Consider the following 96,184-nt stretch of genomic DNA (forward strand, 5'->3'; position numbering starts at 1 on the left):
CAGCGCGGCGGCAACGCAGCGCTGTGGGCCCGCCCCGGCCTGCAGATGAACGGAATCAGGCGTCCGGCTGATTGATCTGCGAGGCGTCGATGATTTCCGCCACCAGCACCGTGGCCGGGCCGTGCAGGAAATACTCGGACTCGGCCGGTGCCCGCAGCTTCATATAGCTGGTTTCGCCGATCTGCATCGTGTGGCCCGCGGCCAGCTCGGCGCCGCTATCCAGCATGTACGCCATGATGTTGTTGAACATGCCGGAATACTGTTCGCCCTGGTGGTGGCCCTCGGCCAGCACGGCGAAATCCGGCAGCCCGAACGCGTCGCCGCCGTAGGTGCGCATCCACACGCCCTCCGTGCCTTCCACCTCGTATTTCACGAAGCCGCAGTACAGCATGGTCAGCGGCAACGAGCGCAACAGTTCCAGGCTTTCGTCGCCCATGGATTCCCGCGTGAACACGCCGGCCGGCAACGAGGTGTGCGCGTGCTCGTTCAGCACCGCCACCGCGTTGAAGTCCGACAGCGCGCCGGCCACCGCGGCCAGCGCCACGTACTGCTCAAGCGGGTCTTGCTCGAAGCCCGCGTAGTACAGCAGCACATTGCTGACATGGGCGCGCACCTGCGCCTTGACGTCCGCCGGGTAATGCGCGGGGGCCACGCAGGCTTCGATCGATTCCTGCGGGTAGGGCGCATTGAAGCCCACCAGGCGCACGACGTGCTTGCCCCAACCCACCATGGCCAGCAACTCGGGCATGTCGGGTTCGATCTCGGCGCGGGCCTGGCGCATGTCCGGGTGGTAGGCGCGCAGCGCCGCGGTCAGCGCGTCGGCCGTCAACGCCAGCGGGGCGCTGAACACGACTTGCAGGCTGATCGGATCTTCGATGGCCGGGTTGGCCGTCAGCGCGGCAGCGGCGGCAGGCGATTCATTGCGGCCGAAAAAGCGGGAGATGAGACTCATGGTGGGAAAGCGAACCTGTCCGGGGAAAGCGGGGATGCTATCAAGCCCCGGCGGCAGGCTGGCCGACGATGTGCAACAAAACCCCGCTGCGCGAAACCGGACGTTAGATTTCCCAAGATTTCAGGCCGTGTTTCACGGCGCCCCGCTCAGGTTGCCCCACGCACCGCGCCTCGTTTCACTTCAATTCACGCGTCGCGCCAATCACCCGCAGCGTCGGCATCAACTGCCGCCAGGCGTCCTTGGGAATCGATTCGGGCCGCTTCAGCTCGGCAGCCGCCGGGTCGTCCAGCCGTTCGCCCTTGCAGGCGAACACGATGCTGTTGGTCATGTCGTCGTCCACCACTTCGAACATCGACGCGCCGAACGACTCGCGCACGCGGTCCAGATAGTCACGGTGATTCGGGTGGTTCAAGTGGAAATTGATGACCAGGATGCCCTCGTCGCGCAGGGCCGCGTAGCAATCGGCGTAGAACTCGGCCGAACACAGGGCATCGGGAATGCCCGCGTCGCCGTAGCCGTCCAGCAGCAGCACGTCAGCCGCGTCCCGCAAGCCGCGCAGATGGTCGGCCGCATCGGCCTGCACCACCCGGAAGCGGGCATCGTCGCGCGGCACCAGGAAATCGTCGCGCAGCGCGATCACGCCAGGGTCGATCTCCACCACTTCGATGCGCGAACGGGACAAGTAGCGGTAGCAGAACTTGGCCAGCGAGCCCCCGCCCAGGCCCACCATCAGAATGTCGGCCGGCACCGGCGTGAACAGCACGAAGCCCATCATCATCCGGGTGTATTCCAGGTCGAGCGCATCCGGGTTGAGGGTGGACATGCGACTCTGGATGACCTTTTCCGAAAAATGCAGGGTCCGGGTGGTGCCGGACTCCTGGATGAAGGGGTGCAGCGGCGCTTCGCCACCGGCGTCAGAAGGCTGGGACAAGGAAGGGGACGGATCGTGTCGGGACATGGACGCAGAAGATACCACCGCCGAAGGGTCCGAGCGATTGCCGGACGGATTCTCCTCTGGAAACATAAAGAACGTGCGCCGGCCTGCCGTATATGTGGGCATGAACACCCTCCTGGATACGGATAGCCCCTTTTCACCGGCCACGCCACGCCCGGCGGATGCGCGCGCCGCCGACAAGCGGGACGCGGATGCCGCAGCCGACCGTGACAAGGCGCAGGCGCCCAAGGAACTGCCGACGTCGTTTCGGGTCGTGTTGAGCGACGACGCGCTGGAACGGGCCGACAAGGCGCGCAAGGCCATCGCCCAACTGTCAGCCAGCACGGTGCAATCGCGCCAGGACCAGGCCCGCAGCCGCGTCGAGCAGATCAAACAGCGTATCGAGATGCTCAAGAAGATGCTGATGCTGCTGGGCAAGGCCGCGGCCAAGGCCATCCTGGTCGAACTGCGCCAACTGGCCGGTGAACTCGGCCAGGCGGCCGCCGCCTTGAAGGACAGCGGCGGGGCCGCCACGACCGGAACCAGCATGGGGCCGACCGCCGCGCCCGTGGTGCACGGGGCGCCGACGCCCGCCATCAGCGCCGGCATGGGCGCCACCACGCCGGGCGCCGAGGGCGCGTTGGCCGAGTCATCGACCGCATCGGCCGAACGCGCAGCATCCCTGTCCAGCGGCACCGAGGCCACTGCCAGCCAGGCGCCCGCCGCGACCTCCCGCGCGCTGGCGGCCTATGCCGCCGGTGAAGCCGCGGCGGGCAGCCCCACCCCCGACAACCCGCCGGCGACGCAAGCCGGGGCCGCCCCCACTGGGGCAGCCGACGCCGACCCGGCGCAAGACGCCCGTACGGCCCGAGAGGCCGCGGCCGCCGCGGTCGATGCCGCCCTGGGCAACTCAAGCCCCGACGACACTGACCAGACCGATGCGGACCCAGACAAACCGTCCCCCTCCGCCCCCGAATCCCGCCAGGAACGACAGGTCGCCGACAAGCGGCGCCAGGACGACGCCCAGTCCGTCCGCGACGCGATCCGCGCCTTGAAGGAACTGCTGGCCCTGGTCAAGCGCAAGCTGCACGAGCCCGACGGCCACGAGCCGAAGCAGGCCGCCGACGTCCAGCACGCGCTGACGCAAGCCGAACAGGCCGCCCAGGCGCTGGATGGCGGCGCTTCGGTGACGGTGTCGGCCTGATTCCTCATGCCTTGAACGTGACCCACGGCTTGAGCCGCGCGACCGACCGGATCAGCCCCGCTTCTTCCTGGGCCTGCAACACCGGACCGATCGGCTTGTAGGCGTGCGGCGCCTCTTCTATCCGGCGTTCTTCGCGCAGGGTCACGCATTGCCAGGTGCCCGGCGAGGTCTCGTGCCGGGTCCGGCGCACGTCCTGCCGGCGCATGCTGCGGCCCGCGCCATGGCTGCAAGACCACAGCCAATCCGCGTTGCCCAGGCCGGTGGCCACGAAACTGAAATCGCCCATCGAGCCGGGAATCAACGCCAGGTCGCCTGCGCGCGCCGGCGTTGCGCCCTTGCGGTGGATATTCAGCCCCTGCTCGCGCAGCACCACGTTATGCGGCACGTCCACGACCAGGCGTGACCGCATGCCGCCAAGGGCGGCATCCAGCTCCTGGCGCACCATTTCGCCCAGCACCATGCGATTGGCCCAGGCATAGCGGGCCGCCGTGCCCATGGCCTGCAGGTATTCCTGCGCCAACGCGCCCGACAGCCCATACAGCTTGCTGTCCGGGTGCTTCAGCCCTTTGGGCCACTCGGCGCGCGCACGGTCCATCCAGCGCGCCCCCACATGGAAGCCCACGTCGCGCGAACCGGTGTGGATCATGACGACGACGTCGCCCTTCACCAGGCCGGCGGCATAGGCCGCATGCCGGTCCAGCACCTCGTCGACGATCTGCAATTCCACGAAGTGATTGCCGCCGCCCGTCGTGCCCAGGCCCGGGTCGCGAATGGTCTCGCGGCCATCCACCATGCCTTGCGGCGCATAGCGGGCCGCGCTGTCGAAATCCGACAGGCTGACGCACTGCGCCAGTTCGGCGTGCAGCTGATCGCGCCGCACGCCCGCCCACAGGCCCTCGGCCGTCAGGCTGTCCAGGAACGCATCCGGGCTGTCGTCGAACAGCGCCTTGAACGCCTTGCTGGGCACCGGCACGTTGCGGCCGTTTTGCAGCAGCACGCGCGTCAGCCGGCGGATCAGTTCCGCCTTGAACGGTTCGACCGCCGTGTGCGCCAGACCGGTGGTCAGCAAGCGCATGCCGCAGTTGATGTCCGTGCCGACCGCCGCCGGAATGACGAAATCGCCATCCGTCGCCACCACGGTGCCCACGGGCGCGATGCTGCCCGGATGGAAATCCGGCGTTGCGCACGCCTTGCAGACGCCATGATCCGCATCGGGCGAACGCACCGACGCAAAGGCAAGCAGTTGATGTACGGCCTTTTCCTCAAGGGGAAGCGCCGCGGGGAGAAGAACAGACGCTTGCGCCTGTTCATTGCTCAGGTGGTACACGCCATGCTGGTGTTCCACCTGGATGCCCTGCCGTTTCAGGGCGGATTTCAAACGGGAGATGTTCTTCACTTTCGCTGCCATCAAACAGGTACAGAAGTGCCTCCGTGTTCCGGAAGGCGTTGTACCCCCAGCAGCAGCGCCAGGAGGAGGCCGAAGTGTACAGAGGGTTCCGCGTCCGTGCGAGAAACGCGGCGTGACGCGTTGCGAAGCCGCAACGAGCCGGTCGCCGTTACCCCAGCGCGTCGATCCGCCGCAATGCGCGCGTGCCCGCCCTGGACACCTGAATGTGCGGATGCGCCTGGCACAGCGCCGCGACCGCGCGCAGCGCCCGCGATGGCCGCCTTTCGATCGCCATCGCCACCGCTTCACCCAGAAAGAAATCGTCATCCCGCGCCAGCGTTTCCAGCAACGCCAGATCGCCCAGGTCCAGAGACGGGATCAGTGTCAGCACCACGTCCACGCCTGATTCCTGTTGCAGCAGTTCGCGGATCAGGCCACCCAACGGCGGCTGGCCATCCACGAGCGGAGAGAGCTCGGGATGCAGTTCCTCCACATCCAGCCCTTGCTCGCCCGCCTGGCGCACCGCCGCGACAAAGTCCGCCAGGGAATCGAACACCACGCGGCTGTCGCCGTCGTGGGTCAGATACAGCACGCGGCCCGCCAACGGCGCCCGGCCCAGCAGCAGATGGTGATTGCTGGTCTGGGGGTCATCGAGCACCCGCCCTTGCAGCAGGTCGACCACCGGATGCCCCCGCATGGCCTCGGTCAGGTCGCTGGCCCGGTCGCGCGGCAGCAAACCCAGTGCGGCAAAGCCCGGGGCATCGATCGCGGCGAAATACTCGTCCAGGGTCACGGCGTCCGTCCTGTGAGGGAAAAGCCGACTGTAACCCCGGGCACCGACACCCCGTAGGTGAAAAACCTAAGTGACACGGCTGTCCGGCCCCTCTTATAAAGTCCATATTATGAACAATTGACCACATAAAGGACACGCATGCCGCTAGACAGCCGCGACGAACAGCCCCTGATGCCGTATCAGTACCCCAATCCGTCCGACGCCCTGCCCGAAATCGTGGTCCCCAGCGCGATCCCGGACGACGAACGCGTCTGGGTGCCGCAGGCCGAGAACGTCTGGTTCCGCCCGCTCTGTCTGAACGCCAGCCAGGGCTACTGGACCAACCTGCTGCGCGTGCGCAAGACCGGCGTGCTCAGCCGCCACCGCCACCCGCAGGCGGTGCATGGCTTCGTGCTCAAGGGCCGCTGGCGCTACCTGGAACACGACTGGGAAGCCACCGAAGGCAGCTACGTCTTCGAACCCCCTGGTGAAACCCACACCCTGTACGTGCCGCCCGATGTCGAGGAAATGATCACGTTCTTCCAGGTCAACGGCGTCATGTACTACACCGACCCGTGGGGCAAGGGCATGGGCTACGAAGACGTCTTCACCAAGATCGACATGTGCCGCCAGCACTACGACGCCGTCGGCCTGGGCATCGATTACGTGCAGCAGTTCATCCGATGACCGCGGCGGCAGACACCCGCGCCCGCTACGACTTTCGTGGCCACGTCGCGGTGGTTGCCGGCGGCGCGGCCAAGGCGGGCGTCATGGCGCTGACCAAATCGCTGGGCAAGGAACTGGCGGGCAGCGGCGTGCTGGCCAACGCGGTGGCGCCCGCGGCCGTCAAGACCCGCCTGCTGGAACAGATGGCCCCCCGCCACGTGGAAACCATGATCGCCAAGAGCCCGCTGCGCAGGCTGGGCGAACCGCGCGAAGTGACCGAGCTGGTCGCCTGGCTCTGCTCGGCATCGTGCAGCTTCAACACCGGCGCGGTATTCGATCTGTCGGGAGGACGCGCCACCTGCTGACCGCGGCACCGCCGCGGCTGGCACAACAGCGCGGCAACAACCCAAAAAAAACCAAGGAGACAACGCATGAAACCTCGTACGACTGCCGCGCTTGCGCGGTGCATGGTCGGTGCCGCGCTCGGCCTGGCCGCGTTCGGCGCCCAAGCCCAGGGCGCCGCCTACCCCGCGCGCGCCATCGAACTGGTGGTGCCGTTCGCGGCCGGCGGCGGCACCGACGCCATGGCCCGCGCCTTCGCCGACGCGGCCCGCAACCACCTGCCGCAGACGGTGGTGGTGTTGAACAAGCCCGGCGCCTCCGGCGGCATCGGTTTTGCCGAAGTGGCCGGCGCACGGCCCGACGGCTACAAGCTGGGGCTGGTCACGGCCGACCTGGCCATCATTCCCCACCTGGGCATCAGCAAGACCACCTACGACAAGTTCGTGCCGGTCGCCCAATTGAACGCCGATCCGTCCGCCATCACGGTGCGCGCCGACTCGCCGCACACCACCATCGAAGGCTTCATCGAGGCGGCCAGGAAAGACAAGGCCGGCCTGCAGATCGGCAACGCCGGCACGGGGTCGATCTGGCACCTGGCCACCGCCGCCTTCGAAGACAAGATCGGTGCCAAGTTCAGTCACATCCCCTTCAACGGCGCCAACCCCGCCGTGCTGGCGCTGCTGGGCGGCCACATCGACGCCGTGGCCGTCAGCCCCGCCGAAGTGGCCGCCTACGTCACCGCCGGCAAGCTCAAGATGCTGGCCGTCATGGCCGACCAGCGCGTGCCCGGCTTCGAGAACGTACCGACGCTGAAGGAACGCAATATCGACCTGTCCATCGGCACCTGGCGCGGCATTGCCGCCCCGCTGGGCACGCCGCCGCAGATCATTGCGCAGCTGCAAGCCGCCGCCGCCAAGATCGCGGAAGAACCGGCCTTCCGGCAGACCCTGGAAAAGCAGAACCTGGGCTACCGCTATGCCGATTCCGCCGGCTTCGAAGCCACCATGCGGCGTGACGACGCGACCTTCAAGGCGTTGATCGACAAACTGGCCCTGCGCCAGCAATGACCCGGCGACTCACGCTGCAACCCGGGGCGCGGCCTGACTGCGCCCCGCACTTCTGGAGAGACAGGACATGGATCTGGGCATACAAGGTAAATCGGCGCTGGTATGCGGCGCCAGCAAGGGCCTGGGCTACGGCTGCGCGCTGGCGCTGGTGCGCGAAGGCGTGCACGTGCTGATCGTGGCGCGCGGCGCCGACGCCCTGCAGGCGGCCGAACGCCAACTGCAGCAGGCCGCCGCCCACGGCGCCCAGGTGCGCGCCATCGCCGCCGACATCACGACCGAAGCCGGCCGCGCAGCGGTCTTCGACGTGCAGCGCGACTTCGACATCGTCGTCACCAATGCCGGCGGCCCGCCCCCTGGCGACTTCCGCGACTGGGACCGAGACGCCTGGATCAAGGCCGTCGACGCCAACATGCTCACGCCCATCGAACTGATCAAGGCCACCGTCGACGCCATGGCCGAGCGCGGCTTCGGCCGCATCGTCAACATCACCTCCAGTTCCGTGAAAGCGCCCATCGACGTCCTGGGGCTGTCCAATGGTGCTCGCAGCGGCCTGACCGGCTTCGTGGCCGGCGTCGCCCGCAGCAGCCTGGCCGCCCGCGGCGTCACGATCAACAACCTGCTGCCCGGCGCCTTCGCCACCGATCGCCTGAACGCCACGCTGGCCGCCACCGCCGCCAAGACCGGCCGCGACGCCGATGCGCTGCGCCAAGCCCGCCAGCAGGCCATTCCCGCGGGCCGCTTCGGCAACGCCGATGAATTCGGCGCCATCTGCGCCTTCCTGTGCAGCACCCAGGCCGCCTACCTCACCGGACAGAACCTGCTGGCCGACGGCGGCGCGTATCCCGGCACCTACTGACCCCATGACCTACCAACCTGATCTCTTCCAAGGCAAGACCGCACTGGTCACCGGCGCCACCCAGGGCATTGGCGCCGCCATCGCCAACCAGCTGCATGCACTGGGCGCCCGCGTCATCGCCACCGGCCTGGATGCGGGCGACGGCTCGCTGGCGGTGGGCGTACGCGTCGAACTGGCCGACTCCAGCAAGCAGCAGGACGTCGACCGCCTGTTCGGCACGCTGGACCGCCTGGACATCCTGGTGAACTGCGCCGGCATCATCCGCCGCAACGCCGAACATGACCTGAACGTGTTCGAGCAGGTGCTGGCCGTGAACCTGACCGGCACCATGCGCACCTGCGCCGCCGCCCGTCCGCTGCTGGCCAGGCACGGCGGCGTCATCGTCAATACCGCATCGATGCTGAGCTTCTTCGGCGGTGCACTGGTGCCGGCCTATTCGGCCAGCAAGGGCGGCGTGGCGCAACTGACCAAGTCGCTGGCGCTGGCCTATGCGGCCGAGAACATCCGGGTCAATGCGGTGGCGCCGGGCTGGATCGCCACCCCGTTGACGCAGGCGCTGCAGGACGACCCCGCGCGGTCCGGTCCGATCCTGCAACGCACCGCGCTCGGGCGTTGGGGCCAGCCGACGGACGTGGCTCGCGCGGCCGTGTTCCTGTGTTCGCCTGCGGCCGGTTTCATCACCGGGCATATCCTGCCGGTCGACGGCGGCTATCTGGCGGCCTAGCGCAGGCCGGGCCAGGGGATGGCTCGGCCTGCCCCAAGACCGGCCTGCCTCGGCCCTCCCGGCCTCACGGCGCTTCGGCGCTGTACGAGGCCGGCGTGTCCCGCAACAACCGCGAGATCGACCGGCAAGCCTCCAGCAGCGGCGCCACATACTTGCGCTGCACGTCCTCTTCCTGCCGGAACAGCAAGGTGCTCACGCTGATGCAGGCCACCGGCGCGCCCTGCTTGCCGAAGATCGGCGCGCCAAAGCAGCGGATGCCCGCTTCCTGCTCTTCATCGTCGATGGCCCAGCCCCGCTCGCGATACAGATCCAGCTGCACACGCAGCGCGGCCACGTCGGTCAGCGTCTGCGGCGTGAAGACCTTCCAGGGCTGCGGCAATTCGCGCAGCCATTGCTCGCGCGGCGCCTCGTCCAGAAAGGCCAGATAGGCCTTGCCGACCGAACTTGAATGCATCGCCACGCTGGTGCCCACGCGCGAAGTCATCCGCACCGCCTTCGGGCTTTCCAGCTTTTCGATATAGACCATCTGGTCCGCATTGGGCACCGCCAGGTGCACCGTCTCGCCGGTGACGTCGCGCAAGCGCGTCAGGTCCGCCATCGCCAGCAGGCGCAGATCCGACCGCTTCCAGCTGCGGTTGGCCAGCTGGATCAACCGCGGACCCAGCTCAAGCCGCCCCGACACCACGCTCTCGGCAAGCAGGCCTTCGGCGATCAGCGCATACACCGTGCGATACACGGTAGGGCGCGGATAGCCGGACACCTTGCACAGCTCAGCCACGGTCATCGCCGCATCGCGGTCTGCCACCAGCTGCAGCAGATGCACGAACTTGGAAAACGCGGCGGTGCCCGCCACCTGGGCGGTGGCGGCCCGCGCGGCGGAATCAACTACTGAGCTCGAGGATCGCAAAGCCTATCAACCTCTGATGTACGTCGGACTGCAGAATTAGACACCTGAATCCGCGCGCTGCGCTTTCCGTGATGGGATTGGCTATTGTCGGCGTCCACCAAGCGGCGTCGTGCCCGTTGCGCCCGCCTGTCAGGCCCCGCGGTGGCAAGGAGCCGAAACCCAGACATGTATGCATTTTTAGGCGATACATGAGCGGCATGTATTACCCTTATGTATGGCTTTTTTAAACGACCATCAATCAAAAAATACGTACAACTGGCACCATTCAACAATATGTATGGATTTAGGCGGTAGAATTTGGCTGCTTGTAGGGAGCATGGTGTTCACGCTGCCCGCTCCCAATCTCTTTCAGCGTTGCCAATCCTGACGCAAGCACCAGATTCGTGGCCCTCGCGGCGATCTTCCGTCCTTGCCTGGTCCACGAGCAGTCCATGAAGCTGCATAAGCAGCGTTTTGAGGAAATGATGAATTTTTGGGTCCCTGTCGTCTTCGGTACGTTCAAGCTCCTCGTGTTGGGCACCGGCATGTTTCTGGCCATCAAGTCTCACTACGATGGAGAAAAAAAGGAGAAGAAGGAAAAAGAAAAGGAGATGAAGACACCGTAGAGCAGACCTGGCGGCGATCGGCGACGTCCCGATCGAGGGGTTCGATGCCATGGGGTAGCCGCGTCAGGGGCTATCATCCAAAGAGCCGTCTGCCCCAGGGGACAGCCGACGTCAGGATGTCTCAATGTACCGATCCTGGAGAACCTCAACTCCGACCCGCTGTCTTTCAGACGTGCACGGCATGGACGGCCTGACCGTGTGGCGGCATTGCCACTCGAACCCGTAGAGCGATGAAGAGCGCGGCGAGGATCATCACGCCTCCTGCCGTCACAAAGACGCCGATCACCCCGCCGAATCCGAACACCATGCCACCCAGTGCAGCCCCCGCGGCGATGGACGACTGCACGCACGCAACTACCATACCTCCAGCCGTTTCAGCCTGATCCTGAACCGCTCGCGCGACCCAGTTCGACCACGCCACTGGGACCCCTCCGAACGCGAGCCCCCAAAGCGCGACCACGAGCATCAGCCCCGTCTTGTCCACCGGAAGCAAAATCATGGCCAGGGCGGCGACGCCGACCAGCGCAGGCATCCAGATCAACGTCGCGCGCAGGCTGCGCTCCATCACCCAACCCGCAAGCAAAGTTCCGACAAAGTTGGCGATACCGAAGCCCAACAACATCAAGGACAGATCCTGTACGTTGATATGCGCAACGCTCTCGAGCGCCGGACGTATGTAGGTGAACAGTGCAAACTGACCTGTGTGGGCCAACACGCATCCGGTCATTCCCGCTGCAATGCCAGGACGGCGAAGCAACTGCAGCACCGTCGCGGTCTGCAGCAATTTGCGCGGCGCCATACGGGGCAACGTGAGCACTTGAAAGAGGAGCGTGACGATGCCCACCGCGGCGGCCGCCAGGAAGGCGCTGCGCCAGCCGTAGAGTTCACCCAAGTAGCTGCCGAGTGGCACGGAAACAACCGTGCCCACAGCGATGCCACTGAAGATAATGGAAAGTGCGCGTGGGACTAGCCTGGCCGGAACCAAGCGCATCGCAACCGCGGCCGCCATGCCCCAGAAACCACCCAAGGCAAGGCCCAGAAGGACTCGCATCGCCAACAGCATCGGCAGGCTCGAGGAAAACGCCACCAGCAGATTGGAGGCGATCATCAATACGGTGAATCCAAGCAAGACCAGCCGGCGATCAAGCCCGCGTGTCAGGCGCGGCACCAACAAACCGGCGAACAGCGCCACAACGGCCGTTACGGTGACGGCTTGGCCGGCAAGGGCCTCCGACACCCCAAGATCCGCTGCCATCGGGGTCAGCAGGCTGGCGGGGAGGTATTCCGCGGTGAGCAACCCGAACACGCCCATCGCCAGAGAAAAAACGGCTACCCACGCGGGCGTGTTCACCTCCTGAGCCCCTGCATCCTTCACATCACTTCTCATTTCAAACGACTCCCGAATATCTATCTCAGCCAGGAAGTCTAGGGCCGCATTCCAGGATGATCTATGATAGTAAGTCCTGATTTTTTAACCGAAACACCTGAAATGACAGAAAGCCGCTCCTTTGCTCTGTCGTCCGACCTCATCAGCGAGCTGCTAACAGGCATGCGTTTGCGCGGGGTGCAGTACCGCCGCGTTCAAACGGGTCCATCGTTCGGCTTCGATTTCGACACCAGGCCTGGATACGGATATTTCCACTACCTCGCGGTCGGCAACGCAGTCCTGCGTACGCATGACGGTGCAGTTCATGAACTCACCGCCGGCAGCGCCGTGTTTTTGCCGCAAGGCGGCGGACATAAGCTCCTTTCCGATCCGAACGCCTCTTTCCAGCCGATCGACACGTTCGACGTGGCGCCATTGGGCGAGGCTGTCAGTGGGGTCGATACTTGCCCCAGTACACATTCGTCGCCCAGCGCCGTCCTCTTCTACGGCTGCATGGAGTTCGACCTGGGCGGTATGCAGGGACTGGCAAAGCTGATGCCGGATGCCATGGTGGCCGATACGGACGGGACGAAGTATCCCGGCTTGCGCGAGATCCTGGACGCCATGAAGCGTGAGATATGCTCCGGCCGCATCGGCTTCGCTGGCATCCTGGCGCGGCTTGCAGAGGTGGCGGCAGCGATGATCACGCGTGGGTGGATTGAATGCGGTTGCGAGAGCGCTTCCGGACTCGTAGCTGCCTTGCGCGACCCCCGTCTCGCCCGCGCCATCTTGGCGTTGCATCGCTCGCCCGGTAAGGAGTGGACAGTCGCGGAGCTGGCCGCAGAATCGCATGTTTCTCGATCGGTCTTTGCCCAACGCTTTCAGGCGACCCTGGGGGTTCCGCCTCTGCGCTACGCGACAGAACTCAAGATGCGCCTCGCCAACCAATGGCTGACTCAGGACAGGCTGTCGATCGATGCAGTGGCGCATCGTCTGGGCTATACCTCGCAAGCTGCGTTCAGCCGGGCGTTCAAGCGCATCAGCGGCCAATCGCCAGGCGCGACGCGGCGAATGGCGGCATAACCAACACACGCTTCTTCTCATGCCCGATGTAGAAATGGCCGCGCGAGCGGCCATTTCTACTTTCACGAGCAAGATTGCGACAAGAACCAAGTAAATGGCGGTAGAACGATGCTGTTCACGTTGCGACCGACTTTATTCCGCGCGACCGACTTTATTTCTCGTTTTCAACGGCGGAGCATTTCACTCGCGCGTCATTCCACCGTCACGCTCTTGGCCAGGTTTCGCGGCTTGTCCACATCCGTGCCTCGTGCGCAGGCCGTGTGGTACGACAGCAATTGCAGCGGCACCGTGTGCAGAATCGGCGACAGCTTGCCGTAGTGCTCGGGCATGCGGATCACGTGCATGCCTTCGCCGCTCTGGATCTTGCTGTCGGCGTCGGCAAACACGTACAGCTCGCCGCCGCGCGCGCGCACTTCCTGCATGTTGGACTTCAGCTTTTCCAGCAGCTCGTCCTTGGGCGCGATGGTGACGACGGGCATGTGCTCGGTCACCAGGGCCAGCGGGCCGTGCTTGAGTTCGCCGGCCGGATAGGCCTCGGCGTGGATGTAGCTGATTTCCTTGAGCTTGAGCGCGCCTTCCAGCGCAATCGGATAGTGCATACCGCGGCCCAGGAACAGCGCGTTTTCCTTCGAAGCAAAGCGATCGGCCCAGGCCATGATCTGCGGCTCCAGCGCCAGCACCGATCCTATGGCCACGGGCAGGTGGCGCAGCGCCTTCAGGTGCTCGGCTTCCTGCTCGTCGCTCAGACGGCCGCGCACTTGCGCCAGCGCCAGGGTCAACAGGAACAACGCGGTCAGCTGCGTGGTGAACGCCTTGGTCGAGGCCACGCCGATTTCAACGCCGGCGCGGGTGATGTACGACAGCTTGCACTCGCGCACCATCGCGCTGGTGGACACGTTGCAGATGGTCAGCGTGTTTTCCATGCCCAGCGACCGGGCGTGCTTCAGCGCGGCCAGCGTGTCGGCGGTTTCGCCGGACTGCGAAATCGTGACCACCAGCGAACGCGGATTGGGCACGCTGTCGCGATAGCGGTATTCGCTGGCGATTTCCACGGCCACCGGGATCTTGGCGATGGACTCGATCCAGTACTTGGCGGTCAGGCCGGCGTAGTAGCTGGTGCCGCAGGCCAGGATCAGCAGGGAATCGATGTCCTTGAAGATCTTGTAGGCGTCGTCGCCGAACAGCTCGGGGGTGATGGCCTCGATGTCCTGCAGCGTGTCACCCACGGCGCGCGGTTGCTCGAAGATTTCCTTCTGCATGTAGTGGCGGTAGGGGCCCAGTTCGGCCGCGCCGGTGTGCACGTGCACGGTGTGCACTTCACGATCGACGTTCTTGCCATTGGCATCCACGATCCAGACGCGCGACAGCTGCAGGTCGACCACATCGCCGTCTTCCAGGTAGATGATCTGGTCGGTGGTGCCGGCCAGCGCCAGCGCATCGGAAGCCAGGAAGTTCTCGTTCTGGCCCACGCCCACCACCAGGGGCGAACCCTGGCGGGCGCCGACCACGCGGTGCGGCTCGTCGCGGCAGAACACGGCAATGGCGTAGGCGCCATGCAGGCGGCGCACGGCGTTCTGCACCGCCTCGAACAGGTCACCGGTGTACAGGTGGTTGACCAGGTGCGCGATCACTTCGGTGTCGGTCTGGCTTTCGAAGACGTAGCCCACGGCCTGCAGCTCGGCGCGCAGTTCGTCGTGGTTTTCGATGATGCCGTTGTGCACCAGCGCGATGCGCGGCTCGTCATTGCCCAGGCGCGAGAAGTGCGGGTGGGCGTTGTGCGTGGCCGGCACGCCGTGCGTGGCCCAGCGGGTGTGGGCGATGCCCGTGAAGCCCTGGACGTGGTCCTGGGCCACCTGGTCGGCCAGTTCGGCGACGCGCTGCGTGCTGCGCGTGCGGCGCAGATGGCCGTCGGCGTACACGGCGACGCCGCAGGAGTCATAGCCCCGATATTCCAGCCGCTTGAGGCCTTCAACGAGGATCGGGGTGATGTCGCGCTGGGCGACGGCGCCAACAATGCCGCACATGGGAGAGACTCCTGAAAGTTCGAGTACGGAACGCATTGTGCGCGCACCCTAAAGAAATTTGATTTCTTTATCTGCTCATATTTGACAGTTTATTTACTTACCTATTTGTGATTAAATAATATTTCACTAATGTGTTTTTAATGAATTAATTATTCAAAACACCATGCCAACCCCGCCCAATGCCCTGCCCGAGCTGGATGATCTGGACCTGCGCATCCTGGAACAGCTGCAAGAAGACAATTCGCTGACCAACCAGGACCTGGCCTTGCGGGTGCATGCATCGCCCCCGACCTGCCTGCGGCGGGTCCGGCGGCTGGTAGAAGAGGGGGTCATCGAGCGCCAGGTGGCCATCCTGGCCGCCGACAAGCTGGGCAGCACGCTGACCGCCATCGTCGAGATCACCCTGGACGTGCAGGCGGCCGAAAGCCTGGACGCCTTCGAACAGGCCCTGCTGGCCGAACCGGCCGTGCTGCAATGCTATCGGGTGTCGCCCGGCCCGGATTTCGTGGTGATCGCCCAGGTGAAAGACATGCCCGCCTACCACGCGCTGGCACACCGCGCCTTCACCGCGCACGCCAACGTGCGCAACGTGCGCACGTTCTTCTCGGTGCACCGGGCCAAGTTTGAAACGCGGATCGATCTGCGGCGTTAAACAGAATCCGACGCAATAACGTCCGAATCACTCGTGAATACGCCGTTCTCGGTGCTTGGCAGAAGACAATTGGCGACATTCCGGCGAAAGACGCCAGACGGTCCCGTACGGAGTATTCGTTGCAGAAACATGCCACCCCATATCTCGATATGATTGCGACGCACCTCAATGCCCCTTACGGCCTGGTGGTGCAAACGGCCCACATCATCGCTGCGTTACGTTCCAGCGACCTGTCATCGGTGCCCGGCGATGCTCTCGTGAAAGAGCTACTGGCAGGCATGTTCATCGAATTGGAGCCTGAATGCATCGGCAGAGCCTGCTTCGAAGCGGGTGTCCGACCCGAAGAAGCGGAAGCGTTGTATCAACAAGCCCGTACGGAATTCGGGTTGCCCAAGGCGGTACGCTGGGAAGCCGCGATGGAAGGGGTGCTGTAAAGTGGGTAACCGACTTTCGACGGACCGCCACACCTCGGGATCTGCAATACGCGCAGATGGCCCTTGCACGTCAAAGGCATTCCACCTCTTGACGTCGCACGCCTAACGGCCTGCCCGCGAACCCAGCAGCCGCTCGAACTGCGCCAGATACCGATTGCCCATCTTCTGCACGTCGTGCTCGTTGCGCACGTAGTCGTACGCGCGGTCGGTGATTTCCTGGCGGAAAGCCGCGTCATCCAGGCAGCGCGCCATGCCTTGGGCCATGGCGTGGAAATCCGCCACCGCGCACAGCACCCCGCGGCCGTCGGCCAGGCTTTCCTTCAGGCCGCCGGCATCGGTGGACACCACCGGCACACGCTGCAGGAAGGCGTCCAGCACGCTGCTGCCCAGGGCTTCTTCCTCGGAACTCATGACGAACACATCCAGGATGCTGTAGAAGTCTTCGACGCCCTTGCGAAAGCCCGCGAAGCGGTAGACGTCTTCGATCCCCAGCAGTTGCGCCTCGTCGCGAGCCTGCTGTTCACGATCGCCGCCGGCGCCGAAATGCAGGAAGACGAAGTCGCGGCGCGTCTTGGCCAGTTCGCCCACGGCGCGCACCAGCGTCACCGGGTCCTTGTCGCGGATCAGCGCGGCCGACGTGGCCATGACCTTCTTGCCTTCCAGGCCGAATTCGCGCACCAGCGCGGCGACGTTGTCCTGGTTGATCACATGGGGCTCGACGGCGCTGCGGATGATGATCGGGTCCAGCCCCAGCCGGCGCGGCTCGCTGGCAGCCATGTCGCTGATGGCCACGAACAGATCGGTGTGGCGCCACTTGAAGCCGGTCTTCCATTCCTCGCCTGGCTTGACCACGAACGAGGTGCGGCGCGAAAACACCACCGGACGGCGGTGCAGCCACTTGGTCAGCACCGCCCAGGTGATGGTGTTGGCGGTCTGGGCGTGAATGATGTCGTAGCCGCTGCCCTGCGATGCCAGAAAGCGCAACTGCGCCGGCACATTGCGGCAGGTATGCGCCACGAAGCCTTCCTGGCGCACGCGCTCGGCCAGCGGGCCGCCTTCGCGGCACAGCACTTCGACCTGATGGCCGGCATTGCGGAACGCACGCATGCAATACAGCGTCTGGCGTTCGCCGCCGCGCCAACCTTTCTCGAAGTTGAGCTGCAGGATCTTCATGCGCGGCCGATGCCCGAATACTCGAAGCCCAGCGCGCGCACGTCGGCCGGCGTGTAGAGGTTGCGGCCGTCCAGGATCAGCGGCGTCTTGAGCAGCGCCTTGACGCGGTCGAAGTCGGGCGCGCGGAACACCTTCCATTCGGTGGCGATCAGCAGGGCGTCGGCGCCGTCCAGCGCGTCGTACATGTCGGTGGCGAAGCTCACGCCAGGCTGGCCCGCCAGCACGCGGGCAGCCTCGTGCATGGCGACCGGGTCGTACGCGCGCACCGTGGCGCCGCGACGCGTCAGCTCGGCGATGACGGTCAGGCTGGGCGCCTCGCGCATGTCATCGGTATTGGGCTTGAACGACAGGCCCCACAGGGCGAACTTGCGGCCAGTCAGGTCTTCGCCGTAGTGCTGCACCAGCTTTTCGGACAGGCGGAACTTCTGCGCGTGGTTGGCGGCCTCGGCGGCCTCGATGACACGCATCGGCAGGCCATTCTCGGCGGCGGTGTTGACCAGCGCCTGCACATCCTTGGGAAAGCATGAACCGCCGTAGCCCGCGCCGGGGTACAGGAAGTGGTAGCCGATGCGGGGGTCCGCGCCAATGCCGCGGCGCACCTGCTCGACGTCAGCGCCCAGCGCTTCGGCCAGGTTGGCCATTTCGTTCATGAACGAAATGCGGGTGGCCAGCATCGCGTTGGCGGCGTACTTGGTCAGTTCGGCCGAACGCACGTCCATCACCATGAGGCGGTCGTGCGTACGCTGGAACGGCTCGTAGATGCGGCGCATGACGCCGACGGTATAGTCGTCGTCGGCGCCGACGATGACCCGGTCCGGGCTCATGAAGTCGTTGATCGCCGCGCCTTCCTTCAGGAATTCGGGATTGGACGCCACGCTGAACGGCACCTGCACGCCACGCGCGGCCAGTTCCTGTTCGATCACCGCGCGCACCTTGTCGGCGGTGCCGACCGGCACGGTGGACTTGTCCACCACCAGCTTGCGGCTGGTCATGTGACGCGCGATGTTGCGGGCGGCGGCCAGCACGTATTGCAGGTCGGCCGAGCCGTCTTCCCCGGGCGGGGTGCCCACGGCGATGAACTGCACGTCGCCAAAGGCCACGCTCTGGGCCACGTCGTCGGTGAAATGCAGGCGACCGGCCTGCACGTTGCGCCGGACCAGGTCTTCCAGGCCGGGTTCATAGATGGGGATACCGCCTTGGCGCAGCAGGGCGATCTTGGCCGCATCCACGTCCAGGCACATGACATCGTTGCCCATGTCGGCCAGGCACGCTCCCGACACCAACCCCACGTAACCGGTACCCACGACCGTGATCTTCATGCCTGAACGCCTTAAAAATAGGTAATCGTTGCGCCGGGTATTGCAGACCCGGCGCCGGCGGCCATTATAGAAGCCGCCGCGCCGTTGGGTCTTGCCCCCCTAGGTGACCCGCAGCTTGTTGAAGCGGACCGTGTTCACGACCACCGCCAGGGCGGCGCAGATCGTGCCCAGCACCAGGGCCAGTCCGGGACCGTGCGCGGCGCTGACGCTGAAGGCGATCGCCACCAGCGCGGTGCCGAAGCTCTGGCCGAACACCCGGGTGGTGGCCTGCAGGCCGCCCGCCGCGCCACTGCGCGCACGCGGTGCCGCCGACAGCATGGCGCGGTTGTTCGGGGTCTGGAAAAAGCCGAAACCCACGCCCGCCACGAACATGCCGGCGATGATAGGCACGTTGCCCACGGACGCCGGCAGGGCCGCCAGCCACAGCATGCCGATCACCATGCCGGTTGCCCCCACGCCGCTCAACGTGGCGGCGGAATAGCGGTCGGACAGACGTCCGGCCACCGGCGCGATCAGGGCCGTGCCCACCGGCCAGGCGCCCATCAGCATGCCCACCTCCAGATAAGGCCTGCCCAGCACCTGCTGGAAATAGAACGGCAGCGATACATAGGACGCCATCTGCGCGGCGAACGTGCAGGCCGACGCCCCCACGGCAAAGGCCAATTGACGGATTCGCAGCAGGTCCACCGGCACCAGCGGCGCGGGCTGGCGGCTGGCCCGGCGCACCAGCACCAGGCCGGCCACGACCGAAATCGCCACCAGGCCGATGCCCCGCAGCAAGTCCTGGCCCATCATGTCGATGCCCGAAATGAACACGCCCAGCGTCGCCATGCAGAGCAGGGCGCTCACCCAGTCCAGCCGCACGTCGTTGCGCGGCACTTCGGGCAAATGGCGCAGGCCGAACATCGCCAGCACGCAGATCGGCAGGTTGACCGCGAAAATCCACGGCCACGGCGCCACCGACAGGATGGCCGAGCCGATGGTGGGCCCCAGCACCGACATCACCGCCACCGTGGTGGCGTTGATGCTGATGCCGCGGCCCAGCATTTTCAGGGGATAGATATTGCGCACCAGGCCGCCGAACAGGCACATCAGCGTGGCCGCCCCCACGCCCTGGAATACCCGCGCCAGCGTCAGCTGCAGCAGCGAGCCGGCCAGGGCGCAGCCCAGGGACGCCAGCGTGAACAGCACCAGCCCGAACGTGAACATGCGACGAAAGCCAATGCGCTCGGCCAGCGCCGACAAGGGCAGCAGCATCATCACCACCGCCAGGTTGTAGGCGTTGACCACCCATACCGCCTGCGCGGGCGACGCGTTCAGGTCGGCCGCGATGGTGGGCAGGGCCACATTGGCGATGGTGGTGTCCAGGACCGACAGGCTGATGCCGGTCATGACGGTGGCCGCCGCCCAGTAACGGCGGGGCACCGGCAGGCCGTCGGGCGCGGCGGGCTTGGCGCCGCCGCCCGATGCCTCGGACGCCTGCGGCGTCACGACTTCTTGACCGGCCGTTGCCAACCGTCGATGGTGACCTGCTTGGCGCGCGATACGGTCAGCTTGTCGGCCGGCGCGTCACGGGTCAGGGTGGTGCCGGCGCCCAGGGTCGCACCGCGACCCACGCGCACCGGGGCCACCAGTTGCGTATCCGAGCCGATGAAGGCGTCGTCTTCGATGACGGTGCGGTGCTTGTTCACGCCGTCGTAGTTGCAGGTGATGGTGCCCGCGCCCACGTTGACGCGCGCGCCGATGGTGGCGTCGCCGATGTAGGCCAGGTGATTGGCCTTGCTGTCCGCGCCCAGCACGCTCTTCTTGATCTCGACGAAGTTGCCGACGTGGCTGCGATCACCCAGCTCGGCGCCAGGACGCAGGCGGGCATAGGGGCCCACGCGAGCATCGCCGCCCACCTGGGCCTCTTGCAGATGGCTGTAGGCCTCGATCTGCGTCCCTGCGCCCACGCTCACGTCGCGCAGCACGCAGTGCGGGCCCACGCGCACGCCATCGGCCAGCGTGACCTTGCCTTCGAACACGCAGCCCACGTCAATGAACACGTCGCGGCCGCAGGTCAGCGAGCCGCGCACGTCGAAACGGGCGGGATCCGCCAACGTCACGCCGGCTTCCAGCTGGCGGCGGGCCTGCTCGGCCTGCCAGCGGCGTTCCAGTTCGGCCTGCTGCACGCGGCTGTTCACGCCCAGCGTCTCCCAGGACGCGCCCGGCTGGGCCGCGCCCACCGGCACGCTGTCCACCACGGCCAGCCCCACCACATCGGTCAGGTAGTACTCGCCCTGGGCGTTGTTGTTGTCGATGCGCGAAAGCCAGTCTTTCAGCTTGGCGGTCGGCGCGGCCAGGATGCCGGTGTTGACTTCCTTGATGGCGCGTTCGGCGTCAGACGCATCCTTGTGCTCGACGATGCGGCAGACATTGCCGGCGGCATCGCGCACGATGCGGCCATAGCCGGTGGAATCGGCCAGCACTTCGGTAAGCACCGCGGCGCCTTCGCCGCGCGCGTCCAACAGGCGGCGCAGGGTTTCGGGCTGCACCAGCGGCACATCGCCGTACAGCACCAGCGTCACGTCGTCCTTGCCGTCGCCTTCCCGCAGCAGCGGCACCGCCTGCTGCACCGCATGGCCGGTGCCCTGCTGCGGCTGCTGCAGCGCGAACTGCAGATCGTCCTGGCCGCCGAAGGCCTGTTTGACCCGGTCGGCGCCATGGCCCACCACCACGATCACGCGGGCCGGTTCCAGTTGGCGGGCGCTGTCCAGCACATGGGCCAACATCGGCTTTCCGGCCAGGGTGTGCAGCACTTTGGGAAGGTCGGACTGCATGCGCTTGCCCAGCCCGGCGGCGAGAATCACTACATTAAGCATAAGTTCTGATGTGTTGGAATCGATCGGGGCGGCACGGTGCCGCCCCGAACCGGGATTGAAAAATTCAGGGCTTGCCGTCGGCAGGCCCCGTGTTCTTGGTCGCGCCCTTGGACGCCGCCGGCTTGCGCGCGGCCTTCTTGGCAGGTGACTTCGCGGCGGGCCTGGCGGCCGCCTTGGCCGTGGGTGCGGCCGCAGCCTGCGAACCACCGGCCTTGCCCTTGGGCGCCTTGTCTGCGTCCGTCGCAGCCGGAGTGCCAGGCATCGATGCGGCCGTGGCGGCGGCGATCTGGTTGAACTGCTGCTGCAGCAGATCCCACCACGCCTTGGAGGCCGATTGCGCCGCCGCGCCCATCTGTTCGCTCATGCCAGGCTGGGGCTCCGCGGCCGCGGTGCCCTCCGCCTTGGCATCGGCGACCTTGTCGTCCGCAGCCTTCGCTTCGCTTGCCTTGGCCGGTGCGCTCCTGGCCGCTGCCGGCGCCGGCTTCAGGCCCAGCACCACTTCCAGCGGCGACGCCGCGCCACTGTCACGCAGCGTGCCCAGGTCCATATTGGCTGCCGAATCCACAAACGCGCGCAAGGTGCTGATGGTGGAGCGCTGCACCTCCATGCCCTGGATCGTGCTGGACAGCATCGACAGGTTCATGCGCAGCCAGTTTTCCACTGATCGCAGCTCGGCAATACGGCGGTCCAGGTCTTCCAGGTTCATGGGAGGCGCCATCGGCAGGCTGCTTGCCAACCCGCCCGGGCCGGTCAGCCCAGCCCACGCCTGGCGCATCATTTCCATGCTGGCCAGCAGCGGGTTGCCCGACAGGTCCGAATGTTGGCCCATCCCGGGCAGGACGAACGGATTGCTGTGTTGGTCGCTCATTCCTGGTCTCCCCATAGATCGCAAAGGGGCTGCCGGCCGGGAAGATCACCCCGGCAGCAGCTGATTATTCTCCACTCGCACGTGGTCGCCGGACGCGAAGGCGAACGGCTGGGCGCTGCGGAATTGGCGCGCGCTGCCGTCGTTCATGCGTACCGTGAGCTCGTAGTGCGTCACCGTTTGTTGCTGTCTGATATTACGCTCAACTTCACGGCCTGCCAAAGCGCCGCCCACCGCGCCCAGCACGGTCAGCGCGGTCTTGCCGTTGCCCCCCCCGAACTGGTTGCCCACGACCCCGCCCACGGCGCCCCCGGCGATGGTGCCGACCAGATGATCGCTGTTGTCCTTGACCGGCACCTGCACCTGGCGAATGGTCTCGACCACGCCGCAGGTGTGGCAAGCCTGCGCCGGCGGCTGTGCGGCGGGCGCCGCAGGGCGGGCCTGGGGCTGCGCCTGGGCGACGGGTTGGCGGGGCGCCTGCGCGGGCGCGCCGGGCTGGGCCGGGGCCAGATTCGCGCCCTCGGGGCCGGCTTGGGCCACCGCAGGGTCCTCGGGGTGAGGCGTGGCCGACGGCGTCGGCAGCCAGCCCATCACGGCGGCAACGCCCACCGAGCACATGACGATGACGGCGATGGCGGCGGCCGCGACCAGGGGATGCAGGGCGCGGCGGGAAGATTCGGTCGGGTTCGGATTCATGACGATGCTCCATCGTTGCTAACCGGCAGTGGTATAGCACCCCGACGCGGTTTCGGCATGTTGCGATGGTGACGCTTCATTGCGGCGCCGGCATTGGACAGCCCCCGCCATTCGTGGACAATAGGCGCATGGATTCCATTACCTTGCCCCAGATCGAAGCAGCCATCAACTACTGGCGCAACGTCTCGCCGTCGGTCGGCGACGAATCGCGCCTGTGCCCCGAGGCCGCCGCGCTGGCCGCCCCCTATGCCCTGATGATCATTTCGCACCGCCGCGATATTCCCGCCGCCGAACTCAGCGACAAGGCCCGCGCCGCGCTGGCGGGCTGGGTGGCCGCCGGCGGCAGCGACTAGCCTGCCGGGGGCTGCCGCCCCAGGCGGGCCGTCTGCCCGCCCCCTTGCGGCCACCGTGCCGGTCAACCTTTGAGCAGCGCCTTGATGTCGTGCACCAGGGCGTCCACCCCGATGTTGTTGTTGGCCAGCACCCGCGATTCGCCCTTGCCATCCAGCAGGTAGAACGCCGCGGTGTGGTCCATCGTGTAGTTGCCGTCCTTGGTGGGCGCCTTGGCGTAATACGCCTTGAACGCCGCCGCGGCCTTCTTGACCTGGTCAGGCGTGCCGGTCAAACCCAGAAATCGGGGGTCGAATGCCGTTACGTATTGCTTGAGCACCTCGGGGGTGTCGCGCTCGGGGTCCACGGTGATCAGCAGCACCTGGACGCGTTCAGCGTCGGGCCCCAGTTTCTTCATCACTTCGGTCAGTTCGGCCAGCGACGTCGGGCAGACGTCCGGACACTGCGTGAAGCCGAAGAACACCACCACCACCTTGCCGGCAAAATCCTGCAACTGGCGCGTCTTGCCGTTGTAGTCCGACAGTTCAAGCCCGCGGCCCAGCTGCGTGCCGCTGATGTCGCTGCCCTTGAACGCGGGCGCATTGTCGCCGCAGGCGGCCAGGGCGGCGGTGAAAGCAGCGGCCGTGGCCAGGCGCAAGGCCAGGCGCCGGCTGGCGGAAAATACGGACATCGACAACCTCCAGGGGGTCAGCGCAGCAGGGCGACCCAGTGGTCCACCAGCAAGGCGCCGAACAGCAGCGCCAGGTAGAGAATGGAAAAACGGAACATGCTGCGCGCCAGCTCGTCGCTGTAGGCGCGATACAGACGCCAGGCGTAGGACACGAACATGCCGCCCAGCACCAGCGCCGACGCCAGGTACAGCACGCCGCTCATGCGGATCGCGTAGGGCAGCAGCGTGGTGGCAAGCAGCGCAATGCTGTAGAGCAGGATATGCAGGCGGGTGAACTGCTGGCCGTGCGTGACGGGCAGCATCGGCAGGCCGGCCTTGGCGTAATCGTGGTTGCGGTACAGCGCCAGCGCCCAGAAGTGCGGCGGCGTCCAGATGAAGATGATCAGGACCAGCACCCAGGCTTCGGCCGGCACGGAATCGGCCACCGCCGCCCAGCCCAGGGCCGGCGGCATGGCGCCGGACAGGCCACCGATGACGATGTTCTGCGGCGTGCGCGGCTTGAGGATGATGGTGTAGATCACCGCATAGCCCACGAACGTGGCGAATGTCAGCCACATGGTCAGCGGATTGACCAGGGTGTACAGCACGAACATGCCGGCGCCGCCCAGCAGGCCCGACAGGCTCAGCACCTGGAACGCAGAAATGGTGCCGCGCGCCGTCGCGCGCCGCGCCGTGCGCAGCATGCGGGCGTCGACTTCCTGCTCGATCAGGCAATTGATGGCGAACGCGGCCGCGGCCAGCAGCCAGATGCCGATGGTGCCGAACAGCACCCGGCGCATGTCCGGCACGCCGGGGACGGCGAGAAACATGCCAATCACCGCGCAAAACACCGCCAGCTGCGTGACGCGCGGCTTGGTGAGTACGAAGTATTGGCGGAACAATCCGGTTTGGGGAGCGGCAAGACTGGTCATCATGGACCCTATTTTAAACGCGCACCGAATTGGGGCCGTAGCCCCCGGCGGGCGGCTGGCCGGCCGTGGCCAATCGCACCATCAACACCACCGCGGCCAGCGTCAACCCCGCCGCCCCGCCATTGTGCAGCACGGCGATCAAGAGCGGCCACTGGAAGAAAATGGTGGTCAGGCCGGTCAGCAACTGGGCGCCCAGCAGCGCCAGCATCAGCGTCGCCGGCCCGCGCAGCCCGGACTCGGCCCGCAGGCGCCAGGCCAGGATGCCCAGGTAGGCGAACACCACGAAAGCGAAATTGCGGTGCACCCAATGGATGGCCGTCAGCGCCGGCTGCGAGATCATTTCGCCGGAGGGCAACTCGCCCAGGCCCCGGATGATGGAATAGCCGCCATGGAAATCCATGTCCGGCACCCATTTGCCGTGGCACATGGGAAAGTCCATGCAGGCCAGCGCGGCGTAGTTGGTGCTGACCCAGCCGCCCAGGGTCACCTGGATCAGCAGCAGCAGAAAGCCGCCCACCACCCACGGCTTGAAACGCGCGGCCGCAGCCGCCACGGCCAGGTGCGGCCGCTCGCGCGCCGACAGCCAGGTCATCAGCGCCAGCACCGACAGGCCGAACACCAGGTGTGCGGTCACGACGGCGGGCATGAGCTTGTGCGTCACGGTCCAGGCGCCGAATGCCCCCTGCACGCAGACGGCCACCAGCGTCGTCACGGCCAGGGCCGGCGAGCGGCCCAGTTCGCGGCGGTAGCGCCAGGCCATGTAGACGATGGCGATGATCAGCATGCCCAGAATGGTGCCGACGTAGCGGTGGATCATTTCGATCCAGGCCTTGGACAGTGTGACCGGGCCGAACGGCATCGCCTGCGACGCCTGGTGGATGTCGCCCATGGCGCCCAGCGGGGTGACCTTGCCATAGCAGCCGGGCCAGTCCGGGCAACCGAGCCCGGAATCCGTCAGGCGCACGAAGGCGCCGAACATGATCAGGTCCAGCGTCAGGAACCAGGTGAAGAATACGAGCTTGCGATACCGCGCTTTGATGCGTTCCATGGAATTCAACTAAAAACTCAATCAACCGATGCGCGAGTTATAGACCAGCTTGCTGATGTCCTTGCGCACCTTCACCCCGTCGGCGTCGGCGGGATACTGCATCATCAGGTTACCCAGGGGGTCGACCACCCAGATCGGCGCCTGCAGGCCGGGCTGGCCCGCGGCCGTGTCGCGCGCCAGCAGGTAGCGCGCCAGTTGGTCCGGATCGGCGCGCAACATGATCGTGCCCTTGTAGGCTTCCAACACCTTGTCGGGCACCGGCCCGTCGTCGGTAATGAACCATACCCGCGCCAGCCGGTCGACGTTCTTGCCCTGGCTGGCGTGCGTATTGCGGGTGATGTAGAGCTTGCGGGCGCAGCTTTCGGGGCAGGCCGCGCCGTCGGCTGCGACGAGCAGCCACTTGCCCTTCAGGCTTTGCAGGTCGAAAGGCTTGCCATCCAGCGTGGTCAGCTTGAGCGCCTCGGGCGCCGGCATGGGTCGCTGCGGCGTCACCAGCTCGCCATAATTGCTGGCGTCCTCGGGCCACCACTGCGGATTCATGTAGACGACGAACGCCGCCACGATGGGCGCCAGCGTGCACAGGAACACCAGCACCATCGGCACCAGCGAACGCTTGGCGGGTTTGGAAGAAGTCAGGTCGCGAGCCACGTTTTTATGGGTCCTGTTGTGGTGAAAGCCAGGCGGTCAGGCCGCCGGATCCTTGGCCGCGCGTTGGCGCATGCGCTTGATGGCGCCCCCCAGCACCACCAGCCAGGCGATGGCGGCGAACAAGGCAAACGAAAACCACTGCACTGCGTAGAAAGTGTTCTTCTGGAAATCCACCGATGGCTCGGGCCAGTCGTGCACGAGCGCGTCGTTTTCACCGGTGCCGAACTGGCTCACCACCACGGGCAGGAGCGTCAGCCCGGTGGCCTTGGCGTAGGCGTCCAGCGGCAGGTTCTGCACCTGCGGCACTGTGCCGCCGGCCACCGGCAAAGTGGCGGGCAGGGCGGAGGCATCGTTGCCGCCCAGCGACCAGATTTCGAACATGCGCGGCACGCGTTCGGACAATTCGCCCTTGATGGTCTGGTCGCCCTGCGGCGTGGCCGGCAGCGTCGGGGCGCCCTGGCCCTGGATCACGCGCGGCAGCCAGCCGCGCAGCACCAGCACCGCGCTGCGGCTGGGGCCATCGAGCAGCAACGGCGTGGCCAGCCAATAGCCCGGGCGGCCCTCGTAGTTGCGGTTGTCCAGCAGTACACTGAACTGCGGCAGCCACGTGCCCGTGGCCTGCGCCACGCGCCAGGGTTTCAGGTCGCCTGGCGGGGTGGACGGCGACAGCGCCAGCGGCGCTTGCTTGCGGCCGGCTTCGATAGCCGCCAGAATGGCGCGTCGCTCATCGGCGCGCCGCAACTGCCACTGGCCCAACGACGTCAGGATCACCACGGCGATCCCAAGCAGAAGTAAAGCGGCTACGGTGTAGCGAGTCGAATGCGGTCGGGCCATTTGTCTTCAATAACTCTGATTTGTCCGGAGACCATCATGCGCGTTTTCGTCGTTCTGGCCTTCATCGGTATCCTGGCCAGTCTGGCATCCGCCCTGGTCTACCTGATGCGGGACAAAGGCACGACCAGCCGCACGGTCAATGCGCTGACGGTGCGCATCGGCCTGTCGGTGGCCCTGTTCCTGTTCGTGCTGTTCGCCCACCACATGGGCTGGATCGAAAGCACCGGTTTTAGATAGGCCGGCTCCCGGCGGGTTCCCTGCGCGCCGGGCGGTTACGCCGCCCGGGCCAGCCGTATTGGAACACGGACTGCCGTCGTGCGAAGGGCGAGACCCGCGGCGCCGGTATTTCCCGGCGGCCCGCAAGCCTCGCCCCGTTCAGCCGATCGGCCCGGGCCCGGCAGCGCCGGACCCGTCCCTTAGAACCAGTAGACGAACAGATACAGGCCCAGCCAAACCACGTCCACGAAGTGCCAGTACCAGGCCGCGCCTTCGAAGCCGAAGTGATGGTCGGCGGTGAAATGGCCGCGCATCAGGCGGATCAGGATGACCGTCAGCATCGTGGCGCCCAGGATCACGTGGAACCCGTGAAAGCCGGTCAGCATGTAGAACAGCGACCCATAGGCGCCCGAATTGAACTTGAGGTTCAGCTCGGTATAGGCGTGGTGGTATTCGGCGGCCTGGCAGGCCACGAAGATGAAGCCCAGGATCACCGTGGCGGCCAGCCAGAACATGGTCTTGCCGCGATGGTTTTCACGCAGCGCGTGGTGGGCGATGGTCAGCGTCACGCCCGAGCTGAGCAGCAACGCGGTGTTGATCGTGGGCAGCCAGAAGGGGCCGACCGTCTGGAAGTGCTCGACCACGCCCGCGGGGCCGAAGTTGGGCCACACGGCCTGGAAGTCGGGCCACAGCATCAGGCGGTGGTCCATGTCACCCAGCCACGGCGTGGTGATGGTGCGCACGTACCAGAGGGCGCCGAAGAACGCGGCGAAGAACATCACTTCCGAGAAAATGAACCAGCTCATGCCCCAACGGTAGGAACCGTCGATGCGCTTGCTGTTCATGCCGGCTTCGGATTCCTGGATGGCGTCGCCGAACCAGTAGTACAAGACGACGATCAGCGCGACGAATCCCGCCAGCACCGACCATTTGGCCCAGCTTACGCCGTTGATCCAGCCCGCGGCGCCCAGGCCCATGAGCAGCAGCGCCACGGCCGTGCGCACGGGGTGCCCCGAGTCGGCGGGCACGAAGTAGTACGGTGCCTCTTTTCCTTGAACCGAGTGGCTTGCACTCATGGCTTTCTCCCTGGTACTGATTTATAGAATTAAGTGATTCAAGTCAGGCTGGATACGGCCCAACGCACAATTAACACCAGCACGGTCACGAAGATGGCCGCCGCCAACAACCCCGCCACGATCACATGGACCGGATTGAGCCGGGCGCTGTCCTCGCGATAGCCTGCGCCCTTGCGGACACCGAAAAACCCCCACGCCACCGCCTTCATCGTCTGAAGAAAGCTCAGCTTGCGCTGGGCGGATTCGCGCAGGTCGTCGCTCATGGCTAGCCGCCGACAGCCTTGCCCGTCAACAGCGCCGATCCGCGAAATACGGTCCAGGCAAACACGGCAATGACGAATACCAGCAGAATCAGTCCTGCGATCTTGTTGCGACGGCGCTGCTCGGGTGTCATTGCTATGCTGCCTGTTGCGTTGTAGGGATCGGACTTACTTGACTTCGGGCGGCGTCTCGAAGGTATGGAACGGCGCCGGCGACGGCACGGTCCATTCCAGCCCTTCGGCGCCTTCCCACGGCTTGGCCGCGGCGACTTCGCCCTTGCCCATGTAGCAGCGCAGCACTGCCCACAGGAAGATCAGCTGCGACAGCCCGAACCAGAAGGCGCCGATGGTGGCGATCTGGTGGAACGTCGTGAACTGCGCGGCGTAGTCGGCGTAGCGGCGCGGCATGCCGGCCAGGCCCAGGAAGTGCATCGGGAAGAAGGTCACGTTGAAGGAAATCAGCGTCGACCAGAAATGCAGCTTGCCCAGCTTTTCGCTGTACATGCGGCCGGTCCACTTGGGCAGCCAGTAATAGGTGCCGGCGAACAGCGCGAACAGCGAACCGGCCACCAGCACGTAGTGGAAGTGCGCCACCACGTAATACGTGTCGTGCACCTGGATGTCGATGGGCGCCACGGACAGGATCAGCCCGGTGAAGCCGCCCATGGTGAACACGAAGATGAAGCCGATCGAGAACAGCATCGGGGTTTCGAACGTCATGGACCCGCGCCACATGGTGGCAACCCAGTTGAACACCTTCACCCCGGTCGGGATGGAGATGAGCATGGTCGCGTACATGAAGTACAGCTGCCCGGTCACCGGCATGCCCGTCGTGAACATGTGGTGCGCCCACACGATGAACGACAGCACGGCGATCGACGCGGTGGCGTACACCATGGAGGCGTAGCCAAACAGCTTCTTGCGGGCGAAGGCGGGCACGATGGCCGACACGATGCCAAACGCCGGCAAGATCATGATGTAGACCTCGGGGTGCCCGAAGAACCAGAACACGTGCTGGTACAGCACCGGGTCGCCGCCGGCCGCGGCGTTGAAGAAGCCCGTGCCGAAGTGACGGTCGGTCAGCACCATGGTGATGGCGGCGGCCAGCACCGGCATCACGGCCAGCAGCAGGAACGCAGTGATCAGCCAGGTCCAGCAGAACAGCGGCATCTTCATCAGCGTCAGGCCGGGCGCGCGCATGTTCAGCACGGTCACGATGATGTTGATCGCGCCCATGATGGACGAGGCGCCCATGATGTGCATGGCGAAGATGGCCAGGTCCATGCCCGGGCCCATCTGCAGCGACAGCGGCGCGTACAGCGTCCAGCCGGCGGCGGTGGCGCCGCCCGGCACGAAGAACGAGGCGGTCAGCATGATGGCAGCAACCGGCAGCAGCCAGAAGCTGAAGTTGTTCATGCGCGCGAACGCCATGTCCGATGCGCCGATCTGCATCGGGATCATCCAGTTCGCAAAGCCCACGAACGCCGGCATGATGGCGCCGAACACCATGATCAGGCCGTGCATCGTGGTGAACTGGTTGAACAGCTCTGGGCGGAAGAACTGCAGGCCCGGCTCGAAGAGCTCGGTGCGCAGCAGCAGCGCCAGCGTCCCGCCCTCGAGCAGCATGACGAACGAGAAGATGAGATACATCGTCCCGATGTCTTTGTGGTTGGTGGCGAAAAGCCAGCGGCGCCAGCCGGTCGGCATGGCGTGGTGGTGGTCATCGTGACCGTGGCCGTGGCCCGGCGACACGTGGTCTACAGTGACGCTGCTCATGATGGACTCCTTCCTGCTGAGTGCCGGCCCCGTTCCACGGAACCGGCAGGGTATCTCTAACTAAACGGAACCAGCTCTGACGATGGGAAAACGCGGTGCGCTCAACGCGCGGCCGTGACATCCTTCGGCATCACTGTCGGGTCCTGCCCCTTGCCGGCGTTGCTCCAGGCATGGCGCGTATAGCTGATGACCGCGGCGATTTCGACATCATTGAGCTGCGGACCGAACGCCGCCATGGCGGTGCCGGGTTTGCCCTTCAGCACGGTGTTGATCTGGGCCGCCTTCGGGCCCAGCACAACCTTGTCTCCGTCGAGCGCGGGGAAGCTGCCCGGGATGCCCTTGCCGTTGGCCTGGTGACAGGCCACGCAATTGGCGGCGAAGACCTTCTCGCCACGGGCAACCAGTTCGGCTTCCGTCCACTCTTTATTGGGATCGTCGGCGTTTGCCGCCATCTTCTTCTTTTGGTCTTCGACCCACTTGTCGTAGTCGGCCTGCGCCAGGACTTCCACGACGATGGGCATGAAGGCGTGGTCCTTGCCGCAGAGTTCTGCGCACTGGCCACGGTAGATGCCGGGCTTTTCAGCACGGAACCAGGCATCGCGCAGGAAACCGGGGATGGCATCCTGCTTGACGCCGAAATCGGGGATCATCCAGGAGTGGATGACGTCGGCCGCGGTGAGGACGACGCGAACCTTCTTGTCCACGGGCACCACCATGTGGTTGTCCGTTTCCATGAGGTAGAACTCGCCCTTGGCCTCGCGGTTCTCGATCTGGGCGCGCGGCGTCGACAGCGTGGCGAGGAACTTGATGCCGGCGGCGGAGCCATCGAGATATTCGTAGCCCCACTTCCATTGGTAGCCGGTGACCTTGACGGTGAGATCGGCGCTGGAAGTGTCTTTCATGGCGACGACCGTCTTGGTGGCCGGCAGCGCCATGGCGATGACGATGATGAAGGGGATGACCGTCCAGGCCACTTCCACGCCAAGATGTTCGTGGAAGGTCGCCGGCTTGTGGCCGCGGGACTTTCGATGCGCCCAGATGGAGTAGAACATCACTCCGAAGACGCCGACGAAAATCACGATACAGATCGTGAGCAGCATCCAGTGCAGCCACATGACATCACGCGTGATCTGCGTGACGCCTTCGTGCAGGTTCAGCTGATTGACCTTCGGGCCGCCGGGCATGTCTTGCACCTGAGCGCCGGCCACGCTGCCAATCAGCATCGCACAAGCCCCCAGTATCCCTCTCCACTTCTTCATGCTTACCTCGAAACACGGCGCGAGGGCCCTTGTCGCCTAGTGGCACGGATGTCACTGCAACAGGACTACGCGCAATTATTAGATGGCAGGGCTAGGCAGGGAGATAGAGCGGCCCCCGCATTCCCACTCGAAATCACAAAGAAACTGGCGGATTATAGCGGACGCACAAATAGATGTAAGTTTGTGCTCTTGAATTCATGGTACCCGCCCCCATCTGGCCGACCCCTATTGACGCGCCAGGCAAACAGGGTGGCATAAAATCCCGCACAGTCTCATCACGACGGCCCCACGATGCCCAAGCAGTTGTCCGATTTGTATGCCGACCTGAGCGCGCGCGCCCAAGAGCCCGCCCCCGTGGGCGCACACGCTTTATATATAGCGGGGCGCCGCTGCGGCTGGGCCACGCATGCGGCGTGCGATGCCCTGCACGGCGCGGATCACATCGAGGCCGACGACGACGCACTGCGCATCGGCGCCGCGCTGGCTCCCGGTGCCGCGCTGGACGCCGTGCTCGAACAGGCCGCGCAACTGTTGCGCCAAGCCAACTGCCTGCGTGGCTGGCGGGATGAATTGCTGGACGTCCTGGACGGCGACACCGCCATCGGCGCCATCGAGCGCGCGGCGGTACGGCCGCTGGGCCTGTTGACCAAGGCCGTGCACCTGAATGCCTGGACGCCCGACGGCCGCGTCTGGATCGCGCGCCGCTCGCTCAGCAAGTCCACCGACCCCGGCATGTGGGACACCCTGGTGGGGGGACTGGCGGGCAGCGGCGAAGACCTGGAAGCCGCGCTGGTGCGCGAATGCGGCGAAGAGGCCGGCCTGGATGCACCCGACCTGGTGGCGCGCACGCCGCTGCGCACCATCTTGCGCATCCACCGCCGCCTGCCCGAGGGCTACCAGGTGGAAGACGTGCTGACCAGCACCTGTGTGCTGGCAGCCGACGCCCGTCCCGCCAACCGGGACGGCGAAGTCATGGAAATCGCCGCCGTCGACGTGGCCACGGCGGTACGCCGAGTGGCCGACGGCGAATTCACGCTGGAAGCGGCGCTGGTGATTCTCGAAGACATCATGCAGCGCCAGGCCGCCGGCGAAATCTGACGCGCCGGCCTGCCCGCGGCCGCGCTAGCGCGGCTGCACGCCGGGCTCGCCCAGCAGCGGGTCGCGCCGCGAGGCGTCATCCGCGGCCCCATCCCCCGCCTGCAACTCCCCCTGCGCAAGCGGGGCGGGCCGAGCGGCATCGGGCTGGATAACCTCGTGCGGGCTGACGCCATGGTCGCCGGCCTCTCGCAGTGCACGCGACGCTTGCACATCGATACCGCCCGTATCCGCCAACCCCGCCCCCGCGGCCTCGGCCGCCTCGGCGGCCTGCGAAGGCGTCGGCACGGAAGCCGGAGCAGGCACCACGGGCGCCGGCGCGGCGTTCGCCTGCGAAAACTGCTTCCAGACCTCGATGGCGCGCAACCGCTGCTTGGCCACCACCTGGATGCGCTCACGCAAATGCTCGTCACGCGCCAGCAGCGCGTGGAAATCCCGCGACGACAGCATGAGCAGCTTGCTGTAGCCCAGCGACGTCACTTCCGGCGCAATCTGCTGCTCGCCCAACAGGCCCAGTTCGCCAAAGAATTCGCCGCTGCCCAGCTCGATCATGGTGTTGTCTGGCAGGTGCACCGCCACGGCGCCCGAGGCCACGAAACACATTTCCTCGCCGTGCCGCCCCTTGGTCAGGACCCGCTGGTCGGGCAGCGCCAGGCGCGGCTTGAGCAGCTTGCTGATGGCCCGCAGCGAATCGGCCGACAGGCCTTCGAACAGCGGCACGCGGTTGATCAGGTCGGCCGCGCTCATTTCGATGTCCAGCGGCGGATGCGTGTCGATGTGCGCCCAGCGGCTCTTCAATTGCGCCATCAGGTCGGCGTAGACCTCGCCGCTGATCAGGAACTGCTCGAGCATGTCGCGATAGCGGATGCGTTCAAGCTCGCGGGCCACGCGGCCCAGGTAGCTTTCCTGCAGCCACTGGGCATACGAGGGATATTGCAGGTTCAGCGCCTGCATGGCGTTGTCGATCAGGTCCAGCCGCCGCTGGTGCAGCGACACGATGCGCTGCGTGGCGGCTTCGCCCAGCAGGGGCGTGATCTGTTCGCGCGCGAATACGATCAGGCGCTGCGCGACCGACCGCTTGCTCATCAGGTTGGCGAACCGCTGTCCCAGCTCGCGCGCCAGCCAGCCCTGGAAGCCGAACAGGTAATGCAACCGCAACGCCAGCCGGAACCCGGTGGAATAGCGTACGTCCGCCACGATGGCCCGTTCGAAACCGGGCACGCCGCCCATGCGGATGGCATCCTCCAGCCGTTCGGCCCGTGCCAGCAGCGCCTCGGCCATGCGCCAGTCGACGATTTGCGCCTTGAGAACGTCGAAGAACATTTCCTCTTCGCGCTGCGCCACGATCGCCAGGCCCACCGATACGCGCTGCTCGTCGCTCATCTGGCTGACCTGGCCGTCGTGCACGCTGGTCAGGCTGGCGTCGAACACGGCGCGGATGCGGTCGCGCACCTCGGTGCCGATGTGTTCGGTCTTGGCCACTTCGTCGGTCTTGCCCTGCAGGTCCTCCAGCGCCACCGCCAGCGCCTGGTTGCGGATGGTGCGTTCCACCGGCGACAGCTGGTTCAGCCCCAGCATGCGGATCAGCGGCCGCAGGCTGATGCCATTGACGAACAGCGTCAACAGCACGAAACCGGTGGTGGCCACGGCGATGAACTGGCGCGCCTCTTCGGGTACCCCCGTCTGCTCGGTCACGGCCAGCGCCAACGCCAGCGACACGGCGCCGCGCAGGCCGCCCCACAGCATCACCACCTTATAAGGATTGCTGACCTTGGTGCCCAGCCGGGTCAGCCCCAGCAGGGGCAAGAGGCCGAACACCACGATCGCACGCGCCACCAGGGTCACCACGAACACGACGCCAACCAGCACCAGTTCCTGCCAATCGGCCGCGGCCATCAGCTTGGGAATCAGCATGGCCGCGAACAGGAAGATGAGGGAATTGGCCCAGAAACCGAATTGCTCCCAGGCGCTGGACAGGTATTCGAAGGTGGTGGGCGACATGCGCGTGCGCCCGGTCGAGCCGACCACCAGGCCGGCGATCACGGTGGCCACCACGCCCGACACGTTCAAGTAGTGCTCGGAAATGAAGAACGACAGATAGGCCAGCGTCAGCGTCAGCGTAATCTCGGCGGTGGGAAAGCCGCGCAGCCAGGCGAACAGGAAACAGGCCAGGCGCCCCATGGCAAAGCCGGCAATGCCGCCGCCGATGAAGTGCACGATGAAGTCGTTGAAGATGCCGCTGACGGTCAGTTCGCCGTGGCCACCCAGAACGGCCAGCAGCACCGAATACAACGCGATCGACGCCGCGTCGTTGAACAGGCTTTCGCCCTCGACCAGCGTCGTCAGGCGCTTGGGGGCCCCGACTTCGCGGAAGATGCCCACCACCGCCACCGGATCGGTGGTGGCCACGATGGCGCCCAGCAGCAGGCACACCACCAGGCCATAGGGTGAAATGGCGTCCAGCGTCACGCCCACCACCACCGTGCACACCACGACGGCCACGATGGCCATCATCAGGATCGGCCCGATGTCGTCCATCAGCCGGCGCACGTTCATGGACAGCGCGGTCTCGAACAGCAGTACCGGCAGGAAGACCATCAGGAAGGTCTCGGACGAGATCTCGAAGCGTTCCAGCGAATCCAGGAAATCGCCGATCCAGCTGGGCGCCCAGCCGTGCACGTGCACGATGATGCCCAGCAAGCAGCCGACGATAGCCAGCAGCACCGAATAGGGCAGCTTGAGGCGACCGGCCAGGGGCGGCATGAAGCACACCAGCGTCAACAGGCCGGCCAGGCCGAATACGAGAAAACCTACATCCATGGAAAACGCCGCGTCCCGATCATGAAGCTTGTGAGAAGTTCCACAAGAATAGCGGGTTTTCGTGCAAGTCCTGCCGCGGGCGCCTGCACCACCACGTTTCGTTACGCCATCCCTGCCACCGGGCATGCGCCGAGCCGCGACTTTTTCGGTAAGGTAAGGGCCGTGCAGAACTTTGCAGGAGCCGCACTTGGCACGCGTCCACACCCTGGCCCGGCGCAACGATCCCCCGGCCATGCTTGTCCAATTGACCGATTGCCATCTGTTCGGCGAGCCCGAAACCGTGATGCTGGGCGTCAATACCGACGCCAGCCTGCGCGCGGTGCTGCGCCAGATCGAGGCCGACGGCAAGCATCCCGACCTGCTGCTGGCCACCGGCGACCTGTCCCAGGACGGCGAGCCCGCGGCCTACCGCCGCCTGGCGGCCACCCTCGGCTCGGCCCCGGCGCTGGAAGGCGCGCAGATCCGCTGCCTGCCCGGCAACCACGACCTGCCGGCGGCGATGCGCCAGGAACTGCCCCAATGGTCGGCGCCCGTGACGGACGTGGGCGCCTGGCGGGTGGTGTCGCTGGACACCACCGTGCCGGGTTCGAACGCCGGCCATCTGCCCGACAGCCAGCTGGACTTGCTGGAAGCCGCCCTGGCCGAGGCGCCCGGACGGCACACGCTATTGGCCATGCACCACAACCCGATGCAGATCGACAGCCACTGGCACGACTCGATGATGATCGACAATCCGCAGGCGCTGTTCAAGTTGTTGACGCGCTGGCCGCAGGTGCGCGTGCTGCTGTGGGGCCACGTGCACCACGAATTCGATCGCCGCCGGCACAACCTGCGCATGCTGGCCACCCCATCCACCTGCTTTCAGTTCAGCATCCGCGACGGCAAGCATGTGGTGGACAACCTGGCGCCGGGCTATCGCTGGATCAAGCTCTATCAAGACGGCTCGATGGCCACCGGCGTGCGGCGCGTCCAGGATGCCCTGTGGCATACGGCGCAGGCCGAGCCGGGCAGCGAGCAGGCGGCTTAGCGACCTGGTGCGTTTGGCGCGCGCAATAAAAAACGGGGCACCATATGCGTGGTGCCCCGCAAGCATCCGTCTCATAGGGGAGGGGAAAGAGGAGAAGCCGAGACGGATGACAAGACTGCCAACCAAAGTTTGCGGTCTACGTGAAGTTAGGCGGTGCGCACCTCATTAAGTTTCTGGAATCGCGCGTTATTTCGCGATGAATTTGTATCAATTTATTGACATAGGGAAGGGTTTGGCACGAGCGGCCTGCGCCCCGCCTCGCGGGGTTGCACCCGCAAATGAAAAGGGCTGCACACGGCAGCCCTTTTACGTGGTGCGACGCAAGCATCAGGCGGCGAGGTTGCCGCGCATTTTCTTCAGTGCAGCCGCTTCGATCTGGCGGATGCGTTCGGCGGATACGCCGAATTCCTGGGCCAGTTCGTGCAGCGTGGCGCCGCCGTCGTCTTGCAGCCAGCGGGCTTCGACGATGCGGCGCGAGCGCGCATCCAGCGCTTCGAGGGCACTGGACAGCCCCGTGCTTTGCAGCTGATCGCGTGCGGCGCGTTCCAGCACGCGGGTCGGTTCCTGGCGGCCTTCGTCGGACAGGTACGCGATGGGCGCGTAGCTGTCGTCATCGTCATCCTGGTTTTCCAGCGACATGTCGCGGCCGGACATGCGCACTTCCATTTCGCTGACGTCTTCGCGGCGCACGTTGAGTTCGCGCGCGATGTGGTCGACCTGTTCGGGGTCGAGCGTCTGGCCGTCGGGGCGCATGCTGCGCAGGTTGAAGAACAGCTTGCGCTGGGCCTTGGTGGTGGCCACCTTGACCAGACGCCAGTTGCGAATGATGTATTCGTGGATTTCGGCCTTGATCCAGTGCACGGCGAACGACACCAGGCGCACGCCGCGCTCGGGATCGAAGCGCTTCACGGCCTTCATCAGGCCGACATTGCCTTCCTGGATGAGGTCGGCGTGAGGCAAGCCGTAACCCAGGTACTGGCGAGCTACCGACACCACCAGGCGCAGGTGCGACAGCACCAGTTCGCGCGCGGCGCCCAGGTCTTCCTGGTCGCGCAGGCGACGGCCCAGTTCGGTCTCGCGCTCGGCGGACAGGACCGGCAGGCGGTTGACTGCGGAAATGTACGCGTCGATCGTGCCGAGTGCGCCCGGATTGGCAATGGCCAACGCCAGGGCGTTGCCGGAAGCGGCCAACGAGGTACTGGGTTGTTTCATAGCGGCGGTCTCCGGAGAGCGAAGGGGTAAAAACATGGATTCGATGTTAGCACTCTAGTAAAGGGAGTGCTAATTCGACTATTGCGGCGCGTCAAAGTTTCCTTCTCGCAACGCGTCCCCAATTTAAATTCATAACCGCCCGCCTGCCTGGCCGCCCCAAGGGCGGGCAGCTCCCGCGCGGGGCTCCCCCTACCAGCCCAGGCGTTTGAGGCCCTCGGCGGTGGACTCGCCGTCCGGCCGGACGAACAGGGCGCCGCGGGGGTCCAGGAAGACCTGGTATTTCGCGCCGTCGAAAAGCGGCATGTAGGCCGCGCTGCCGAATTGGACATCGACGAAGGGGAACCAGTTCGGGAAACTTTGCTTGAGCTGGCCCAGGTCCGGCGCGGGCCAGTCGTCCAGCGCGTGCACCGAGCGCGTGGCCGAGGCTTCGCGCGCCGTGTCGCTGTAGCGGCCGGACAGGCGCTCGAGGCGGTACAGCGGCGGCACGCCGGCCATCAGGGCCGGCAGGCGCCAGCGCACGACGCGGGCGTCGATCTGCCACTGGTCGCCGTACAGCACGTATTGCCGGGCGCCCACGCCCGGCGCGGTGGCGCTGACCTGGAACTGGCCATCGGCCTGCTGGCGGGCCTCGATCCGGGCGACCGGCTGGTCGGTGGTCAGCCTGAAGAACTGCACCAGGGACAAGGCCAGCAAGCCGGACACGCCGCCCAGCAGCAACAGCATCAGGCCGAACAGGCGCCGCACCGGGCGGAACTGGAAGGTGCGACGGCCGCGCTCGTCGCGCGGGCCGCCCTTGCCCAGGAGCATGGCGATGCCCGGCAGAAACAGGACGATCGCGGCCAGCAGGATCCAGACGAAGGGAGCGATTCCGTTGATCAAATCAGGCGGTCCTTAACAAGAACGCCGGGACGGGCAGTCTGGTGCACACGGCGCCGACAGCCTGCCCCGGCAGGCTGCCCAGTATAGAAGCGAGACGTCAGGGGGCTGGCTTTCCAAGCCGCTCGACGTGAAACCGGATGTGATCTTCGATGAACGTCGAGATGAAGTAGTAGCCGTGGTCGTAGCCGTCCTGGCGACGCAGGGTCAGGGGCTGGCCCGCAGCGGCGCAGGCGGCTTCGAAAACCTCGGGATACAACTGTTCGGCCAGGAATTGGTCTGCCGTGCCCTGGTCGACCAGGATGCCGCCGGGGAAGGGCTGGCGCAGGCCGCGCATCAACAGGGAAGCGTCATAGGCCGCCCAGTCGTCCGGATTGTCACCCAGGTAGGCGCCGAACGCCTTTTTGCCCCAGGGGCACTGGCTGGGCGCGGCAATCGGCGCGAAGGCCGACACCGAGCGGTACTGGCCCGGGTTGCGCAACGCCAGCACCAGTGCGCCGTGCCCACCCATCGAGTGGCCGAACAGGCCGACCCGCGCGGCGTCGCCTGGCAGGGCACGGGTGATGATGCCGTGCAGTTCCCGCGTGACGTAGCTGTCCATGCGGTAGTGGCCGCGCCAGGGCGCGGTGGTGGCGTCCACATAGAAGCCGGCACCGGTGCCAAGGTCCCAGCTTTCGTCTTCGCCCGGCACGCTGGCGCCGCGCGGACTGGTGTCGGGCGCCACCAGCATCACGCCCAGTTCGGCGGCCAGGCGCTGGGCGCCCGCCTTGATCATGAAGGTCTCTTCGGTGCAGGTCAGGCCGGCCAGGTAGACCAGCGCCGGCACGGGGCCCTGCTCAGCCTGGGGCGGGACGAACACCGAAAAACGCATCGGCAGGCCGATCTCGGCCGAATCGTGGCGGTAATAGCGCTGCGTGCCGCCAAAACAGCGATGCTGGGAAATGAGTTCCAGGGCGGCGGGCATGAGCGATCTCCGGGGGCTGAGGCTGAAATGAACACGGTCGGGATTAGGGTATATCCACGGTACGACGATCCGTCGCCGAATGTTAACCTGCCCGAAACGGGGTCCTTCTTATAAAAAGTATCGATTCCGTGCCCATATTGTGATCACGGGGCTTGACCAGCGTCCACCGTGGCACTATTTATATAAGTACGAGAAGACAACCCGTTCTTCTGGAAGCGCAAGCCCTGACACTATGGCCCGTCTGCCCCGTCTGTACGCCCCTGGGCTGCCCCAACTGGTGCAGGCCAACTTCATTCAGCCGCTGGCGGCGCCGTCCCAGCCCGCCCCGGCCGATATCCTCAACCAACTTGCCGCGTGGCTGGGCGAATCCGCCCAGCGCCACCGGGTCTCGGTCCATGGCTGGCTGCTCGCCAACGACCGCATTCTGCTTTTGGCCACGCCCGCCGACGAAGAAGGCCTGCCGCGCCTGATGCAGACGCTGGGCCGCAACCTGGCTGCGCGCCTGCGGGGCGGCCGCGTCTTCGCGGGCCGCTACCGGTCTGCATTGCTCGAGCCGGGCGCCTGGGTGCTGCCCGCCCTGGTCTGGCTGGAAACCTACCCCGTGCGCAGCGGCGCCTCGCAAGATCCCGATTCCTGGCCCTGGTCGTCGGCCTCCAGCCATACCGGCAACACTTCGGCCGCGCCGGCACAATGGCAGTCCGACCACGCCGACTACTGGGCGTGTGGCAATACGCCGTTCGACCGCCAGGCCAATTACCGCAAGCGCCTGCAAGACGGCCTGTCGCGCGAAGAAACGCAGCGCATCGACCAAGCCGTCTCCGGCCAATGGGCGTTGGGCGGCGCGAACTTCATCGCCAGCCTGGCGCACACCGCCAGCCGCCGCGTCGCGCCCGGGCAGCGTGGCCGCCCGCGCAAGAAGCCGGCCGCGCCCGCTGCCGACACCGAACAGGCGGCGACGCCTGCTCCCGTCTCGCCGCCAACCCCGTCCGGTTCGACTTCCTGACACAGCGCCTTCGGGCGCTTTTTTTTCATTGCCGACACGTGGTAAGCCGCCGCCGGCCGCTTGCGTTCGTGCCTGCCGACGCTGTTCTCCGCAGCGTCCCGGTGACGCGAAAACATCAAAATAAACGGGGACGAAAGATCGGGAAAATAGGGATTTCACTACCCTTGGCCTGGCCGCACGGAAGGCGTGCCCTCGCCAAGCCTTATTTGGCAAGGGCTTTGATACGTCACCATATTAATGCTCTATGTCGGTGCATTCTTTTAATTAGGGTCACACCCCTTATATTCCTGTTGCACCCTACTGTTGGCGGGGGTATTGTCCGTCTCCTGCACTGCAACATTACGACGCAGGCTCACTGCGGAGCGCGCCATGCCCCAAATTACCCCGAACGACTCCTGTCCCACCCCCAAGGCGACCCCGATCGATGCCACCCGCATCGGCATGCCGCCTGCCCAGGGCCTGTACCACCCCAAGAACGAGCACGACGCTTGCGGCGTGGGGTTCGTGGCACATATCAAGGGCAAGAAAAGCCACGCCATCATCCAGCAGGGCCTGAAGATCCTGGAAAACCTGGATCACCGCGGTGCGGTGGGCGCGGACAAGCTGATGGGCGACGGCGCCGGCATCCTGATCCAGATTCCCGACACGCTCTACCGTGAGGAATTCGCCCAGCACGGCATCACCCTGCCCCCGCCCGGCGAATACGGCGTGGCCATGGTGTTCCTGCCCAAGGAAACCGCCTCGCGTCTGGCCTGCGAACAAGAGCTGGAGCGCTCGGTGCGCGCCGAGGGCCAGGTGGTGCTGGGCTGGCGCAACGTGCCGGTGGACGTCGACATGCCCATGTCGCCCACCGTGCGCGACTGCGAGCCGGTGATCCGCCAGCTGTTCATCGGCCGCGGCGCCGACGTGATGGTGCCCGACGCGCTCGAGCGCAAGCTGTACGTGATCCGCAAGACCGCCAGCCACGCCATCCAGCACATGCACCTGGCGCACGGCAAGGAATACTTCGTGCCGTCGGCCTCGGTGCGCACCGTGGTCTACAAGGGCCTGCTGCTGGCCGACCAGGTGGGCCGCTACTACCGCGACCTGGCCGACCCGCGCACGGTGTCCGCGCTGGCGCTGGTGCACCAACGCTTCTCGACCAACACCTTCCCCGCCTGGCCGCTGGCCCACCCGTACCGCATGATCGCCCACAACGGCGAAATCAACACGGTCAAGGGCAACTTCAACTGGCTGCGCGCCCGCGAAGGCATGATGCAGTCGGCCGTGCTGGGCGACGACCTGAAAAAGCTCTACCCCATCGTCTACGAAGGCCAGTCCGACACCGCCACGTTCGACAACTGCCTGGAACTGCTGGTGAACTCGGGCTACTCGCTGGCCCACGCCATGATGATGATGATCCCGGAAGCCTGGGAACAGCACACGCAGATGGACGAAAGCCGCCGTGCCTTCTACGAGTACCACGCCGCCATGATGGAGCCGTGGGACGGCCCCGCCGCCGTCGCGTTCACCGATGGCCGCCAGATCGGCGCCACGCTGGACCGCAACGGTCTGCGCCCGGCGCGCTACCTGGTCACCGATGACGATATGGTCATCCTGGCCTCGGAAGCCGGCACGCTGTCCATTCCCGAAAACCGCATCGTCAAGAAGTGGCGCCTGCAGCCGGGCAAGATGTTCCTGATCGACCTGGAACAGGGCCGCATCATCGACGACGCCGAAATCAAGCTGCAGCTGGCCAACAGCCGCCCGTACCGCCAGTGGATCGAGCGCCTGCAGATCAAGCTGGAATCGCTGCCGGCCCCGCGCCAGGCCGCCGTGGCGACGCAATCGTCCGTGTCGCTGCTGGACCGCCAGCAGGCCTTCGGCTGGACCCAGGAAGACTACAAGTTCATCCTGGAACCCATGGCCACGTCCGGCGAGGAAGTGATCGGCTCGATGGGCAACGACGCCCCGCTGGCCGTGCTGTCCGACCGAGCCAAGCCGTTCTACAACTACTTCCGCCAGTTGTTCGCCCAGGTCACGAACCCGCCCATCGACCCCATCCGCGAGCAGATGGTGATGTCGCTGGTGTCGTTCATCGGCCCCAAGCCCAACCTGCTGGACATCAACAACGTCAACCCGCCGCTGCGCCTTGAAGTGTCGCAGCCGGTGCTGGATTTCGCCGCCATGGCGCAGATCCGCGACATCGAACAGGTCACCGGCAAGAAGTTCCGCAGCTTCGAACTGGACATCACCTACCCGGCCGCCTGGGGCCCCGAAGGCATCGAAGCCCGCGTGGCCGCGCTGTGCGCCCGGGCCGTGGATGCGGTGCAAAGCGGCTACAACATCCTGATCGTGTCGGACCGCCTGGTCGACAGCGAGCGCGTGGCGATTCCCGCGCTGCTGGCCACGTCGGCCGTGCACCAGCACCTGATCCGCGCGGGCCTGCGCACCAACACCGGCCTGGTGGTCGAAACCGGCTCGGCCCGCGAAGTGCACCACTTCGCATTGCTGGGCGGCTACGGCGCCGAGGCGATTCACCCCTACCTGGCGCTGGAATCGCTGGGCAAGATGAACGACCCGGAAAAGGCCGTCAAGAACTTCATCAAGGCGATCGGCAAGGGCCTGAACAAGGTGATGTCCAAGATGGGCATTTCCACCTACATGTCCTACACCGGTGCGCAGATCTTCGAAGCCGTGGGCCTGCAGAGCAGCCTGGTGAACAAGTACTTCACCGGCACCTCGTCCAACATCGAAGGCATCGGCATCTTCCAGGTGGCCGAAGAAGCGCTGCGCCAGCACCGCGCGGCCTTCAGCACCGATCCGGTGCTGGCCAACGACCTGGACGCGGGCGGCGAATACGCCTATCGCGTGCGCGGCGAAGAGCACATGTGGACGCCGGATTCCATCGCCAAGCTGCAGCATGCGTCGCGCGCCAACAACTACCGCACGTACAAGGAGTACGCGCAGATCATCAACGACCAGAGCCGTCGCCACATGACGCTGCGCGGCCTGTTCGAGTTCCGCTTCGATCCGTCGCGTGCGATTCCGCTCGATGACGTCGAACCGGCCAAGGACATCGTCAAGCGCTTTGCCACCGGCGCCATGTCGCTGGGTTCGATCTCGACCGAAGCCCACTCGGTGCTGGCCGTGGCCATGAACCGCATCGGCGGCAAGTCCAACACCGGCGAAGGCGGCGAAGACGAACTGCGCTACCGCGCCGAAATGCGCGAAGGCAAGAGCACCATCAAGGACGGCGATACGCTGGCCTCGCTGCTGGGTTCGGACCGCATCGAAGCCGACGTGGCGCTCAAGAAGGGCGACTCGCTGCGCTCGAAGATCAAGCAGGTCGCGTCGGGCCGCTTTGGCGTCACCGCTGAATACCTGTCGTCGGCCGACCAGATCCAGATCAAGATGGCGCAGGGCGCCAAACCCGGCGAAGGCGGCCAGTTGCCCGGCCACAAGGTGTCGGAATACATCGCCAAGCTGCGCTATTCGGTGCCGGGCGTGGGCCTGATTTCGCCGCCGCCGCACCATGACATCTACTCGATCGAAGACCTGGCCCAGCTGATCCACGACCTGAAGAACGTCAATGCGAAGGCATCGATCTCGGTCAAGCTGGTGTCGGAAGTGGGCGTGGGCACGGTGGCCGCGGGTGTCGCCAAGGCCAAGGCCGATCACGTCGTGATCGCCGGCCACGACGGCGGCACGGGCGCATCGCCGGTGTCGTCCATCAAGCACGTGGGCACGCCCTGGGAACTGGGTCTGGCCGAAACGCAGCAGACACTGGTGCTGAACCGCCTGCGCAGCCGCATCCGCGTGCAGGCCGACGGCCAGATGAAGACCGGTCGCGACGTCGTCATCGGCGCGCTGCTGGGCGCCGATGAATTCGGCTTCGCCACGGCCCCGCTGGTCGTCGAAGGCTGCATCATGATGCGCAAGTGCCACCTGAACACCTGCCCGGTGGGCGTGGCCACGCAGGATCCGGTGCTGCGCAAGAAGTTCCAGGGCAAGCCCGAACACGTCGTCAACTTCTTCTTCTTCATTGCCGAGGAAGTGCGCGAGATCATGGCCCAACTGGGCATCCGCAAGTTCGATGACCTGATCGGCCGCGCCGACCTGCTGGACATGCGCTCGGGCGTCGAACACTGGAAGGCCCAGGGCCTGGACTTTGCCCGCGTATTCCACCAGACCCAGTCCGACGCCGACGTGCGCCAGACCGAAGAGCAGGACCACGGCCTGGCCGGCGCGCTGGATCACCAGCTGATCGAACGCAGCAAGCCGGCGCTGGAGCGCGGCGAGAAGGTCTCGTTCATCGTGCCGGTGCGCAACCGCAACCGCACCATCGGCGCCATGCTGTCCGGCGCGGTGGCATCGCGCTACGGCCATGACGGCCTGCCGGACGACACGATCCACATCCAGTGCAACGGCACGGCCGGCCAGAGCTTCGGCGCGTTCCTGGCCCATGGCATCACCATGGACCTGGTGGGCGAAGGCAACGACTACGTGGGCAAGGGTCTGTCCGGCGGCCGCATCATCGTGCGCTCGCCCAACGACTTCCGCGGCTTCGGCCCCGACCACATCATCGCCGGCAACACCGTCCTGTACGGCGCGCTGGCCGGCGAAGCGTTCTTCAACGGCGTGGCTGGCGAGCGTTTCGCGGTGCGCAACTCGGGCGCCGCCACGGTGGTGGAAGGCACGGGCGACCACGGCTGCGAATACATGACCGGCGGCACCGTCGTGGTGCTGGGCGCTACCGGCCGCAACTTCGCGGCGGGCATGTCGGGTGGCGTGGCATATGTGTGGGACCCCGAGCGCACGCTCAAGCATCGCGCCAACCTGTCGATGGTCGAACTGGAAGCCGTGGTTCCGCATGCGGAACAACAGGCCCAGAACAACATCGACATCTGGCACAGCGCGCAGCGCGGTGGCGAGCGCGAAACGGATGAAACCATCCTGCGCCGCCTGGTGGAAGACCACTTCCGCTACACCGGCAGCTTCCGCGCCCGCGAAATCCTGGGCGACTGGGAAGCATCGCGCGGCAAATTCGTAAAGGTCATGCCGACGGACTACCGCCGCGCATTGGGTGAAATGTGGCGTGCAGCCAACCCGCAACAACTGGCTGCGTGAGGGATACCATGGGAAAGATTACCGGCTTTATGGAATTTCAGCGTCTGCAGGAGGCCTCGGAGGCCCCGCAGAAGCGGCTGAAGAACTGGCGCGAATTCGTGCTGCACCTGACCGATGACCAGGCCAAGCAGCAGGCGGCGCGCTGCATGGACTGCGGCATCCCGTTCTGCAACAACGGCTGCCCGGTCAACAACATCATTCCGGACTGGAACGACCTGGTCTACAAGCAGGACTGGCGCCGTGCGCTGGACGTGCTGCACTCGACCAACAACTTCCCCGAGTTCACCGGCCGGATCTGCCCGGCGCCGTGTGAAGCCGCCTGTACCTTGAACATCAACAGCGACGCTGTCGGCATCAAGTCCATCGAGCACGCCATCATCGACAAGGGCTGGGCCGAAGGCTGGGTGACCCCGCTGGTGCCTGCCCGCAAGACCGGCAAGAAAGTCGCGGTGGTGGGTTCGGGCCCGGCCGGCCTGGCCTGCGCCCAGCAACTGGCGCGCGCCGGCCACTCGGTGACCCTGTTCGAAAAGAGCGATCGCATCGGCGGCCTGCTGCGCTACGGCATCCCCGACTTCAAGCTGGAAAAGCACCAGATCGACCGCCGCATCTCGCAGATGGAAGCCGAAGGCGTGGAATTCGCGCCGTCGACCTACGTCGGCAACCCGTCGGATGCCGTCGCTGACGGCCTGACCGTGCGCACCCCGCAGTCGCTGCTGGCCGAGTTCGACGCCGTGGTGATGAGCGGCGGCTCGGAAACCCCGCGCGACCTGCCGGTGCCCGGGCGCGAACTGTCGGGCGTGTACTTCGCCATGGACTTCCTGCGCCAGCAGAACAAGGCCGTGGCCGGCGACCGCCTCACCAACCAGACGCTGGCCAAGGGCAAGCACGTGGTGGTGATCGGCGGCGGCGACACCGGGTCCGACTGCGTGGGCACCAGCAACCGCCACGGTGCGGCCTCGGTCACGCAATTCGAGCTGATGCCCCAGCCGCCCGAGTCCGAGAACAAGTCCATGACGTGGCCGTACTGGCCGCTGAAGATGCGCACCTCGTCGTCGCACGAAGAAGGCTGCGACCGCGACTGGTCCGTGACCACCAAGCTGCTCAAGGGCAGCAACGGCAAGGTCGAAAAGCTGGTCGGCGCCCGCGTCGAGTGGTTCAAGGACGAGTCCACCGGCCAGATGAAGATGCGCGAGGTCGAAGGCTCGGAATTCGAGATCAAGGCCGACCTGGTGCTGCTGGCCATGGGCTTCGTGTCGCCGGTGCAGACGGTGCTGGATGCGTTCGGCGTGGATCGCGACGCGCGTGGCAACGTGCGCGCCAACACCGACGACTATCGCACCAGCGTGGAAAAGGTCTTCACCGCCGGCGACATGCGCCGCGGCCAGTCCCTGGTGGTCTGGGCCATCCGCGAAGGCCGTCAGTGCGCGCGGTCGGTGGATGCCTATCTGATGGGATCGAGCGAATTGCCGCGCTGATCCCCGGCACGTAACGCCCTGATTTCGCCGCCTTGCGCATCCAGTGCCAAGGCGGCGAAGTCTTTTCAGGCAACCGACACTTTCGTTTCCGTAAGATGCGGCATCGACCCCGCCGCCGCCCCCCGCCATGTCCGCCCCCGAACCCGAGCTTGCCGCCCCGCCGACGCTGCCGCAGATTTTCCTGGCCTTCACCAAGGTCGGCCTGACCAGCTTTGGCGGCGGCCTGAGCGGCTGGATGCTGCGCGAATTCGTGCAGCAACGGCGGTGGATGTCGGAGTCCGATTTTCTCAGCGGCCTGGCGCTGGCGCAGTCGTTTCCCGGCGTCAACGTGGTGAACCTGGCCATCTGGATCGGCTTCCGGCTGCGCGGCGGCCCCGGCGCCTTGCTGGGCGGCCTGGGCATCACGGTGCCGCCGATGGTCGTGGCCATCGGCGTGGCCGCGCTGTTCGCCAGCCTGGCGCAGTCACAGGGGCTGCACATGGCCATGGCGGGCGTGGCGGCTGCAGCGGTGGGCGTGTCGCTGCAGACCGGCCTGCGCGCCGCGCGGCGCGCGCTGGTCGGCTGGGTACCGACCGCAGTCATGGGCATCACCTTCGCCGCGATCTTCCTGTTGCGCCTGCCCTTGCTGTGGGTGGTGGGCGCCATGGCGCCGCTGTCCATCGGCATCGCCTACAGCCGCTTGCGGCGCCAAGGGCGGCGCCCATGAACCTGGCCCTGTTGCACGACCTGTTCTCGGTGTTCACGCCGCTGTCGTTCCTGACGGTGGGCGGCGGCCAGAGCATCCTGCCCGACATCCACCGCCAGGCGGTGGACAGCTATGGCTGGATCAACGAGTCGCAATTCCTGGACTACTTCGCACTGTCGCGCATCACGCCCGGTCCGGCGTCGTTGCTGGTGACGCTGATCGGCTGGCACGTGGGCGGATGGGGCGGCGCGATCGCGGCGTCGATCGCCATCTTCCTGCCCTGTTCGCTGCTGATCTACGCGCTGGCGCGGGTCTGGGCGCGCTACCGCCACGCCACCTGCGTGCGCGCCATCGAAGCCGGACTGGTGCCGGTCGCCGCCGGCATGATCCTGGCGTCTTCCTGCACCGTGCTGCGCGCCGCCGAGGGCGGCGCCTGGGCCTGGGGCGTGGCCGCGGCATCCACGTTGGCGCTGGTCTACACGCGGGTCAGCCCCTTCCTGATGCTGGCGCTGGGCGCCGCCGTGTTCCTGGCCGCGCTGGCCTGATTCCCCCCTTGCGCTTGCCGTCTGCGCTGCCCGTTGTTGCAGTGCAGCCACGGCGGCGCCGGCTTGCCCGCAGCGTTTGACGCATATCAACCGGCCCCGGCGCCGGGTCTGCGAACCTTTCCACTCACCCCATGGAAAGATCGGAGAAGAAAATGTTTTCGCTGAATGGGCGTATCCGCGCCACCGCCATCGCCGGCCTGATCGCTGCCGGCGCGTTTGCCGCCCCCGCCCAGGCCCACGAAGCCGGCGACATCCTGTTCCGGGTCGGCGCAACGCAGGTTCGCCCCGCATCGAACAACGGCACCGTGCTCGACGGCAGCGTCAAGCTCGATGCCAACAACAACGTGCGCCCCAGCTTCACGCTGGCCTACATGGCCACGCGCAACATCGGTATCGAACTGCTGGGCGCCTGGCCGTTCCAGCATGACGTGCACGGCAGCGGCCTGGGCAAGATCGGTTCGAGCAAGCAATTGCCGCCCACGCTCAGCCTGCAATGGCACATCCTGCCCGACAGCATGGTCCAGCCCTACATCGGCGTGGGCATCAACTACACCAAGTTCTTCGACACCAAGGCCGAAGGCGCGCTGAAGGGATCGGACCTGAAGATGGGCGACTCGTGGGGCGTGGCTGCGCAACTGGGCGCGGACATCAAGATCAACGAACGCTGGTTCATGAACGCCGACATCCGCTACATCGACATCAAGTCGAAGGTGAAGCTGAACGGCGAACACATCGGCACCGCACGCATCGACCCGTGGGTGCTGACCATGGGCGTCGGCTACCGCTTCTGACCCCCATGCCCGCCCATCAAGGGCGGCGCTGCGCGAGCAAGTCCTGGAACGCCTGCAATGCAGGCGTTTCGTCATCTGCGCGCCAGACCAGCTGCGTCTGCGCGCGGCCATGCTGGCCGGACAGGGGCATGACACGCAGCGACGCTTGCGCCCCCAGCACCGCCAGCACCGAGCGCGGCACGATGGCCACGCCCGATCCCGCGGCCACGCACGCCACGATGGCGTGGTAGGACGCGAATTCCATCACCTTGCCCGGCGCCACGCCCGCCTGGCTGAACCATGATTCCAGGATGCGGCGGTACGAGCAGCCGGCCGTGAACGCAATGACGCTGCGGTCGCCCACGTCTTCGGGGCCGCGGATCTCGGGCCAGGCCAAGGGTGAAATCAGCGCCAATTCTTCCTGGAAAACCGGCTGCTGCGCCAGCCCCTGGCCGTCGAACGGTTCGGCCACGAACGCCGCTTCGATCTCGTAGTTGCGCACCTTGGCGGCCAATGCACCCGACGTGCCGGTGACCAGTTCGATACGCACTTGCGGCCAGGCCGCATGGTAGGCCGCCAGGATGGGCGGCAGGCGCGCCGCGGCCGTGCTTTCCATGGTGCCGATGCGCAGCAGGCCCTGCGGCGCGCCGTCGCGCACCGCCGCCTGGGCCTCGGCCGACAGGCGCAGCAGGCGGTCGGCATAGGACAGCAGCACGCGCCCCTGGTCGGACAGCACCAGGCGGCGGTTCTGGCGCCGGAACAGCGGCGCGGCCAGCGAGCTTTCCAGTTGCTTCAGGCGCGTGGACACGTTGGACTGCACCCGGTTCAGGTGGGCCGCGGCACGCGCCACGCCGCCGTGGTCGGCCACCGCCTTGAAGATCTGCAACGCGTCGAGGTCTAAGTTTCTCATTTCAAGAACTCAAGTTCTGAATAATTCACTATTCAAGATATTAGTACAGCCGTAGAGTGGGAGCCATGTCAATAGCCGCCCACCCTGATTCCGTCCGCCCGCGCGGAGCCGCCTCGCTGGCCTGGCCCGCCGCGCTGGCGCTGGCCGCCGCCATGGGCATCGGCCGGTTCGCCTTTACCCCCGTCTGGCCGCTGATGGCCCAGGAGGCCGGGTTGTCGTTGGCGCAGGGCAGCTGGCTGGCATCGGCCAACTACGCGGGCTATCTGCTGGGCGCGTTGGCCGCGGCCGTGCGGCCCCCGCGCCATCCACGCACCATGCTGGCCGCCAGCCTGCTGGCCGTGGGCCTGTTGACCCTGGCGATGCCCGGGTTCCATGGCGTGCTGGCCTGGGCCCTGCTGCGGCTGGCGGCGGGCTACGCCAGCGCCAGCGCCTTCATCTGCATTGCCGCCGCCCGGCCTGTGGCCGCCGACGATCCGCGCCGCCCGGCGGTAGCGGCCATCACCTATGCCGGCGTCGGCGCCGGCATCGCCCTGACGGGCCTGGCCTGCCTGGCGCTGATGGCCATGGGCGCCGACGCCAACGCCAACTGGACGACGCTGGGCGTACTGACCCTGGGCTTGTCCGCGCTGGCCTGGCCGCGCCTGTCCCGCGCCGACGCCAAGGCGCACCTGGGAACCGTGGCCGTGCCCGTCGGCCTGCCGCCAGGTATCGGCCGGCTGGCCCTGCACTATGGCGTCTTCGGCGCCAGCTACATCATCCCCGCCACGTTCCTGCCGGCCATGGCCCGCGAGATCATTCCCGACCCCGCCGTGTTCGGCTGGGCCTGGCCGCTGTTCGGCCTGGCGGCCGCGCTGTCCTGCCTGCTTGCGCCCCGCGTGGCGCAGGCGCTGGACGACAAGGCGGTCTGGCGCGGCGCGCAAGCGGTGATGGCGCTGGGCATGCTGGCCGCGGCGATCTGGCACAACATCGCCGCCGTCATCGTCGCCGCCATCCTGGTGGGCGGCACCTTCATGGTCATCACCCAGGCAGGCATGCTGGCCGCCCAGCGGCTGGCCGGGCCGGCCGCGCCGCGCGCCGCCGCCATCATGACGTCGTCCTTTGCCGCCGGGCAGATCCTGGGTCCGCTGCTGGCCTCGGGCGCGGCCCGCTGGGGCGCCGGCCTGCCGCAAGTGCTGGCGGGCGGCGCGGTGCTGCTGGCGCTGTCGGCCTGGCGCCTGGGAAAAATCAGCGTCGCCGCCCCCAACGCTGGGCATAATGCGATGGGTTCCTAGGAACCCATCACATTAGAAAGAGGAGTCACCCAGCATGAAATCGCTACGCCCCTTGGTCGCTGCCCTGGCGGCCTTCGCCGCCTTCAGCGGCGTCGCACAGGCCCAGGCCACCGACTGGCCCGCCAAACCCATCACCATGATCGTGCCCTACGCCCCGGGCGGCTTTGCCGATACCCGGGTGCGCCTGTTGGCGCGCAAGCTGGGCGAATCGCTGGGCCAGCCCATCGTGGTGGAAAACAAGGCCGGGGCGGGCGGCGTCGTCGGCACCAACCTCATCGCCAAGGCCGCCCCCGACGGCTACACCATCGGCACCGGCAACCTGGCGCCGATGGCCGTGAACCCGTCGCTGATGAAGGACATGCCCTATGACCCGCTCAAGGACCTGGCGCCGGTCATCCTGATCGAAAACAGCCCGCTGGTGCTCAGCGTGAACAACGAACTGCCGGTCAAGACGCTGGCGGACCTGATCGCCATGGCCAAGAAGCAGCCGGGCAAGCTGTCGTTCGGTTCATCGGGCGTGGGCGGCGCGCATCACCTGTCGGGCGAAATGTTCCGCGAACAGGCCAAGATCGACATCGTGCATGTGCCCTACAAGGGCGGCAGCCTGGCTGCCACCGACCTGATGGGCGGCCACATCTCGATGATGTTCGAAATGGGCTATTCGGCGTTGCCCGCCATCCAGGGCAAGAAGATCCACCCCATCGCGGTGACGTCGGCCCAGCGCCTGGCGGTGCTGCCGGACGTGCCCACCATGGCGGAATCCGGCCTGCCGGGCTTCGAGTCGTACAACTGGCAGGGCATCGTCGCCCCCGCCGGCACCCCCGCGCCCATCATCGCCAAGCTCAACGCCGAGCTCAACCGCATCCTGAAGGAAGCGGACGTGCAGAAGGCCATTGCCGACACCGGCAGCCAGGCCGGCGGCGGCACGCCCGAGGAATTCGGCGCGTTCATCAAGAGCGAAACGGCCAAGTGGGACCACGTCATCAAGGCTGGAAACATCCAGCTTCAGTAACCCAACCAGGAGACTTCCATGGCATCCCGCCTTCTCGATCAGCTCAAGCTCGACCACCCCATCATCCAGGCGCCCATGGCCGGCGGCGCGACGACGGTCGAGCTGGTGTCCGAGGCGTCGAAGGCGGGCGTCCTGGGATCCCTGGGAGCGGCGTACCTGACGCCCGAGCAGATTGACGCGGCCGCAGGCGCGATCCGCGAACGCACCGACCGGCCGTTTGCGATCAACCTGTTCGCCTCGGTGCCGGACCAGCCCTACCACGGCAATGCCTCCCGCATGCTGGACCTGCTGGCGCGCTACCACGCCCAGTTGGGCCTGCCGGCGCCCGCCGCCCCCGGGCCGCAGGCGGACCCCTTGCCCGGCCAGATCGACGCCGTGCTGCGCGTGCGGCCGGCAGTCTTCAGCTTCACGTTCGGCCGCATGCCCGCCGATGCGCTGGCGCGCTGCCGCGAACTGGGCATCCTTACGGTCGGCACGGCCACCACGGTGCGCGAAGCCGTGGCCCTGGAGCAGGACGGGGTGGACGCCATCGTGGCCCAGGGTGCCGAAGCGGGCGGTCATCGGGGCACTTTTCTGGACGATTTCGAGCATTCGCTGATCGGCACCATGGCGCTGGTACCGCAGATCGCCGACGCGGTGTCAGTGCCCGTCATTGCTTCGGGCGGCATCATGGACGGCCGCGGCATCGCGGCCGCCCTGGCCCTGGGCGCCCAGGCCGCACAAATGGGGACGGCCTTCCTGACCACCGACGAAGCCGGCATCAACGACGCCTACAAGGCGGTGCTGCCCGCCTCGCGCGCCGAGCAATCCCGGGTGACCCGGGCGTTTTCCGGACGTCCGGCCCGCGGTATCGTGAACTCCTTCATGCGGGATGCCGACCAATTATCAGACGACATCCTGCCGTACCCCCTGCAGAATGCGCTGACGCGGCCGATGCGCACGGCGGGCGGCAAGGCCGGCAACGTGGCCGTTCTGTCCCTTTGGGCGGGCCAGGGGGCCCCGCTGGCACGGCGTGAAAGCACGGCCGCGCTGGTCGCCCGATTGGTCCGCGAAACCGCAACGGCGCGCTCGCGCGGCTGACGCGAGGGCCGGCCGACGGCCCGCCGATTGTTCCCCGGGGCGAAAACACTGTTCCACGAACTGACATACCGCACTGCGGTGACAGTTCGTCGGGCTACAATGGCCCCTCGCCGCTGGGTGCAACAGTTTGTCTTCCTGTCCCCGGCATATGAGTAACAGGGCGCTTCCCGACGCAGCCTGTCTCGCTCGCGCCGGCCATCGTCCCGCCCGCGCTCGAGCGGGGCGGCAGGGCCGCCGCCACCGAAACACCCGTTCTTGTTGCCCATGCCCGCTCAAACCAGCAGCCCCCCGGAATTTGCCTTGCACCTGCAAGGCGTGGCGCTCGGCTACGGTGATTTCACCGTCCTGCGCAACATTTCCATGGAAGCGCGCCCGGGCCAGGTGGTCGCCATCATGGGCGGCTCCGGTTCCGGCAAGACGACCCTGCTGCGGGCCGCCACCGGCCAGCTCGTCGCCAAGGAAGGCACGGTGCTGGCGTTCGGCCAGGACATCGCCCGCGCCACGCCGTCCGAACTGCAATCCCTGCGCAAGCGCATGGGCGTGCTGTTCCAGCAAGGCGCGCTGTTCACCGACCTGAATGTCTTCGAAAACGTGGCGTTTCCGCTACGCGAGCACACGCGGCTGGCCGAGTCCGACATCACCGAACGGGTGCTGGACAAGCTCGATGCCGTGGGCCTGCGCGCCGCGGCCCACCTGAAGGTGGCCGAGGTGTCCGGCGGCATGGCCCGCCGGGTGGCGCTGGCCCGCGCGGTGGTGCTGGAACCCGAACTCATCCTGTACGACGAACCCTTCGCCGGCCTGGACCCGATCTCGCTGGGCATCACCGCCCGCCTGATCCGCAGCCTGGCCGACCGCCTGGGCTGCGCCTCGGTGCTGATCACCCACGACGTGCACGAGTCCTTCGCCATCGCCGACCAGGTCTACCTGGTGGGGCAGGGCGAACTCAAGGCCGCCGGCAGCCCCGAGAGCCTGTCGGCCTCGCAAGACCCCTACGTGCAGCAATTCCTCAAAGGCGAACCCGACGGTCCGGTCGCGTTCCAGTACCCCGAAACGCCGGCTTTCCAGAAGTGGCTGGCGCAACAACAAGGGCGCCGCGCATGAACGCATCGAACAACGCCATCGGCGCGCTGGGCGGCTGGGTGCGCACCCGCATCGCCGGCATCGGCTACTTCACCCGCTTCTTCGGCGCCATGCTGGCGCGCAGCGGCATCGCGCTGTCGCGCCCGCGGCTGGTATCGCAGCAGATCCATTTCATCGGCAACTACTCGCTGCTGATCATCGCCGTGTCCGGCATGTTCGTGGGCTTCGTGCTGGGCCTGCAGGGCTACTACACCTTGAACCGCTACGGCGCCGAGGAATCTCTTGGCCTGCTGGTCGCGCTGTCTCTGGTGCGCGAACTGGGCCCCGTGGTCACGGCACTGCTGTTCGCCGGCCGGGCCGGCACGTCGCTTACCGCTGAAATCGGCCTGATGAAGGCCGGTGAACAACTGTCCGCCATGGAAGTCATGGCGGTCGACCCGATGCGCCGCGTCCTGGTGCCGCGCCTGTGGGGCGGCATCATCGCCATGCCCATCCTGGCCGCCGTGTTCTCCATGGTGGGCATCCTGGGCGGCTGGGTCGTGGGCGTCCTGATGATCGGCGTCGACGCCGGCGCCTTCTGGTCGCAGATGCAGGGCGGTGTCGATGTCTGGAAAGACGTCCTGAACGGCGTCATCAAAAGCCTGGTGTTCGGCGTCACCGTGACGCTGGTCGCGCTTTACGAAGGCTGGCAGGCCAAGCCCACTCCCGAAGGCGTCGCCCGCGCCACCACCCGCACGGTCGTGGTGGGCTCGCTGGCGGTGCTGGGGCTGGACTTCCTGCTCACCGCCTTGATGTTTGGAAACTGAAACGGATCGATCATGTCACGCGAAAAAACCGACATTTGGGTAGGCCTGTTCATCTTGCTGGGCGCGGCCGCGCTGGCGTTCCTGGCGTTGCGCGCCGGCAACTTGAGCACCTTTTCTTTCGCTCCCACCTATACGCTGACGGCCAATTTCGATAACGTAGGCGGCCTCAAGGTCCGCGCGCCCGTGAAAAGCGCGGGCGTGGTGGTGGGCCGGATCGCCAAGATCTCCTTTGACGACAAGACCTTCCAGGCCGTCGTGGCGATCAACCTGGAAACCGCCTACCAGTTCCCCAAGGACTCGTCCGCGGCCATCCTCACGTCCGGCCTGCTGGGCGAACAGTACCTGGGCTTGACCCCGGGCAGCGAAGAAGACAACTTTGCCGATGGCGGGAAAATCCGCTATACCCAAAGCGCCGTCGTGCTGGAGCAGCTGATCAGCAAGTTCCTGTACGGCTCGGCCGAAAAAGAAGGCTCGAAAGCGGCTGCCGCCCCCGAAGCGAATGCCCCGAATTAAAGACAATCCGCCCGATGCGGCCATCGCCGCATCGGGCGCACGCTGCAATAAGAATAGAACTCTGCTGATAGGGATGCCCTGATCATGAACAAGAAAGCTCTTTCCCGTATCGCCACCGTGGCCGCCGCCGGCGCGCTGATGGCGGGTTGCGCTGCCCCGCAGCAGCCGGACCCGCGCGACCCCTGGGAAGGCTTCAACCGCGGCGTCTACAAGTTCAACGACACCGTCGACCGCGCCGTCTTCAAGCCGGTGGCGCAGGCCTACACCTACGTCACGCCGCAGCCGGTGCGCAGTTGCGTCCACAACATCTTCAGCAACGTCGGCGACCTCTGGTCGGGCACCAACAGCTTCCTGCAGGGCCGCGGCCACGACTTCGTCAACACGCTGGGCCGTTTCCTGTTCAACACCACCATGGGCGTGGGCGGCTGCTTCGACGTCGCCTCGGCCAATGGCGCCCGCAAGATCCCGAACGACTTCGGCACGACGCTGGGCGTGTGGGGCCTGGGCCAGGGCCCGTACCTGGTGTTGCCGTTCTTCGGTTCGTCCAGCGTGCGCGACGGCGTCGGCCTGATCGGCGACTGGCAAGGCCGCCAGTACGGCTACATGGGCGTGAGCGCCATCGACAACGTGCCGCTGCGCAACTCGCTGTGGGGCCTGGAAGTCGTCGACACCCGCGCCAGCCTGCTCAACGCCACCGACACCATCGACCGCGTCGCGCTCGACCCCTACAGCTTCATTCGTGACGCCTATCTGCAGCGCCGCGCCGCCATGGTCAAGGGCCAGCGTGTGGACGACGAGTCCAGCCTGCCCAACTACGAAGACGACGAGGGCGACGCGCCCGCCGCCAAGGACAAGGGCGCCGCCACCCCGGCACCCGTGCCCGCAACCAAGTAAGCTGTCAGATTGCGTAATCAGTACAGCAAGGAGTTTTCATGCGGTTTTCTTTCTTTTCCCTGCTCCAGCGCCTGGCCCTGGCCGGCCTGCTGGGCCTGGCGGCCGGCGCCGCCGTGCAGGCGCAACCCGACGCCAATGGCGCACCCGACCAGTTCGTGCTGGGCGTGGCCAATGAAGCCCTGGACGTCCTGAAGGCCGACGGTGCGATCAAGGCGGGCAATACCGCCCGCATCAACCAGGTCGTCAACGAACACATCCTGCCCTACGTCAACTTCCAGAAGACCACCCGCCTGGCCGCCGGCCGCTACTGGCGCCAAGCCAGCGACGCCCAGAAAAAATCCCTGGCCGACGCCTTCCGCGGCACGCTGGTGCGCACCTACAGCGGCGCGCTGACCCGCGTCACGTCCAGCACCAAGGTCACGGCGCTGCCGTTCCGCGGCGACCCCAAGGCCGACGACGTGGTCGTGCGCACGCTCATCAGCCAGGCCAACGGCCAGCCCACCGGCGTGGACTACCGCCTGGAAAAAACGCCCCAGGGCTGGAAAATCTACGACATGAACGTCGAAGGCATCTGGCTGATCGAGAACTACCGCAACCAGTTCGCCCAGCAGATCAACCAGAACGGCATCGACGGCCTGATCCAGGCCCTGAACCAGCGCAACCAGTAAGGTCCTGTCCAGTTGCCTGCCGGCCCGGCGCGCCCTTGCGGCCCGCCGGGCCTGTTATTTTGGGGACACATTACAGCCCGTGCCCTACGGCCGCCGGGGCTATCAGCGCCTCGCAAGGCGGGCCGCTTATATAATGATCAATTCGCTCTTTTCCGGGCAACCTCCCCGCCGTCATGTCTGCCGTTAGTCTAGAGAACGTCTCCAAAATCTACTCGCCGCGCCGTAGCGGCTGGGGCAAGCTCACCGGCCGCGCGCCTGGGGCCGGCTTCCAGGCGCTCGACAACGTCAGCCTGAACATCGAGCACGGCGAGTTCTTCGGCCTGCTCGGCCCCAACGGCGCGGGCAAGACCACCCTGATTTCCATCCTGGCCGGATTGGCCCGCGCCAGCGCCGGCCGCGCCACCGTCTGTGGCTACGACGTCGTGGCCGACTACAAGTCGGCACGGCGGGCCCTGGGCGTGGTGCCGCAAGAGCTGGTCTACGACCCGTTCTTCACGGTGCGCGAAACGCTGCGCATCCAGTCGGGCTATTTCGGCCTGCGCAAGAACGACGACTGGATCGACGAAATCCTCTTCAATCTCGGGCTGGCCGACAAGGCCAATTCGAACATGCGGGCGCTGTCCGGCGGCATGAAGCGCCGCGTGCTGGTCGCGCAGGCGCTGGTGCACCGCCCGCCCGTGATCGTGCTGGACGAACCCACCGCGGGCGTCGACGTCGATCTGCGCCGCACGCTGTGGGAATTCATCTCGCGCCTGAACAAGGCCGGCCACACCATCATGCTCACGACCCATTACCTGGAAGAAGCGGAAGCCCTGTGCGGCCGCATCGCCATGCTCAAGGGCGGCCGCATCGTGGCGCTGGACACCACCCAGGCGCTGCTGGCCCGCGTCGGCGGCGTCGACCTCGAAGACGCCTTCGTGCGCATCATGCACCAGGACGACAAGCCCGCCCCGCAACCCGAAGAGATGCCGCAATGACGCAGCCCGCCGCCAACGCCAGCCAGCCGCTGGTGCAACCCCGCCTGGATGCGGGGTCGGGCTTTCCGACCCTGCTGCGCAAGGAATTGCTGCGCTTCTGGAAGGTCAGCTTCCAGACCATCGCCGCGCCCGTCATCACCGCGCTGCTGTACCTGCTGGTGTTCGCCCACGTGCTGGAAGGGCGCGTCATGGTGTACGGCAGCGTGCCCTACACCGCGTTCCTGATCCCCGGGCTCATGATGATGAGCATGCTGCAGAACGCCTTCGCCAACCCGTCCTCGTCGCTGATCCAGAGCCGCATCACGGGCAACCTGGTGTTCATGCTGCTGCCGCCGCTGTCGCACCGCGACATCTTCGCCGCCTACGTGCTGGCGGCCGTGGTGCGTGGCCTGGCCGTAGGCCTGTGCGTGTGGGTGGTGGCGCTGTTCTTCGTGTCGCTGGTGCCCGCCAACCCGCTGTGGCTGCTCGTGTTTGCCGTGCTGGCCTGCGGCATCATGGGCGTGCTGGGCCTGATCGCCGGCCTGTGGTCCGAGAAATTCGACCAGCTCGCCGCCTTCCAGAACTTCCTGATCATGCCGGCCACCTTCCTGTCCGGCGTGTTCTATTCCATCCATACGCTCCCCGCCTTCTGGCAGGGCGTGTCCCACTGGAACCCCATTTTCTACACCATCGACGGCTTCCGTTACGGATTCTTCTCGGTGTCGGACGTCTCCCCCTGGCGCAGCCTGGCGGTGGTGACGGGGGTGTTCCTCGCACTGTCGATCTATGCGCTGCGGCTTCTGGCCAGCGGCTACAAACTCAGGAACTGACGTCCATGCTTCCCACTCCCGCGCAAGTCCGCCAATACATCGCGGACGGCCTGCCCTGTGAACATCTCGACGTGCAAGGCGACGGCTCGCATTTCGACGCGGTCATCGTCAGCGCCGCCTTCGAAGGCAAGCGCCTGATCCAGCGCCACCAACTGGTCTACGCCGCCCTGGGCGACCGCATGAAAGCCGAGATCCACGCCCTGTCGATGCGTACGCTGACCCCTGGCGAGTACGCCCAGGCGGGCAAGTAATCATGGACAAGCTACGCATTACCGGCGGCGCGCAACTGCGCGGCGAAATCATCATTTCCGGCGCCAAGAACTCGGCTCTGCCGATCCTGTGTGCCGGCCTGCTGACGGCCGACCCGCTGTCCCTGTCCAACGTACCGCACCTGAACGACACGGCCACGATGCTGCGCCTGCTGGGCCGCATGGGCGTGCGCGCCGAGCGCGCGGCCGACGGCCTGGTCACGCTGCAGGCCGACCGCGTCGACAACCTGGAAGCGCCCTACGACCTGGTCAAGACCATGCGCGCGTCCATCCTGGTGCTGGGCCCGCTGGTGGCGCGCTTCGGCGAAGCCCGCGTCAGCCTGCCGGGCGGCTGCACCATCGGCCAACGGCCGGTGGACCAGCACATCAAGGGCCTGGCCGCGCTGGGCGCTGAAATCAGCATCGAACACGGCTTCGTGGTGGCGCGCGCCAAGCGCCTGAAGGGCGCCTCCATCCGCACCGACATGGTCACCGTCACCGGCACCGAGAACCTGCTGATGGCCGCGGTGCTGGCCGAAGGCCGCACCGTGCTGGAAAATGCCGCCCGCGAGCCCGAAGTGGTGGACCTGGCCGAGCTGCTCATCAAGATGGGCGCCCGCATCCAGGGCCACGGCACCGACCGCATCGTGATCGAGGGCGTCGAGCGCCTGCACGGCGCCGAGCACCGCGTCATTTCCGACCGCATCGAAGCCGGCACCTTCCTGTGCGCCGTCGGCGCGGCCGGTGGCGACATCCTGCTCAAGAATGCCGACGCGAGCATCCTGGGCGCCACGCTGGACAAGCTGGTCGAGGCCGGCCTGACCATCGAAACCGGCCCCGACTGGATCCGCGGCGCCATGTCCACCCGGCCCAAGGCCGTGGGGTTCCGCACCCACGAGTACCCGGGCTTCGCCACCGACATGCAGGCCCAGCTCATGACCCTGAACACCGTCGCCGACGGCACCAGCGTCATCGTCGAGAACATCTTCGAAAACCGCTACATGCACGTGCAGGAACTGCGCCGCATGGGCGCCGACATCGACATCGACGGCCATACCGCCATCGTGCGTGGCATCAAGCGCCTGTCGGGTGCCACGGTCATGGCGACCGACCTGCGGGCCTCGGCCAGCCTGGTCATCGCCGGCCTGGCCGCCGACGGCGAAACCGTGGTCGACCGCATCTATCACCTGGACCGCGGCTACGACCGCATGGAAGTCAAGCTGCGCGCCCTGGGCGCCAACATTCAACGCGCAACCGGCAAGGAATCGGCATGAGCGATGCCCAACTCGCGCCCCTGACCCTGGCTTTGTCCAAGGGGCGAATCTTCGAAGAAACCATGCCGTTGCTGGCGGAAGCCGGCATCGAAGTGCCCGAGAACCCCGAAAGCTCGCGCAAGCTGATCCTGCCCACCAGCGATCCGGGCCTGCGCCTGATCATCGTGCGCGCCTCCGACGTGCCGACGTACGTGCAATACGGTGCGGCCGACCTGGGCATTGCCGGCAAGGACGTGCTGATCGAGCATGCCGCCGAACAGCCCGGCGGCCTGTACCAGCCGATCGACCTGAACATCGCCAAGTGCCGCCTGGCCGTGGCCGTGCGCAACGGTTTCGACTACCAGGCCGCGGTGCACCAGGGCGCGCGGCTGCGCGTGGCCACCAAGTACGTGCAGTCAGCCCGTGAACACTTTGCGTCCAAGGGTGTGTACGTCGACATCATCAAGCTGTATGGTTCGATGGAACTGGCGCCGCTGGTAGGCTTGGCCGACTGCATCGTGGACCTGGTCTCCACCGGCGGCACGCTGCGCGCCAACGACCTGGTCGCCGTCGAAGACATCATGCCGATCTCTTCGCGCCTGATCGTCAACCAGGCCGCCCTGAAAACCCGCGGCGACCGCCTGCAGCCGCTGCTGGACGCCTTCGAAAGAGCCGCCACCCGCAACGCCTGACTTTCGCCCGCCGCGCCCGCGCGGCGGCCGCTCCCTTGCTTGAACCATGACGCCATGGCCCTGATCAACCGTCTCGATTCCCGCGATCCCGGATTCCAATCCGCCCTGTCCAAGCTGCTGGCCTTCGAGGCCACGGAAGACGAATCCATCGACCGCGCCGCCGCCGGCATCCTGGCCGACGTGCGCACCCGCGGCGACGCGGCGCTGGTGGAATACACCCAGCGCTTTGACCGCATGCCGGCTGCCTCGGCGGCCACGCTCGAAATCCCCAAGGCCGAATGGCATGCGGCCCTGGCCGCGCTGCCCGCGGCCCAGCGCCACGCCCTGGAAGCCGCCGCCGAGCGCGTGCGCAGCTACCACCAGCGCCAGCGCGCCGAGACCTGGACCTACACCGATGCCGAAGGCACGATGCTGGGCCAGCAGGTGACACCGCTGGACCGCGTCGGCCTGTACGTGCCGGGCGGCAAGGCGGCCTACCCGTCATCGGTGCTGATGAACGCCATTCCGGCCAAAGTGGCCGGCGTCGAAGAACTGATCATGGTCACGCCCACGCCCGACGGCGTGCGCAACCCCATCGTCCTGGCTGCGGCCGCCATCGGCGGCGTCGACCGCGTGTTCGCCATCGGCGGTGCGCAGGCCGTCGGCGCGCTGGCCTACGGCACCGCCACCGTGCCCGCCGTGGACAAGATCGTCGGCCCCGGCAATGCCTACGTGGCCGCCGCCAAGCGCCGCGTGTTCGGCGTGGTCGGCATCGACATGATCGCCGGCCCCAGCGAAATCCTGGTCATCTGCGACGGCAAGACGCCGGCCGACTGGATCGCCATGGATCTGTTCTCGCAGGCCGAGCACGACGAACTGGCCCAGTCCATCCTGCTGTGCCCCGACGCCGCCTTCATCGCCGAAGTCGAAGCATCCATCGCGCGCCTCTTGCCCACCATGCCGCGCGCCGACATCCTGCGCGTCAGCCTGGCGAACCGCGGCGCGCTGATCCAGGTCCGCGACCTGGACGAAGCCTGCCGCATCGCCAACGACATCGCCCCCGAGCACCTGGAAATTTCCACCGAGCACCCCGAAACCTGGACCGCCAGGATCCGCCACGCCGGCGCGATCTTCATGGGCCGTTTCAGCTCGGAAGCCCTGGGCGACTACTGCGCCGGCCCGAACCACGTGCTGCCCACCTCGCGCACGGCCCGGTTCTCGTCGCCGCTGGGCGTCTACGATTTCCAGAAACGCTCCAGCCTGATCCAGGTGTCGCACCAGGGTGCCCAGACGCTGGGCCGCATCGCGGCCGAGCTTGCGCTGGGCGAAGGCCTGCAGGCCCACGCCGCCAGCGCCCAGTACCGGATCGACAAGCCATGAGCGGCGCCGCCGGCCGCATCGCCGGCACGATCCGGCCCGACATTCTCGCGCTGGCCGCCTACCCGGTGGCGCATGCCGAAGGCTGCATCAAGCTGGACGCCATGGAATGCCCCTACGAGCTGCCCGAGGCGGTTCGCGACGACCTGGCCCGCGTGCTGCGCGACACCCCGCTGAACCGCTATCCGGCCGCAGACTTGTCCGGGCTGCAGCAAGCGGTCAAGACGGCCTTCGGTGTGCCGGCCGACGCCGACGTACTGTTCGGCAACGGTTCGGACGAACTCATCCACATCGCGGTGCAGGCCTGCTGCAACCCGGGCGACGTGGTGCTGTCGCCGTGGCCGTCGTTCGTCTATTTCGACATGGCGGCGCGCTTTGACCACGCCCGTTTCGTCGGCGTGCCGTTGGCCAGCGATCTGTCCCTGGATATTTCCGCGATGCTGGCCGCCATTCGCGAGCACCAGCCCAAGGTGGTGTTCCTGGCCGTGCCCAACAACCCCACCGGCGGCGCCTGGTCCGACGCGGACATCGCCGCCATCATCGCGGCAGCCCCGGGCCTGGTGGTGGTGGACGAGGCCTACCAGCCGTTCACCGACCGCAGCTGGATGCCCCAGGTGCTGGCCGCGCCCAACGTGGTGGTAATGCGCACCGTGTCCAAGATCGGCCTGGCGGGCCTGCGCTTTGGCTACCTGGCCGGCCACCCCGACTGGATCGCCCAGCTCAACAAGGTGCGTCCGCCCTACAACCTGGACGTGCTGACCCAGGCCGCGGTGCTGACCGTGCTGCGCCACAAGCCGGTGCTGGACGAGCAGGCCGCCCGCCTGCGCGCCGACCGCGAGCCGCTGGCCGCCGCCCTGGCCGCGTTGCCCGGCGTCAGGGTATTCCCTTCCGCCGCCAACTTCGTACTCGCCCGCTTTTCCGGCAAGCTGGACGGCAACGCCGTGCATCTTGCCCTGAAAACGCGCAAAATATTGGTTCGTAACTTCTCCAACGCCCATCCGCTCCTGGCCGACTGCCTCCGCATCTCGGTGGGCACCCCGGCCGAGAACGCCGCTTTGCTATCGGCACTGCAAGACATCCTGAGTGCCTAATCGAGTTCTGACATGCGTACCGCAGAGATCACCCGCAACACCAACGAAACCCGCATCCGCGTGGCCATCAACCTCGATGGCACCGGCAAGCAGACGATCGACACCGGCGTGCCCTTCCTGGACCACATGCTGGACCAGATCGCGCGCCACGGCCTGATCGACCTCGACATCAAGGCCGAGGGCGACCTGCACATCGATGCGCATCACACGGTGGAAGACGTGGGCATCACCCTGGGCATGGCCATCGCCAAGGCGGTGGGCACCAAGGCCGGCCTGCGCCGCTACGGCCACGCCTACGTGCCGCTGGACGAAGCCCTGTCGCGCGTGGTCGTCGACTTTTCCGGCCGCCCCGGCCTGGAATATCACATCCCCTTCACGCGATCGCACATCGGCGCCTTCGACGTCGACCTGACCCGCGAATTCTTCCAGGGCCTGGTCAACCATGCCCTGATCACGCTGCACATCGACAACCTGCGTGGCACCAACGCGCACCACCAGTGCGAAACGGTCTTCAAGGCCTGTGGCCGCGCGCTGCGCATGGCCGTCGAAGTCGACCCGCGCATGGGCGACGTCGTGCCCTCCACCAAGGGCGTGCTGTAACCGCCGCGACCTCCCACGCACCAGGTAAATCGAAGTGACCACTATCGCCATCGTCGACTACGGAATGGGCAACTTCCATTCCGTCGCGCGCGCGCTCAAGTACGCCGCCCCCGACGCGGACATCCGCATCTGCAGCCAGCCCCAAGATATCGACGCGGCCGACCGCGTCGTCTTTCCCGGGCAGGGCGCCATGGCGGACTGCATGCGCACCCTGAATGAATCCGGCCTGCGCGAAGCAGTCGTCAAGGCCGCACGCAGCAAGCCGCTGCTGGGCGTCTGCGTCGGCGAACAGATGCTGTTCGACGCCAGCGAAGAGGGCGGCACGTCCTGCCTGGGACTGTTCCCCGGCGTGGTGCGCCGCTTTTCGGGCCCGCGCTTTGCCGACCCGGTGCCGGCCGACGACGAAGCCTGCCTGGCCGATACCGGCGGCGCGGGCCTGGTCGATGGCCGCCCCGAACGCCTCAAGGTCCCGCACATGGGATGGAACAAAGTCCGCCAGACGCGCTCTCACCCTATCTGGGACGGCATTCCGGACGACACGCATTTCTATTTCGTCCATAGCTATTACGCCGACCCGGTCGATGCAAGCCTGACCGTCGGTGAAACCGATTACGGCCTGTCCTTTACCTGCGCAGTAGCGGCAGCTAACATTTTCGCGGTGCAGTTCCACCCGGAAAAGAGCGCCGAGCACGGTTTGCGCCTGTATCGCAATTTTGTAGACTGGCAGCCGTAGGCCGCTTCGGCCCACGCGCTCCAGACCATTCAACCTATATTTTCCCGCTGCCCACCATGCTGCTGATCCCCGCCATCGATCTCAAAGACGGACGCTGCGTGCGTCTGCGCCAGGGCGACCTGGACGATGCAACGGTGTTCTCCGAAGACCCCGCTTCCATGGCCACCCGCTGGCTCGAGCAAGGCGCCCGCCGCCTGCATCTGGTCGACCTGAACGGCGCCGTCGCCGGCAAGCCCAAGAACGAAGCGCCCATCAAGGCCATCCTGGACGCCGTCGGCGACGACATCCCCGTCCAGATCGGCGGCGGCATCCGCGATCTCGACACCATCGAGCGCTACCTCGACGCCGGCATCTCGTACGTCATCATCGGCACCGCCGCGGTCAAGAACCCGGGCTTCCTGCAGGACGCCTGCGGCGCCTTCCCGGGCCAGATCATCGTCGGCCTGGACGCCCGCGACGGCAAGATCGCCACCGACGGCTGGAGCAAGCTGACCCGCCACGACGTGCTCGACCTGGCCAAGAAGTTCGAAGACTACGGCTGCGAAGCCATCATCTACACCGACATCGGCCGTGACGGCATGCTGTCGGGCGTCAACGTCGAAGCCACCGTGCGCCTGGCGCAGCACGTGCGCATCCCCGTGTACGCCTCGGGCGGCATCGCCGGCATCCAGGACATCGAAGCGCTGTGCGCCGTCGAAGAAGAGGGCGTCGAAGGCGCCATCCTGGGCCGCAGCATCTACGAAGGCACGCTCGATTTCCAAGCGGCCCAGGCCCGCGCCGACGAATTGGCAAAATGACCACTCCCAGCAGGTCCCCCGAGGCCGGCGCGCCCACCCAAAGCGCGCTGACCCGCCGCATCATCCCTTGCCTGGACGTCACCGCCGGCCGGGTCGTCAAGGGTGTCAACTTCGTCAACCTGCTCGATGCGGGCGACCCCGTCGAGATCGCCCGCCGCTACAACGAGCAGGGCGCCGACGAACTCACGTTCCTGGACATCACCGCCACCAGCGACGGCCGCGACCTGATCCTGCCCATCATCGAGCAGGTGGCCTCGCAGGTCTTCATTCCGCTGACCGTCGGCGGCGGCGTGCGCCAGGTATCCGACATCCAGCGCCTGCTCAATGCCGGCGCCGACAAGATCAGCATCAACAGCGCCGCCGTGGCCAACCCGGACCTGGTGCGCGCCGCGTCCGATTACCACGGCTCGCAATGCGTGGTGGTCGCCATCGACGCGCGCCGGGTGTCCGCCCCCGGCGAAGCGCCCCGCTGGGAAGTCTTCACCCATGGCGGCCGCAAGGCCACCGGGCTGGACGCCGTGGCCTGGGCCCGCCGCATGGCCGCCTACGGCGCCGGCGAAATCCTGCTCACCAGCATGGACCGCGACGGCACCAAGTCGGGCTTCGACCTGGAACTGACCCGCACCGTCTCGGACGCCGTGCCGGTGCCCGTCATCGCCTCCGGCGGCGTCGGCAACCTGCAGCACCTGGCCGACGGCGTCACCACCGGCCGGGCCAGCGCCGTGCTGGCCGCCAGCATTTTCCACTTCGGCCAGCACACGGTCGGCGAATGCAAGCGCTTCATGGCCGAGCAAGGCATCGAAGTGAGGTTATAGAAATGAGCAACGAACCCAGCTGGATGGCCGACGTCGTCTTCGACGAAAACGGCCTGATCCCCGCCATCGCGCAAGACGCCGACAACGGCCAGATCATGATGGTGGCCTGGATGAACCGCGAATCGCTGACCGAAACCGCCGCCACCGGCCGCGCGGTGTACTGGTCGCGCTCGCGCCAGCGCCTGTGGCGCAAGGGCGAGGAATCCGGCCACGTCCAGCAGGTGCATGAATTGCGCCTGGACTGCGACGGCGACGTGGTGCTGCTCAAAGTGCACCAGGAAGGCGGCATCGCCTGCCACACCGGCCGCGCCAGCTGCTTCTACCGCCGCCTGGAAGGGCAGACGGATCAGGCCGCCTGGGTCACCGTGGACCCGGTCCTGAAAGACCCCGAACTGATCTACAAATGACCCACTCGCCCCTCAGCGCCCACGACATCCTGGCCCGCATCGCCGACACCCTGGAAACCCGCCGCCCCGAAAACGGCGGCGATCCCCAGGCCTCGTACGCGGCCAAGCTGCTGTCCAAGGGCCCCGACGCCTTCCTGAAAAAGATCGGCGAAGAGGCCACCGAACTGGTCATGGCCGCCAAAGACGGTGTCCCCGACCGCATCGTCAGCGAAACCGCCGACCTGTGGTTTCATTGCCTGGTCGCGCTGACGCACTTCAACCTGCGCCCCGACGATGTGCTGGCCGAGCTGGCCCGCCGCGAGGGCCTGTCGGGCCTGGCCGAAAAGGCCAGCCGTCCCCAAGACTGACACGGAACCCGGAAAAATGAGCGCCAACTGTCTTTTCTGCAAGATCGCCGCTGGCGAAATCCCGTCCAGGAAGGTCTACGAGGACGAGGACTTTGTTGCATTCCACGATATCAATCCGGCCGCGCCGGTGCATTTGCTGCTCATCCCTCGACGTCATGTCACATCCATGCAGGATATTACGGACGAGGACGCAGGTTGGTTGGGTAGAATGATGTCGTTGGCGCCGCGGCTTGCCGCTGAAAACGGTTGCCGTCCGGGCCCTGATGGCGGATTTCGCATCATGATCAACTCTGGCGTCGAAGGCGGCCAGGAAGTCCCGCATCTGCATTTCCACATCATCGGCGGCTCGCGACCCTGGAAAGGGCGCGTGGCCCCCACCGCGTAATACGGAGAACCGTCATGGGTAGCTTTAGCATTTGGCATTGGTTGGTCGTTCTGGTCATCGTGGCGCTGATTTTCGGCACCAAGAAACTGCGCAACATCGGTTCCGACCTCGGCGGCGCCGTCAAGGGCTTCAAGGAAGGCATGAAAGACGCCAACGGCGACAAGCCCGCCGAACCGATCGCGCAGCAGCGCGTGGCCGGCGACACCATCGATGTGCAGGCCAAGGAAAAATCCAACCCCTGAGCGCCTGCTCGCCCCCCGGGCCCGGCCTGAACCGGCCGGCCCTCATTGCCTCAATTCCCGAGCGGCCGTCGAATGTTTGATGTCAGCCTCACTGAACTGATGGTGATCGGCGTCGTCGCGCTGATCGTCATCGGCCCCGAACGCTTGCCCAAGGTCGCCCGCACGGTCGGCCACTTGCTGGGCCGCGCGCAGCGTTACGTCAACGACGTGAAATCCGATATCCAGCGCGAAATCGAGCTGGACGAACTGCGCAAGTTCAAAAACGAAATGGAAGACGCCGCCCAAGGCGTGAAGCAATCGCTCAACGACACCCACGCCGCACTGCAGGAACCCGTCCAGCAATTCCGCGCCGAACTCGACGAGGTCGCCCGCGAAGCCAGCGGCAAGCCCGCGGCCGCGACAGGCACCGACGCCCCCGCCGAACCGCTGATGCAGCCACTCGCTGGCCAGGCCGCCGCGACGGCTGACGCGCCTGCCGCAGGTTCGCCTGACACACCGCGCACCATTGCGCCGCCCAGCCCGAATCTGAGCCTGGACCTGGAAACGCCCGCCTCCATGCCGGCCACACAACCGGCTCCCGCCCCGGCGCCCAGCGCGCCCGCCGCGGGTTCGCCCGCCGCTGGCGCTACCTCGTCGGCCAAGCCCGCCACGCCCTCCGGAACGACAACGTGACCCAGGACGCCTCCCAAGAAGACGGCCAGCAGGAAAGCTTCATCTCCCATCTGGTCGAACTGCGGACCCGCCTGCTGCGCGCCGTTGGCGCGGTGGTGGTCGTGTTCATCATCCTGTTCATCTACCCCGGCGCGTCGGCCATCTACGACGTGCTGGCCCAGCCCATGCTGGCCTCGCTGCCGCAAGGCACCCGCATGATCGCCACCGGCGTCATCACGCCCTTCATGGTGCCGGTCAAGGTCACCATGATGGCCGCCTTCATCGTCGCGCTGCCGGTGGTGCTGTACCAGGCCTGGGCCTTCGTCGCGCCTGGCCTGTACAAGCACGAAAAGCGCCTGGCGTTGCCGCTGATCATCTCCAGCACGCTGCTGTTCATCGCGGGCATGGCGTTCTGCTATTTCGTGGTCTTCCGCACGGTCTTTCACTTCATCGCCACCTTCGCGCCGCAGTCCATCACGCCGGCGCCTGACATCGAGGCCTATCTCAGCTTCGTCATGACGATGTTCATGGCCTTCGGCATCACCTTCGAAGTTCCCGTGGCCGTGGTCTTGCTGGTACGCATGGGCGTGGTCGAGCTGTCCAAGCTCAAGAGCGCGCGTGGCTACGTCGTGGTCGGCGCCTTCATCATCGCCGCCGTCGTCACCCCGCCCGACGTGGTCAGCCAGTTCATGCTGGCCGTGCCGCTCTGCCTGCTGTATGAGATCGGCCTGATCTGCGCACGAATGGTCACCCCCAAGCCCGGGGCCGAAGACGCCCCGGCCGACGGCTCGCTCACCGAGCGCCACTAAGCATCCATCGCCGTGCCATCGGGGGCCTTCGCGCCCCCGGCACCCGCGGCAACTCCCGTTTCACGCGCGCGAATAAACGGACCGTTTCCGCTTGTACCAACCTGGCTGCAATCCTACATTGCAACCATGTCGCTCGCCCTCCGGCTGCGCGCCCTGATGCGGCGGCGTGGCATCAAAAGCCAGAACCAGCTGGCACGCCTGTCCGGCGTGTCGCAGTCCTGCATCCACCGCATTCTCACCCGCGAAGACCACTACTCGCCCACGCGTGGCACCTTGCTGCGACTGGCCCGCGCGCTGGGCACCCACGTACCCTGGTTGACCGACGGCATGGCCGGCCCGAGTGCCGTCCAGGGCGCCGCGCCGTCCGACGAGTACTGCTGCGGACTCTGCACGCTATTGCGGCGCCAGCCTGAAATCACACAAAGGAAAGTGCTGAAGGTCGTACGCCTGATGCTCGAAGACCCCGGCGCAACCCCGGCGGTGCGCAACGCTGCCAAGGCACGCCCCTTGCGGCGTCCCGGCGGCATCTAGCGCGGCGTCACCCCTGCGGGCCTAGCGCGGCAGCCCCGGACGCGTGCCCACCACCACCGCCACCTCGGTCGCCTTGCCGCCGCGCAGCACCCCCAACGTGGCGCGCTGCCCCGGCGGCAGTTGCGCAATTTCGGCCAAGAGCCCCGACGTATCCGTCATCGGCTTGCCGTTCACCGTCTGCACGATATCGCCCACACGCAGCCCGCCCTTGGCGGCCGGGCCGTCGCGCATCACGCCGGCAATGATCACCCCGCGAGCGTTCGCCTCCATCTGGAACGCCCGCGCCAGTTCCGCCGTCAGGTCCTGCGGTTCCACGCCCAGCCAACCGCGCTTCACGCCGCCCGTCTTGACGATCTCGTCCATCACCTTGCGCGCGATATCGATCGGCGTCGCGAACCCGATGCCCAGCGACCCGCCCGATTCCGAATAGATCGCCGTGTTGATGCCCACCAGATTGCCCTGCGCATCCACCAGCGCGCCGCCCGAATTGCCCGGATTGATCGCCGCGTCCGTCTGGATGAAATTCTCGTACGTGTTCAGGCCCAGCCCATTGCGCCCCAACGCCGACACGATGCCCTGCGTCGTCGTCTGTCCCACGCCAAACGGATTGCCGATCGCCAGCACCACATCGCCCACTCGCAGGCCGCGATCCGGTGCCAACGTCGCCGCCGGCAGATTGCGCAGCGTCGCCAGCTTCAGCACCGCCAGGTCCGTATCCGGATCCGCACCCACCACCTTCGCCGTATCCTTGCGCCCGTCGGCCAACGCCACCTCGATCGCGTCCGCCGCCTGCACCACGTGGTAATTCGTCAACACGTAACCGTCGTGGTTCACCACCACCCCCGAACCCAGGCTGGTACTGGCCTGCCGCCGGCTCACCCCCGGCACCTGCCCGAACAACTGGCGCAGGATCGGATCATCCGGCAACGGCACCAACGGCACATTCACGTGCTTGGTCGTGTACACATTCACCACCGACGGCGCGGCCCGAGCCACCCCGTCCGCATACGACACCACGCCCGCCAGCGGACGTGCCCCTACCGCCTGCTGGGGCACGGGCGACGACGCCGCCGGCCCGCCCAGCCGCAGCAGATCGGGCCGCAAGGTAGTCACCACGAATAGAATACCCAGGCAGACCGTGACGGCCTGAGCGAATATCAGCCAATATCGGCGCATGTTTCTGATAGGACTAGCAATGAGTAAAGTGGACTCCCACGTCCTGGCCAACTGGCTGGACGACACCCTGCAAGCCGCCCGTTTCAAGGACTACTGCCCCAACGGGCTGCAGGTGGAAGGCCGTTCCGAAGTCGGACACATTATCACCGGTGTCACCGCCAGCGAAGCCCTGCTGCGCATCGCCGTCGAACGTGGCGCCGACGCCGTCCTGGTCCACCACGGCTGGATGTGGCGCAACGAAGACCGCCGCGTCATCGGCACCCGCCGCACCCGCATGGCCCTGGCCCTGAAAAACGACCTGAACCTCTACGCCTACCACCTGCCCCTGGACGCCCACCCCACGCTGGGCAACAACGCCCAACTCGCACGCATCCTGGGCCTTGCCCCCGAACGCCGCGACGACGGTACGCCCCGCACCTGTGGCGCCGACAACCTCGTCTGGCTGGGCTCGGCCCCCGACCTGCCCACCCTGGGCGACCTTGCCGCCCGCGTCCAGCAACGCCTGGGCCGCCAGCCCCTCGTCGTCGGCAACCCCGACCAGCCCCTGGCCCGCATCGCCTGGTGCACCGGCGGCGCCCAAGGCATGCTCGCCGACGCCATCGACGCCGGCGCCACCGCCTACATCACCGGCGAAGCCTCGGAATCCACCTTCCACCTCGCCCAGGAAACCGGCGTCGCCTTCATCGGCGCCGGCCACCACGCCACCGAACGCTACGGCATCCAGGCCCTGGGCCAAGCCGTCGCCGACCGCTTCGGCATCCAGGTCGACTTCGTCGACCTGGATAACCCGGTGTAAAGGAAGCAGGGCGGCAAGACGCTCCCACGCGCCGCCCGCCCTGATTCGGACAATCCGATATCGTGGCAACGAATCAGCCGAGCCACGCGCAAAACCACGCAAGCAACAGAACTGGTCCGATTTCGCAGCCCAACGCCAGCGCGTAGCGCCCACCGCCACAACGCCCCACAAGCGCGTAAGCCGATTGCTGGCCGCCCGCGCGGCCGCAAGCGGCGGGCCCCGAAAATCCCGCACGCAATCCTCGGTCTGACGGCCTCGGCATTCGAGAAGCTTTGAGCCCGTCGGGGCTGGGGCACGAAGCCAAACCCGATGCCAGCAAACACATCCAACAGCCAAAAAAGAAAGCGCCCCGAAGGGCGCCTTGTCTTTACGGCCGCTTGAGCAGATCCCGGATCTCGCGCAGCAGCGCCACATCCTCCGGCGTCGCAGCCGGTGCGGCCGGCGCTTCCTCGGCCTTCGTGCGAGCCTTGTAGATCGCCTTCACCATCCAGAAAATCACAAACGCCAGCAACACGAAGTTGATGATGATCGTGACGAAATTGCCCCAGGCGAACACGTTCGCGCCCGCCTTCGTCAGATCCGCATACGTCATCGGCCCGTTGTATCCCGCAGGCATCGACAGCACCAGGAACTTGTTCGAGAAATCGACAGACCCGCCAAGCACGAAATTGACCAATGGCATGACGATGTCCTTGACCAGCGAATCGACAATCCTGCCGAATGCTGCGCCGATGATCACACCGACCGCCAAGTCAACCGCATTACCTTTAACAGCGAAATCTCGGAATTCTTTGACGAAACCAGTCGCTTTGCTCATAAAAGCACTCCCTTCGTGATACGCCCGCCAGTGGGCTGGCGCTATAATACGCGGTTGCTATGTTGTTACACATTCCCGCGAACCCGATGCCGCAGAAGTGATGCTACTCGTAGAGCGGGCGCATCAACAAGGATAGGAAGATGAGTCAGGATACGCTGGTGCATGACGATGACGGTGCGGTTGATCCCAACCTGCCACCTGATCCTTCGCGACGTTTCTGGGTTACCACCGCCTGTGCTGTGGGTGGCGTAGCAGGTGTCGCAACGGCAATACCCCTAGTAAGCACGTTTTCCCCCTCCGAAAAAGCCCGCGCCGCCGGGGCGCCCGTCGAAGTCGACATCGGCGACATTCCCGTCGGCACCATGAAAACCGTGGAATGGCGTGGCAAGCCCGTCTGGATCATCCACCGCTCTCCCGAGCAGCTCGCCGGCCTCAAAAGCCAGGACGCCCTCCTGGCGGACCCTGACTCCAAACGCGCCGGTTTCACCCCCAAATACGCCGAAAACGAAGGCCGCTCGCGCAAGCCCGAGATCTTCGTCTGTGTCGGTATCTGTACTCATCTGGGCTGCTCGCCCACCGCGCACTTCGAGACAGGTGGCGGTGGCGGCATGGGCGCCTCATGGCAAGGCGGATTCCTCTGTCCGTGCCACGGCTCCACGTTCGACCTGGCTGGCCGGGTCTACAAGAACAAGCCTGCTCCCGATAATCTCGAAGTTCCGCCGTACCAGTACCTCACCGACACCCGCATCATCGTGGGCGTTGATGAAGACAACAAGGCCTGACGCTCGCGTCGCGCTTTTTTCCCGAATTACGTAAGTAAAACAAATACGCCACGTATTAGAGAAGGAGCCGTTACATGGCTGGCGAGAAAACCGTCGAGACGACAGGCCTGTTGGGCTGGCTGGACCGGCGCTTCCCGGTGACCTCCACCTGGAAAGCCCATCTGTCCGAGTATTACGCACCGAAGAACTTCAACTTCTGGTATTTCTTTGGGTCCCTGGCACTCCTGGTGCTGGTGCTGCAGATCGTGACCGGCATTTTCCTGGTCATGCACTACAAGCCGGACGCCGAACGCGCGTTCCAGTCCGTCGAATACATCATGCGCGAAGTCCCGTGGGGCTGGCTGGTGCGCTACATGCATTCCACCGGCGCGTCGATGTTCTTCGTCGTCGTCTACCTGCACATGCTGCGCGGGCTGCTCTACGGTTCGTACCGCAAGCCGCGCGAGCTGGTGTGGATCTTCGGCGTCGCGATCTTCCTCTGTCTGATGGCCGAAGCCTTCTTCGGCTACCTCCTGCCGTGGGGCCAGATGTCCTACTGGGGCGCACAGGTGATCGTGAACCTGTTCGCCGCCATCCCGTTCATCGGCCCCGAGCTGTCGATCTGGATCCGCGGCGACTACGTCGTGTCCGACGCCACGCTGAACCGCTTCTTCGCCTTCCACGTCATCGCCATTCCGCTGGTGCTGGTGGGGCTGGTGGCGGCTCACCTGGTGGCGCTGCACGAAGTCGGCTCGAACAACCCGGACGGCATCGAAATCAAGGAAGGCCCGAAAGACAAGTACGGCCGGCCCAAAGACGGTATTCCGTTCCACCCGTTCTACACGGTGCACGACCTGGTCGGCGTGGCGGGGTTCCTCCTCGTCTTTGCCTTCATCGTGTTCTTCGCGCCGGAAATGGGCGGGTACTTCCTCGAGTTCAACAACTTCATTCCTGCTGACTCGCTGAAGACGCCCCCGCACATCGCCCCGGTCTGGTACTTCACGCCGTTCTACTCGATGCTGCGCGCCACCACCGATGAATTCACGTGGGTCCTGGCCGGCGCTTCGGTGCTGGGCGCCATCGCGCTGCTCGTCAAGAGCAACCTGAAGGGCTTCATGCGCATCGCCATCCCCGCGATCCTGATCATCGTGGCCGTGCTGCTGCGCGCCATCGATGCCAAGTTCTGGGGCGTGGTCGCCATGGGCGGCACCGTGGTCATCCTGTTCTTCCTGCCGTGGCTGGACCATTCGCCGGTCAAGTCGATCCGCTACCGCCCCACCTGGCATAAGTGGATCTACGGCATCTTCATGGTCAACTTCCTGGTGCTCGGCTACATCGGTACGCAGCCGCCCAGTCCGCCGTTGAACATCACGTCGCAGATCGGCACGCTGCTGTACCTGGCATTCTTCTTCCTGATGCCGGTCTGGAGCCGCCTGGGCACCTTCAAGAAAGTGCCCGACCGCGTCACGTTCCACGCCCACTGAGCCCACGAGAATAACGGACTAACCATGATCAAGAAGCTGATTGGTGCCGTGGCCTTGATGCTCACGTGTACCGCCACTTACGCCGCTGAAGGCGGCTTTCCGCTGGACAAGGCGCCTTACCGCGTCAACGACGTCGCGTCGCTGCAAAACGGCGCCAAGCTGTTCGTCAACTACTGTCTGAACTGCCATAGCGCATCCTCGATGCGCTACAACAAGCTCAAGGACATCGGGCTGACCGACCAGCAAATCAAGGAAAGCCTGCTGTTCACCGGCGAAAAAGTGGGCGATATGATGCATATCGCCATGACGCCCAAGGACGCCAAGAAGTGGTTTGGCACGACGCCCCCGGACCTGTCCGTGATCGCCCGTGCCAAATCCGTCAACGCCGGCCCCTCGGGTTCCGACTACATCTACACCTACCTGCGCACGTTCTACCGCGACACTTCACGCGCCACGGGCTGGAACAACCTGGTGTTCCCGTCGGTGGGCATGCCCCACGCCCTCTGGGAACGGCAGGGTCCGCGCGAGCTGACCACCGTGGCCATGCACGAGGTCGAGGGCAAGGAAGGCGCCCCGAAAACCTGGGAACGGGTCACGACGGTGTACGATGCTCAAGGTTTTTCCACGGTCAAGGCCGAACCGGTAGCCAACTACCACGGCCATGCCACCTTCGATGCCAAATTTAAGGCCGCCAACCCGGCCCAAGTCGCAACATACGACAACGACGTCGCTGACCTGACCGCGTTCATGTCCTGGATGGCCGAGCCCGTCCAGACTTTCCGCGTGAAGCTGGGCGTCGGTGTCATGTTGTTCCTGCTGTTGTTTTTCCTGGTGATGTGGCGTTTGAACGCCTCTTACTGGAAACACGTGCGCTAACCGCAACGCCCCGCCAGGCTTAACTTCCGTCCCCAATATCGGAGCCGGAAACGGCGGATAGGGCTGTACGCCTATCCCCGCCTGGCAATCGGGGCCAGCGCCTGCTAGATTAAGGCGCTGGCCTTTCGTTTTTCATAAAGGACTTACCGCCATGATGGTGCTCTATTCCGGAACCACGTGTCCGTTTTCGCAACGCTGCCGCTTCGTGTTGTTCGAAAAGGGCATGGATTTCGAGATCCGCGACATCGACCTGTACAACAAGCCCGAAGACATCTCGGTGATGAACCCGTACGGTCAAGTGCCCATTCTGGTCGAGCGCGACCTGGTCCTGTACGAGTCGAACATCATCAACGAGTACATCGACGAACGCTTCCCGCACCCGCAGCTCATGCCGGCCGACCCGGTCATGCGCGCCCGCACGCGCCTCTTCCTGTACAACTTCGAGAAAGAACTGTTCGTTCACGTCTCGACGCTGGAAGACCGCAGCGCCAAGCCGGACGAGAAGAAGCTGGCCAACGCCCGCCAGAACATCCGCGACCGCCTGGCCCAGCTGGCCCCCATGCTGCTCAAGAACAAGTACATGCTGGGCGAGGAATTCTCCATGCTCGACGTGGCCGTGGCCCCGCTGCTGTGGCGCCTGGACCACTACGGCATCGAACTGCCCAAGAACGCAGCGCCGCTGCAAAAGTACGCCGAACGCATCTTCTCGCGTCCGGCCTACATCGAAGCGCTGACGCCTTCGGAAAAAGTGATGCGTCGCTAAGGTTGTTGCGTGATGGGTGAAACTTCGACCAAACCGTACCTGATCCGCGCGCTGCACGAATGGTGCACCGATAACGGCTACACGCCGTACATCACCGTGCAGGTCGACGAGCACACGATGGTGCCCGTCGCCCACGTGCGCGACGGACAGATCACACTGAACGTCGGCACGCTGGCCACCAACCGCCTGGTGCTGGGCAATGAATTCATCGAATTCCAGGCCCGCTTCAGCGGCGTGACCGAAAACGTCTACGTGCCGGTGGGCGCCGTCAGCGCCATCTACGCGCGCGAAACCGGCGCGGGCATGGGCTTCGAAGTGCAGCCCTACGAACCGCCGGCGCCGGGCACGCAGAACGCGTCCGACACCGCCACGCCCGAAGCCGACGCGGATGCCGCGCCTGACGACGACGGCGGCGACGACGAACCCAAGCGTCCGCGCCTGACGATCGTCAAATAGCGAGCGCCACGCAGGGGTCGCGTTTTTTAATTACAATGCGGTCCCTGCGCGTGCCCCGGCACGCCACGCCGGTGTAGCTCAGTTGGTAGAGCAGCTCACTTGTAATGAGAAGGTCGAGGGTTCGATTCCTTTCACCGGCACCATCTGCTTCAAGCAAAAGCCCAACCGAATGGTTGGGCTTTTTGTTTTGCAGATCGACTGCGGTCACTACGAACAGACAAGCCTGTGTAGCACACGGTAAATTTGAGCCGTCCCGCAAAACTGCCGTGAGTAGAACCCGAGCATGGAACACCCCGCACGAAACGGCTCCCAATTTCTCTTCTACGCCTCAGCCGACGGCGACGTTCGCATCCAGGTGATCGCAGAAGACGAGACCGTATGGGCCAGCCAAAAGGGGATGGCCCAGATCTTTGCTGTAGAAGTCCAAACGATCAACTATCACCTGAAGGAAGTCTTTAAATCCAACGAGTTAGATGAAGATTCAGTTATTCGAAAATTTCGAATAACTGCCGCAGACGGTAAAGCCTACCTGACCAACTACTAGAGCCGGGACGCCATCATCTCCGTCGGCTACAGGGTCAATACAGTTGGACTTTTCGCAGAGTCGACCCGCCCCGGGGCATCACCCCAACGCCGGCAACATATTGAACAGCAGCACCATGATCAGGCCCACGACCGACACGATGGACTGCACCACCGAAATGGTCTTGGTGGCTTCGCCCATGGTCATGCCGAAGGATTCCTTGACCATCCAGAAGCCCGCGTGATTGGCGTAATTGAAGAACAGCGAGCCGCAGCCGATCGACAGCGCCAGCAGGGGCAGGTTCAGGTTGGGGTCGGCGCCCGCCAGCGGGGCCAGGAGGCCTGCGGCGCCAACGATGCCGACCGTGGCGGAACCCGTGGATACCGACAGCAGCATGGCGATCAGCCAGCCCAGGATCAGCGGCGGGAAGGCAAACTGCTGGGTCAGGTGCACGATGGCGTCGCCCACCTTGGCGCTGGTCAATACCTGCTGGAAGGCGCCGCCGCCGGCGATGATCAGCATGATGCCGGCAATGGGCTTGAGACTCTGGCCCAGCGCACCGCGCAGTTTCTCGGCGTCGCCGCCGCGCGGCAGGGCCAGGGTGGCCATGGCAAACAGCACGCCCAGCAGCATGGCGACCAGCGGGTTGCCCAGGAAGGCGGCCGCGTGCAACAGGCCCGAGCCCTTGGGCAGCAGCATCTCGGCCACCGCATGCACCAGCATCAGCAACGCCGGCAGCAAGGCGGCCAGCACGCCCAAGCCCACGCTCGCCGGGACGCGACCCTTGGTGGCTTCCTGGGTGGCGGTGAACTGCTCGAGCAGGGCGTCATCAGGCCGGGTGGTCATGCGCGGCGCGATGAAGGCGCCGTACAGGGGGCCGCCCAGGATCATGGCGGGCAGCGCGGCGATGAAGCCGTAGATCATCGTCGGGCCGACCGTGGTCTTCAGGCTGGCGATGGCGGTCAGCGGGCCCGGATGGGGCGGCACCATGCCATGCATGGCCGCCAGGGCCGAAATGACAGGCACGCCCACGTAGACGTAGGCCGACCCCTTGAAGCGCTCCTGGGTTTCGAGCTTGCGCGCCACGCTGAAGATCAGCGGCAGCATCACCACCAGGCCCACTTCGAAGAACATGGGAATGCCGATGACGAAGGCCACCAGCGTCATGGCCCAGGGAATGAGGCGCACGGAGGTGCGGGCCAGGATGGCGTTGGCCAGGCGTTCGGTGGTGCCGGAATCGGCCAGGATCTTGCCCAGCATGGCGCCCAACGCGATCACCACGCCCACCGCGCCCAGCGTCTTGCCGGCGCCGTCGGTGAGGCTTTTGACGATGGCGGTGGGTTCCATGCCGGTGGCAAAACCCACGCCCAGGGAAACGATCAGCAGCGCCAGCAGCGGATGCATGCGGACGCGCGAGACGATAAGAGCGACCAGCACCAGAACGCTCACCAGGGCGGTGAGCAGCAATTGAATGTCGAACGAAGACATGGATAAACCCAGAAAAGACGAGAGAGGTCGCGAACCTTCTGGGTGCCATGATACGGGATCAACCGGCGCCGCCCTGCAATACCCCTGTCACTCGGGACGGATCCCCGCAACCTTGATGATGGCCACGTTGCGGTCCAGTTCCGCTGGGTGCAACTGTTCCACACCGCGCAGGCCATCCGGCAGGGCTGAACCAGGCCGCACGCACCCGTTTTGCATTCCCCGCAAAATTTGTGCATAATTCGGCCCCTCTACCTGTTCCCCGATAGCTCAGTCGGTAGAGCGACGGACTGTTAATCCGCAGGTCGCTGGTTCGAGCCCAGCTCGGGGAGCCAAAGAATGCAGTACTGAAGGGCCCGCAACGTTGTTGCGGGCCTTTTGCATTGGCGGGCCCCATTTGAAGGGCTTTTTGCATGGCGCCCGCCACCCGGCGTAGGATGACGCGCATCCCTGGTTCTACCTGCGATTTCCGATGCGTTCCCATCGTTCCTTGCCCGCCCTGGTTTCGCTGCGCGCCTTCGAAGCCGCCGCACGGCGCCTGAGCTTCAGCCTGGCGGGGGAAGAACTGTTCGTCACGCAAAGCGCGATCAGCCACCATATCCAACGGCTGGAGACGGAACTGGGCGTGGCGCTGTTCGAACGCCGTACCCGCGCCGTGGCGCTGACGCCGGCCGGGCAGGCCTACTACCAGCGGGTGCATGCCGCCTTTGAACTGCTGCGCCAGGGCACCGAGGCGATCCGCGCGCCGGCCACCGAACGGCGCGTGCTCAAGGTCGGGCTGCTGGCCTCGTTCGCGACCCGTTGGCTGGCGCCACGCTTGCCGGATTTTGCCGCCGCCCATCCCGAGATCGACCTGCAGTTGCTGCCCGATATCGGCCTGGCTGATGTGGCGGGCGGCGAGGTCGACGTGGCGATCCGCTATGGCCGCGGCACGTGGCCTGGCGTGCGAGCGCGGCGTCTGATGCCCGAACGGCTGTCCGTGGTCTGTGCACCGGCCCTGGTGGCTGGCAAACGGCGTCCGCGCACGCCCGACGACCTGCTGCGCTATCCGCTTCTGGCCTCGCACACCAAACACCCTTTCGAATGGGATGCGTGGGCCCGTCGTTTCGGCCTGGACCTGGGGCGCGCCCAGACGGTGCGCCTGCACGACTACAACATCGTGGTCGAAGCCGCGCTGGCCGGGCAGGGCCTGGCGATGGGCCGTCACCGGATGATCGCCGCACAATTGGCCAGTGGTGCACTGGTCCAGGCCCTGCCGGATACGGTTCTGGAAGACGCCCGCATCGGCTGGTGGTTCATCAGCCCGCGCGGCAAAGCCAACGATACGGCGCAGGCCTTCCATGCCTGGTTGGCAGATGCTGCGGCATCGGACTGAACGCATTAGTTTTACTCATATATACCTGGCAAGAATTGATTGGTCAGCGCGGACCGCGGCCGATAGCATCGGGGGGTGCGATTTCCCTTTTCCGTTTCAGAGGTGACCCCCATGACCCGTTCGATCTCCGGCCGCGTGGCCGAACTTGGCCTGACGCTGGAAGCCGCGGCCGCCCCCGCCGCCAACTACGTGCCTTTCGTGCAGGAAGGCAACCTGCTCTATATCTCGGGCCAGATTTCGCGCCAGGGCGGCAAGCCCACGTTCCTGGGCCAGTTGGGCAACCAGGTGTCCGAAGAAGACGGCGTGGCCGCCGCACGGCTGTCGGGCCTGGGCATCCTGTCGCAAGTCGCCGCCGCCACCGGAGACCGCCTGGAGCGCGTGGCCCGCGTGGTGCGCCTGGGCGTGTTCGTGGCCAGCACGCCGGACTTCAACCGCCAGAGCGCGGTCGCCAACGGCGCCTCGGACCTGATGGTCGAGGTATTCGGCGATGCGGGCCGTCACTCGCGCAGCGCCGTCGGCGTGGCGTCGCTGCCGCAAGGCGTGGCCGTGGAAGTCGAAGCGGTCATCGCACTGACCCCCGCCTGATGCCTTGGCGCCGGGCCGCGGTCCGGCGCCGCTTTCTGGAACTGCCATGCCCGCTGCCCCGTTGACCCCCGACACCTTGCAGGCGCTGCGCGCTGCCACGCCCGGCACGCGCACTACCGTGCACTTCAACCATGCGGGTGCATCACTGCCGTCCGCCGCCACGCTGGACGCCATCCAGGCCCACCTGCGCCGCGAGGCCGAGCAGGGGCCCATGGAAGCGGGTGTGGCCGCCCGCGCGTTGACCGGCAAGGCCCGCGACCTGGCGGCCCGGCTGCTCAACGCCCAGCCCGATGAAATCGCGCTGACAGGCGGCAATTCACCCGGCTGGGGCGCGGCGTTCGCGGCATTGGGCCCATGGCGCGACGGCGACCGCATCCTGGTTGGCCGCCACGAATGGGGCGGCAACCTGGCGGCCATGCGGCTGGCGACACGCGGCGTGGATGTGTCCATCGAAACCATTCCGTCCGATGACAGCGGCTGCGTCGACCCCGCTGCCTTGCAGGCCATGCTGGATGCGCGGGTGCGCCTGGTGGCGCTGACCTGGCTGCCCGCCAACGGCGGCCTGATCAACCCCGCTGCCGCCGTGGGCCGGGTGACACGCGCCGCAGGCGTGCCGTACTTCGTGGATGCCGCGCAAGCGGTGGGCCAGTTGCCGGTGGACGTGGCCGAGGTCGGCTGCGACGTGCTCAGCGGCGCGGGCCGCAAGGCGCTACGCGGCCCGCGCGGCACCGGCCTGCTGTATGTGCGGCGCGACTTCCTGCCGCAATTGACGCCCGCTTACGTGGACACCTACTCCGCGCCCCTGGATGTGGGCGGCGAGCCCCAGCTACGCACCGACGCGGCGCGCTTTGAATCCGCCGAGGCCTCGCTGGCGCTGCGCTGCGGCCTGGCCAATGCGCTGCAGGAAGCGCTGGATCTCGGCCTGGATACCATCCGTGCGCAGATCGACGCCACTGCCCAGGCCCTGCGCGCCGAACTGGCCGCCATTCCCGGCATCGAGGTGCTGGACCAGGGACGCGAGCGTTCCGGGCTGGTGTCGTTCAATCTGGCGGGCCGGGATGCGCCCGCCGTGCAGCAAGCGCTGGCAGCCCAGGGCATCGTCATCGGCAGCAATGGCGTGCCCTATACGCCGCTGGACATGAACGCGCGCGGACTGACGCAGATCGCACGCGCCTCGGTCAGCTACCTGACCCACCCGGATGAAATCGACCGGCTGCTGCAAGCGCTGCGCAGCCTGGCCGGCCCAGGCAGATAAGCCCCATCGCCTGAGCGCTAAGCCGCGACCCGACGCGCGAACGGCGTCCATTTCGTGAAGACGAGCAGGTTGCCGAACATGACCAGGGCCAGGCCCAGCAGGGCGGGCGCCGTCCACTGGTAGCCTTCGGCGAAGGTGGACACGCTCAGCGCCACCACGGGAAACAGCACCGTGCAATACGCCGCGCGCGCAGGCCCCATGCGTCCGACCAGCGTCAGGTAGGCGGTGAAACCGATCACCGACCCCGGAATCGCCAGGTAGAGCAGGGCGCCCACGTAGGCCGAGGACGTATCGAACCGGAACGGCACGCCGGCCACGGCGCATCCGGCCAGCAGCACGGCCGCGCCGTACAACATGCTGTAGGCGTTGCCGGTCAACGGACGAATGCCCGCCCGTTGCTGCAGCGACGACAGCATGTTGCCGGTGGAAAAGCAGAACGTGCCCAGCAACGCGAAGCCCAGGCCCAGCAGCGTCTCGTGGCTGGCCTGCTGCCCTGACAGCTCCGGCCAGAACAGGAGCACCAGTCCAGAAAAGCCCACCAGGCCGGCGACCATCACGCGCGGTGCGATGCGGGTGCCGAACCACAGTCGCGCATTCAACGCGTTCCACAGCGTCGCGGCCGAAAACACCACCGACACCAGGCCGCTGGGAATCCATTGCGTGGCCGTGTAGAAGCACAGGAAGTTCAAACAGAACAGGCACAGGCCCTGGCCTACACACAGCCAGTGCCCGCGCCGATCCAGGCGTTGCAGTTTGCGCGTCAGCAGCAACACCGCGAACAGCACCAGGCCGGCCAGCGCGAAGCGGTAGAAGATGGACACCGGAATGGCCACCACGCCCAGTTGCAGCTTGATGGCGATCCAGGTGGTGCCCCAGATGACGACGGTCAGGAAATACAGGAAAAGGTTCACTTTGAGACACCCCGCAGGGCAGAAAAAGACATGAGGGCCAGACCTGCGGATAGCGGCCGGCAGCAAGGCCCAGTCTGCCTCGGACGAAGTCCGAAAAATTGCCGGTTCTTGCGGTTTTTTCTTCGTTTGCACATGCCGCACACGCGTGGATCGCAGTAGCATTTCGGTTCCATGGGCACCACCGCTTCGGCTCCGTCCGACTTCTCCGTCTTTCGCACCCTGTCCGCGTCGACCGCCACGCTGGCCCGTGCGGCCTCGCTGGGCGAGGGCATCGCCATCTCGCAATGGGGTCGCAGCGCCCACGAGACGCTGGGCTACGACATGCCGGGTCATCACACACTGTCGCTCTACCTGCATGGCGGCGAAAAATCGTTCCGCGTCGGGCACCCCTTGCACGGTGGCGCCGGCAAGTTCTGCGTGTTGCCCGCCGAGCATTATTCGCGTTGGTGCATGAACGACACGGTGCATTTCCTGCACCTGTACATTGCGCCGGAACGCTTGGCGCGCGAAGCGGTCATGCGGCTGGACTGCGAACCGCGCACGCTGGAACTGCGCGACCGCACCTACATCCACGACGAGTCCCTGACCGACGTCTGCCAGACCCTGCTGGGCACGGACTGGGCCGCGCCCGCCGACCGGCTGGCCGCCAGCAGCGCGGCCGAAACCGTGCTGCACCACCTGCTGAACCAGGGCGTGACGCGCCGCACCGCCGTCCCCGCGCGTGGCGGCCTGGCGCCCGCGGTGCGGCGGCGCGTGATGGACTACGTCGATGCGCACCTGGCCGACGCCCTGACACTGGACGAGCTGGCCCGCGTGGCTGCGCTGTCCACCTATCACTTCGCCCGCATGTTCCACGCCTCCTTCGGCGAACCGCCCCATGCCTGGGTGCGCGCCCGCCGTCTGGCCCACGCGCGTGGCCTGCTGGCCGCGGCCAAGGGTGACCTGGCCGGCATCGCGCAGGCCTCGGGCTTTGGCAATGCCAGCCACCTGTCACGCGTGTTCCGCGATGCCGTGGGCGTCACGCCCGGCCAGTATCGCGCCGCCCGTCGCCGCCACTGAAGCCTTCTCCCTGCGGCCGCGGCCCCCCCCCCGGGCGGTCTACAATGGCCCATCGCCCTTCGCGGCCTGATCGCCTGCCCTGCCCGCGATGCCATCGCCGACTTCCCGCGACCTTTCCTTCCCCCTCGACGCCCCTGGCCAGTCGCCCGTGCGCGCCCACTGGCTGGCCGAACTCGTCCGGCTGCGCGAAGCCCATTGGGGGCCGCTGGAAGACGCCAGCGTGGTGCGGCAGGTGCGCCAACAGGATGTCCCGCTGCCGGACCGCATCCTGGCCCGCGCCCAACTGCTGGCCCAACGCGAAAACCTGATTCCCCTGGTCGATGGCTGGCGCCGCAGCGCACTTGCCGTACTGGCTGTCTTGCTGCTGCTGGCGCTGGTGTCCGGCGTGGGCGTGGCCGCGGGTGCCCTGGGCGACGGCACGCGGCCCGTGAACGTGTTGTGGGCGCTGGGCGCCTTGCTGGGCCTGCATGCGTTGACCTTTCTGCTGTGGCTGGCCAGCTTCCTGCTACGGCCCGCGGCCATGACGCCACTGGGGCGGCTGTGGCTCTGGGCCACGCGCAAGCTGGCGCGCGGCCCGGACGGCGCGCTGGTGCCCCAAGCCTTCCTGAACCTGATGGCGCGCGCCGGCGCCCTGCGCGGGCTGTTCGGCGCCGTCAGCCATGGTCTGTGGCTGGCCGGGCTGGGTGCGGCGCTGGCAACCCTGCTGGTATTGCTGTCCACCGCCAGCTATCGCTTCATCTGGGCCACCACGCTGCTGGCGCCCGACACCTTCGTCTGGCTGACGCAGGCCATCGGCTGGCTGCCATCCAAGCTGGGTTTTGCACTGCCTGACGCCGCCATGGTGCGCGCCAGCGATGGCGCCCAGGCGTTGGCCGCCGACGCTCAGGTGCAATGGTCGGTATGGCTGATCGGCGTGGTCGTGGTCTACGGCATCCTGCCGCGCCTCGCGGCCTGGCTGGCCTGCCTGGCCGTTGCCCGCCGGGCGGTGCGCACCCTGGCCATCGACCCCACGCTGGCAGGCCATGCGGCGCTGCGCGACCGGCTGGACCCGCCGGTCCAATCCACCGGCATCGACCGGCCGGTGGATCCGCTGCACGAACCGCGCGTGGCGCCGGCCGCGCCGCTGATCCTGGGCGGCCAGCCCGTGCTGCTGGGGCTGGAGCTGCCCGCAGATCTGCCCTGGCCGCCGGCCGAGCTGCCCGCGACCATCCGCGATGCCGGCAAGCTGGATACCCGCGAACAGCGTCACCGCGTGCTGGATGCCCTGGCTCAGGCCGCCGCCTCGCGCCTGCTGATCGCCTGCGACGCGCGCCAGACCCCCGACCGGGGCACCCTGGCGCTGATTGCGGAGCTGGCCGCACACGCCGGCCAGACACGTGTCTGGCTGCTGGCCCCCGCCGGCGCCAACACGCGCGAACCGCTCTGGCGCGAACGCCTGGCCGCACTGGGGCTGGATGCCGGCGCCATCCTGAACGGCGCCAGCGCCCCCTTGGCCTGGCTGGAGCACGAGCATGCCTGAGCACGTCATCGGCATCGCGGTGGTGGGCCACACCAACACCGGCAAGACCTCCCTGCTGCGCACGCTGACGCGCGACACCACCTTCGGCGAAGTCGCCGACCGCCCCGGCACCACCCGCCACGTCGAAGGCGCACGCCTGCGCCTGGAGGGCCGCGCCGTGCTGGAATGGTTCGACACGCCCGGCATGGAAGACAGCATTGCCTTGCTCGAATACCTGGAACGCCTGGCGCCTCCCGAAGAACGACTGGACGGTCCGGCGCGCATCCGGCGATTTCTCGATACGCCCGAAGCCCACGGCCGCTACGAGCAGGAAGCGCGCGTTCTGAAAAAGATGCTGGACTGCGACGCCGCGCTGTATGTCATCGACGCGCGCGATCCGGTGCTCAGCAAGCACCGCGACGAACTTGCCATCCTGGCCTCCTGCGGCCGCCCCTTGCTGCCCGTGCTGAACTTCGTCAACGCGCCCGCCCACCGCGCCGCCGAATGGCGCGAAGCCCTGGCGCGGCTGGGCCTGCACGCCGCGGTGGAATTCGACACCGTCGCGCCGCCGCTGGATGGCGAGCAACAGCTCTATACCAAGCTTGGCGTGCTGCTGGACCGCCACGCCGATACGCTGGCACGCCTGGCCGACAGCCTGGCCCGGCAACGCCGCGAACGCCACGCCGCCGCCTGCGAACTGCTGGCCGACCTGTTGGTGGACGTCGCCGCGCTGCACATCGCCAGCGCCGGTGACGACACGGCCTTGGCCGAGGCTTCGCAGCGCTTGCGCGAGCAGGTGCGCCAACGTGAACAGGCCTGCGTCACCGCGCTGCTGGCGCTGTATAACTTCCGCGCGTCTGACTTTTCGGACGACGCACTGCCGCTGCAGGGCGAACGCTGGGGCATGGACCTGTTCCACCCCCAGGCGCTCAAGGACATGGGCGTGCAGGTCGGCATGGGCGCCGCAGCCGGCGCGATGGCCGGCGCCGCCGTGGACCTGTTCAGCGCGGGTCTCAGCCTGGGCACCGGCATGCTGATCGGCGCGGCGGCCGGCGGCCTGTGGCAGGGCGTGGAAAAACTCGGCAAGCGCGTGGCAGGCAAGCTGCGCGGTTGGCGCGAGATCAGCGTCGATGACGCCGTGCTGCGCCTGTTGGCGCTGCGCCAACGGCAATTGATCGACGCGCTGGAACGCCGCGGCCACGCCGCCCGCGACCCATTGCGCCTGCAACGTCCCGACGACGAATCCCTGCGTCGCGGCCCCTTGCCCGACGCGCTCAAGGAAGCGCGCAGCCGGCCCGAATGGTCCGCGCTGGCCAAAGGCCACGAAGACAGCGAACGCCGCAAGCAAGTGGTGCGCGAATTGGCGAAAACCCTTGCTTCGGACCCCACGCCTGCGCCTTGAGTCCGCGCCCCGCGCCGCCCGCCAAACGCACCATTCCCAGCGTGAAGCAAGCAAGGACTAACCCCAATCCAAACCGATTGACGCTTAAACGAATGCGTCTATAAGATTCGATCTGCATCGGTGCGGTCCGTCCCCGCCAATGACAATCACAAGGGGTTGGATCTACCGTGAACCGCCTTTCGTCGTAAGCAGCAACGCCATGCCCCGGCTCCCGGTGGGGCCAGGGCCCTATCACTTCTGTCGCGCTATCCGCGCATTACGGAGCATGAGGGCTATGCGTACTTTTCCCCACATCAAACAAGCGGCGCTGGCGGCTGCACTGACTGCCTCGTTGGCATTCAGCGCCGGCGCGGCAGCCAAGACTTTTCACTGGTCGTACCAAGGCGACGCCACGTCCATGGACCCGATGGCGCTGAACGAAACCTTCACGCTGGGCTTCCAGGGCAACATCTACGAAACGCTGGCCGGCTACGACGGCAACCTGAAACTGACGCCGCTACTGGCCGAAAGCTGGGAAAATCCCGAGCCCACCAAATGGGTCTTCAAGCTGCGCAAAGGCGTGAAGTTCCATGACGGCTCGCCCTTCACGGCCGACGACGTCATCTTTTCCTGGAAGCGCAGCCTCACGCCCGGCTCGGACATGAAGGGCTACGGCGCCAAGGCGTCCGACATCAAGAAGGTCGACGACTACACCATCGAAGTCACCACGCCCACGCCCAATCCCATCTTGCCGCGCGAATGGGTGTTCCTGTACATCATGAGCAAGTCGTGGTCGGAAAAGAACAAGACCACCGAAGCCACCAACGTCAAGGGCGACAACCAGGGCAACTATGCCAACCTGAACGCCAACGGCACCGGCCCGTTCATGCTGGTCTCGCGCCAGCCCGACGTGAAGACGGTCCTCAAGCGCTACGACGGATACTGGAACAAAGACATCAAGACCAACGTCGACGAAGTCATCTTCCAGCCCATCACGCAGGAAGCCACCCGCGTGGCCGCCCTGATTTCCGGCGAAATGGACCTGGTGCAGCCGGTGCCGGTGCAGGACTGGAAGCGCCTGGAAGACGCCAAGGGCGTCAAGCCGCTGACCGCGCCCGAAGCCCGTGCCATCTTCATCGGCATGGACCAGGACCGCGACGAACTGCTGTTCTCGGACGTCAAGGGCAAGAACCCCTTCAAGGACCCGAAGGTGCGCGAAGCGGTCGTGCTGGCCGTGGACACCAAGGCCATCAACGAAAAGATCATGCGCAACGCGGCCAAGCCGCTGGGCTCGCTGATCGCAACCGCCATCAACGGTTACGACGAATCGTTCGGCGCGCCCTACAAGCCCGACCCTGAACGAGCCAAGAAGCTGCTGGCCGAAGCCGGCTACCCCAAGGGCTTCACCGTCACCATGGACTGCCCCAACGACCGCTACGTCAATGACGAAAAGGTCTGCCAGGCCGTGGCCGGCATGCTGGCGCGGGTCGGCATCAAGATCAATCTGCTGGCACAGACCAAGTCGAAGTATTTCGGCAAGATCCTGCTGCAGGCCGGCAACCAGACCAGCATGTACATGCTGGGGTGGACACCCAGCTCGACCGACGCCCACAACACATTGCTTAACCTGACCTCGTGCCGCGACGCCAAGACGGCCGCGGGCCAGTTCAACCTGGGCGGCTACTGCAACAAGAAGGTCGACGAGCTGACCAGCAAGATCGGCGTCGAAACCGACCAGGCCAAGCGCAACGCGATGATCAAGGAGGCCTTCGGCATCGTGCGCAGCGACTTCGGCTACCTGCCGCTGCACCAGCAGCCGATGTCGTGGGGCGTGAAGGACAACATCAAGGTCATCCAGCGCGCCGATGACGTGCTGGACCTGCGCGACGTCGTCCTGCCGTAGCCCCAAAGGCCGGCACGCGCCGCAAGGCACACGCCGGCCGCATGAAGCGAACGCCGGGCGGCTTGCCGCCGCCCGGGTGCGCCCGGCCCAGCCCCGCTTGCCGCCCCAGGCAATGCGCGGCCCGGCGTTATCCGACCAAGAGGGCATCCAACCATGCTTTCCTTTATTGCGCAGCGGCTGATCCAGTCGGTGCTGGTGATGTTGACGGTGGCGCTGATCGCGTTCTCCATGTTCCGCTACGTTGGCGACCCGATCGCCAGCATGGTTGGCCAGGACACCACGCCCGAACAGCGCGTCCAACTGCGCGAACAGCTCGGCCTGAACGATCCGTTCCTGGTGCAGTACGCGCGTTTCGTCGCCAACGCCGCACGGGGCGACTTCGGCATTTCGTATCGCCATCGCCGCCCCGTCAGCGAACTGCTCGAAGAGCGCATGCCCGCCACGCTGGAACTGTCCTTCGTGTCCGCCGTGATGGCGCTGGCGCTGGGCATCCCGATGGGCATCTACACGGCGCTCAAGCGCCATGGCGTACTGTCCAAGGCCTTCATGGCGATCTCGCTGGCTGGCATTTCGCTGCCCACCTTCCTGATCGGCATCCTGCTCATCCTGTTTTTCGGCGTGCAATTGCGATGGCTGCCCAGCTTCGGCCGCGGTGACGTGGTGGGGCTGGGCTGGTGGACCACGGGCTTTTTGACCAAGTCCGGGCTGCTCGCGCTGATCATGCCGGCCATCACCCTGGCGCTGTTCCAGATGACCCTGATCATGCGGCTGGTGCGCGCCGAAATGCTGGAAGTGCTGCGCGCCGACTTCATCAAGTTCGCGCGCGCCCGCGGCCTGCCCGAGCGGCTCATCAATTTCCGCCATGCCCTCAAGAACACCATGGTGCCGGTCATTACCATCACCGGCCTGCAGCTCGGCTCGATCATCGCCTTCGCCATCATCACCGAAACCGTGTTCCAGTGGCCGGGGATGGGCCTTCTGTTCATCCAGGCCATCAGCATGGTCGACATCCCCGTGATGGCCGCCTACCTCGTGCTGATCGCGTTCATGTTCGTCGTCATCAACCTGGTGGTCGATCTGCTGTATTTCGCCGTCGACCCGCGCCTGCGCGTGCAGAGCAAATAAGGGAACCCCCCCATGATCGCCCGCATCGCTCCCTTTTTCTCGCGCGCCGCCGACAGCGACCTCTGGCACAGCTTCAAGCGCTCGCCAGGCGCCATCATCGCCGCCGCCGTCACGCTGGTCATTCTGCTGGGCGCGCTGGGCGCGCCCCTGATCGCCCCGCACAACCCGTTCGACCTGGCGTCCGTGAACATCATGGACGCCAACACGCCCCCCGCCTGGGAAGAGGGTGGCAGCCCGGATTTCCTGCTGGGCACCGACGACCAGGGCCGCGACATCCTGTCGGCCGTGATGTATGGCTCGCGGGTGTCGCTGCTGGTGGGGTTTGCCTCGGTGCTGTTCTCGATGGTGCTGGGCGTCACGCTGGGCCTCATCAGTGGCTACGCCGGCGGCCGCGTCGACAGCTTCATCATGCGCATCGCCGACGTGCAGCTGTCATTTCCCGCCATCCTGGTGGCGCTGCTGATCGACGGGGTGGCGCGCGGGCTGTTGCCGCGCGACATGCACGATCAGTTGGCGCTGTACGTGCTGATCTTCGCCATCGGCATTTCCGGCTGGGTGCAGTACGCGCGCACGGTGCGAGGCTCGACGCTGGTCGAGCGCAACAAGGAATACGTGCAGGCGGCACGGCTGATCGGCATCGGCCGCTTCACCATCCTGCGCCGGCACATCCTGCCCAACGTGATGGGCCCGGTGCTGGTCATCGCCACCATCCACCTGGCCATTGCCATCATCACCGAAGCCACCCTGTCGTTCCTGGGCGTGGGCCTGCCGCCCACCGCGCCGTCGCTGGGCACGCTGATCCGCATCGGCAACAGCTATCTTTTCTCGGGCATGTGGTGGATCTCCATCTTCCCCGGCATCGCGCTGGTGGCGCTGGTGCTGTCGGTCAACCTGCTAGGCGACTGGCTGCGCGACGCGCTCAACCCCAAGCTGCGCTGAGGACGTCATGGCCCTGCTCAACATCGAAGATATCCGGATTGAATTTCCCAGCCGCCGCGGCACCCTGGTGGCCGTGGACGGCGTGTCGCTGTCGCTGGAGAAAGGCGAGATCCTCGGCGTGGTCGGCGAGTCCGGCGCCGGCAAGTCCACCATCGGCAATGCGGTGATCGGCCTGCTCGAGGCACCTGGCCGCCTGGCGGGCGGCCAGGTGCTGCTCAATGGCGAACGCATCGACACGCTGACGCCGGCGCAGCAGCGCAAAGTGCGTGGCCGCCGCATCGGCATGATCTTCCAGGACCCGCTGACCTCGCTGGACCCGCTGCAAACCGTGGAAAGCCAACTGGTCGAGACCATGCTGGTACACCTGGACCTGACGCACGAGGCCGCCAAGAAGCGCGCCGTGCAGTTGCTGGCGCAGGTCGGCATCGACCAGCCCGAGCTGCGCGTGCAGCAGTATCCCCACCAGTTCTCGGGCGGCATGCGACAGCGCGTGGTGATCGCGCTGGCGCTGTGCTGCGAACCCGAAGTGATCATCGCGGACGAGCCCACCACGGCGCTGGATGTGTCCATCCAGGCGCAGATCCTGGACCTGCTGAAAAAACTGTGCCGCCAGGAACAGGTAGGCATGATCATCATCACCCACGACATGGGCGTGATCGCCGACGTGACCGACCGGGTGGCCGTGCTGTACCACGGCAAGCTGGTCGAGCAAGGTCCCACCGCCAAGATCCTGGGCGACCCCGACCACCCCTATACGCGCAGCCTGATCTCGGCCGTGCCGCGGCCGGACATCAAGCTCAAGCGCTTTCCGCTGGTCACCTACATCGAAGACGTCAAGACGCCGGCCAAGCCGCTGGACCTGGCCACGCACTGGCTGGGCCAACGCCGCGACTTCGGTGCGGCCACCGGCGGCCCGCTGGTGCAAGTCACGGACCTGTCCATGCGCTTCGTGCTCAAGAACGCGCTGCTCAAGCGCAACCAGCGCACGCTGGATGCCGTCAAGCGTGTCAATTTCTCGATCGGCGAAGGCGAGGTGTTCGGTCTGGTGGGCGAATCCGGCTCGGGCAAGTCCACCGTGGCGCGGCTGATTTCGGGGCTGTATACGCCCAGCGAGGGCTCGGTCAATTTCGGCGGCACCGACCTCACGGCGCTCAAGGGAGAAAAGCAGCTCAATCCGTTTCGCCGGCAGATCCAGATGATTTTCCAGGACCCGTTCTCGTCGCTCAATCCGCGCATGCGGGTGCTGGACATCGTGGCTGAGCCGATCCGCTTCCACAAGCTGGCGGCCAACGAAGCCGAAACCCGCCAGGTGGTGGCCGATCTGCTCGACGTCGTGGGGCTGGGCGACCGCGCCGCCGAGCGCTTTCCGCATGAATTCTCGGGCGGCCAGCGCCAGCGCATCTGCATTGCGCGGGCCCTGGCCACGCGGCCGCGCTTCCTCATCTGCGACGAGCCCACCTCGGCGCTGGACGTCTCCATCCAGGCGCAGATCCTGAACCTGCTGAAAGACCTGCAGGAACAGCTGGGCCTGACCATGCTGTTCATCAGCCACGACCTGCCGGTGATCCGCCAGATGTGCGATCGCGTCGGCGTCATGCGTTACGGCGAACTGCTGGAAGTGGCCGATACGGAAGCGCTGTTCGAACATCCCCAGCACCCCTACAGCCAGCACTTGCTGGGGCTGATGCCTCGATTGCAGGCCATGTCCCGCGAGGGGCTGGAAGTGATCGGCTAGGGGCAGTCCATACCAAGGAGCGAGACATGACGGCAACGCGGCAAACCCTGTTCATCGGCGGCAAGGTGTTCGACGGCCTGGGCAAAGTCCTGCCCAATCACGGCGTGCTGGTTGAAGGCGAGCGCATCGTGCGCGTGGCGCCGGCCGGTGAATTCACCGGCTTCGCGGGGCGACGGGTGGATACGAACGGCCTGACGTTGATGCCCAGCCTGGCCGATTGCCACGTGCACCTGGTCTACACCGGCGGCGCCGATCCACAGACGCAGATGGCCAAGCAAGGACCCGCCCAGATCACGCTGACCGCACTGGAAAACGCGCAAGCGGCGCTGCGCGGCGGCTGCACGGCATTGCGTGATTGCGGCGGCAAGGACTACCTGGAATTCGGCGTGCGCGACGCCATTGCGCGGGGTGTCTTTCCCGGCCCGACCATCAAGGCTTCGGGCCGCATCATCTGCATGACGGGCGGACACGGCAACCGCATCGGCCGCGTGGCCGACGGCTGCGAGGAAGTGGTCAAGGCGGTGCGCGAGCAGGTGCATGCCGGCTGCGACCTCGTCAAGATCATGGCCACCGGCGGCGTCATGACGCCGGGCGTCAGCCCCATGGACGCGCACTACAGCTTCGATGAAATGAAGGCAGGGGTGCACGAAGCCAAGCGCTTTCGCAAAAGCACGGCCAGCCACGCGCAGGGCACCCAGGGCATCCTAAATGCGGTTCGCGCCGGCATCGACTCGATCGAGCACGGCATCTTCATGGACGAGGACTGCCTGCGCGAAATGCTGGAGGCCCAGACCTACCTGGTCCCGACCATCGCCGCCGTGCGCAACATCGTGGCCAACGCCGACAACGGCATTCCGGCCTACGCGGTGGAAAAAGCCCGCGCGGTAGAACAGCGCCATCGAGAATCCATCCAGATGTACTACAAGGCCGGCGGCCGCATCGCGCTGGGCACCGACGCCGGCACGCCGTTCAACCTGCATGGCGACAACGCGATGGAACTGGCCTACATGGTCGAGTTCGGCATGACGCCGATTGACGCGCTGATCGCCGGCACCTCGCGCAGCCACGACCTGATGGGCATGGACCGGCATGGCGCGGTGGTGGAGGGCAACGTGGCCGATCTGCTGCTGGTGCAAGGCGACCCTGCCGAAGACATCATGAAGGCCGCCGACAAACGCTCGCACGTGGCGGTACTGCGTAACGGCGACGTGGCGGCGGGGGCCTTGCCGGCTTGATATCCCGCGGACGCGGACCCGGACCCGGGCACGGGTCCGCGGCGTCTCAGCGATAGCGCGGCATCAGCGGCCGGGTCATGAACGCATCGACTGTCATGCGTTCGCCGTTGATTTCCACCTGTCCACCCTCGAAGTTCAGATTGGTGACCAGCTTGTCGCCGTCCTGACGCCCCCATTGACTCTGCAGGAACCGGTCGCGGATGGCATCGGCCTGCTGACGCGCCGCGTCGCGCGCGACCTCGGCAGGCTGCCCCTCTGCCAGGCCACGCACCGAGATCAGGTCCACCAGGCTCTCGGTGGGCACGCTCAGGCGCAAGTCCAGCTTCTTCACGGTTTCCTTGATGATCGCGGCCGGCGCGCGGTTCCACAGCGTAGGCGCATCCAGTGCCACCTCCAGCCGCAGCGTCGCCGGGCCGCTGGGCGTGTCCACCTGCAACGTGTCCACCGCGAAGGCCGGCTTGGCCAGCAGGAACTTCATCAGATGCGCCATGCCCTCCATTTTCTCGCCCATCGATGCGCCGCCCTCGGCCTGCTCCATCATGCCGCGAAAGGCCTCGAACGAGGCCAGGTCCACGTTGGCTGCGCGGGCCGTCATGCGCACGCTGGCCACCTGCGTGCCGCGCACATCGATCCCTGCGACCTGCGCCTTGAACGTGCTGTTCATGGCGCTGCGCGTACCGCTGGCGTCGGCCGTCACGACCAGATCGCGCAACGTGACCGGCTGATCGTCGATCTCTACCGTCCAGTGCTTGATCGCCGCCTGGCTGGCGCTGGTCACCGCGCCGTCGGCGGCCTGGGTCGATTCGTGCGAGAAGTCCAGCCCGCGCAATGACAGCCGGCGCGTACGCGTGACGCCCTTTTCGTCGAACGGCTCGGTGGAATCCATCTTCTCGGCCGCAACGGCAAACGTCGTGTGCCTGCCATCCGGCGCCACGCTGGCCCGGGCCTGCAGGCCCGAGAAGCTGGCCGTGGTGCCGTCCTGCGCATAATCCACCGGCGCCAGCGTCAACGTGCCCGATACCACCCGGCCATAGCTGGCCACGGCCTCGGCCATCGCCGGCGCGGCGCCCTTGGCTCCGCTGAACCATGCGGCGGTCGAGGGCGTCTCGGCCAACTGCACGCGGGCGGCGGCCATGGCGGGCATGAAATGGCCTTCGGCAAGCCGGAACAGGGGAAAAGGGCCATGATCGATGCGCGCCAGGAACTGGACGTCCTGCTTGTCGGCAACGCGGTCCCGCTCGGACGGCGCGGCCAGAACGCGATAGCGGGCGTGCGATGTGAACACGCCCCGCTCGAACGACACCTGTTCGAACGACACGGGCTGGCCCATCACCGTCAAGCCGATCTGCCGCGCCTGCGCATTGGCCGTCTCGGCCAAGGGTCCCAGCCCCGCCTCCAGCTGCTTGCCGGTGTACCAGGCGGTGGCGGTCCAGATCGCACCCAGCGCCACCACCGCGCAGCCTGTCGATACCCACTTTCTCATGATGCCCCTTTTGGTGTTGTGATCGTCACATGAAAAACGGGCTGCCGCGCCCGAAGGCGCCGCAGCC

General features: G+C 66.2%; 96 protein-coding genes, 2 tRNA genes and 1 pseudogene. 66 read left to right on the top strand and 33 right to left on the bottom strand.

All coding sequences use genetic code 11. The features are described from left to right. Window positions 1–55: 55 nt before the first annotated feature. Complete coding sequence (locus AC6LJ2_RS08500; protein ID WP_498151183.1) at window positions 56–952, bottom strand: DUF4261 domain-containing protein; 897 nt, start codon at window positions 950–952, stop codon at window positions 56–58. Window positions 953–1,127: 175 nt separating this feature from the next. Beyond that, complete coding sequence (locus tag AC6LJ2_RS08505) at window positions 1,128–1,883, bottom strand: fused MFS/spermidine synthase (RefSeq protein WP_498151184.1); 756 nt, start codon at window positions 1,881–1,883, stop codon at window positions 1,128–1,130. Between the two features lie 127 nt (window positions 1,884–2,010). Between AC6LJ2_RS08505 and AC6LJ2_RS08510 the strand changes: the two genes are divergently transcribed. Beyond that, window positions 2,011–3,090: a hypothetical protein gene (locus tag AC6LJ2_RS08510; RefSeq protein ID WP_498151185.1), complete on the top strand. Its 1,080-nt coding sequence runs from the start codon at window positions 2,011–2,013 to the stop codon at window positions 3,088–3,090. 4 nt (window positions 3,091–3,094) lie between these two features. On the opposite strand, the gene AC6LJ2_RS08515 is transcribed toward AC6LJ2_RS08510, so the two are convergent. Then, complete coding sequence (locus AC6LJ2_RS08515) at window positions 3,095–4,486, bottom strand: RtcB family protein (RefSeq protein WP_498151186.1); 1,392 nt, start codon at window positions 4,484–4,486, stop codon at window positions 3,095–3,097. A gap of 160 nt (window positions 4,487–4,646) precedes the next feature. Next, the gene (locus AC6LJ2_RS08520; RefSeq protein WP_498151187.1) at window positions 4,647–5,270 is read right to left on the bottom strand and encodes a hypothetical protein; all 624 of its coding nucleotides are present in this window, start codon (window positions 5,268–5,270) and stop codon (window positions 4,647–4,649) included. 138 nt (window positions 5,271–5,408) lie between these two features. On the opposite strand from AC6LJ2_RS08520, the gene AC6LJ2_RS08525 reads away from it, so the two are divergent. The 5 genes and pseudogenes from AC6LJ2_RS08525 (at window position 5,409) to AC6LJ2_RS08545 (ending at window position 8,904) form a co-directional block, all read left to right on the top strand. Further along, window positions 5,409–5,936 carry a 2,4'-dihydroxyacetophenone dioxygenase family protein gene (locus AC6LJ2_RS08525; RefSeq protein ID WP_263912858.1) on the top strand — a complete coding sequence of 176 codons (528 nt, stop codon included), beginning with the start codon at window positions 5,409–5,411 and terminating at the stop codon, window positions 5,934–5,936. A gap of 56 nt (window positions 5,937–5,992) precedes the next feature. Then, a pseudogene (locus AC6LJ2_RS08530) lies at window positions 5,993–6,280 on the top strand (SDR family NAD(P)-dependent oxidoreductase); the annotation flags it as partial. A gap of 66 nt (window positions 6,281–6,346) precedes the next feature. Next, the gene (locus tag AC6LJ2_RS08535) at window positions 6,347–7,324 is read left to right on the top strand and encodes a tripartite tricarboxylate transporter substrate binding protein (protein ID WP_263912856.1); all 978 of its coding nucleotides are present in this window, start codon (window positions 6,347–6,349) and stop codon (window positions 7,322–7,324) included. A 67-nt stretch (window positions 7,325–7,391) separates the two neighbouring features. Further along, entirely contained in the window at window positions 7,392–8,180 is a 789-nt protein-coding gene (locus tag AC6LJ2_RS08540) for an SDR family oxidoreductase (protein WP_498151188.1), read from the top strand. 4 nt (window positions 8,181–8,184) lie between these two features. Next, window positions 8,185–8,904, top strand: coding sequence for an SDR family NAD(P)-dependent oxidoreductase (locus AC6LJ2_RS08545; protein ID WP_498151189.1), 720 nt, complete (start codon window positions 8,185–8,187; stop codon window positions 8,902–8,904). A 64-nt stretch (window positions 8,905–8,968) separates the two neighbouring features. On the opposite strand, the gene AC6LJ2_RS08550 is transcribed toward AC6LJ2_RS08545, so the two are convergent. Continuing rightward, window positions 8,969–9,811 carry an IclR family transcriptional regulator domain-containing protein gene (locus AC6LJ2_RS08550; protein WP_263912853.1) on the bottom strand — a complete coding sequence of 281 codons (843 nt, stop codon included), beginning with the start codon at window positions 9,809–9,811 and terminating at the stop codon, window positions 8,969–8,971. 431 nt (window positions 9,812–10,242) lie between these two features. Between AC6LJ2_RS08550 and AC6LJ2_RS08555 the strand changes: the two genes are divergently transcribed. Then, window positions 10,243–10,416: a hypothetical protein gene (locus AC6LJ2_RS08555; protein ID WP_263912852.1), complete on the top strand. Its 174-nt coding sequence runs from the start codon at window positions 10,243–10,245 to the stop codon at window positions 10,414–10,416. A gap of 166 nt (window positions 10,417–10,582) precedes the next feature. Here the strand turns inward: AC6LJ2_RS08555 and AC6LJ2_RS08560 are convergent, their stop codons facing one another. Continuing rightward, the gene (locus tag AC6LJ2_RS08560; RefSeq protein WP_263912914.1) at window positions 10,583–11,803 is read right to left on the bottom strand and encodes an MFS transporter; all 1,221 of its coding nucleotides are present in this window, start codon (window positions 11,801–11,803) and stop codon (window positions 10,583–10,585) included. 63 nt (window positions 11,804–11,866) lie between these two features. On the opposite strand from AC6LJ2_RS08560, the gene AC6LJ2_RS08565 reads away from it, so the two are divergent. Next, window positions 11,867–12,865: an AraC family transcriptional regulator gene (locus AC6LJ2_RS08565; RefSeq protein ID WP_263912851.1), complete on the top strand. Its 999-nt coding sequence runs from the start codon at window positions 11,867–11,869 to the stop codon at window positions 12,863–12,865. Window positions 12,866–13,056: 191 nt separating this feature from the next. Here AC6LJ2_RS08565 and glmS read toward each other — a convergent pair whose 3' ends face one another. Then, window positions 13,057–14,889: a glutamine--fructose-6-phosphate transaminase (isomerizing) gene (gene glmS / locus AC6LJ2_RS08570; RefSeq protein ID WP_263912850.1), complete on the bottom strand. Its 1,833-nt coding sequence runs from the start codon at window positions 14,887–14,889 to the stop codon at window positions 13,057–13,059. Window positions 14,890–15,052: 163 nt separating this feature from the next. On the opposite strand from glmS, the gene AC6LJ2_RS08575 reads away from it, so the two are divergent. Beyond that, window positions 15,053–15,541, top strand: a complete 489-nt coding sequence (locus AC6LJ2_RS08575) for an Lrp/AsnC family transcriptional regulator (protein ID WP_498151190.1) — start codon at window positions 15,053–15,055, stop codon at window positions 15,539–15,541. 119 nt (window positions 15,542–15,660) lie between these two features. Then, entirely contained in the window at window positions 15,661–15,975 is a 315-nt protein-coding gene (locus AC6LJ2_RS08580; RefSeq protein WP_498151191.1) for a hypothetical protein, read from the top strand. 102 nt (window positions 15,976–16,077) lie between these two features. Here the strand turns inward: AC6LJ2_RS08580 and AC6LJ2_RS08585 are convergent, their stop codons facing one another. From AC6LJ2_RS08585 to AC6LJ2_RS08610, 6 genes are all read right to left on the bottom strand, one after another. Further along, on the bottom strand, window positions 16,078–17,148 hold the full coding sequence (locus AC6LJ2_RS08585; protein ID WP_263912847.1) for a glycosyltransferase family 4 protein: 1,071 nt from the start codon (window positions 17,146–17,148) through the stop codon (window positions 16,078–16,080). After that, window positions 17,145–18,467, bottom strand: coding sequence for a UDP-glucose dehydrogenase family protein (locus AC6LJ2_RS08590; RefSeq protein WP_263912846.1), 1,323 nt, complete (start codon window positions 18,465–18,467; stop codon window positions 17,145–17,147). Before AC6LJ2_RS08590 ends, AC6LJ2_RS08585 begins: the two co-directional genes overlap by 4 nt. A gap of 99 nt (window positions 18,468–18,566) precedes the next feature. Beyond that, window positions 18,567–19,958 (bottom strand): MFS transporter, encoded by a 1,392-nt coding sequence (locus tag AC6LJ2_RS08595; protein WP_263912845.1) that lies wholly within the window; start codon window positions 19,956–19,958, stop codon window positions 18,567–18,569. After that, window positions 19,955–21,328, bottom strand: coding sequence for a bifunctional UDP-N-acetylglucosamine diphosphorylase/glucosamine-1-phosphate N-acetyltransferase GlmU (gene glmU, locus AC6LJ2_RS08600; protein ID WP_263912844.1), 1,374 nt, complete (start codon window positions 21,326–21,328; stop codon window positions 19,955–19,957). The genes AC6LJ2_RS08595 and glmU overlap by 4 nt, the downstream gene beginning before the upstream one ends. Before the next feature lie 64 nt (window positions 21,329–21,392). Then, window positions 21,393–22,196, bottom strand: a complete 804-nt coding sequence (locus AC6LJ2_RS08605; RefSeq protein WP_445657970.1) for a PhaM family polyhydroxyalkanoate granule multifunctional regulatory protein — start codon at window positions 22,194–22,196, stop codon at window positions 21,393–21,395. Window positions 22,197–22,241: 45 nt separating this feature from the next. Further along, a complete protein-coding gene (locus tag AC6LJ2_RS08610) occupies window positions 22,242–22,889 on the bottom strand; it encodes an outer membrane lipoprotein (protein WP_263912842.1) in 648 nt (215 codons plus the stop codon). 128 nt (window positions 22,890–23,017) lie between these two features. Here AC6LJ2_RS08610 and AC6LJ2_RS08615 point away from each other — a divergent pair, with 128 nt between their 5' ends. After that, a complete protein-coding gene (locus AC6LJ2_RS08615; protein ID WP_025139899.1) occupies window positions 23,018–23,242 on the top strand; it encodes a DUF3717 domain-containing protein in 225 nt (74 codons plus the stop codon). Between the two features lie 62 nt (window positions 23,243–23,304). Here the strand turns inward: AC6LJ2_RS08615 and AC6LJ2_RS08620 are convergent, their stop codons facing one another. The 5 genes from AC6LJ2_RS08620 to AC6LJ2_RS08640 form a co-directional block, all read right to left on the bottom strand. Next, the gene (locus tag AC6LJ2_RS08620; RefSeq protein ID WP_263912841.1) at window positions 23,305–23,910 is read right to left on the bottom strand and encodes an SCO family protein; all 606 of its coding nucleotides are present in this window, start codon (window positions 23,908–23,910) and stop codon (window positions 23,305–23,307) included. Between the two features lie 17 nt (window positions 23,911–23,927). Next, window positions 23,928–24,821, bottom strand: coding sequence for a heme o synthase (gene cyoE / locus AC6LJ2_RS08625; RefSeq protein ID WP_263912913.1), 894 nt, complete (start codon window positions 24,819–24,821; stop codon window positions 23,928–23,930). 13 nt (window positions 24,822–24,834) lie between these two features. Continuing rightward, window positions 24,835–25,869, bottom strand: a complete 1,035-nt coding sequence (locus tag AC6LJ2_RS08630) for a COX15/CtaA family protein (protein WP_263912840.1) — start codon at window positions 25,867–25,869, stop codon at window positions 24,835–24,837. A 21-nt stretch (window positions 25,870–25,890) separates the two neighbouring features. Next, window positions 25,891–26,466: an SCO family protein gene (locus AC6LJ2_RS08635; RefSeq protein WP_263912912.1), complete on the bottom strand. Its 576-nt coding sequence runs from the start codon at window positions 26,464–26,466 to the stop codon at window positions 25,891–25,893. 87 nt (window positions 26,467–26,553) lie between these two features. Then, window positions 26,554–27,351, bottom strand: coding sequence for an SURF1 family protein (locus tag AC6LJ2_RS08640; RefSeq protein ID WP_263912839.1), 798 nt, complete (start codon window positions 27,349–27,351; stop codon window positions 26,554–26,556). 36 nt (window positions 27,352–27,387) lie between these two features. Between AC6LJ2_RS08640 and AC6LJ2_RS08645 the strand changes: the two genes are divergently transcribed. Beyond that, window positions 27,388–27,588, top strand: coding sequence for a twin transmembrane helix small protein (locus tag AC6LJ2_RS08645; protein ID WP_025139905.1), 201 nt, complete (start codon window positions 27,388–27,390; stop codon window positions 27,586–27,588). 179 nt (window positions 27,589–27,767) lie between these two features. On the opposite strand, the gene AC6LJ2_RS08650 is transcribed toward AC6LJ2_RS08645, so the two are convergent. From AC6LJ2_RS08650 to coxB, 5 genes are all read right to left on the bottom strand, one after another. Next, window positions 27,768–28,643, bottom strand: coding sequence for a cytochrome c oxidase subunit 3 (locus AC6LJ2_RS08650; RefSeq protein WP_199168027.1), 876 nt, complete (start codon window positions 28,641–28,643; stop codon window positions 27,768–27,770). Between the two features lie 38 nt (window positions 28,644–28,681). After that, the gene (locus AC6LJ2_RS08655) at window positions 28,682–28,906 is read right to left on the bottom strand and encodes a DUF2970 domain-containing protein (RefSeq protein WP_006392371.1); all 225 of its coding nucleotides are present in this window, start codon (window positions 28,904–28,906) and stop codon (window positions 28,682–28,684) included. A 2-nt stretch (window positions 28,907–28,908) separates the two neighbouring features. Further along, entirely contained in the window at window positions 28,909–29,037 is a 129-nt protein-coding gene (locus tag AC6LJ2_RS08660; RefSeq protein WP_025139907.1) for a cytochrome oxidase small assembly protein, read from the bottom strand. A 34-nt stretch (window positions 29,038–29,071) separates the two neighbouring features. Then, window positions 29,072–30,679, bottom strand: a complete 1,608-nt coding sequence (gene ctaD / locus AC6LJ2_RS08665) for a cytochrome c oxidase subunit I (protein WP_199168025.1) — start codon at window positions 30,677–30,679, stop codon at window positions 29,072–29,074. Window positions 30,680–30,780: 101 nt separating this feature from the next. After that, window positions 30,781–31,938, bottom strand: a complete 1,158-nt coding sequence (gene coxB / locus AC6LJ2_RS08670; RefSeq protein ID WP_263912838.1) for a cytochrome c oxidase subunit II — start codon at window positions 31,936–31,938, stop codon at window positions 30,781–30,783. A gap of 291 nt (window positions 31,939–32,229) precedes the next feature. Here coxB and AC6LJ2_RS08675 point away from each other — a divergent pair, with 291 nt between their 5' ends. Next, complete coding sequence (locus AC6LJ2_RS08675) at window positions 32,230–33,036, top strand: NUDIX hydrolase (RefSeq protein WP_263912837.1); 807 nt, start codon at window positions 32,230–32,232, stop codon at window positions 33,034–33,036. A gap of 24 nt (window positions 33,037–33,060) precedes the next feature. Here the strand turns inward: AC6LJ2_RS08675 and AC6LJ2_RS08680 are convergent, their stop codons facing one another. Next, window positions 33,061–35,853, bottom strand: a complete 2,793-nt coding sequence (locus tag AC6LJ2_RS08680) for a cation:proton antiporter (RefSeq protein ID WP_498151192.1) — start codon at window positions 35,851–35,853, stop codon at window positions 33,061–33,063. Window positions 35,854–36,040: 187 nt separating this feature from the next. On the opposite strand from AC6LJ2_RS08680, the gene cpdA reads away from it, so the two are divergent. Next, window positions 36,041–36,880, top strand: coding sequence for a 3',5'-cyclic-AMP phosphodiesterase (gene cpdA, locus AC6LJ2_RS08685; protein WP_498151193.1), 840 nt, complete (start codon window positions 36,041–36,043; stop codon window positions 36,878–36,880). A gap of 327 nt (window positions 36,881–37,207) precedes the next feature. Here cpdA and rpoH read toward each other — a convergent pair whose 3' ends face one another. From rpoH to fghA, 3 genes are all read right to left on the bottom strand, one after another. Beyond that, complete coding sequence (rpoH, locus tag AC6LJ2_RS08690) at window positions 37,208–38,092, bottom strand: RNA polymerase sigma factor RpoH (RefSeq protein ID WP_445657967.1); 885 nt, start codon at window positions 38,090–38,092, stop codon at window positions 37,208–37,210. A 189-nt stretch (window positions 38,093–38,281) separates the two neighbouring features. After that, entirely contained in the window at window positions 38,282–38,971 is a 690-nt protein-coding gene (locus AC6LJ2_RS08695) for a hypothetical protein (RefSeq protein WP_175193299.1), read from the bottom strand. Window positions 38,972–39,068: 97 nt separating this feature from the next. Further along, entirely contained in the window at window positions 39,069–39,932 is an 864-nt protein-coding gene (gene fghA / locus AC6LJ2_RS08700; RefSeq protein ID WP_263912833.1) for an S-formylglutathione hydrolase, read from the bottom strand. A 232-nt stretch (window positions 39,933–40,164) separates the two neighbouring features. Between fghA and AC6LJ2_RS08705 the strand changes: the two genes are divergently transcribed. The 6 genes from AC6LJ2_RS08705 (at window position 40,165) to AC6LJ2_RS08730 (ending at window position 49,540) form a co-directional block, all read left to right on the top strand. After that, the gene (locus AC6LJ2_RS08705) at window positions 40,165–40,935 is read left to right on the top strand and encodes a hypothetical protein (protein ID WP_263912832.1); all 771 of its coding nucleotides are present in this window, start codon (window positions 40,165–40,167) and stop codon (window positions 40,933–40,935) included. Window positions 40,936–41,304: 369 nt separating this feature from the next. Beyond that, entirely contained in the window at window positions 41,305–46,044 is a 4,740-nt protein-coding gene (locus AC6LJ2_RS08710) for a glutamate synthase-related protein (protein ID WP_263912831.1), read from the top strand. 8 nt (window positions 46,045–46,052) lie between these two features. Beyond that, window positions 46,053–47,519 (top strand): glutamate synthase subunit beta, encoded by a 1,467-nt coding sequence (locus AC6LJ2_RS08715; RefSeq protein ID WP_445657966.1) that lies wholly within the window; start codon window positions 46,053–46,055, stop codon window positions 47,517–47,519. A 127-nt stretch (window positions 47,520–47,646) separates the two neighbouring features. After that, window positions 47,647–48,225, top strand: a complete 579-nt coding sequence (locus AC6LJ2_RS08720; RefSeq protein ID WP_445657965.1) for a chromate transporter — start codon at window positions 47,647–47,649, stop codon at window positions 48,223–48,225. Beyond that, the gene (locus tag AC6LJ2_RS08725) at window positions 48,222–48,749 is read left to right on the top strand and encodes a chromate transporter (RefSeq protein WP_263912829.1); all 528 of its coding nucleotides are present in this window, start codon (window positions 48,222–48,224) and stop codon (window positions 48,747–48,749) included. The genes AC6LJ2_RS08720 and AC6LJ2_RS08725 overlap by 4 nt, the downstream gene beginning before the upstream one ends. A gap of 152 nt (window positions 48,750–48,901) precedes the next feature. Beyond that, window positions 48,902–49,540 carry an OmpW/AlkL family protein gene (locus tag AC6LJ2_RS08730; RefSeq protein ID WP_175193304.1) on the top strand — a complete coding sequence of 213 codons (639 nt, stop codon included), beginning with the start codon at window positions 48,902–48,904 and terminating at the stop codon, window positions 49,538–49,540. A 16-nt stretch (window positions 49,541–49,556) separates the two neighbouring features. On the opposite strand, the gene AC6LJ2_RS08735 is transcribed toward AC6LJ2_RS08730, so the two are convergent. Beyond that, window positions 49,557–50,429 carry a LysR family transcriptional regulator gene (locus AC6LJ2_RS08735; protein WP_263912828.1) on the bottom strand — a complete coding sequence of 291 codons (873 nt, stop codon included), beginning with the start codon at window positions 50,427–50,429 and terminating at the stop codon, window positions 49,557–49,559. Window positions 50,430–50,494: 65 nt separating this feature from the next. Here AC6LJ2_RS08735 and AC6LJ2_RS08740 point away from each other — a divergent pair, with 65 nt between their 5' ends. The 26 genes from AC6LJ2_RS08740 (at window position 50,495) to AC6LJ2_RS08865 (ending at window position 70,496) form a co-directional block, all read left to right on the top strand. Then, window positions 50,495–51,700, top strand: coding sequence for a YbfB/YjiJ family MFS transporter (locus AC6LJ2_RS08740; protein WP_498151194.1), 1,206 nt, complete (start codon window positions 50,495–50,497; stop codon window positions 51,698–51,700). 34 nt (window positions 51,701–51,734) lie between these two features. Next, window positions 51,735–52,712, top strand: coding sequence for a Bug family tripartite tricarboxylate transporter substrate binding protein (locus AC6LJ2_RS08745; protein WP_263912826.1), 978 nt, complete (start codon window positions 51,735–51,737; stop codon window positions 52,710–52,712). An 18-nt stretch (window positions 52,713–52,730) separates the two neighbouring features. Continuing rightward, window positions 52,731–53,792 (top strand): NAD(P)H-dependent flavin oxidoreductase, encoded by a 1,062-nt coding sequence (locus AC6LJ2_RS08750; RefSeq protein WP_498151195.1) that lies wholly within the window; start codon window positions 52,731–52,733, stop codon window positions 53,790–53,792. Window positions 53,793–54,056: 264 nt separating this feature from the next. Beyond that, window positions 54,057–54,893 carry an ABC transporter ATP-binding protein gene (locus AC6LJ2_RS08755; RefSeq protein ID WP_263912824.1) on the top strand — a complete coding sequence of 279 codons (837 nt, stop codon included), beginning with the start codon at window positions 54,057–54,059 and terminating at the stop codon, window positions 54,891–54,893. Continuing rightward, the gene (gene mlaE, locus AC6LJ2_RS08760) at window positions 54,890–55,678 is read left to right on the top strand and encodes a lipid asymmetry maintenance ABC transporter permease subunit MlaE (RefSeq protein ID WP_263912823.1); all 789 of its coding nucleotides are present in this window, start codon (window positions 54,890–54,892) and stop codon (window positions 55,676–55,678) included. The genes AC6LJ2_RS08755 and mlaE overlap by 4 nt, the downstream gene beginning before the upstream one ends. A 12-nt stretch (window positions 55,679–55,690) precedes the next feature. Then, entirely contained in the window at window positions 55,691–56,191 is a 501-nt protein-coding gene (mlaD, locus tag AC6LJ2_RS08765; RefSeq protein WP_263912822.1) for an outer membrane lipid asymmetry maintenance protein MlaD, read from the top strand. An 84-nt stretch (window positions 56,192–56,275) separates the two neighbouring features. After that, window positions 56,276–57,085, top strand: a complete 810-nt coding sequence (locus tag AC6LJ2_RS08770) for an MlaA family lipoprotein (protein ID WP_263912821.1) — start codon at window positions 56,276–56,278, stop codon at window positions 57,083–57,085. Window positions 57,086–57,123: 38 nt separating this feature from the next. Further along, entirely contained in the window at window positions 57,124–57,753 is a 630-nt protein-coding gene (locus AC6LJ2_RS08775; protein ID WP_263912820.1) for an MlaC/ttg2D family ABC transporter substrate-binding protein, read from the top strand. A 173-nt stretch (window positions 57,754–57,926) separates the two neighbouring features. Beyond that, window positions 57,927–58,730, top strand: coding sequence for an ABC transporter ATP-binding protein (locus AC6LJ2_RS08780; protein WP_263912819.1), 804 nt, complete (start codon window positions 57,927–57,929; stop codon window positions 58,728–58,730). Then, window positions 58,727–59,539, top strand: coding sequence for an ABC transporter permease (locus tag AC6LJ2_RS08785; RefSeq protein ID WP_006392336.1), 813 nt, complete (start codon window positions 58,727–58,729; stop codon window positions 59,537–59,539). The genes AC6LJ2_RS08780 and AC6LJ2_RS08785 overlap by 4 nt, the downstream gene beginning before the upstream one ends. Before the next feature lie 5 nt (window positions 59,540–59,544). Beyond that, entirely contained in the window at window positions 59,545–59,790 is a 246-nt protein-coding gene (locus tag AC6LJ2_RS08790; RefSeq protein WP_263912818.1) for a BolA family protein, read from the top strand. A gap of 2 nt (window positions 59,791–59,792) precedes the next feature. After that, complete coding sequence (murA, locus tag AC6LJ2_RS08795; RefSeq protein WP_498151196.1) at window positions 59,793–61,061, top strand: UDP-N-acetylglucosamine 1-carboxyvinyltransferase; 1,269 nt, start codon at window positions 59,793–59,795, stop codon at window positions 61,059–61,061. After that, window positions 61,058–61,732, top strand: coding sequence for an ATP phosphoribosyltransferase (gene hisG, locus AC6LJ2_RS08800; RefSeq protein ID WP_263912816.1), 675 nt, complete (start codon window positions 61,058–61,060; stop codon window positions 61,730–61,732). Before murA ends, hisG begins: the two co-directional genes overlap by 4 nt. 54 nt (window positions 61,733–61,786) lie before the next feature. Further along, entirely contained in the window at window positions 61,787–63,091 is a 1,305-nt protein-coding gene (hisD, locus tag AC6LJ2_RS08805) for a histidinol dehydrogenase (protein ID WP_263912815.1), read from the top strand. Then, window positions 63,088–64,179: a histidinol-phosphate transaminase gene (gene hisC, locus AC6LJ2_RS08810; RefSeq protein ID WP_445657960.1), complete on the top strand. Its 1,092-nt coding sequence runs from the start codon at window positions 63,088–63,090 to the stop codon at window positions 64,177–64,179. Before hisD ends, hisC begins: the two co-directional genes overlap by 4 nt. A gap of 12 nt (window positions 64,180–64,191) precedes the next feature. Then, complete coding sequence (gene hisB / locus AC6LJ2_RS08815; protein WP_025139936.1) at window positions 64,192–64,779, top strand: imidazoleglycerol-phosphate dehydratase HisB; 588 nt, start codon at window positions 64,192–64,194, stop codon at window positions 64,777–64,779. 34 nt (window positions 64,780–64,813) lie between these two features. After that, window positions 64,814–65,512, top strand: coding sequence for an imidazole glycerol phosphate synthase subunit HisH (gene hisH, locus AC6LJ2_RS08820; RefSeq protein WP_263912813.1), 699 nt, complete (start codon window positions 64,814–64,816; stop codon window positions 65,510–65,512). 56 nt (window positions 65,513–65,568) lie between these two features. Beyond that, on the top strand, window positions 65,569–66,309 hold the full coding sequence (hisA, locus tag AC6LJ2_RS08825; RefSeq protein WP_025139938.1) for a 1-(5-phosphoribosyl)-5-[(5-phosphoribosylamino)methylideneamino]imidazole-4-carboxamide isomerase: 741 nt from the start codon (window positions 65,569–65,571) through the stop codon (window positions 66,307–66,309). Further along, window positions 66,306–67,124, top strand: a complete 819-nt coding sequence (gene hisF / locus AC6LJ2_RS08830) for an imidazole glycerol phosphate synthase subunit HisF (protein ID WP_263912812.1) — start codon at window positions 66,306–66,308, stop codon at window positions 67,122–67,124. Before hisA ends, hisF begins: the two co-directional genes overlap by 4 nt. 2 nt (window positions 67,125–67,126) lie before the next feature. Beyond that, complete coding sequence (gene hisI, locus AC6LJ2_RS08835; protein WP_263912811.1) at window positions 67,127–67,531, top strand: phosphoribosyl-AMP cyclohydrolase; 405 nt, start codon at window positions 67,127–67,129, stop codon at window positions 67,529–67,531. Beyond that, window positions 67,528–67,878, top strand: a complete 351-nt coding sequence (locus tag AC6LJ2_RS08840; RefSeq protein WP_498151197.1) for a phosphoribosyl-ATP diphosphatase — start codon at window positions 67,528–67,530, stop codon at window positions 67,876–67,878. Before hisI ends, AC6LJ2_RS08840 begins: the two co-directional genes overlap by 4 nt. Before the next feature lie 16 nt (window positions 67,879–67,894). After that, window positions 67,895–68,263: a histidine triad nucleotide-binding protein gene (locus AC6LJ2_RS08845; protein ID WP_263912809.1), complete on the top strand. Its 369-nt coding sequence runs from the start codon at window positions 67,895–67,897 to the stop codon at window positions 68,261–68,263. Window positions 68,264–68,277: 14 nt separating this feature from the next. Then, window positions 68,278–68,505, top strand: coding sequence for a Sec-independent protein translocase subunit TatA (gene tatA / locus AC6LJ2_RS08850; protein WP_025139943.1), 228 nt, complete (start codon window positions 68,278–68,280; stop codon window positions 68,503–68,505). Window positions 68,506–68,577: 72 nt separating this feature from the next. Then, window positions 68,578–69,177, top strand: a complete 600-nt coding sequence (gene tatB, locus AC6LJ2_RS08855; RefSeq protein WP_498151198.1) for a Sec-independent protein translocase protein TatB — start codon at window positions 68,578–68,580, stop codon at window positions 69,175–69,177. Beyond that, a complete protein-coding gene (gene tatC / locus AC6LJ2_RS08860) occupies window positions 69,174–69,965 on the top strand; it encodes a twin-arginine translocase subunit TatC (RefSeq protein ID WP_175193317.1) in 792 nt (263 codons plus the stop codon). Before tatB ends, tatC begins: the two co-directional genes overlap by 4 nt. A gap of 126 nt (window positions 69,966–70,091) precedes the next feature. Continuing rightward, window positions 70,092–70,496: a helix-turn-helix domain-containing protein gene (locus AC6LJ2_RS08865; protein ID WP_498151199.1), complete on the top strand. Its 405-nt coding sequence runs from the start codon at window positions 70,092–70,094 to the stop codon at window positions 70,494–70,496. A 21-nt stretch (window positions 70,497–70,517) separates the two neighbouring features. Here the strand turns inward: AC6LJ2_RS08865 and AC6LJ2_RS08870 are convergent, their stop codons facing one another. Continuing rightward, a complete protein-coding gene (locus tag AC6LJ2_RS08870) occupies window positions 70,518–71,672 on the bottom strand; it encodes a trypsin-like peptidase domain-containing protein (RefSeq protein ID WP_445657959.1) in 1,155 nt (384 codons plus the stop codon). Between the two features lie 19 nt (window positions 71,673–71,691). Here AC6LJ2_RS08870 and AC6LJ2_RS08875 point away from each other — a divergent pair, with 19 nt between their 5' ends. Then, the gene (locus tag AC6LJ2_RS08875) at window positions 71,692–72,468 is read left to right on the top strand and encodes a Nif3-like dinuclear metal center hexameric protein (protein ID WP_498151200.1); all 777 of its coding nucleotides are present in this window, start codon (window positions 71,692–71,694) and stop codon (window positions 72,466–72,468) included. 367 nt (window positions 72,469–72,835) lie between these two features. Here the strand turns inward: AC6LJ2_RS08875 and mscL are convergent, their stop codons facing one another. Further along, entirely contained in the window at window positions 72,836–73,285 is a 450-nt protein-coding gene (mscL, locus tag AC6LJ2_RS08880; protein ID WP_025139949.1) for a large conductance mechanosensitive channel protein MscL, read from the bottom strand. A gap of 140 nt (window positions 73,286–73,425) precedes the next feature. Between mscL and petA the strand changes: the two genes are divergently transcribed. The 7 genes from petA to AC6LJ2_RS08915 all read left to right on the top strand — a co-directional run bounded on the left by petA (window position 73,426) and on the right by AC6LJ2_RS08915 (window position 78,169). Beyond that, the gene (gene petA / locus AC6LJ2_RS08885; protein WP_025139950.1) at window positions 73,426–74,067 is read left to right on the top strand and encodes a ubiquinol-cytochrome c reductase iron-sulfur subunit; all 642 of its coding nucleotides are present in this window, start codon (window positions 73,426–73,428) and stop codon (window positions 74,065–74,067) included. A gap of 74 nt (window positions 74,068–74,141) precedes the next feature. Continuing rightward, the gene (locus AC6LJ2_RS08890) at window positions 74,142–75,530 is read left to right on the top strand and encodes a cytochrome b (protein ID WP_025139951.1); all 1,389 of its coding nucleotides are present in this window, start codon (window positions 74,142–74,144) and stop codon (window positions 75,528–75,530) included. A 24-nt stretch (window positions 75,531–75,554) separates the two neighbouring features. After that, on the top strand, window positions 75,555–76,406 hold the full coding sequence (locus AC6LJ2_RS08895; protein WP_263912804.1) for a cytochrome c1: 852 nt from the start codon (window positions 75,555–75,557) through the stop codon (window positions 76,404–76,406). A 151-nt stretch (window positions 76,407–76,557) separates the two neighbouring features. After that, window positions 76,558–77,169 (top strand): glutathione S-transferase N-terminal domain-containing protein, encoded by a 612-nt coding sequence (locus AC6LJ2_RS08900; RefSeq protein ID WP_006388039.1) that lies wholly within the window; start codon window positions 76,558–76,560, stop codon window positions 77,167–77,169. Between the two features lie 12 nt (window positions 77,170–77,181). Continuing rightward, the gene (locus AC6LJ2_RS08905) at window positions 77,182–77,625 is read left to right on the top strand and encodes a ClpXP protease specificity-enhancing factor (protein ID WP_025139953.1); all 444 of its coding nucleotides are present in this window, start codon (window positions 77,182–77,184) and stop codon (window positions 77,623–77,625) included. A 67-nt stretch (window positions 77,626–77,692) separates the two neighbouring features. Beyond that, a tRNA-Thr gene (locus AC6LJ2_RS08910) sits at window positions 77,693–77,768 on the top strand. 140 nt (window positions 77,769–77,908) lie between these two features. Continuing rightward, window positions 77,909–78,169: a virulence RhuM family protein gene (locus AC6LJ2_RS08915; protein WP_263912803.1), complete on the top strand. Its 261-nt coding sequence runs from the start codon at window positions 77,909–77,911 to the stop codon at window positions 78,167–78,169. A gap of 78 nt (window positions 78,170–78,247) precedes the next feature. Here the strand turns inward: AC6LJ2_RS08915 and AC6LJ2_RS08920 are convergent, their stop codons facing one another. Then, window positions 78,248–79,636 carry a GntP family permease gene (locus AC6LJ2_RS08920; protein ID WP_263912802.1) on the bottom strand — a complete coding sequence of 463 codons (1,389 nt, stop codon included), beginning with the start codon at window positions 79,634–79,636 and terminating at the stop codon, window positions 78,248–78,250. 256 nt (window positions 79,637–79,892) lie between these two features. Between AC6LJ2_RS08920 and AC6LJ2_RS08925 the strand changes: the two genes are divergently transcribed. From AC6LJ2_RS08925 to AC6LJ2_RS08940, 4 genes are all read left to right on the top strand, one after another. Next, a tRNA-Asn gene (locus AC6LJ2_RS08925) sits at window positions 79,893–79,968 on the top strand. Between the two features lie 137 nt (window positions 79,969–80,105). Then, window positions 80,106–81,008: a transcriptional regulator GcvA gene (gene gcvA, locus AC6LJ2_RS08930; protein ID WP_445657957.1), complete on the top strand. Its 903-nt coding sequence runs from the start codon at window positions 80,106–80,108 to the stop codon at window positions 81,006–81,008. Window positions 81,009–81,119: 111 nt separating this feature from the next. Next, entirely contained in the window at window positions 81,120–81,593 is a 474-nt protein-coding gene (locus tag AC6LJ2_RS08935) for a RidA family protein (protein ID WP_498151201.1), read from the top strand. Window positions 81,594–81,639: 46 nt separating this feature from the next. Then, complete coding sequence (locus tag AC6LJ2_RS08940) at window positions 81,640–82,848, top strand: aminotransferase class V-fold PLP-dependent enzyme (RefSeq protein WP_498151202.1); 1,209 nt, start codon at window positions 81,640–81,642, stop codon at window positions 82,846–82,848. 17 nt (window positions 82,849–82,865) lie between these two features. Here the strand turns inward: AC6LJ2_RS08940 and AC6LJ2_RS08945 are convergent, their stop codons facing one another. Next, window positions 82,866–83,759, bottom strand: coding sequence for a DMT family transporter (locus AC6LJ2_RS08945; protein ID WP_263912798.1), 894 nt, complete (start codon window positions 83,757–83,759; stop codon window positions 82,866–82,868). A 171-nt stretch (window positions 83,760–83,930) separates the two neighbouring features. Between AC6LJ2_RS08945 and AC6LJ2_RS08950 the strand changes: the two genes are divergently transcribed. From AC6LJ2_RS08950 to AC6LJ2_RS08985, 8 genes are all read left to right on the top strand, one after another. Next, window positions 83,931–84,818: a helix-turn-helix domain-containing protein gene (locus AC6LJ2_RS08950; RefSeq protein ID WP_498151203.1), complete on the top strand. Its 888-nt coding sequence runs from the start codon at window positions 83,931–83,933 to the stop codon at window positions 84,816–84,818. An 88-nt stretch (window positions 84,819–84,906) separates the two neighbouring features. Further along, window positions 84,907–86,337 (top strand): DUF2868 domain-containing protein, encoded by a 1,431-nt coding sequence (locus AC6LJ2_RS08955; RefSeq protein ID WP_498151204.1) that lies wholly within the window; start codon window positions 84,907–84,909, stop codon window positions 86,335–86,337. Next, entirely contained in the window at window positions 86,330–87,718 is a 1,389-nt protein-coding gene (locus AC6LJ2_RS08960) for a GTPase/DUF3482 domain-containing protein (RefSeq protein WP_498151205.1), read from the top strand. Before AC6LJ2_RS08955 ends, AC6LJ2_RS08960 begins: the two co-directional genes overlap by 8 nt. 274 nt (window positions 87,719–87,992) lie before the next feature. After that, entirely contained in the window at window positions 87,993–89,600 is a 1,608-nt protein-coding gene (locus AC6LJ2_RS08965) for an ABC transporter substrate-binding protein (protein WP_263912794.1), read from the top strand. Between the two features lie 153 nt (window positions 89,601–89,753). Then, window positions 89,754–90,725: an ABC transporter permease gene (locus tag AC6LJ2_RS08970; RefSeq protein ID WP_263912793.1), complete on the top strand. Its 972-nt coding sequence runs from the start codon at window positions 89,754–89,756 to the stop codon at window positions 90,723–90,725. Window positions 90,726–90,737: 12 nt separating this feature from the next. After that, on the top strand, window positions 90,738–91,664 hold the full coding sequence (locus AC6LJ2_RS08975; RefSeq protein WP_263912792.1) for an ABC transporter permease: 927 nt from the start codon (window positions 90,738–90,740) through the stop codon (window positions 91,662–91,664). Window positions 91,665–91,671: 7 nt separating this feature from the next. Then, entirely contained in the window at window positions 91,672–93,399 is a 1,728-nt protein-coding gene (locus AC6LJ2_RS08980) for a dipeptide ABC transporter ATP-binding protein (RefSeq protein WP_445657950.1), read from the top strand. 26 nt (window positions 93,400–93,425) lie between these two features. Further along, a complete protein-coding gene (locus tag AC6LJ2_RS08985; RefSeq protein ID WP_498151206.1) occupies window positions 93,426–94,634 on the top strand; it encodes a metal-dependent hydrolase family protein in 1,209 nt (402 codons plus the stop codon). A 46-nt stretch (window positions 94,635–94,680) separates the two neighbouring features. On the opposite strand, the gene AC6LJ2_RS08990 is transcribed toward AC6LJ2_RS08985, so the two are convergent. Next, entirely contained in the window at window positions 94,681–96,117 is a 1,437-nt protein-coding gene (locus AC6LJ2_RS08990; RefSeq protein WP_498151207.1) for a YdgA family protein, read from the bottom strand. Between the last annotated feature and the right edge of the window lie 67 nt (window positions 96,118–96,184).

It is taken from the genome of Achromobacter sp. 1014246743 (genome assembly GCF_059760725.1).

Excerpts from the sequence above, each read along its gene's own strand:
- AC6LJ2_RS08500 (WP_498151183.1), bottom strand. The coding sequence starts at position 952 with ATGAGTCTCATCTCCCGCTTTTTCGGCCGCAATGAATCGCCTGCCGCC.
- AC6LJ2_RS08510 (WP_498151185.1), top strand. The coding sequence starts at position 2,011 with ATGAACACCCTCCTGGATACGGATAGCCCCTTTTCACCGGCCACGCCA.
- AC6LJ2_RS08525 (WP_263912858.1), top strand. The coding sequence starts at position 5,409 with ATGCCGCTAGACAGCCGCGACGAACAGCCCCTGATGCCGTATCAGTAC.
- AC6LJ2_RS08535 (WP_263912856.1), top strand. The coding sequence starts at position 6,347 with ATGAAACCTCGTACGACTGCCGCGCTTGCGCGGTGCATGGTCGGTGCC.
- AC6LJ2_RS08540 (WP_498151188.1), top strand. The coding sequence starts at position 7,392 with ATGGATCTGGGCATACAAGGTAAATCGGCGCTGGTATGCGGCGCCAGC.
- AC6LJ2_RS08545 (WP_498151189.1), top strand. The coding sequence starts at position 8,185 with ATGACCTACCAACCTGATCTCTTCCAAGGCAAGACCGCACTGGTCACC.
- AC6LJ2_RS08555 (WP_263912852.1), top strand. The coding sequence starts at position 10,243 with ATGAAGCTGCATAAGCAGCGTTTTGAGGAAATGATGAATTTTTGGGTC.
- AC6LJ2_RS08560 (WP_263912914.1), bottom strand. The coding sequence starts at position 11,803 with ATGAGAAGTGATGTGAAGGATGCAGGGGCTCAGGAGGTGAACACGCCC.
- AC6LJ2_RS08565 (WP_263912851.1), top strand. The coding sequence starts at position 11,867 with ATGATAGTAAGTCCTGATTTTTTAACCGAAACACCTGAAATGACAGAA.
- glmS (WP_263912850.1), bottom strand. The coding sequence starts at position 14,889 with ATGTGCGGCATTGTTGGCGCCGTCGCCCAGCGCGACATCACCCCGATC.
- AC6LJ2_RS08575 (WP_498151190.1), top strand. The coding sequence starts at position 15,053 with ATGCCAACCCCGCCCAATGCCCTGCCCGAGCTGGATGATCTGGACCTG.
- AC6LJ2_RS08585 (WP_263912847.1), bottom strand. The coding sequence starts at position 17,148 with ATGAAGATCCTGCAGCTCAACTTCGAGAAAGGTTGGCGCGGCGGCGAA.
- AC6LJ2_RS08590 (WP_263912846.1), bottom strand. The coding sequence starts at position 18,467 with ATGAAGATCACGGTCGTGGGTACCGGTTACGTGGGGTTGGTGTCGGGA.
- glmU (WP_263912844.1), bottom strand. The coding sequence starts at position 21,328 with ATGCTTAATGTAGTGATTCTCGCCGCCGGGCTGGGCAAGCGCATGCAG.
- AC6LJ2_RS08605 (WP_445657970.1), bottom strand. The coding sequence starts at position 22,196 with ATGAGCGACCAACACAGCAATCCGTTCGTCCTGCCCGGGATGGGCCAA.
- AC6LJ2_RS08610 (WP_263912842.1), bottom strand. The coding sequence starts at position 22,889 with ATGAATCCGAACCCGACCGAATCTTCCCGCCGCGCCCTGCATCCCCTG.
- AC6LJ2_RS08615 (WP_025139899.1), top strand. The coding sequence starts at position 23,018 with ATGGATTCCATTACCTTGCCCCAGATCGAAGCAGCCATCAACTACTGG.
- AC6LJ2_RS08620 (WP_263912841.1), bottom strand. The coding sequence starts at position 23,910 with ATGTCCGTATTTTCCGCCAGCCGGCGCCTGGCCTTGCGCCTGGCCACG.
- cyoE (WP_263912913.1), bottom strand. The coding sequence starts at position 24,821 with ATGACCAGTCTTGCCGCTCCCCAAACCGGATTGTTCCGCCAATACTTC.
- AC6LJ2_RS08630 (WP_263912840.1), bottom strand. The coding sequence starts at position 25,869 with ATGGAACGCATCAAAGCGCGGTATCGCAAGCTCGTATTCTTCACCTGG.
- AC6LJ2_RS08635 (WP_263912912.1), bottom strand. The coding sequence starts at position 26,466 with ATGGTGCTGGTGTTCCTGTGCACGCTGGCGCCCATCGTGGCGGCGTTC.
- AC6LJ2_RS08640 (WP_263912839.1), bottom strand. The coding sequence starts at position 27,351 with ATGGCCCGACCGCATTCGACTCGCTACACCGTAGCCGCTTTACTTCTG.
- AC6LJ2_RS08645 (WP_025139905.1), top strand. The coding sequence starts at position 27,388 with ATGCGCGTTTTCGTCGTTCTGGCCTTCATCGGTATCCTGGCCAGTCTG.
- AC6LJ2_RS08650 (WP_199168027.1), bottom strand. The coding sequence starts at position 28,643 with ATGAGTGCAAGCCACTCGGTTCAAGGAAAAGAGGCACCGTACTACTTC.
- AC6LJ2_RS08655 (WP_006392371.1), bottom strand. The coding sequence starts at position 28,906 with ATGAGCGACGACCTGCGCGAATCCGCCCAGCGCAAGCTGAGCTTTCTT.
- AC6LJ2_RS08660 (WP_025139907.1), bottom strand. The coding sequence starts at position 29,037 with ATGACACCCGAGCAGCGCCGTCGCAACAAGATCGCAGGACTGATTCTG.
- ctaD (WP_199168025.1), bottom strand. The coding sequence starts at position 30,679 with ATGAGCAGCGTCACTGTAGACCACGTGTCGCCGGGCCACGGCCACGGT.
- coxB (WP_263912838.1), bottom strand. The coding sequence starts at position 31,938 with ATGAAGAAGTGGAGAGGGATACTGGGGGCTTGTGCGATGCTGATTGGC.
- AC6LJ2_RS08675 (WP_263912837.1), top strand. The coding sequence starts at position 32,230 with ATGCCCAAGCAGTTGTCCGATTTGTATGCCGACCTGAGCGCGCGCGCC.
- AC6LJ2_RS08680 (WP_498151192.1), bottom strand. The coding sequence starts at position 35,853 with ATGGATGTAGGTTTTCTCGTATTCGGCCTGGCCGGCCTGTTGACGCTG.
- rpoH (WP_445657967.1), bottom strand. The coding sequence starts at position 38,092 with ATGAAACAACCCAGTACCTCGTTGGCCGCTTCCGGCAACGCCCTGGCG.
- fghA (WP_263912833.1), bottom strand. The coding sequence starts at position 39,932 with ATGCCCGCCGCCCTGGAACTCATTTCCCAGCATCGCTGTTTTGGCGGC.
- AC6LJ2_RS08705 (WP_263912832.1), top strand. The coding sequence starts at position 40,165 with ATGGCCCGTCTGCCCCGTCTGTACGCCCCTGGGCTGCCCCAACTGGTG.
- AC6LJ2_RS08710 (WP_263912831.1), top strand. The coding sequence starts at position 41,305 with ATGCCCCAAATTACCCCGAACGACTCCTGTCCCACCCCCAAGGCGACC.
- AC6LJ2_RS08715 (WP_445657966.1), top strand. The coding sequence starts at position 46,053 with ATGGGAAAGATTACCGGCTTTATGGAATTTCAGCGTCTGCAGGAGGCC.
- AC6LJ2_RS08720 (WP_445657965.1), top strand. The coding sequence starts at position 47,647 with ATGTCCGCCCCCGAACCCGAGCTTGCCGCCCCGCCGACGCTGCCGCAG.
- AC6LJ2_RS08725 (WP_263912829.1), top strand. The coding sequence starts at position 48,222 with ATGAACCTGGCCCTGTTGCACGACCTGTTCTCGGTGTTCACGCCGCTG.
- AC6LJ2_RS08730 (WP_175193304.1), top strand. The coding sequence starts at position 48,902 with ATGTTTTCGCTGAATGGGCGTATCCGCGCCACCGCCATCGCCGGCCTG.
- AC6LJ2_RS08735 (WP_263912828.1), bottom strand. The coding sequence starts at position 50,429 with ATGAGAAACTTAGACCTCGACGCGTTGCAGATCTTCAAGGCGGTGGCC.
- AC6LJ2_RS08740 (WP_498151194.1), top strand. The coding sequence starts at position 50,495 with ATGTCAATAGCCGCCCACCCTGATTCCGTCCGCCCGCGCGGAGCCGCC.
- AC6LJ2_RS08745 (WP_263912826.1), top strand. The coding sequence starts at position 51,735 with ATGAAATCGCTACGCCCCTTGGTCGCTGCCCTGGCGGCCTTCGCCGCC.
- AC6LJ2_RS08750 (WP_498151195.1), top strand. The coding sequence starts at position 52,731 with ATGGCATCCCGCCTTCTCGATCAGCTCAAGCTCGACCACCCCATCATC.
- AC6LJ2_RS08755 (WP_263912824.1), top strand. The coding sequence starts at position 54,057 with ATGCCCGCTCAAACCAGCAGCCCCCCGGAATTTGCCTTGCACCTGCAA.
- mlaE (WP_263912823.1), top strand. The coding sequence starts at position 54,890 with ATGAACGCATCGAACAACGCCATCGGCGCGCTGGGCGGCTGGGTGCGC.
- mlaD (WP_263912822.1), top strand. The coding sequence starts at position 55,691 with ATGTCACGCGAAAAAACCGACATTTGGGTAGGCCTGTTCATCTTGCTG.
- AC6LJ2_RS08770 (WP_263912821.1), top strand. The coding sequence starts at position 56,276 with ATGAACAAGAAAGCTCTTTCCCGTATCGCCACCGTGGCCGCCGCCGGC.
- AC6LJ2_RS08775 (WP_263912820.1), top strand. The coding sequence starts at position 57,124 with ATGCGGTTTTCTTTCTTTTCCCTGCTCCAGCGCCTGGCCCTGGCCGGC.
- AC6LJ2_RS08780 (WP_263912819.1), top strand. The coding sequence starts at position 57,927 with ATGTCTGCCGTTAGTCTAGAGAACGTCTCCAAAATCTACTCGCCGCGC.
- AC6LJ2_RS08785 (WP_006392336.1), top strand. The coding sequence starts at position 58,727 with ATGACGCAGCCCGCCGCCAACGCCAGCCAGCCGCTGGTGCAACCCCGC.
- AC6LJ2_RS08790 (WP_263912818.1), top strand. The coding sequence starts at position 59,545 with ATGCTTCCCACTCCCGCGCAAGTCCGCCAATACATCGCGGACGGCCTG.
- murA (WP_498151196.1), top strand. The coding sequence starts at position 59,793 with ATGGACAAGCTACGCATTACCGGCGGCGCGCAACTGCGCGGCGAAATC.
- hisG (WP_263912816.1), top strand. The coding sequence starts at position 61,058 with ATGAGCGATGCCCAACTCGCGCCCCTGACCCTGGCTTTGTCCAAGGGG.
- hisD (WP_263912815.1), top strand. The coding sequence starts at position 61,787 with ATGGCCCTGATCAACCGTCTCGATTCCCGCGATCCCGGATTCCAATCC.
- hisC (WP_445657960.1), top strand. The coding sequence starts at position 63,088 with ATGAGCGGCGCCGCCGGCCGCATCGCCGGCACGATCCGGCCCGACATT.
- hisB (WP_025139936.1), top strand. The coding sequence starts at position 64,192 with ATGCGTACCGCAGAGATCACCCGCAACACCAACGAAACCCGCATCCGC.
- hisA (WP_025139938.1), top strand. The coding sequence starts at position 65,569 with ATGCTGCTGATCCCCGCCATCGATCTCAAAGACGGACGCTGCGTGCGT.
- hisF (WP_263912812.1), top strand. The coding sequence starts at position 66,306 with ATGACCACTCCCAGCAGGTCCCCCGAGGCCGGCGCGCCCACCCAAAGC.
- hisI (WP_263912811.1), top strand. The coding sequence starts at position 67,127 with ATGAGCAACGAACCCAGCTGGATGGCCGACGTCGTCTTCGACGAAAAC.
- AC6LJ2_RS08840 (WP_498151197.1), top strand. The coding sequence starts at position 67,528 with ATGACCCACTCGCCCCTCAGCGCCCACGACATCCTGGCCCGCATCGCC.
- AC6LJ2_RS08845 (WP_263912809.1), top strand. The coding sequence starts at position 67,895 with ATGAGCGCCAACTGTCTTTTCTGCAAGATCGCCGCTGGCGAAATCCCG.
- tatA (WP_025139943.1), top strand. The coding sequence starts at position 68,278 with ATGGGTAGCTTTAGCATTTGGCATTGGTTGGTCGTTCTGGTCATCGTG.
- tatB (WP_498151198.1), top strand. The coding sequence starts at position 68,578 with ATGTTTGATGTCAGCCTCACTGAACTGATGGTGATCGGCGTCGTCGCG.
- AC6LJ2_RS08865 (WP_498151199.1), top strand. The coding sequence starts at position 70,092 with ATGTCGCTCGCCCTCCGGCTGCGCGCCCTGATGCGGCGGCGTGGCATC.
- AC6LJ2_RS08870 (WP_445657959.1), bottom strand. The coding sequence starts at position 71,672 with ATGCGCCGATATTGGCTGATATTCGCTCAGGCCGTCACGGTCTGCCTG.
- AC6LJ2_RS08875 (WP_498151200.1), top strand. The coding sequence starts at position 71,692 with ATGAGTAAAGTGGACTCCCACGTCCTGGCCAACTGGCTGGACGACACC.
- mscL (WP_025139949.1), bottom strand. The coding sequence starts at position 73,285 with ATGAGCAAAGCGACTGGTTTCGTCAAAGAATTCCGAGATTTCGCTGTT.
- petA (WP_025139950.1), top strand. The coding sequence starts at position 73,426 with ATGAGTCAGGATACGCTGGTGCATGACGATGACGGTGCGGTTGATCCC.
- AC6LJ2_RS08890 (WP_025139951.1), top strand. The coding sequence starts at position 74,142 with ATGGCTGGCGAGAAAACCGTCGAGACGACAGGCCTGTTGGGCTGGCTG.
- AC6LJ2_RS08895 (WP_263912804.1), top strand. The coding sequence starts at position 75,555 with ATGATCAAGAAGCTGATTGGTGCCGTGGCCTTGATGCTCACGTGTACC.
- AC6LJ2_RS08900 (WP_006388039.1), top strand. The coding sequence starts at position 76,558 with ATGATGGTGCTCTATTCCGGAACCACGTGTCCGTTTTCGCAACGCTGC.
- AC6LJ2_RS08905 (WP_025139953.1), top strand. The coding sequence starts at position 77,182 with ATGGGTGAAACTTCGACCAAACCGTACCTGATCCGCGCGCTGCACGAA.
- AC6LJ2_RS08915 (WP_263912803.1), top strand. The coding sequence starts at position 77,909 with ATGGAACACCCCGCACGAAACGGCTCCCAATTTCTCTTCTACGCCTCA.
- AC6LJ2_RS08920 (WP_263912802.1), bottom strand. The coding sequence starts at position 79,636 with ATGTCTTCGTTCGACATTCAATTGCTGCTCACCGCCCTGGTGAGCGTT.
- gcvA (WP_445657957.1), top strand. The coding sequence starts at position 80,106 with ATGCGTTCCCATCGTTCCTTGCCCGCCCTGGTTTCGCTGCGCGCCTTC.
- AC6LJ2_RS08935 (WP_498151201.1), top strand. The coding sequence starts at position 81,120 with ATGACCCGTTCGATCTCCGGCCGCGTGGCCGAACTTGGCCTGACGCTG.
- AC6LJ2_RS08940 (WP_498151202.1), top strand. The coding sequence starts at position 81,640 with ATGCCCGCTGCCCCGTTGACCCCCGACACCTTGCAGGCGCTGCGCGCT.
- AC6LJ2_RS08950 (WP_498151203.1), top strand. The coding sequence starts at position 83,931 with ATGGGCACCACCGCTTCGGCTCCGTCCGACTTCTCCGTCTTTCGCACC.
- AC6LJ2_RS08955 (WP_498151204.1), top strand. The coding sequence starts at position 84,907 with ATGCCATCGCCGACTTCCCGCGACCTTTCCTTCCCCCTCGACGCCCCT.
- AC6LJ2_RS08960 (WP_498151205.1), top strand. The coding sequence starts at position 86,330 with ATGCCTGAGCACGTCATCGGCATCGCGGTGGTGGGCCACACCAACACC.
- AC6LJ2_RS08965 (WP_263912794.1), top strand. The coding sequence starts at position 87,993 with ATGCGTACTTTTCCCCACATCAAACAAGCGGCGCTGGCGGCTGCACTG.
- AC6LJ2_RS08970 (WP_263912793.1), top strand. The coding sequence starts at position 89,754 with ATGCTTTCCTTTATTGCGCAGCGGCTGATCCAGTCGGTGCTGGTGATG.
- AC6LJ2_RS08975 (WP_263912792.1), top strand. The coding sequence starts at position 90,738 with ATGATCGCCCGCATCGCTCCCTTTTTCTCGCGCGCCGCCGACAGCGAC.
- AC6LJ2_RS08980 (WP_445657950.1), top strand. The coding sequence starts at position 91,672 with ATGGCCCTGCTCAACATCGAAGATATCCGGATTGAATTTCCCAGCCGC.
- AC6LJ2_RS08985 (WP_498151206.1), top strand. The coding sequence starts at position 93,426 with ATGACGGCAACGCGGCAAACCCTGTTCATCGGCGGCAAGGTGTTCGAC.
- AC6LJ2_RS08990 (WP_498151207.1), bottom strand. The coding sequence starts at position 96,117 with ATGAGAAAGTGGGTATCGACAGGCTGCGCGGTGGTGGCGCTGGGTGCG.